At 64.7% G+C, this 112188-nt stretch carries 106 protein-coding genes, 3 tRNA genes, 1 pseudogene and 1 riboswitch (2 of these 111 running past the window's edge); of the genes and pseudogenes, 53 read left to right on the forward strand and 57 right to left on the reverse strand.

The features are described from left to right. The 10 genes from ABIB95_RS19395 to ABIB95_RS19440 form a co-directional block, all read right to left on the reverse strand. Window positions 1-292 carry the start of an aminotransferase class I/II-fold pyridoxal phosphate-dependent enzyme gene (locus ABIB95_RS19395; protein ID WP_354241286.1) on the reverse strand. The gene continues 923 nt to the left of window position 1, outside the view, so 292 of the gene's 1215 nt are visible here — the first part of the coding sequence; the start codon lies at window positions 290-292; its stop codon lies beyond the left edge, outside the window. Window positions 293-653: 361 nt separating this feature from the next. Further along, window positions 654-1058, reverse strand: a complete 405-nt coding sequence (locus ABIB95_RS19400; RefSeq protein WP_028158682.1) for a GFA family protein — start codon at window positions 1056-1058, stop codon at window positions 654-656. A 137-nt stretch (window positions 1059-1195) separates the two neighbouring features. Continuing rightward, the gene (locus ABIB95_RS19405) at window positions 1196-2794 is read right to left on the reverse strand and encodes a caspase family protein (RefSeq protein WP_166347108.1); all 1599 of its coding nucleotides are present in this window, start codon (window positions 2792-2794) and stop codon (window positions 1196-1198) included. Between the two features lie 217 nt (window positions 2795-3011). After that, window positions 3012-4460 (reverse strand): ammonium transporter, encoded by a 1449-nt coding sequence (locus ABIB95_RS19410; RefSeq protein ID WP_063980294.1) that lies wholly within the window; start codon window positions 4458-4460, stop codon window positions 3012-3014. A 37-nt stretch (window positions 4461-4497) separates the two neighbouring features. Continuing rightward, window positions 4498-4836, reverse strand: coding sequence for a P-II family nitrogen regulator (locus ABIB95_RS19415; RefSeq protein WP_008142813.1), 339 nt, complete (start codon window positions 4834-4836; stop codon window positions 4498-4500). A gap of 392 nt (window positions 4837-5228) precedes the next feature. Beyond that, entirely contained in the window at window positions 5229-5831 is a 603-nt protein-coding gene (locus ABIB95_RS19420) for an ATP-dependent Clp protease proteolytic subunit (RefSeq protein WP_354241289.1), read from the reverse strand. 42 nt (window positions 5832-5873) lie between these two features. Then, window positions 5874-6230 carry an SRPBCC family protein gene (locus ABIB95_RS19425; RefSeq protein ID WP_354241291.1) on the reverse strand — a complete coding sequence of 119 codons (357 nt, stop codon included), beginning with the start codon at window positions 6228-6230 and terminating at the stop codon, window positions 5874-5876. A 12-nt stretch (window positions 6231-6242) separates the two neighbouring features. After that, a complete protein-coding gene (locus ABIB95_RS19430; protein ID WP_354241293.1) occupies window positions 6243-6557 on the reverse strand; it encodes an ArsR/SmtB family transcription factor in 315 nt (104 codons plus the stop codon). 42 nt (window positions 6558-6599) lie between these two features. Beyond that, window positions 6600-7901, reverse strand: a complete 1302-nt coding sequence (locus ABIB95_RS19435; protein ID WP_135213951.1) for an ammonium transporter — start codon at window positions 7899-7901, stop codon at window positions 6600-6602. Window positions 7902-8034: 133 nt separating this feature from the next. Continuing rightward, window positions 8035-8373, reverse strand: coding sequence for a P-II family nitrogen regulator (locus tag ABIB95_RS19440; protein WP_008142802.1), 339 nt, complete (start codon window positions 8371-8373; stop codon window positions 8035-8037). A gap of 239 nt (window positions 8374-8612) precedes the next feature. On the opposite strand from ABIB95_RS19440, the gene ABIB95_RS19445 reads away from it, so the two are divergent. Then, window positions 8613-9524 carry a DUF4339 domain-containing protein gene (locus ABIB95_RS19445; RefSeq protein ID WP_063980297.1) on the forward strand — a complete coding sequence of 304 codons (912 nt, stop codon included), beginning with the start codon at window positions 8613-8615 and terminating at the stop codon, window positions 9522-9524. 37 nt (window positions 9525-9561) lie between these two features. On the opposite strand, the gene tesB is transcribed toward ABIB95_RS19445, so the two are convergent. After that, on the reverse strand, window positions 9562-10425 hold the full coding sequence (gene tesB / locus ABIB95_RS19450) for an acyl-CoA thioesterase II (protein ID WP_071917022.1): 864 nt from the start codon (window positions 10423-10425) through the stop codon (window positions 9562-9564). Between the two features lie 216 nt (window positions 10426-10641). Between tesB and ABIB95_RS19455 the strand changes: the two genes are divergently transcribed. Beyond that, entirely contained in the window at window positions 10642-11862 is a 1221-nt protein-coding gene (locus tag ABIB95_RS19455) for a ubiquinone biosynthesis hydroxylase (protein ID WP_259260257.1), read from the forward strand. Between the two features lie 112 nt (window positions 11863-11974). On the opposite strand, the gene ABIB95_RS19460 is transcribed toward ABIB95_RS19455, so the two are convergent. After that, a complete protein-coding gene (locus ABIB95_RS19460) occupies window positions 11975-12172 on the reverse strand; it encodes a Trm112 family protein (RefSeq protein ID WP_011083431.1) in 198 nt (65 codons plus the stop codon). 122 nt (window positions 12173-12294) lie between these two features. Then, on the reverse strand, window positions 12295-12825 hold the full coding sequence (locus tag ABIB95_RS19465; RefSeq protein WP_354241296.1) for a TetR/AcrR family transcriptional regulator: 531 nt from the start codon (window positions 12823-12825) through the stop codon (window positions 12295-12297). A gap of 107 nt (window positions 12826-12932) precedes the next feature. Between ABIB95_RS19465 and ABIB95_RS19470 the strand changes: the two genes are divergently transcribed. From ABIB95_RS19470 to ABIB95_RS19480, 3 genes are all read left to right on the forward strand, one after another. Further along, window positions 12933-13283 (forward strand): hypothetical protein, encoded by a 351-nt coding sequence (locus ABIB95_RS19470; protein ID WP_071908737.1) that lies wholly within the window; start codon window positions 12933-12935, stop codon window positions 13281-13283. Between the two features lie 216 nt (window positions 13284-13499). Beyond that, window positions 13500-13778 carry a PepSY domain-containing protein gene (locus tag ABIB95_RS19475; RefSeq protein WP_028150199.1) on the forward strand — a complete coding sequence of 93 codons (279 nt, stop codon included), beginning with the start codon at window positions 13500-13502 and terminating at the stop codon, window positions 13776-13778. Between the two features lie 44 nt (window positions 13779-13822). Then, complete coding sequence (locus tag ABIB95_RS19480; RefSeq protein WP_085403061.1) at window positions 13823-14416, forward strand: cytochrome b/b6 domain-containing protein; 594 nt, start codon at window positions 13823-13825, stop codon at window positions 14414-14416. Between the two features lie 168 nt (window positions 14417-14584). Here ABIB95_RS19480 and ABIB95_RS19485 read toward each other — a convergent pair whose 3' ends face one another. Then, window positions 14585-15262, reverse strand: coding sequence for an LON peptidase substrate-binding domain-containing protein (locus ABIB95_RS19485; protein ID WP_085403060.1), 678 nt, complete (start codon window positions 15260-15262; stop codon window positions 14585-14587). An 83-nt stretch (window positions 15263-15345) separates the two neighbouring features. After that, window positions 15346-16269, reverse strand: a complete 924-nt coding sequence (trxA, locus tag ABIB95_RS19490; protein ID WP_063980302.1) for a thioredoxin — start codon at window positions 16267-16269, stop codon at window positions 15346-15348. A gap of 275 nt (window positions 16270-16544) precedes the next feature. On the opposite strand from trxA, the gene ABIB95_RS19495 reads away from it, so the two are divergent. The 4 genes from ABIB95_RS19495 to ABIB95_RS19510 all read left to right on the forward strand — a co-directional run bounded on the left by ABIB95_RS19495 (window position 16545) and on the right by ABIB95_RS19510 (window position 20138). Further along, window positions 16545-16619 (forward strand) — tRNA-Gly (locus ABIB95_RS19495). A 76-nt stretch (window positions 16620-16695) separates the two neighbouring features. Next, window positions 16696-17682: an NAD-dependent epimerase/dehydratase family protein gene (locus ABIB95_RS19500; RefSeq protein WP_354241299.1), complete on the forward strand. Its 987-nt coding sequence runs from the start codon at window positions 16696-16698 to the stop codon at window positions 17680-17682. 379 nt (window positions 17683-18061) lie between these two features. Beyond that, window positions 18062-19342, forward strand: coding sequence for a PQQ-dependent sugar dehydrogenase (locus tag ABIB95_RS19505; protein WP_354241301.1), 1281 nt, complete (start codon window positions 18062-18064; stop codon window positions 19340-19342). A gap of 202 nt (window positions 19343-19544) precedes the next feature. Further along, on the forward strand, window positions 19545-20138 hold the full coding sequence (locus ABIB95_RS19510) for a c-type cytochrome (RefSeq protein ID WP_135213942.1): 594 nt from the start codon (window positions 19545-19547) through the stop codon (window positions 20136-20138). A gap of 14 nt (window positions 20139-20152) precedes the next feature. Here ABIB95_RS19510 and panE read toward each other — a convergent pair whose 3' ends face one another. The 4 genes from panE to ABIB95_RS19530 all read right to left on the reverse strand — a co-directional run bounded on the left by panE (window position 20153) and on the right by ABIB95_RS19530 (window position 23945). Beyond that, window positions 20153-21076, reverse strand: a complete 924-nt coding sequence (panE, locus tag ABIB95_RS19515; RefSeq protein ID WP_354241303.1) for a 2-dehydropantoate 2-reductase — start codon at window positions 21074-21076, stop codon at window positions 20153-20155. Between the two features lie 120 nt (window positions 21077-21196). Continuing rightward, on the reverse strand, window positions 21197-21805 hold the full coding sequence (locus ABIB95_RS19520) for a 2-hydroxychromene-2-carboxylate isomerase (RefSeq protein ID WP_354113540.1): 609 nt from the start codon (window positions 21803-21805) through the stop codon (window positions 21197-21199). A 107-nt stretch (window positions 21806-21912) separates the two neighbouring features. Then, window positions 21913-23262 carry an MATE family efflux transporter gene (locus ABIB95_RS19525; protein WP_354241305.1) on the reverse strand — a complete coding sequence of 450 codons (1350 nt, stop codon included), beginning with the start codon at window positions 23260-23262 and terminating at the stop codon, window positions 21913-21915. Window positions 23263-23348: 86 nt separating this feature from the next. After that, on the reverse strand, window positions 23349-23945 hold the full coding sequence (locus ABIB95_RS19530) for a DUF2239 family protein (protein WP_354241307.1): 597 nt from the start codon (window positions 23943-23945) through the stop codon (window positions 23349-23351). 150 nt (window positions 23946-24095) lie between these two features. Between ABIB95_RS19530 and ABIB95_RS19535 the strand changes: the two genes are divergently transcribed. Further along, window positions 24096-24761, forward strand: a complete 666-nt coding sequence (locus ABIB95_RS19535; protein WP_354241309.1) for a glutathione S-transferase family protein — start codon at window positions 24096-24098, stop codon at window positions 24759-24761. 33 nt (window positions 24762-24794) lie between these two features. Here the strand turns inward: ABIB95_RS19535 and ABIB95_RS19540 are convergent, their stop codons facing one another. Together ABIB95_RS19540 and ggt are read right to left on the reverse strand one after the other, a co-directional pair. Continuing rightward, window positions 24795-26090, reverse strand: coding sequence for an MFS transporter (locus ABIB95_RS19540; RefSeq protein ID WP_063980311.1), 1296 nt, complete (start codon window positions 26088-26090; stop codon window positions 24795-24797). A gap of 97 nt (window positions 26091-26187) precedes the next feature. Beyond that, window positions 26188-27939: a gamma-glutamyltransferase gene (gene ggt, locus ABIB95_RS19545; RefSeq protein WP_354241311.1), complete on the reverse strand. Its 1752-nt coding sequence runs from the start codon at window positions 27937-27939 to the stop codon at window positions 26188-26190. Between the two features lie 100 nt (window positions 27940-28039). Between ggt and ABIB95_RS19550 the strand changes: the two genes are divergently transcribed. After that, on the forward strand, window positions 28040-29425 hold the full coding sequence (locus tag ABIB95_RS19550) for an MFS transporter (RefSeq protein WP_354241313.1): 1386 nt from the start codon (window positions 28040-28042) through the stop codon (window positions 29423-29425). A 99-nt stretch (window positions 29426-29524) separates the two neighbouring features. On the opposite strand, the gene purH is transcribed toward ABIB95_RS19550, so the two are convergent. The 3 genes from purH to ABIB95_RS19565 all read right to left on the reverse strand — a co-directional run bounded on the left by purH (window position 29525) and on the right by ABIB95_RS19565 (window position 34507). Next, a complete protein-coding gene (gene purH / locus ABIB95_RS19555) occupies window positions 29525-31117 on the reverse strand; it encodes a bifunctional phosphoribosylaminoimidazolecarboxamide formyltransferase/IMP cyclohydrolase (RefSeq protein WP_283017910.1) in 1593 nt (530 codons plus the stop codon). Window positions 31118-31142: 25 nt separating this feature from the next. Then, a riboswitch (ZMP/ZTP riboswitch) is annotated at window positions 31143-31224 on the reverse strand. Between the two features lie 59 nt (window positions 31225-31283). Beyond that, window positions 31284-33002 (reverse strand): heparinase II/III family protein, encoded by a 1719-nt coding sequence (locus ABIB95_RS19560; RefSeq protein ID WP_231145448.1) that lies wholly within the window; start codon window positions 33000-33002, stop codon window positions 31284-31286. A 155-nt stretch (window positions 33003-33157) separates the two neighbouring features. Continuing rightward, on the reverse strand, window positions 33158-34507 hold the full coding sequence (locus ABIB95_RS19565; protein WP_354241315.1) for an RsmB/NOP family class I SAM-dependent RNA methyltransferase: 1350 nt from the start codon (window positions 34505-34507) through the stop codon (window positions 33158-33160). A 187-nt stretch (window positions 34508-34694) separates the two neighbouring features. Here ABIB95_RS19565 and ABIB95_RS19570 point away from each other — a divergent pair, with 187 nt between their 5' ends. After that, entirely contained in the window at window positions 34695-34892 is a 198-nt protein-coding gene (locus ABIB95_RS19570) for a DUF1674 domain-containing protein (protein ID WP_028151091.1), read from the forward strand. Between the two features lie 69 nt (window positions 34893-34961). Next, on the forward strand, window positions 34962-35549 hold the full coding sequence (locus ABIB95_RS19575) for a thermonuclease family protein (protein WP_135213931.1): 588 nt from the start codon (window positions 34962-34964) through the stop codon (window positions 35547-35549). Between the two features lie 55 nt (window positions 35550-35604). Here ABIB95_RS19575 and ABIB95_RS19580 read toward each other — a convergent pair whose 3' ends face one another. Further along, on the reverse strand, window positions 35605-36120 hold the full coding sequence (locus ABIB95_RS19580) for a L,D-transpeptidase (protein ID WP_354241318.1): 516 nt from the start codon (window positions 36118-36120) through the stop codon (window positions 35605-35607). Between the two features lie 417 nt (window positions 36121-36537). On the opposite strand from ABIB95_RS19580, the gene ABIB95_RS19585 reads away from it, so the two are divergent. Further along, complete coding sequence (locus ABIB95_RS19585; RefSeq protein ID WP_354241320.1) at window positions 36538-37035, forward strand: hypothetical protein; 498 nt, start codon at window positions 36538-36540, stop codon at window positions 37033-37035. A 56-nt stretch (window positions 37036-37091) separates the two neighbouring features. Continuing rightward, window positions 37092-38819, forward strand: a complete 1728-nt coding sequence (locus tag ABIB95_RS19590; protein ID WP_354241322.1) for a S8 family serine peptidase — start codon at window positions 37092-37094, stop codon at window positions 38817-38819. A 59-nt stretch (window positions 38820-38878) separates the two neighbouring features. Here ABIB95_RS19590 and acs read toward each other — a convergent pair whose 3' ends face one another. Then, on the reverse strand, window positions 38879-40828 hold the full coding sequence (gene acs / locus ABIB95_RS19595; RefSeq protein ID WP_354241324.1) for an acetate--CoA ligase: 1950 nt from the start codon (window positions 40826-40828) through the stop codon (window positions 38879-38881). Window positions 40829-41238: 410 nt separating this feature from the next. Between acs and ABIB95_RS19600 the strand changes: the two genes are divergently transcribed. Continuing rightward, window positions 41239-42408: a DNA topoisomerase IB gene (locus ABIB95_RS19600; RefSeq protein WP_063980320.1), complete on the forward strand. Its 1170-nt coding sequence runs from the start codon at window positions 41239-41241 to the stop codon at window positions 42406-42408. Between the two features lie 109 nt (window positions 42409-42517). Here ABIB95_RS19600 and ABIB95_RS19605 read toward each other — a convergent pair whose 3' ends face one another. Further along, on the reverse strand, window positions 42518-42973 hold the full coding sequence (locus ABIB95_RS19605; protein WP_063980321.1) for an SRPBCC family protein: 456 nt from the start codon (window positions 42971-42973) through the stop codon (window positions 42518-42520). 100 nt (window positions 42974-43073) lie between these two features. Between ABIB95_RS19605 and ABIB95_RS19610 the strand changes: the two genes are divergently transcribed. After that, complete coding sequence (locus ABIB95_RS19610) at window positions 43074-44168, forward strand: adenylate/guanylate cyclase domain-containing protein (protein ID WP_354241541.1); 1095 nt, start codon at window positions 43074-43076, stop codon at window positions 44166-44168. A 150-nt stretch (window positions 44169-44318) separates the two neighbouring features. Here ABIB95_RS19610 and ABIB95_RS19615 read toward each other — a convergent pair whose 3' ends face one another. From ABIB95_RS19615 to tsaD, 3 genes are all read right to left on the reverse strand, one after another. Next, complete coding sequence (locus tag ABIB95_RS19615) at window positions 44319-44732, reverse strand: EVE domain-containing protein (protein ID WP_166353523.1); 414 nt, start codon at window positions 44730-44732, stop codon at window positions 44319-44321. A gap of 116 nt (window positions 44733-44848) precedes the next feature. After that, window positions 44849-45829, reverse strand: a complete 981-nt coding sequence (locus ABIB95_RS19620; protein ID WP_354241326.1) for an NAD(P)H-dependent glycerol-3-phosphate dehydrogenase — start codon at window positions 45827-45829, stop codon at window positions 44849-44851. Between the two features lie 2 nt (window positions 45830-45831). Next, the gene (gene tsaD / locus ABIB95_RS19625) at window positions 45832-46905 is read right to left on the reverse strand and encodes a tRNA (adenosine(37)-N6)-threonylcarbamoyltransferase complex transferase subunit TsaD (RefSeq protein WP_354241328.1); all 1074 of its coding nucleotides are present in this window, start codon (window positions 46903-46905) and stop codon (window positions 45832-45834) included. Between the two features lie 151 nt (window positions 46906-47056). Here tsaD and ABIB95_RS19630 point away from each other — a divergent pair, with 151 nt between their 5' ends. From ABIB95_RS19630 to ABIB95_RS19645, 4 genes are all read left to right on the forward strand, one after another. Beyond that, entirely contained in the window at window positions 47057-47818 is a 762-nt protein-coding gene (locus ABIB95_RS19630) for a uroporphyrinogen-III synthase (protein WP_354241330.1), read from the forward strand. Window positions 47819-47883: 65 nt separating this feature from the next. Continuing rightward, the gene (locus tag ABIB95_RS19635) at window positions 47884-49104 is read left to right on the forward strand and encodes a COG4223 family protein (protein WP_354241332.1); all 1221 of its coding nucleotides are present in this window, start codon (window positions 47884-47886) and stop codon (window positions 49102-49104) included. A gap of 37 nt (window positions 49105-49141) precedes the next feature. Continuing rightward, window positions 49142-50917 (forward strand): heme biosynthesis protein HemY, encoded by a 1776-nt coding sequence (locus ABIB95_RS19640; RefSeq protein WP_354241334.1) that lies wholly within the window; start codon window positions 49142-49144, stop codon window positions 50915-50917. Between the two features lie 100 nt (window positions 50918-51017). Further along, a tRNA-Thr gene (locus tag ABIB95_RS19645) sits at window positions 51018-51093 on the forward strand. An 84-nt stretch (window positions 51094-51177) separates the two neighbouring features. On the opposite strand, the gene ABIB95_RS19650 is transcribed toward ABIB95_RS19645, so the two are convergent. Together ABIB95_RS19650 and ABIB95_RS19655 are read right to left on the reverse strand one after the other, a co-directional pair. Beyond that, window positions 51178-51912: a class I SAM-dependent methyltransferase gene (locus tag ABIB95_RS19650; protein WP_354241336.1), complete on the reverse strand. Its 735-nt coding sequence runs from the start codon at window positions 51910-51912 to the stop codon at window positions 51178-51180. A gap of 22 nt (window positions 51913-51934) precedes the next feature. After that, window positions 51935-52591, reverse strand: coding sequence for a class I SAM-dependent methyltransferase (locus tag ABIB95_RS19655; protein WP_354241338.1), 657 nt, complete (start codon window positions 52589-52591; stop codon window positions 51935-51937). 220 nt (window positions 52592-52811) lie between these two features. Between ABIB95_RS19655 and ABIB95_RS19660 the strand changes: the two genes are divergently transcribed. Continuing rightward, window positions 52812-53186: a hypothetical protein gene (locus ABIB95_RS19660; protein ID WP_354241340.1), complete on the forward strand. Its 375-nt coding sequence runs from the start codon at window positions 52812-52814 to the stop codon at window positions 53184-53186. Between the two features lie 74 nt (window positions 53187-53260). Here the strand turns inward: ABIB95_RS19660 and ABIB95_RS19665 are convergent, their stop codons facing one another. Next, window positions 53261-54316: a polysaccharide deacetylase family protein gene (locus ABIB95_RS19665; protein ID WP_354178806.1), complete on the reverse strand. Its 1056-nt coding sequence runs from the start codon at window positions 54314-54316 to the stop codon at window positions 53261-53263. A 253-nt stretch (window positions 54317-54569) separates the two neighbouring features. Between ABIB95_RS19665 and ABIB95_RS19670 the strand changes: the two genes are divergently transcribed. Beyond that, window positions 54570-54893, forward strand: a complete 324-nt coding sequence (locus tag ABIB95_RS19670) for a hypothetical protein (protein ID WP_063980333.1) — start codon at window positions 54570-54572, stop codon at window positions 54891-54893. Window positions 54894-55055: 162 nt separating this feature from the next. Continuing rightward, window positions 55056-55271, forward strand: a complete 216-nt coding sequence (locus ABIB95_RS19675) for a hypothetical protein (protein WP_063980334.1) — start codon at window positions 55056-55058, stop codon at window positions 55269-55271. A 103-nt stretch (window positions 55272-55374) separates the two neighbouring features. Here ABIB95_RS19675 and ABIB95_RS19680 read toward each other — a convergent pair whose 3' ends face one another. Continuing rightward, the gene (locus ABIB95_RS19680) at window positions 55375-57063 is read right to left on the reverse strand and encodes an MFS transporter (RefSeq protein ID WP_063980335.1); all 1689 of its coding nucleotides are present in this window, start codon (window positions 57061-57063) and stop codon (window positions 55375-55377) included. Window positions 57064-57211: 148 nt separating this feature from the next. Here ABIB95_RS19680 and ABIB95_RS19685 point away from each other — a divergent pair, with 148 nt between their 5' ends. From ABIB95_RS19685 to ABIB95_RS19715, 7 genes are all read left to right on the forward strand, one after another. Then, on the forward strand, window positions 57212-58582 hold the full coding sequence (locus ABIB95_RS19685; RefSeq protein ID WP_354241342.1) for a hydrolase: 1371 nt from the start codon (window positions 57212-57214) through the stop codon (window positions 58580-58582). A gap of 34 nt (window positions 58583-58616) precedes the next feature. Next, on the forward strand, window positions 58617-59984 hold the full coding sequence (locus ABIB95_RS19690; RefSeq protein WP_354241344.1) for a cytochrome P450: 1368 nt from the start codon (window positions 58617-58619) through the stop codon (window positions 59982-59984). 51 nt (window positions 59985-60035) lie between these two features. Next, window positions 60036-61445: an adenylate/guanylate cyclase domain-containing protein gene (locus tag ABIB95_RS19695; RefSeq protein ID WP_354241346.1), complete on the forward strand. Its 1410-nt coding sequence runs from the start codon at window positions 60036-60038 to the stop codon at window positions 61443-61445. Between the two features lie 340 nt (window positions 61446-61785). Beyond that, window positions 61786-62274 carry a tellurite resistance TerB family protein gene (locus ABIB95_RS19700; protein ID WP_354241348.1) on the forward strand — a complete coding sequence of 163 codons (489 nt, stop codon included), beginning with the start codon at window positions 61786-61788 and terminating at the stop codon, window positions 62272-62274. Window positions 62275-62505: 231 nt separating this feature from the next. Continuing rightward, window positions 62506-63285 (forward strand): SDR family NAD(P)-dependent oxidoreductase, encoded by a 780-nt coding sequence (locus ABIB95_RS19705; RefSeq protein ID WP_085402998.1) that lies wholly within the window; start codon window positions 62506-62508, stop codon window positions 63283-63285. A 191-nt stretch (window positions 63286-63476) separates the two neighbouring features. After that, complete coding sequence (locus ABIB95_RS19710) at window positions 63477-64271, forward strand: glutamine amidotransferase (protein ID WP_028169688.1); 795 nt, start codon at window positions 63477-63479, stop codon at window positions 64269-64271. Window positions 64272-64396: 125 nt separating this feature from the next. Beyond that, window positions 64397-65209 (forward strand): enoyl-CoA hydratase, encoded by an 813-nt coding sequence (locus ABIB95_RS19715; RefSeq protein WP_212484845.1) that lies wholly within the window; start codon window positions 64397-64399, stop codon window positions 65207-65209. A 125-nt stretch (window positions 65210-65334) separates the two neighbouring features. Here the strand turns inward: ABIB95_RS19715 and ABIB95_RS19720 are convergent. Beyond that, window positions 65335-65410: transfer RNA gene (locus tag ABIB95_RS19720), tRNA-Ala, on the reverse strand. Window positions 65411-65594: 184 nt separating this feature from the next. Between ABIB95_RS19720 and ABIB95_RS19725 the strand changes: the two genes are divergently transcribed. The 3 genes from ABIB95_RS19725 to folD are packed head-to-tail and all read left to right on the forward strand — an operon-like array spanning window position 65595 to window position 67155. Then, entirely contained in the window at window positions 65595-65885 is a 291-nt protein-coding gene (locus tag ABIB95_RS19725; protein ID WP_007598721.1) for a YggT family protein, read from the forward strand. 15 nt (window positions 65886-65900) lie between these two features. Then, window positions 65901-66269 carry a DUF167 domain-containing protein gene (locus tag ABIB95_RS19730; protein ID WP_354241351.1) on the forward strand — a complete coding sequence of 123 codons (369 nt, stop codon included), beginning with the start codon at window positions 65901-65903 and terminating at the stop codon, window positions 66267-66269. Window position 66270: 1 nt separating this feature from the next. Next, window positions 66271-67155 carry a bifunctional methylenetetrahydrofolate dehydrogenase/methenyltetrahydrofolate cyclohydrolase FolD gene (gene folD, locus ABIB95_RS19735; RefSeq protein WP_354241353.1) on the forward strand — a complete coding sequence of 295 codons (885 nt, stop codon included), beginning with the start codon at window positions 66271-66273 and terminating at the stop codon, window positions 67153-67155. A gap of 184 nt (window positions 67156-67339) precedes the next feature. Here folD and ppa read toward each other — a convergent pair whose 3' ends face one another. Together ppa and ABIB95_RS19745 are read right to left on the reverse strand one after the other, a co-directional pair. Further along, entirely contained in the window at window positions 67340-67876 is a 537-nt protein-coding gene (gene ppa, locus ABIB95_RS19740; RefSeq protein WP_014490715.1) for an inorganic diphosphatase, read from the reverse strand. Window positions 67877-68054: 178 nt separating this feature from the next. Further along, on the reverse strand, window positions 68055-68564 hold the full coding sequence (locus ABIB95_RS19745) for a GNAT family N-acetyltransferase (RefSeq protein WP_014490714.1): 510 nt from the start codon (window positions 68562-68564) through the stop codon (window positions 68055-68057). Window positions 68565-68825: 261 nt separating this feature from the next. On the opposite strand from ABIB95_RS19745, the gene ABIB95_RS19750 reads away from it, so the two are divergent. Genes ABIB95_RS19750 through ABIB95_RS19765 form a run of 4 tightly spaced genes read left to right on the forward strand, consistent with a single transcriptional unit; the run spans window position 68826 to window position 71985 of the window. Beyond that, complete coding sequence (locus ABIB95_RS19750) at window positions 68826-69725, forward strand: dienelactone hydrolase family protein (RefSeq protein ID WP_354241355.1); 900 nt, start codon at window positions 68826-68828, stop codon at window positions 69723-69725. After that, complete coding sequence (locus ABIB95_RS19755; protein ID WP_208083874.1) at window positions 69722-70189, forward strand: DUF2269 family protein; 468 nt, start codon at window positions 69722-69724, stop codon at window positions 70187-70189. The genes ABIB95_RS19750 and ABIB95_RS19755 overlap by 4 nt, the downstream gene beginning before the upstream one ends. A gap of 8 nt (window positions 70190-70197) precedes the next feature. Further along, window positions 70198-71517, forward strand: a complete 1320-nt coding sequence (locus ABIB95_RS19760) for an SDR family oxidoreductase (RefSeq protein WP_354241358.1) — start codon at window positions 70198-70200, stop codon at window positions 71515-71517. 60 nt (window positions 71518-71577) lie between these two features. After that, the gene (locus ABIB95_RS19765) at window positions 71578-71985 is read left to right on the forward strand and encodes a thiol-disulfide oxidoreductase DCC family protein (protein WP_354241360.1); all 408 of its coding nucleotides are present in this window, start codon (window positions 71578-71580) and stop codon (window positions 71983-71985) included. A 12-nt stretch (window positions 71986-71997) separates the two neighbouring features. Here ABIB95_RS19765 and ABIB95_RS19770 read toward each other — a convergent pair whose 3' ends face one another. The 3 genes from ABIB95_RS19770 to ABIB95_RS19780 all read right to left on the reverse strand — a co-directional run bounded on the left by ABIB95_RS19770 (window position 71998) and on the right by ABIB95_RS19780 (window position 76313). Next, complete coding sequence (locus tag ABIB95_RS19770; RefSeq protein ID WP_354241362.1) at window positions 71998-73245, reverse strand: flavin monoamine oxidase family protein; 1248 nt, start codon at window positions 73243-73245, stop codon at window positions 71998-72000. A gap of 175 nt (window positions 73246-73420) precedes the next feature. Then, on the reverse strand, window positions 73421-75247 hold the full coding sequence (gene typA, locus ABIB95_RS19775; protein ID WP_063980349.1) for a translational GTPase TypA: 1827 nt from the start codon (window positions 75245-75247) through the stop codon (window positions 73421-73423). A gap of 289 nt (window positions 75248-75536) precedes the next feature. Beyond that, window positions 75537-76313, reverse strand: a complete 777-nt coding sequence (locus ABIB95_RS19780; protein WP_166105102.1) for a Crp/Fnr family transcriptional regulator — start codon at window positions 76311-76313, stop codon at window positions 75537-75539. Window positions 76314-76449: 136 nt separating this feature from the next. On the opposite strand from ABIB95_RS19780, the gene ABIB95_RS19785 reads away from it, so the two are divergent. Continuing rightward, window positions 76450-76884, forward strand: a complete 435-nt coding sequence (locus ABIB95_RS19785) for a response regulator (protein ID WP_354118429.1) — start codon at window positions 76450-76452, stop codon at window positions 76882-76884. A gap of 24 nt (window positions 76885-76908) precedes the next feature. Here the strand turns inward: ABIB95_RS19785 and ABIB95_RS19790 are convergent, their stop codons facing one another. Next, on the reverse strand, window positions 76909-78450 hold the full coding sequence (locus tag ABIB95_RS19790; protein WP_354241365.1) for an alkaline phosphatase D family protein: 1542 nt from the start codon (window positions 78448-78450) through the stop codon (window positions 76909-76911). Window positions 78451-78615: 165 nt separating this feature from the next. Beyond that, window positions 78616-80061, reverse strand: a complete 1446-nt coding sequence (locus ABIB95_RS19795; RefSeq protein WP_081369102.1) for a TAXI family TRAP transporter solute-binding subunit — start codon at window positions 80059-80061, stop codon at window positions 78616-78618. A 151-nt stretch (window positions 80062-80212) separates the two neighbouring features. On the opposite strand from ABIB95_RS19795, the gene ABIB95_RS19800 reads away from it, so the two are divergent. After that, on the forward strand, window positions 80213-80515 hold the full coding sequence (locus tag ABIB95_RS19800) for a 4a-hydroxytetrahydrobiopterin dehydratase (protein WP_028152804.1): 303 nt from the start codon (window positions 80213-80215) through the stop codon (window positions 80513-80515). Between the two features lie 90 nt (window positions 80516-80605). Further along, window positions 80606-80989 carry a YkvA family protein gene (locus tag ABIB95_RS19805; protein WP_071908697.1) on the forward strand — a complete coding sequence of 128 codons (384 nt, stop codon included), beginning with the start codon at window positions 80606-80608 and terminating at the stop codon, window positions 80987-80989. 253 nt (window positions 80990-81242) lie between these two features. Here the strand turns inward: ABIB95_RS19805 and ABIB95_RS19810 are convergent, their stop codons facing one another. From ABIB95_RS19810 to ABIB95_RS19820, 3 genes are all read right to left on the reverse strand, one after another. Then, the gene (locus tag ABIB95_RS19810; RefSeq protein ID WP_071908696.1) at window positions 81243-82397 is read right to left on the reverse strand and encodes a TAXI family TRAP transporter solute-binding subunit; all 1155 of its coding nucleotides are present in this window, start codon (window positions 82395-82397) and stop codon (window positions 81243-81245) included. 18 nt (window positions 82398-82415) lie between these two features. Continuing rightward, window positions 82416-83264 carry a hypothetical protein gene (locus ABIB95_RS19815; RefSeq protein ID WP_354241368.1) on the reverse strand — a complete coding sequence of 283 codons (849 nt, stop codon included), beginning with the start codon at window positions 83262-83264 and terminating at the stop codon, window positions 82416-82418. Window positions 83265-83659: 395 nt separating this feature from the next. Continuing rightward, window positions 83660-84634, reverse strand: coding sequence for an NADPH:quinone oxidoreductase family protein (locus ABIB95_RS19820; RefSeq protein ID WP_354241370.1), 975 nt, complete (start codon window positions 84632-84634; stop codon window positions 83660-83662). A 234-nt stretch (window positions 84635-84868) separates the two neighbouring features. Between ABIB95_RS19820 and ABIB95_RS19825 the strand changes: the two genes are divergently transcribed. The 8 genes from ABIB95_RS19825 to ABIB95_RS19860 all read left to right on the forward strand — a co-directional run bounded on the left by ABIB95_RS19825 (window position 84869) and on the right by ABIB95_RS19860 (window position 93792). Continuing rightward, the gene (locus ABIB95_RS19825) at window positions 84869-85708 is read left to right on the forward strand and encodes an SDR family oxidoreductase (protein WP_354241373.1); all 840 of its coding nucleotides are present in this window, start codon (window positions 84869-84871) and stop codon (window positions 85706-85708) included. Between the two features lie 105 nt (window positions 85709-85813). After that, window positions 85814-86461 (forward strand): invasion associated locus B family protein, encoded by a 648-nt coding sequence (locus ABIB95_RS19830; RefSeq protein ID WP_354241375.1) that lies wholly within the window; start codon window positions 85814-85816, stop codon window positions 86459-86461. A gap of 218 nt (window positions 86462-86679) precedes the next feature. Then, window positions 86680-87882 (forward strand): dual-specificity RNA methyltransferase RlmN, encoded by a 1203-nt coding sequence (rlmN, locus tag ABIB95_RS19835; RefSeq protein ID WP_166106230.1) that lies wholly within the window; start codon window positions 86680-86682, stop codon window positions 87880-87882. Between the two features lie 169 nt (window positions 87883-88051). Continuing rightward, on the forward strand, window positions 88052-88546 hold the full coding sequence (locus tag ABIB95_RS19840; RefSeq protein WP_063980357.1) for a hypothetical protein: 495 nt from the start codon (window positions 88052-88054) through the stop codon (window positions 88544-88546). A gap of 56 nt (window positions 88547-88602) precedes the next feature. Beyond that, on the forward strand, window positions 88603-89379 hold the full coding sequence (locus ABIB95_RS19845; RefSeq protein ID WP_354241378.1) for a phosphatase PAP2 family protein: 777 nt from the start codon (window positions 88603-88605) through the stop codon (window positions 89377-89379). 93 nt (window positions 89380-89472) lie between these two features. Beyond that, entirely contained in the window at window positions 89473-90810 is a 1338-nt protein-coding gene (gene argG / locus ABIB95_RS19850; RefSeq protein ID WP_354241380.1) for an argininosuccinate synthase, read from the forward strand. Between the two features lie 163 nt (window positions 90811-90973). Next, entirely contained in the window at window positions 90974-92731 is a 1758-nt protein-coding gene (locus ABIB95_RS19855; RefSeq protein ID WP_354241382.1) for an alkaline phosphatase, read from the forward strand. A gap of 104 nt (window positions 92732-92835) precedes the next feature. Beyond that, a complete protein-coding gene (locus ABIB95_RS19860; RefSeq protein WP_354241384.1) occupies window positions 92836-93792 on the forward strand; it encodes a homocysteine S-methyltransferase family protein in 957 nt (318 codons plus the stop codon). A 54-nt stretch (window positions 93793-93846) separates the two neighbouring features. Here the strand turns inward: ABIB95_RS19860 and ABIB95_RS19865 are convergent, their stop codons facing one another. The 10 genes from ABIB95_RS19865 to sdhC form a co-directional block, all read right to left on the reverse strand. Beyond that, window positions 93847-96030: an OmpA family protein gene (locus ABIB95_RS19865; RefSeq protein WP_354241386.1), complete on the reverse strand. Its 2184-nt coding sequence runs from the start codon at window positions 96028-96030 to the stop codon at window positions 93847-93849. 186 nt (window positions 96031-96216) lie between these two features. After that, the gene (locus tag ABIB95_RS19870) at window positions 96217-96459 is read right to left on the reverse strand and encodes a hypothetical protein (RefSeq protein ID WP_166105139.1); all 243 of its coding nucleotides are present in this window, start codon (window positions 96457-96459) and stop codon (window positions 96217-96219) included. Window positions 96460-96542: 83 nt separating this feature from the next. Continuing rightward, the gene (locus ABIB95_RS19875; protein ID WP_028158603.1) at window positions 96543-96929 is read right to left on the reverse strand and encodes a VOC family protein; all 387 of its coding nucleotides are present in this window, start codon (window positions 96927-96929) and stop codon (window positions 96543-96545) included. Between the two features lie 22 nt (window positions 96930-96951). Further along, on the reverse strand, window positions 96952-97776 hold the full coding sequence (locus ABIB95_RS19880; protein ID WP_354241389.1) for an FkbM family methyltransferase: 825 nt from the start codon (window positions 97774-97776) through the stop codon (window positions 96952-96954). A gap of 116 nt (window positions 97777-97892) precedes the next feature. Further along, a complete protein-coding gene (locus ABIB95_RS19885; protein ID WP_354241391.1) occupies window positions 97893-99851 on the reverse strand; it encodes an ABC transporter ATP-binding protein/permease in 1959 nt (652 codons plus the stop codon). Window positions 99852-99903: 52 nt separating this feature from the next. Continuing rightward, entirely contained in the window at window positions 99904-102063 is a 2160-nt protein-coding gene (locus ABIB95_RS19890) for an ATP-binding protein (RefSeq protein WP_354241393.1), read from the reverse strand. 191 nt (window positions 102064-102254) lie between these two features. Beyond that, complete coding sequence (locus ABIB95_RS19895) at window positions 102255-103037, reverse strand: succinate dehydrogenase iron-sulfur subunit (RefSeq protein ID WP_071908684.1); 783 nt, start codon at window positions 103035-103037, stop codon at window positions 102255-102257. 444 nt (window positions 103038-103481) lie between these two features. Continuing rightward, window positions 103482-105317 carry a succinate dehydrogenase flavoprotein subunit gene (gene sdhA / locus ABIB95_RS19900; protein WP_085402950.1) on the reverse strand — a complete coding sequence of 612 codons (1836 nt, stop codon included), beginning with the start codon at window positions 105315-105317 and terminating at the stop codon, window positions 103482-103484. Window positions 105318-105320: 3 nt separating this feature from the next. Continuing rightward, window positions 105321-105725 (reverse strand): succinate dehydrogenase, hydrophobic membrane anchor protein, encoded by a 405-nt coding sequence (gene sdhD, locus ABIB95_RS19905; protein ID WP_028151915.1) that lies wholly within the window; start codon window positions 105723-105725, stop codon window positions 105321-105323. Continuing rightward, window positions 105722-106120, reverse strand: coding sequence for a succinate dehydrogenase, cytochrome b556 subunit (sdhC, locus tag ABIB95_RS19910; RefSeq protein ID WP_028151914.1), 399 nt, complete (start codon window positions 106118-106120; stop codon window positions 105722-105724). Before sdhC ends, sdhD begins: the two co-directional genes overlap by 4 nt. Window positions 106121-106628: 508 nt before the next feature. On the opposite strand from sdhC, the gene ABIB95_RS19915 reads away from it, so the two are divergent. Further along, on the forward strand, window positions 106629-107489 hold the full coding sequence (locus tag ABIB95_RS19915) for a sulfite exporter TauE/SafE family protein (protein ID WP_354241395.1): 861 nt from the start codon (window positions 106629-106631) through the stop codon (window positions 107487-107489). A 109-nt stretch (window positions 107490-107598) separates the two neighbouring features. On the opposite strand, the gene ABIB95_RS19920 is transcribed toward ABIB95_RS19915, so the two are convergent. Continuing rightward, window positions 107599-108108: a hypothetical protein gene (locus ABIB95_RS19920; RefSeq protein WP_354241396.1), complete on the reverse strand. Its 510-nt coding sequence runs from the start codon at window positions 108106-108108 to the stop codon at window positions 107599-107601. Window positions 108109-108137: 29 nt separating this feature from the next. After that, entirely contained in the window at window positions 108138-109667 is a 1530-nt protein-coding gene (locus ABIB95_RS19925) for a malonate--CoA ligase (RefSeq protein WP_354241397.1), read from the reverse strand. Window positions 109668-109762: 95 nt separating this feature from the next. Between ABIB95_RS19925 and ABIB95_RS19930 the strand changes: the two are divergent. The 3 genes and pseudogenes from ABIB95_RS19930 to ABIB95_RS19940 all read left to right on the forward strand — a co-directional run. Next, window positions 109763-110523: pseudogene (locus ABIB95_RS19930) on the forward strand (SDR family oxidoreductase). 382 nt (window positions 110524-110905) lie between these two features. Further along, window positions 110906-111460: a fasciclin domain-containing protein gene (locus ABIB95_RS19935; RefSeq protein ID WP_014490676.1), complete on the forward strand. Its 555-nt coding sequence runs from the start codon at window positions 110906-110908 to the stop codon at window positions 111458-111460. Window positions 111461-111643: 183 nt separating this feature from the next. After that, on the forward strand, window positions 111644-112188 hold the 5' portion of the coding sequence (locus ABIB95_RS19940; protein WP_354241398.1) for a cytochrome b/b6 domain-containing protein. Its footprint extends 85 nt past the window's final position; the window shows 545 of its 630 coding nt (coding positions 1-545); its start codon is at window positions 111644-111646; its stop codon lies off the right edge, out of view.

Consider the following 112188-nt stretch of genomic DNA (forward strand, 5'->3'; position numbering starts at 1 on the left):
GGTCGAGCGGCCGCGGCAGCTTGAAGCGCGACGACAGCCAGGCGCTCGCTGCCGTGCGGAACGGGTCGGTGCCCTTGTTCGCGGGGTAACGGCCGAAATCGGCGATGTGCTTGGCCAGCACCGGGCCGACGAAGTCAGGCACGGGATGCTGGGGCTCGCCGACTGCAAGCGTAATCAAGGGCTTACCCGGCTGATGGGGTGCCAGCAGCTCGTTCAGCCGGACGAAGGGCGAGCGTTCGCTATCGGAGCTTCCACTGTCCTGCGGCGCACGGGATGAAGCGGTTATAGCCATTCTGGACGCCAGCACTCTTGGAACAGCCGGTCGCACCAAGGCGCCGGCGGGAAGCGGTTCACTTCACCATAGATAGGGCGAGGTTAAGACGCGATTAACCATCGGCTTTCCGCGCCATCAAGAGTCATTTCCGTGACCTGGATTTGAGGTCCGGCCCGTTCGGAGAGGGAATAATGACACCGGATACAGCGGACGCATGGCGGGCCCGGGTCCCGTTATGGCCGGGCCTGTCCCGGCCATCCGCGGCCTTCCTACCACGCCCCAGGAACGTTCATGCCCGGGCCTTCGCCTCGCCGAAGCGGGCTTCGGCCGCGCAGGCGGGGCAAGCCCGGGCATGGCGAGTTTCCGGATAGGGGCGCGCCTAGTGCCCCGGCAGCTTCTCGAACGTCGCCATGCCCGCGGGGATCGCATGGAACTCCTGCTTGTCGCAGGTGTAGATCGCCATCTGCGGATGGAACTGCTTTGGTTCGTCCAGGGTGCCGACCTTCAGGATCGCCGCGGGCAGGCCCGGAACCTTGGTCACCAGATGGGTGCCGCATTCGGCGCAGAATTCGCGCGTGACGGCGCGCTCGAGATCCTTGCGCGTGAACTGCTTGGGCTGCCCGGTGATGTAGCTGAAGCCGGCCACCGGCATTGCGATGAAGGTGTTGGGCGCGCCGCCCGAGATGTACTGGCACTCGCGGCAATGACACTGGGCCTGCATCATCGGATCGCCTTCGGCCACGTAGCGCACTTCGCCGCAATAGCATCCGCCTTCCAAACGCATGACGACCTCCCGATTTGTTTTTCGTTGTGGTCGATATTTCTGCGCCGGTAATCTGAAATGGCAATCTATTTCTTTTGCGCAACGGTCAAAAAGAACATGGCGTTCTCGATGGGAAGGCTGCGGAGAATGCCTTGCGCCTATCGCTTGGCGATGCCGCAGCCGTTGAAAGCTCGACTTCTCCAGCATCCGCTGCTCATGCATTCCGCTTCCTGCCGCACGCAGAAGGTTGAGCCACAATTGGGCTGGCCGCCAAAACTGACGCAAGCCACCGCGCAATTTCTGCGCATCGTGGAGCAGCTCATCCCATTGCCGCCCGGCGCGGCCTGTCCGCCGTCGCGCCGATCGGGAGGCGCAGCAGCCGCATTGTCATTGCGCTTTGCGGCGCGCTTCGGGTCGGGCTGCCTCCGCTCGGATTCTCCGCTTGGCGCTGATACCTTTGAAAAGTCGTAGCGACACGGCCAATAGGTTTCCGTGCGGACCCCAGCCCCTTTGGAAGCCTTCAGTTCGAGCACGATCTTGTATCGATAGGACGAGCCCGCGGCGCGATTCAGCGGATCCTTGTCGCCAATGATACCGTTGACGGAGATGGTGCTGTTGCCGTCCGCTTCGATCTTGCCGTCATAACTCACAGAGCCGGGCTTGCCCTCGTCCCCGAGCACCGTGTGCAGCACTCCTTCCTTGATGCGAAAGACATATTGGCGATGGGCTTCCGGAAAAGGCGGTTTGCTCTCGCAGCTTTCGTTGGCGATCCAGGTTCCGTCGAAAGTCGTCGGGCGCTTTGCGCTGTCGATGGATTTCGACAGCAGCTCGATGCGGTATTTCGCCAGGTCTGCAAAGGCGCAGGACGGGAAGCGAAGCAGATGATCCTTGAAGGCCGTGATGGTCCCGAGCGCGTCCGCACCGCGCCAATGGTCGGCGGCCTCTGCGCAAGGGTCAGTCCGAGGTGAAGATGGTGTCAGCGCCGCGGGTTCGGCTTTGCCATTGAGGTAAAACTCGCCGAAGAACGACAACGACAGCTCCGGGACCTGTGATCCCTTGGTGCGCTTGTAGACGCCGGCGCCGATGGTCTGGAACACTGTATTGATGTTGTCCCTGTCGCTGATGTGCTCCAGGAACGAGCTGGTATAGGGACTGTTGCGGCCGTTGCCGTCGTCGGCCGTGCGACCGGCCTGGGTCGCATAGGAGATGATGGTGCCCTCCGGGCTCTCCATCTTGGCCAGCCCGCGGCTGACGGTTACGCCGCGCCCCTGCCCGATGTTTCGCCGGAGCTCGTCCGCGAAGGGATTGTCGCGGCAGGCGTCGAGCACGAGGATGCGCAGGTTCTTGGCCTGCTGCAAATCCGCCAGGATCTCGTCGGCGCGCACCAGGCGCCGCAGATCAACCTCGTCGCGCACGACGGCATCGACGGGCACCAGATAGTTGACGCCTGCGAATTGCAGCGCGTGTCCGCTGTAATAGAACAGGGCGACGTCGGCGCCGCGGGCCTCGCGCGCAAAGCGAAGAACGGTGTCCTGCATGGCGGCCTGATCGAGATCGGTCGCGACCAAGGGCTCGAATCCCGATCGCTTCAGCGCCGCGCCGATGTCGGCCGCATCATTGGTCGGATTGGCGAGCGTGGGAACGTTCCGGTAGGCGCCGTTGCCAATCACCAGCGCAACGCGCTTGTCGGCCTTGGCGTCGAGGGCAGACAGGGCAAGCGACAGCAAACACAAAGCCACGAAACGCAACAGGCTCATGAGACCGTGCTCCGGACGGGAGCATGATATTCACCAGTTTCGGGACAATGCAATTTGGGCTTGGTGCAGGCGTGGCCGCTGCGACGATGCGGCGCGCCAAAAAGAAAGGGGCTCCAGCTTGCGCTGGAGCCCCTCAACGGTCGGGACATTGCCGGGTATGTGCCCCAAACCGTAGTTGTGGGCACGGCCCCCGCGGAGGCCGCGCCCGGGAGAAGAGTTACATGTTGTAGGCGCGCTCGGTGTGCTCGGTGATGTCGAGGCCTTCACGCTCGGTCTCGACATTGGCGCGGAGGCCAACGATCACATCGACGACCTTGTAGAGGATCGCCGAACCGATGCCCGACCACACCAGCGTGGTGCAGACGCCCCAGAGCTGGGAGACCATCTGCGCCGCGAAGTCGTAATCGGCAACCTTCGGCGGGATCGCGGTGTAGTCGATGATGCCCGCACCACCCAGCGCCGGATTGACGAGGATGCCGGTGCCGAGGGCGCCGACGATGCCGCCGACGCAGTGCACGCCGAACACATCGAGGCTGTCATCGTAGCCGAGCGCGTTCTTCACGACGGTGCAGAAGAACAGGCAGACCACGCCGACCACGAGGCCGAGGACGATCGCACCCATCACGCCGGCGAAGCCGGCGGCAGGCGTGACGGCCACGAGGCCCGCGACAGCGCCGGAGATGACGCCGAGCACCGACGGGTGACCCTTCACGATCCACTCCGCGAACATCCACGACAGCGCGGCGGCTGCGGTAGCGACGAAGGAGTTGGTCATGGCGAGGGCAGCGCCGCCGTTGGCTTCGAGGTTGGAGCCGGCGTTGAAGCCGAACCAGCCGACCCAGAGCAGCGAGGCGCCGATCATCGACATGGTCAGCGAGTGCGGAGCCATCAGCTCCTTGCCGTAGCCGACGCGCTTGCCGATCAGCAGAGCGCCGACGAGACCTGCAATGCCGGCGTTGATGTGCACCACGGTGCCGCCAGCGAAGTCGATCGCGCCCTTCTTGAAGATCCAGCCGGCGTCGGCGTTGATCTCGTCGAGCTTGGCCTGCGCCGCGGTCTTCGCAGCCGCATCAGTGGCAGCAGCGAGTGCCTTGGCAGCGTCCTGGATCATGTCCGGGCCGGGCCAGTACCAGACCATGTGCGCGATCGGGAAGTAGATCAGCGTGACCCAGAGCGGGATGAAGAGCGCGATGGCCGCGAACTTCATGCGCTCGGCGAAGGCGCCGACGATGAGGGCCGGCGTGATCGCCGCGAAGGTCATCTGGAAGCACATATAGATGAGCTCCGAGATGTTGGCGTCGACCGAGAAGGTCGCGGCCTTCGAGTCGGTGGTGACGCCCATCATGAAGGCCTTGGAGAAGCCGCCGATGAAGTCGGAGCCGCCGGTGAAGGTGAGGCTGTAGCCGTACACGGCCCAGATTACGGTGACGACGCAGACGGTGTAGAACACCTGCATCAGCACGGAGAGCATGTTCTTGGAACGGACGAGACCGCCGTAGAACAGCGCGAGGCCGGGGATCGTCATCAACAGCACGAGCACTGTCGATGTCAGCATCCAGGCGTTGTCTCCCTTGTTGACCGTTGGCTCGGCATAGGCCGCGGTCGCAGCGAACATGCCGACTGCGAGAGCCGCCAATCCCGCGCCATAGGGACGCTTAAACGTCATTTTATTCACTCCTGATTGGTAAAGGTTGAGCGCGAAATCAAAGGGCCGCGGCATCGGCCTCGCCGGTGCGGATGCGAACCGCATGGTCGAGGTTGATGACGAAGATCTTGCCGTCGCCGATCTGCCCGGTTTTCGCGGCGGACGTGATGGCGTCGATGGTCTTGTCGACCTGGTCGGAGGCGACAGCGACCTCGATCTTGATCTTGGGCAGGAAGCTCACGGCGTATTCGGCACCGCGATAGATTTCCGTATGGCCTTTCTGGCGGCCATATCCCTTGACTTCCGTCACCGTGAGACCGTGAACGCCGATGGCGGTCAGGGCGTCACGGACTTCTTCCAGCTTGAATGGCTTGATAATCGCCATAACAATTTTCATGGGTCCTATCCCCGCTTGGCCCGGTCCGGACGTGGCCGGGCGTTTCTCGACTGGTTCGCCACGAGGGAGAAGTTCACTACGCGGGCACAGCCAGCACCCTTAGAATCAAATGCCGTGCCAGATCGGGCGCGTTGCCTAACGGACTATGAAAACGGGTGTTTTCGCGTTTGACGCGTGCTGCGGTGCAGTGCGCTATTACGTCGCGCTCAAAACGTGGTCACGCCTGATCAAAAAGCGGGCACGACAGGCTGTCGACACAATTGCTGCTCACGTGTCGGGCAGCACGAAGGTATTTAATTACAGAAGGGGACTGACAAAGGACCCCGCCGCCCTGCGAAATATCGAACCGGCCCTCGGCCTGCTCACTGGATGCGCGAAACCGGCCTGAATCGTCAGGCGGCCTCGCGCTCCGCAAAGACCCGGTCGATCAATCCCCATTCGACCCCTTGCTGCGCGGTCATGAAGTGGTCGCGGTCCAGGGTCCGTTCCACCTCCGCGTCGGTGCGCCCGCAATGCTGCGCGTAGAGCCGGGTGATGCGCCGCTTGGTCTCCTGCATTTCGTTGGCATGGATCAGGATGTCGGACGCCTGGCCCTGGAAGCCGCCGAGCGGCTGATGCACGTGAAGGCTCGCATTGGGCAGCGCGGCGCGGTGACCCGGCTCGCCGGCCATCAGCAGGAACGAGCCCATCGAGCGCGCGGTGCCCATGCACAGCGTATGAACCGGCGCCTTGATGAACTGCATGGTGTCGTACATGGCGAGACCAGAGGTGACCACGCCGCCATAGGAGTTGATGTAGAGATTGATCGGCCTGTTCGGATTCTCCGCCTCCAGGAACAACAATTGCGCGCACACCAGTCCGGACATCGCATCATTGACCTCGCCGTTGAGGAAGATGATGCGTTCGCGCAGGAGTCGCGAATAGATGTCGAAGGATCGCTCGCCGCGGGCGGATTGTTCGACGACCATAGGGACGAGCTGAAGCATGTCGCGCATTGGCGACCTCCATGTTTGCAGGTGACGAAGTCTTGTTGGTGTTTAAGCCGCCGCGCGCATCAGGCAGCAATTGCTGTTGGCCGGCTGCGGCAGCTTTGTTTGCTCTTCGCAGGCTTGCTGGATGATGCGGAAGCGTGTGCCGCCGTCCTCGTTCGGCTCGATCCGGAAGATGACGTGGCTCTCGCGAAACGGCGGCTCTGAATCGCGAAGTCGGTAGCGCACCTCTTCGCCTGCGATCGTTGATTCAGGCTCGGCGCCTGCAAGGTCGCAATCCGGCAACCAGCGCTCGCGCAAGGCCGGAATGGTCACGGCGCGCCAGACCTTTGCTGGCGGCGCATCGAAATCATATTCAAGTACCAGGGCTTCGTCGGGACGATCAGGCTTCGCGGCGTCGCTCATTGATCCCAGTCCTTATTGATCCATGTCCTTGAGGAGATCGGCGAGTGCTTCCATGCGCTTCGGCCAGTAGGCACGGTAGCGCGCAAGCCATGTGCCGATGGCCACGATTCCGTCCGGGTCGACTTCGTAGTTCACGAAGCGGCCCTGCCGCTGTTCGCGCACGAGGCCTGCCGCGCGCAGCACCGAAAGATGCTGCGATATCGCCGGCTGGCTGATCTCCAAACCGTCGCGCAAAGCGCTGGCATTCAGGCTTCCGCCGGCGAGCTTCTCAAAGACTTTTCGGCGCGTCGGGTCGGCCAGTGCCTTGAAGATGTCGGCTTCGATCATGCCAACACATAAGCATTTACTTATGTGTTGCGCAAGCCCCGATTACTGAAGCGCTTCTCCGTGCTGCGAAATATCCAGCCCCTCGAGCTCGTGCTCACGGGATACGCGCAGGGGCACGAACAGGGAGACCAGCTTGAGCAGGACGAAACTCACGCCGGCCGCCCAGACGAAGGTGACGGCGACCCCGTAGAGCTGGATCAGCAATTGCTGCGGATGGCCCTCGATCAGGCCGGCGGTGCCGCCGATCGCGCTGGTCGCGAACACACCGGCCAGCAGCGTGCCGGTCAGGCCGCCGATGCCGTGGACGCCGAACACGTCGAGGGAATCGTCATAGTTGAAGCGGTGCTTGAGCCAGGTGCAGGCCCAGTAGCAGACCGCGCCGGCGACGATGCCGATGACGATGCCATGCCAGGGCGCAACGAAGCCCGAGGCCGGCGTGATCGTGCCGAGCCCCGCGACCGCGCCGGAGATCATGCCGAGCACCGAAGGCTTGCGCCGGGTCGACCATTCGATCGCGCCCCAGGTCAGCGCGCCGGAGCAGGCCGCAAGATGCGTCGCGATGATCGCGAGCACCGCGCGCGAATTGGCCGCGCCCGCCGAGCCGCCGTTGAAGCCGAACCAGCCGACCCACAACAGGCCGGTGCCCATCACCGCGAGCGACAGATCGAATGGCGACAGATTTTCGGTGCCGTAGCCGTGGCGGCGGCCCATCACCTTGGCGGCGACGAGGCCGGCGGTGCCGGCCGACAGATGCACGACGAGGCCGCCGGCGAAATCCAGCACGCCCATGCTGGCGAGGAAGCCGCCGCCCCACACCCAATGCGCCAGCGGAATGTAGACGAAGATGAACCAGGCGACCGAGAACACCAGATAGGCGGAGAATCGCATCCGGTCGGCGACCGAGCCCGCGACCAGCGCCACCGTGATGATGGCAAAGGTCATCTGGTACAGCATGAACAGCGCTTCCGGGATCGTCTTCGCCGCCGGGTTGACGCTGTCCATCGTCATGCCCGCGAGGAACCAGCGGTCGAGCGTTCCGATCCACGGCCCGTCGCCGACGAAGCACAGCGAATAGCCGAACGCCACCCAGAGGATCGAGATCATCGTCACCGCGGCGAGGCTCTGCGCCATGGTGGCGAGCACGTTCTTCTTGCGCACCATGCCGGAATAGAACAGCGCCAAGCCGGGGATCGTCATCATCAGCACCAGCGCGGTGGCGACGATCATCCAGGCGGTGTCGGCGGTGTTGATCTCGGAATTCGCGGCCTGCGCAGGCGCGGCAATGATCGACATAAATCCGGCCGGCGCAGCCATAGCAGCTGCGCGGCGCAACAATCCCGCCATGTCATTCCCCCCGGCATCAATTGGCGTCGCACGCTGTGGCGTCGTTGCCCGGTGCGATCGAAGAAGGATCAAAGCGTTTTCGAGCGAAGTGGATACCGTTTCGCGTGAAGAAAACGCGTCAAAACGAAAAGCCTTAAAGCGCGTCGCTGTCGGTTTCGCCGGTGCGGATGCGCAGCGCGTGGTCGATCGGCGTGACGAAGATCTTGCCGTCGCCGATCTGGCCGGTGCGCGCCGTCGCGGTGATCACGGCGACCGCCTTGTCGGCGACGTCGGAGGCGACCGCGATCTCGATCCGCAGCTTCGGCAGGAAGTTCACGACATATTCCGCGCCGCGATAGATCTCGGTATGACCCTTCTGGCGGCCGTAGCCTTTCACCTCGGTCACGGTCATGCCGTGGACGCCGATCGCGGTCAGCGCCTGGCGGACTTCATCGAGCTTGAAGGGTTTGATGATCGCGACGACGAGTTTCATGGTCAGGCCTATTCCCCGGGGATGCGCCACGCCGTATGTCCCCGGCGCAGCGTCAATCTGGCATCTTTCCGGGCAAATGGCATAAAAAACTTGCAGACTGAAGCGGAAAAACGTTTGGCCATGTGAACCGCCGCCTCTGTACAGGGCATCCGTTCATCCTTCACAATGCGTTTTTGGCATGGATGCGGTGAACCGAAGCGTCCCGGCCGGTACAAAAGTATGTTTGAGGGGGACGCTTCATGGCGAGTTGGTTCTACGCATCCGAGGGCAAGCAACAGGGACCCTATCCGGAAGGGCAATTCCGCGACCTGGTCGCGCAGGGAGTTGTGCGCCCGGATACGCTGGTGTGGTCCGAGGGCATGGCCGGCTGGCAGAAGGCCGCCGAAATTCCCGGCCTGATCGGCGGTGGCGGTGCGCCCCCGATGATGCCGGCCGGCGGTCCGCCGATGATGGGCTCCGGTGGTTACGCTGGCGCCGGCTACGCTGGTGGTGGCGGTGGCAGCGGAGGAGCGCTATCGGTCGATTTCGGCATCCTCGAGTTCACCTGGCGCAGCATCGTGATGCTGATCGGCATGTGCCTCATCATTCCGGTGCCGTGGGTGTTCGTCTGGTACACGAAATGGATCGTGTCCTGCGTGAAGGTGCCCGGCCGGCCCAATCTCAGCTTCACCGGCAATGCGATGACGCTGGTGCCCTGGTTCTTCGGCTTCATCGTCCTGGCGATCGCGATCGGCGTCATCGGCAGTGCGCTGCTCAGCAATCTGCTGTTCATCGCGCAGATCGTGCTCTACTGGCTGCTGATCAAATGGATGGTCGCGAACCTCGCCTCCAACGAGCAGCCGCTCGGGCTCAGCTTCTCCGGCTCAGCTTGGGCCTATATCGGCTGGAATCTGTTGTTCGCGATCTCGATCATCACGATCATCGGCTGGGCCTGGGTCGCCGCGGCGCAGATGCGCTGGTTCTGCCGCAGCATCGAAGGCACGCGCCGTGAGATCGTGTTCAAGGGCAGCGGTCTCGGCATTCTCTGGCGCGGCATCGTCGCCGCGATCCTGTCCAGCCTCATCATCCCGATCCCGTGGGTGTATCGCTGGATCATGAACTGGTTCGCGTCGCAGACCGAGCTCGCGCCGCGCGGGTCGCTCGGAGCTTGATCGCAAATCCCAGGCGCGACGAACTCGCGCCTGGGCTCTAGGACTTGCGCTCGCGCACAGAACCTTCCTGCGCGACGGAGGCGACCAGCGTGCCGTCGGGCTTGAAGATCGAGCCGCGGGTCAAGCCGCGGCCGCCTCGTGCGTTCGGCGAATCCTGCGCGTAGAGCAGCCATTCGTCGGCGCGGAACGGGCGGTGAAACCACATCGCGTGGTCGAGGCTCGCCGGCATCATGCGCTTGTCGAACAGCGTGCGGCCGTAGCGCGCCATGATCGCGTCGAGCAGCGAAAAATCCGAGGCATAGGCCAGCGCGCACATGTGCAGCGCCGGATCGTCCGGCAACTTCGCCGCGGTCCTGATCCAGACGTGAATGCGGCCGTCCTCGATCTTCTGGCCGAAATAACGGCCGAGCTCGACCGGGCGCAACTCGATCGGACGATCGGACTCGTAATAGCGGCGGATGAACTCCGGCATCTCCTTGAACATCGGCTGCTTCGCCACCTCCTCCGCCGTCAGCTTCTCCGGTGGCGGCACGTCGGGCATCTTGTCCTGATGATCGAACGCGCTCTCCTCATCGGTGTGGAACGACACCATGATCGAGAAGATCGCGTTGCCGTGCTGGATCGCGGTGACGCGGCGGGTCGAATAGCTCTTGCCGTCGCGCAGGCGCTCGACCTGGTAGATGATCGGGATCTGCGGATCGCCCGGCAGGATGAAATAGCAATGCAGCGAATGCGGCAGCCGGCCCTCGACCGTGCGGCAGGCCGCAACCATCGCCTGCCCGATCACCTGGCCGCCGAACACCCGCTGCCAGCTCGTCTTCGGGCTGTTGCCGCGGAACAGATTCACCTCGAGCTGTTCGAGGTCGAGAATCGAGATCAGGTCGATCAGGCCTTTGGACATGATGGTGCTTTCGAAGGATCTCGTCATTCCCGGGCATCGCGACAGCGATGACCCCGGAATGACGAGCCGATAACCTCTGGATTCCGGGTTCGCGCCTGTGCGCGCTCCGGAATGACGGAATGAGGCAGTTCCGCCCTTGTTTCACCGCACTGTTTCGCCCACCTCAAGTCTGCTAGCAAGGCCTGGAAAAGCCGAAGTGTGAGCCAGGAATTTGGTATGCCGGTACAGGGTAGCATTGTCATTGGTGGCGGCGCGTTTGCCGGCCTCGCGCTGGCCCTGGCGTTGCGCCAGGGGCTCGGGCCCGAGATTCCCGTCATCGTCGCCGACCCCGCGCTCGCGACCCGTCCGAGCCGCGACCCGCGCGCGACCGCGATCGTGGCCGCCTGCCGCCGCCTGTTCGAGGCCATCGGCGCCTGGGACGCCGTCAGGGGCGAGGCGCAGCCGATCCTCGACATGGTCGTCACCGATTCAAAGCTGGAAGACGCCACCCGTCCGGTTTTTCTGAACTTTGCCGGCGATGTCGCGCCCGGCGAGCCGTTTGCGCATATGGTCGAGAACCGCCGTTTGATAGACGCGCTGGTGGTGCGGGCCGAAGCCGAGGGCATCGATCTCCGCGCCACGACGGTCGCGTCCTATGACGCGCGCCCGGAAGGCGTCGACGTGACGCTTGGCGACGGCAGCGTGATTGCGGCAAGCCTGCTGGTCGCCGCCGATGGCGCGCGGTCGAAACTGCGTGAGCGCGCCGGTATCGTCACCCATGGCTGGGAGTACGATCAGTCCGGCATCGTCGTCACCGTCGGCCATGAGCGCGATCACGACGGCCGCGCCGAGGAGCACTTCCTGCCGGCGGGTCCCTTCGCGATTCTGCCGCTCTCCGGAAAACGATCCTCGCTGGTGTGGACCGAGCGCCGCAGCGAGGCCGCGCGCATCATCGCGTTGAGCGACGAGGAGTTCCACGGCGAGCTCGAGCGCCGGTTCGGCCTGCATCTCGGCGAGGTCAAGGCGCTCGACAAGCCGCGCGCGTTCCCGCTGTCCTATTTCGTGGCGCGCTCCTTCATCGCCGAGCGTCTCGCGCTGGTCGGCGATTCCGCGCATGTCATCCACCCGATCGCGGGCCAGGGCCTCAACATGGGGCTGAAGGATGTCGCAGCACTGGCCGAAGTCGTGGTCGATGCCGCGCGGCTCGGCATGGATCTCGGCGGTGCCGACGTGCTCGAACGTTACCAGCGCTGGCGCCGCTTCGACACCATGGCGATGGGCCTTGCCACCAACTCGCTGAACTTCCTGTTCTCCAACCAGTCGACGCTGCTGCGCACGGTGCGCGACATCGGCCTCGGCCTCGTCGACCGCGCCCCGCCGCTGAAGAACCTCTTCATCCGCCAGGCCGCCGGTTTGACCGGTGAGATCCCGCGGTTGCTGAAGGGCGAGGCGTTGTAGGAGTTCGCGCTGCGTCTTCGTAGCCCGGATGGAGCGCAGCGCAATCCGGGGCCGCCGTATCGTCAGCGCGAAGTCCCGGATTTCGCTGCGCTCCATCCGGGCTACAAGAACCTCAATCGATCTTGCGCGCCTCTTCCGGCAGCATGATCGGGATGCCGTCGCGGATCGGGTAGGCCAGCTTGGCGCTGCGCGAGATCAGCTCCTGCTTTGCGGAATCGAACTCCAGCGGACCCTTGGTCAGCGGGCAGACCAGGATCTCCAGCAATTTGGGATCGACGCTGGTTTCGGGGCGTTCGGTGGGAGCGTTCATTGGGGTCTCCGAAGATCGCTTGCCTCTAGCACAGAAAATCGCGGTCGCCCATTGCGCCAACAGAGCGTTTTCGAGCGAAGTGGGTACCGGTTCGCATAAAGAAAACGCGTCAAAACAAGAATCTAGGCAGAGACCATCCGCATGATCTCGTCGAGCAGGCCCTGCAGCCGTGCCGCCGGCACCGGCGTGCCCGACAAGGCAAAGCCCAGGAATGTCCAGTACAGGATCTGCGCGCGCGCCGGCGCCTTCGCTGGCTCAAGCCCCCGCATCGCAAGCAGCGTCTCGATATAGTCGATCCTGCGGCGGTCGATCGCGCGGACCGCGCCTTGCGCGGCCGCATCGAACGCCGCCCAGCTGCGCACGGCGCGCTCCAGGTCGAGCCGGGCGCCAAAGGATCTCCGCAGCAGCGCCTTCAGCGGCTCGTCGCCGGCGGCCTCGACGTCGGCGATGATCTGTTCGGCCGCGATCTCGCGCCAGCGCTTCAGGACAGCGGCGTGGAACGCGCCGAGATCGGCGAAGTGCCAATAGAAGCTGCCGCGCGAGACGCCCATGGCCCTTGCGAGCGGATCGGCTTTCAGGGCCGTGAAGCCGTTCCTGGCCAGCGCCTTCAGGCCCTGCTTGATCCAGTCGTCGGCGGAGAGTTGTTCGGTCATGACCGGTTCCGGAAAATTGGCCATACACTAGTGTATTGACAGGCGGCGGGCCAGCGCCTATCTCACCATACACAACTGTACGGACGAAGCTTCAGGGAGCTGTGCCGATGCGTGATCTCTTGCTCCAGTGCTCCGGCGTCGTGGCCATTGCCGTAGCCCTCATCCATGGCGTTCTCGGCGAGACCAAGGTCTTTGCCCGCGCCCGCATCGAGCCGGAACGGCTCCGCACCCTGATTCGCCTGGTCTGGCAGGCCTCGACCGTCGCCTGGATCGGTGGTGGTGTGCTCCTGATCGCGGCGCCCTGGATGGACTCGGAGCTGGCGCGCCGCTGGATCGTCGTCACCATGGTCTGTGTGTTCGGTTTCTCGGCTGTCGCCAACGCGTGGGCCACGCGCGGCCGGCATTTCGGCTGGATGGCGCTCAGTGCCGTCGTTGCGATGGCGGTTGCCGGCTATTGAGGTGCCGCGCCCAGAATGCCGGCCGTCAAACCGTGAGGCGTAAGGCCGCAGCGGCCGCTCAAATGCCTGCTGCCTACGGAGCCAACTGATCTTTTCCGGATCGTTAGAATAACTCTAAAGCCATCCGCGTCCAAACCGGATTGACTTCATCATCGCCTTTGCTTCCCTCGCTCCCGCTTCGCGCCACGCGCGCACACGACAGAGGAGGAGACGTTCGTGAAGGTCATTCGTGTTGTTGCAATTGCACTGACGGTCGGCATGGGTATGAGCTCGGCGGCCATGGCCGACGGGTTCAAGGATTGCACCAAGCTCGACAAGGCGTCGTGGAAGCCGGCCGCCGAAGCCGAAGCCAAGGCCAAGGCGCTGGGTTACGAAGTGCGGCGCTCCAAGATCGAAGGCTCGTGCTATGAGGTCTACGGCGTCAAGGAAGGCAAGCTCTACGAGCTGTTCTACAGCCCGGAAGATCTTAGCCTGAAGAAGACGGTTGCCAAGTAAGGTTTCAAGCAAGGGCTTGAGCAAGGCTTGAGGATAGTCACGGCTTGATCGACGAAGCGGTGCCAGAAACGCGCGGGGCGTCCGACGGGACCCCCGCGGATCGAACGGCTTCGCGGACGGTCGCAGTCTGGGACCTCCCGCTACGCCTCTGGCACTGGGCCCTCGCGGTCAGCATCTTGGCCGCGTGGTTCACGCCCACCGTCTACGATACCCTTCACCGCATCGTCGGCTATACGGTGCTCGGGCTTCTCGCCTTCCGCCTGGTCTGGGGTTTTTGGGGAAGCCGCTATTCGCGCTTCCGCATGGTCGGCGTCCGGCTTCGGGTCGCGCCACACTATCTCTGGAATCTACGCCGCGGCATGACCGGCCGCTATATCGGCCTCAATCCAGCCGGCACCTTGATGCTGGTAGCGCTGCTGCTGGCGATCGCCATCTCGGCCATCACGGGGGCGATGTCGGTGACCGTCACCTTCTTCGGCCTGTGGTGGGTCGAGGATACCCACGCGATAGCATCCGACGCCGTCATCGTGCTGGCCGTGGTACACGTGCTGGGCGTCGTGCTGATGGGGCTTCTCCAGCGCGAGAACCTGATCCGCGCGATGTTCACCGGACGCAAGCGCATCCGCCATCATCAATAGGGTTTTTGAGGCGGCGCTCTCTCCTCGTCATGGCCGGGCTTGTCCCGGCCATCCACGTTCTTTTGTGCCTCTCAGACGTGGATGCCCGGGTCATCGGCGAGCGAAGCGACGCCGTCCTTCGGACGGCTATGCCCGGGCATGACGGAGCGTGACGCGGCAGCGCGCCCCTCACTGCAATGGCGGATCGCCGCTGGTGCGCTTCTTGGCGAGATCCATCTCGGTCACCGCGATCAGGATTTCGGCGCGGGTCTTCAAATCCGGCGCCTCCAGCATGGCCTGCTTTTCCGCGGGGCCATAGGGCGACATCATCGCCAGCGCGTTGACGAGCGCTTCGTTGGGCGCGCTCTCGACGCCTTCCCAGTCGACCTTGAGATTGTTGGCCTTCAGGAAATCCGCCAGCACGGTCAGCAGCGCCTCGCGATCGACCTCGTCCTCGCCCATGCGCGCGGTGAAGTCGTCGAGGAAGGTGAAGAAGTCCACCTTGCACTGGCGGTAGGCGGTCAGCACTTCGAGCTCCTTGACCACCTTGAAGCGCGAGACGCCGGTGAGCTCGAGGAGGTAGCGGCCGTCGCCGGATTCGGCGAGCTGGGTGATGCGGCCGACGCAGCCGACGCGGAACAGCGCCGGCCTGTCGGAATTCTTCGGCGAGTGCGCGACGTCGGGCTGGATCATGCCGATCAGGCGATGGCCGTCGCGCAAGGAATCGTCGACCATCGAAAGGTAGCGCGGCTCGAAGATGTTGAGCGGCATCTGGCCGCGCGGCAGCAAAAGCGCGCCCGGCAGCGGAAATACCGGAACGATCTCCGGCAGGTCGGCGGGGCCGCGATATTCGATGTTGATCGGCATCTGGACCCCGCTAGACTCGCTAGAGCATGATCCGGAAAAGTGTGAAGCGGCTTTCCGACAAGATCATGCTCCAACAATAACCCTTACGAAAACAGGATCGTCGACAAGCGCTTTCGTCCCTCGACGGTAGCATCATCCGTGCCACCCCAGGCCTCGAAGAATTGCACGAGCTGCTTGCGGGCGCCGTCGTCGTTCCACTTGCGGTCGCGCTTGATGATCGCCAGCAACTGCTCGGTGGCCGCCGCCCGGTTGCCTTGCGCATTCAGCGCGGTCGCAAGGTCGAAGCGAGCCTGGTGATCGAGCGGGTTTGCGGCGACTTTCTGTTCCAGCTCGGCCACCGGCCCCAGCTGCTCCGCCTGCTCGGCGAGATCGATCGCGGTCTGCACGGCCTTCACGGCAGGGTCGTTGCGCTTGGATTCCGGCACCATCGCCAGCGTCTGCTTGGCCTGCTCCATCGCGCCCGAGACGGCATAGCATTTCGCGAGTCCGGCAAGGGCCGCGATGTTGGTCGAATCGTGCTGCAGCACCTCGGCATAGATCTGCGCGGCGGCGGCGGCGTCCCCCTCGGCGAGCACCGCCTCGGCCTCTTGCAGGATCTCGGCGATATTGGGCTCGCCCGGCGCCGTCACGCCCTTGGTCACCTTTTCAATGAAGGCGTTGACCTGGCTCTCCGGCACTGCGCCCATGAAGCCGTCGGCCGGCTGGCCGTTGACGAAGGCGATCACGGCCGGGATCGACTGGATGCCCATCTGGCCAGGGATCGCCGGATGCTGGTCGATGTTCATCTTGACCAGCTTGACCTTGCCCTTGGCCGCCTTGACCGCCTTTTCCAGCACGGGCGTGAGCTGCTTGCAGGGGCCGCACCACTCCGCCCAGAAGTCGATCAGCACCGGCTGGCGCTTCGATTCCTCGATGACGTCCTTCACGAAGGTCTGGGTGGTGGTGTCCTTGATCAGATCGGCCGCGGCCGCGCCCGCCGCTCCGTTACCCTGGTCGATGATCGTCACGGGATCCCCTCGTCTGATGTCTGGAATGGCGGCTCTTTAGCACGTCGCCAAGTCATATGCTTCGTTGTCGGCTCCTAGATTGGGCCGAATGGGCCGAATTTCAATCCATCAGGGCCGATTCGCCGGTTCCGGGGCGCTTTCGGGCGATTTGGCCGCATTCGGGGTCCATATGGGCCCTTCAATTGCGAATCTATGCTGCCGGTAGCTGTTGCATTCGCCGCCCGCTTTTGGCATACGACAGCCGTTGCCGGCGCGTCACGCGACCGACACAGGATGCGGGTGTAGCTCAGTGGTAGAGCACGACCTTGCCAAGGTCGGGGTCGAGGGTTCGAGCCCCTTCGCCCGCTCCAATTTTTCCCAAAGCATCCAGCCAAACCGGGTCGGGCCGTGGTTTTCCACGCCGCTGGCGGCTGTATTGGGTCTCAAATGACAATTCTGGTTACGGGCAGCGCGGGCCACCTTGGGGAGGCCGTTCTCCGTATGCTCCGGGGACGCAGTTTCCCCGCGCGCGGAATCGATCTGAAGCCATCGCCCTTCACCGATGCCGTGAGCTCGATCGTCGATTCCGACTTCGTGCGGCGGCAGATGGAGGGCGTCAGCGCCGTCATTCACACGGCAACGCTGCACAAGCCGCATGTGGCGACCCACGGCAAGCAGGATTTCGTCGACACCAACGTCACCGGCACGCTCAATCTGCTCGAGGCGGCCGTAGCCGCCGGCGTGCGCAGCTTCGTCTTCACCAGCACCACCAGCGCATTCGGCTCGCAGCTTCGACCCGAGGCCGGACAGGCCGCGGTGTGGGTCACCGAGGATCTGGCGCCGGTGCCGAAGAACATCTACGGCACGACGAAGCTGATGGCGGAGACTCTGTGCGAGCTGTTCTTTCTCGAGCGCGGCCTGCCTGTCGTGATCTTGAGGACCTCGCGCTTCTTCCCTGAAGACGATGACGATCCGGCGATGCGATCGGCTTACCCGCTGGACAACGCACAGGCCAACGAGCTGCTCTATAGACGGCTGGATATAGCGGATGCGGCGAGCGCCCATCTGCTCGCCGTCGAGCGTGCGCCGAAGATCGGTTTTGCCCGTTACATCATCTCCGCCACGAGCCCGTTCGAACACCGTCATCTCGCGGCGCTCGCGCGCGACGCGGCCGGTGTCGTGTGCGAGCTCTACACGGATTGCGCGCAGCTCTATGCGGCGCGCGGATGGCGGCTATTCCCCGAGATCGACCGCGTCTATGTCAACGACCGTGCGCGGCACGAGCTGGGCTGGCGGCCCGAATTCGACTTCGCGCATGTCCTGAACAGCCTGCGCGAGGGCACGGATTTTCGCAGCACGCTGGCACGCGAGATCGGGTCGAAAGGCTATCACGACACAGTATTCGACGACGGACCCTATCCCGTCGCCTCGTAATCGCCGTCTTTGCCGTTTTGCTCGACGCATCAAATGTCTGCCCGGCGTCACCGGGAGCAGACCGGGGTGAGCCGTTCTACTGTGCATGGGGTTGTTTTCGCAATTCTGTGCGACCGCTCTTCCTGCTGCCTGCAAATCAGTCACGCGCCATTTTGATTCCGCGTTGCAGCGAGACCGTGATCGTCGCCGTGCAAATCTTCGTGGCATTCAGTCTCATTTTCTATTGAGTCTGACTGCAGTGCTCCCGACGCGCTTCTCACCGTCCGCAGATGTGCTAACCTTTTTGCGTCTGTCGTCCTGACAGAGTCCGAACTTCGCCTCTCGACTAGCAAAACAAAATAACGTGCAGCCCTGACGGCTGCCTTAGGGGAGTGACGTGATGAAATTCCATCAATCCGTCTTTCAATCCGTCCTGGCGCTTGCAGCGGTTGCCCTTCTCGCGGGGATAAGCGCAGTCAGCGCACAACAGCAGGACAAGAACCGCCAGCTGAAGAAATACGAATCCGGCACCAAGGAGTTCTGGACCCATCCGCCGGATGACTGGTTCCTCGGCGACGAGACCGAGGCGCAGAAGGGCCTCGCGCCGCCGTCGGGCCCGCCGACCGGCGCGTCGGAGGCCGAGCTCGCCGCGATGATGAAGAAGATCAAGCTGCCGGCCGGCTTCAAGATCGAAGTCTATGCGCCCGGCGTTCTCGCCGCGCGGCAGATGGCCTGGGGTGACAAGGGCACGCTGTTCGTCGGCTCGTTCGGCCTCGGCAACGTCTATGCCATCAAGGACAACAACGGAAAGAAAGAGGTCAAGACCATCCTCAAAGGGCTGAACATGCCCACCGGTCTCGCCTTCAGGGATGGCGCGCTCTACGTCATCGCGGTCGACAAGCTGATCCGTTACGACAACGCCGAAGCCAATCTCGACAAGCTCGGCGACGGCAAGGTCGTCTATGACGACATGCCCTCCTATGCCGCGCATGGCTGGAAGTACATCGCGGTCGACAAGGAAGGCTGGTTCTACCTGCCGTTCGGACCGCCCTTCAACGTCGGCGTGCCCCCGACCAGTGTCTCGCAGATCCGCCGCGTCGATCCCAAGACCGGCAACGCCGAAATCTATGCGCTCGGCGTTCGTAACTCGGTCGGCGGCGACGTCGATCCGCGCACCGGCAAATACTGGTTCACCGAGAACGCGCGCGACTGGATCAGCGACGATCTGCCCTCAGACAAGCTGAACATGATCTCGAAGATCGGCGAGCATTTCGGCTATCCCTACTGCCACCAGGGCGACCTGCTGGATACGAAGTTCGCGATGGGTCACAAGTGCTCCGAGTTCACGCCGCCCGTGCTGAACCTCGGCGCGCATGTCGCTCCGCTCGGTATGAAGTTCTATACCGGCGATCAATTCCCCGCCGAGTACAAGAACAACATCCTGATCGCCGAGCATGGCTCCTGGAATCGTCACAAGTACCAGGGCGGCAATATTACGCGCGTGATCGTCGGCCCCGACGGCAAGAACGCCAAGAAGGAGGTGTTCGCCTCCGGTTGGATCGAGGGTGACCAGGGCTATCTCGGCCGTCCCAACGACATCATCCTCGCCAAGGACGGCTCGATCCTCGTCGCCGACGACTGGGCCGGCGCGATCTATCGCATCAGCTACAGCAAGAAGTAGCGTAAGATGACAAGAGGCTGCGACCGGATGACGGTCGCAGCCTCTTTTGTTTGTGACAGGCTTGCAGCGGAACGCGTTCGTCATGCCCGGACTTGATCCGGGCATCCATCAAATGAGAAACCTCTTTGCAAACGGGATGGATTGCCGGGCCTACGCCAAGCAGGCGGGTCAAGCCCGGCAATGACAGTCGGAGAAATCAGCCATGCGAGTCGTTCGGTTTGGAATTCTGTCTGTGACGCTATCGCTCGCAGCACTTGCAATCGTCCGCGCTCAGGCCGCTGATAATGCCGCGATCCAGGAGAAGGCCGCCGTCTGCTCCGGCTGTCACGGTGAGAACGGCATCTCGCAGACGGAGAACATCCCCTCGCTGGCTGGCCAGCCCGATCAATTCATCCAGTGGCAGCTCGTGTTCTTCCGCGCCGGCTCGCGCAAGAACGACCAGATGCAGCCGATCGCCGAAGAGATCACCAACGAAGACATCCGCAATTTCGGCGCCTATTTCGCGCAAATGACGCCGCCGAAGGCCGCGGAAGACGCGGATCCGGACCTGTCGAAAAAAGGCGCGCAAGTTGCCGTCGGCCGCCGCTGCGCCTCGTGCCACACGGATAGCTTTGCCGGTACCAAGGCGGTTGCGCGGCTCGCGGGCCAGCGCGAGGAATATCTGGTCAAGGCGTTGCACGACTACAAAAGCAGCCAGCGCGTCGGCGGCGGCGGCGCTGCGATGGCCGATGTTGCCTATCACATGAGCGATGAGGAAATCACCGCCGTCTCGCACTATCTCGCGTATTTCAAATAGCGCGGAGCCTGGAGCTACCCCGCCCGCTGCCTCTCATACGCCTTCAGATGCGTATACGCGATGCGCAGCTTCGGCACCGGCACCTTGGCGGCGTCGGCGCGCGCGATGAGGTCGCCGATGACGTGATCGGCCTCGACCGGCAGGCCCGCCTTGATGTCGCGGAACATGGATGCCGTCATCGGCGATCCCTCGGTGGTGAGGTTGCCCTTCACGCGCTCGAAGAACGGGCCGCCCGGCGTGTAGCCCGACGCGGTGGCGATCGCGCTGGTCTCGTCCAGCATGCCGAGCAAAAAGTCCCGGCCGCCGGGGGCCGCGAGGATGTCGCCGACGGAGGTGCGCATCAGGCTGGTGCTTGCGGCGAGCGAAGACAGGAACACCCACTTCTCCCACATGTCCTGCATGATGTTCTGGCTGGCGGCGGCGCCATTGATACCGCTCTTGAAGGCCTCGTCGATCGCCTTGACCCTCTCCGAGAGCTTGCCGTCACGCTCGCCGTAACTGAGCGACTGCATCGGCTGGAGCTGCACCACTTCGCGCTTCTCGTTCAGGGTCGCCGCGATGGCGCAGAGGCCGCCGAGCACGCGCTCCTTGCCGAATTTTTCGTCGAGCGTGTCGAGATGCTTCATGCCGTTGAGCATGGGAATGATCGCTGTATCAGGGCCGACGGCGGCCGCGAACGACTTGATGGCGTCGTCGAGGTCGAACGCCTTGCAGCTCAGGAGCACGACGTCGAACTTTTCCTTGAGCGCGTCGGCCTGAACGGTCGGCGGATTCTTCAGCGTCACGTCGCCGTTCGGGCTCTTGATGACGAGGCCGGCGCTTGCGAGCTCGCTGGCGCGCCGCGGCCGGACCAGGAAGGTGACGTCGCGGCCGGCCTGTAACAGCCTGCCACCAAAATAGCCGCCGATGGCGCCGGCGCCGACCACGAGGATACGCATGAGAGAACTCCGTCCTTATTCTTGGCTTTGTACTAGGTATTTTTGGCGGATGGCGAATAGGAAGTAGCGAATAGCAGGCGCGATTTCCACTCGCTATTCGCTACGCGCCATTCGCGCGCTTCACTTTCCCGACACCATCTCCTCGACCTCGCGCAGCTGCTCCTTGCCGAAGAACATCTCGTTACCGACGAAGAAGGTAGGCGAGCCGAACGCACCGCGGGCAACGGCGTCCTCGGTGTTCTTGATCAGCTTGCCCTTGACCTCGGGCTCCTGGGCGCGGGCGAACAGTTTTTGGGCATCGAGGCCGGAGGACGCCAGCGCCTTCGCTGCGACTTCCGGGTCGTCCATCTTCTTCGGCTCGCGCCACATGTGGTGGAAAGCGGCCTCGACATATTTTTCGAACACGCCCTCCGCCTGTGCCGCGATCGCGGTACGCATCAGGTTCAGCGTGTTGACCGGGAAGAACGGATTCATGACATAGGGCGGGACCTTGAAGCGCTTGACGAAGCGCTCGGTCTCGACCGCCTGGAATTCGCGCTTGTTCTTGATGCCGGCGAGCGTCTCGGCCGGCGACTTGTTGTTGGTCGACTTGAAGATGCCGCCGAGCAGGATCGGCACGTACTCGAATTTGACGCCGATGCGCTGCTCGATCGCCGGGATCGCGAGATGACTGAGATAGGCGTTCGGGCTGCCGAAATCGAACAGGAATTGCGGGGCTGTGCGGGTCAAAATCGTTCTCCCTGACCTGGCTTTTGATCTGGCTTTTCATCCATTGTGGCGCAGCGCGCGCCACGGGTCCACCGTTTAATGATGGTCATAATATCTTGATGATCCGGTCAGATCAGACGCTGGATCGCGCGCCTGCGCCACACCGTGAGGTAATAGCCCATCTGCAAAACGAACATGGCGCAGAACACGATCGGATAGGCGGCCCACACACCTTTCAGGCCGATCGTGCGGCTCAGGATCACCGCGGCCGGCAGCTCGATTGCGACAATGGCGAAGATCGAGAGCAGCATTGGCGTCAAGGCGACGCCGGCCGCGCGCATGGCTCCGGAAAACACGGTGGCCAAGCCGAACGGCACCGAGCTCCACAGCGCGATGTGAAGCAGTCCCCCGGCGAGGTCGAGTACGGCACTGTCGGTGATGAAGAGGCCGAGCACGGCCCGCGGCGCCAGATAGATCAGCCCCACCAGCCCGCCGGTCAGGACGATGTTGAACATGAGGCCGGTGCGCACGATGCCATCGAGCAGCGTCCTGTCGCCGCCGCCGATGGCCTGTGCGCCGAGGATCGAGACCGCGATCGAAATCGACATTGCCGTGAACTGCGTGTAGCCCATCACCTGGTTGACCGCGCCATACGCGGCGGTGGCATCCGATCCAAAGCCGTTGACGAGCCCGAGCAGCACCAGCTCGGCAATCGCCATCACCACCATGCCGACCGCGCTCGGCAGTCCGATGCCGAGGATGTTTCCGAGCACGGCACGATTGAGCCGCAGATGACGCAGCAGCGCGGCATCCGGTGCCAGTGCATGCTTCGTCCGCAGCAGATAGACGGCCAGGGCGATGAGTGTCAGTGCGTTGGCAATCGCGGCCGCCCAGGCCGGACTGGTGATTCCGGCGGCAGGTATCCCGAACGCGCCGCGGATCAGCATCGGTGTCAGGATCAGTCCGATGGTGGTCGACAAGGCCAGCGCCAGCAGCGGCGTCACGGCGTCACCGACGCCGCGGATCATCGCCGTCATCAGCAGGAAGACGAAGCCGAGCGGCATGGTGAGCAGCATGATGCGCGCATAGGCACTGGCCTGGTCGAGGATGTCCGGAGGCGTCGCGAGCATCGTCATTAATTGTCGGCTGAAGAGGCCGCCGACCAAAGCAACCGAAAGCGAGAGCAGCAGGCCGATCGCGAGCGTCGCGCCGACGACGATCCTGATCCTGCCATGCTCGCCCGCGCCAAAGGCCTGGCCGATCAGCACAGTGGCGCCGGTGCTCAGGCCCATGACGAAGGCGAACAGGAAGAACATCACCGGGAAGAACGCCGACACCGCGGCGAGCGCGTCGACGCCGATCATCTGGCCAAGATAGACGTTGCTGACGGTCCCGAACAGCGATTGCAGCGCGTTGCTCAGCACCAGCGGCGCGAGGAAGCGGAGGAATGTCGTCCAGAGCGGTTTTGGCGCAGACATGGATAGGCCTTTCAGGGCGTGCGAAGCCGTTGCCGCGCGATGCACGCGCGGCTCGGCCGTCGATGGGGTGAGAGAAAATGCTGAGCCTAAGCGCGGTCGCTGTAGGCGAGCTTGACGATGTGGTCGCGGACGTCGACCGGCCAGTCGGCGATCAGTCCGGTGAAGCGCCGCCGGTCATCCGCGAACAGGGCGCGCGAAGCTTCCTCGAACTGCGGCAGATTACCCGCCATGGTCGACATGAAGTGATAGGCCGCATCGCGGGCCTGCCGCTCGCGATCCTTGTCGCCGCTTGCGCGTCTTGCCTCGTCGACGAGCTTACGCAGCGCGACCGAGGCGCCGCCCGGCTGGGCTCCGAGCCACTCCCAGTGCCGCGGCAGCAGCGTCACCTCGCGCGCGACCACGCCGAGCTTCGGCCGGCCGCGCCCGCGCGGCTCGCTCGGTGGCGCGGTCTCCTCGACCGGCGGCGGGACAAGCTTCGCCACCCGCGCCAGCACCTCGCGATCCCCGCCGCGCAGATCGAAGTCGATCGGTCGGCCCGTGCTGTCCTCGAAGATGATGATGGGCTCGTCCGGCGGCGGCGCTATCCGTTTGACGACCAGCGCGACCTCTCCTGCGGGCCCGGACGCCAGGCGGCGATGACCCTGGAACGCCGTGAAAATCCGTTGCATTGAAATCATTGCCATATTGATGACGTTGGCGTTTTAATATCCGGGTAAATTGCGGACGTCAATATACCCGGGTTAAATTATCCGTCTGGATGGCTCGACATTGCGTTCCCGGGCTGGCACGAACGGCGCGGCCGACCGACCACGCCTAGCCTGGGGACCTCAACGATGCTGACCGTTCACCACCTCAACAATTCCCGCTCGCAGCGGGTGCTGTGGCTGCTCGAGGAGTTGGGCGTGCCCTACGAGATCGTGCGCTATCAGCGCCAGCCGGATATGCGCGCGCCGAAGGAGCTGCGCGCCATCCATCCGCTCGGCAAGTCGCCCGTCATCACCGACAACGGCAACACCATCGCCGAGTCAGGCGCGATCATCGAATATCTCATTGCGACCTACGGCAACGCCCGGCTGATTCCGCCGCCGAACACGCCGGAGCGGCTGCGCTTCACCTATTGGCTGCACTATGCGGAGGGCTCGGCGATGCAGCCGCTGCTGCTCAAGCTGCTGTTCACGCTGATGCCGAAGCGCGCTCCCGCGCTGCTTCGCCCGCTGGTGCGCAAGGTCTCGAACCAGGCGCTCACCGCGCTGGTCAATCCGCAGCTCAAGCAGCACATGGATTATTGGGAAGGCGAGCTCGGCAAGAGCGAGTGGTTCGCCGGCAGCGAGTTCACCGCCGCCGATATCCAGATGAGCTTCCCGCTCGAAGCCGCGCAAGCGCGTGGCGGGCTCGAGCTCGGCCATCCCAAGGCGATGGCATTCCTGGAACGCATCCATGCGCGCCCGGCGTATGCCAGAGCGCTGGAAAAAGGCGGGCCGTACCAGGTGGGGCGGTAAAATTTCCTCACCGCCCCGGGTGACAACGCCGGACTAGTCCGCGTGCAGCACGCGCCCGCGCGTCTCCGGCAGCGCGAAGGCGGCAATGAAGAACAGCACGTAAGCCACCACCGCGAACATCGCGATCGCATTGGCGAGCGACGTCGTCGCCGAGAGCGCGCCGACCAGGAACGGAAACAGCGCGCCGATGCCGCGGCCGAAATTGTAGCAGAAGCCCTGGCCGGAGCCGCGCAGCCGCGTCGGATAGAGCTCGGTCAGGAATGCGCCGATCCCTGAGAAATAGCCCGAGGCGAAGAAGCCCAGCGGGAAGCCGAGCACCCACAGGATCTCGTTGGTGAGCGGCAGCTGCGTGTAGAGCAGCACCACGGCCATGGCGCCGATCGAGAAGATCAGGAACAGATTGCGCCTGCCGATGCGATCCGCGAGCCAGGCCCCGACGAGATAGCCGATGAACGAGCCGATGATCAGCGTCGAGAGATAACCGGTCGAACCGACGATCGACAGGTGCCGCTCCTTGGTCAGGAACTGCGGCACCCAGAAGGTGACGGCGTAGTAGCCGCCCTGGCAGCCGGTCGCCATCAGCGAGGCCAGGATCGTGGTCTTCAGGATCGGGCCGGAGAAGATTTCCCAGAGCGCAGGACGATCGCCGCTCGCGGCCTGTTTTGCGCGGGCCTCGGCCGCGATCTCCGGCTCGGTGACGGAGCGGCGGATGTAGAACACCAGCAGCGCCGGCAGCGCGCCGATCACGAACATCCAGCGCCACGCCGTCTCCGGCGGCAAAGCCGAGAAGAGGATCGCCTGCGACAGTACGGCGAGACCCCAGCCGACCGCCCAGCCCGACTGCACCGAGCCGACTGCGCGTCCGCGATATTGCGGCCGGATCGCCTCGCCCATCAGCACGGCGCCCGCCGCCCACTCGCCGCCGAAGCCGAGGCCGAGCACGGCGCGTGCGATCAGGAGCTGGTCGAAATTCTGCACGACCGCGCAGACCAGCGAGAAGAACGAGAACCAGATGATGGTGATCTGGAGCGTCCTGACACGTCCGATATGATCGGAGAGATAGCCGCCGAGCCAGCCGCCGATTGCGGAGGCCAGCAGTGTCACGGTGCCGGCGAGTCCGGCCGAGGCCGCATCGACCTTCCACAGCGCGATGATGGTGCCGATCACCAGCGGATAGATCATGAAGTCCATGCCGTCGAGCGCCCAGCCCGCGGCGCAGGCCCAGAACGTCCGCCGCTCCGGCGCGTTCATGTCGCGATAGAAGGCGAGAAGGCTGGTGTCTTCGATCTCCGCGCGCTCAATGCGCTGGGTCGGATCGGCTGTGCTCATGTGCATTTCCCCGGCGGTTCCTTAAAGCTGCGCGGTGGTAGCACGCAGGGCAGCCCGCGCAAGCAGGCGCGCGCTGCCGTGCCATGCAACGGCGAGACTACTGTCCCGCGGCTTCCGCGCCGCGGGTACGCGGATCCGGCGCGCCGAGTGGACCGTTCGGCGTCACCAGAATCGAATTGGCCGAGGTCTGTCCCATCGGCTCGACGATGAGGTGATCCATCGCCTTCAGCTCGAACAGCACATCGCCGGGAAAGCCGCTCTCGATACGCACCTCGTCCGGCAGCCATTGGTGATGCAGCCGCGGCGCAGCGACGGCGGCGGCCACATCCATCTTGTAGTCGAGCACGTTGACGATGACCTGGAGCACGGTCGAGATGATGCGGCTGCCGCCGGGCGAGCCCGTCACCAGCACCGGCTTGCCGTCCTTGAGCACGATGGTCGGGGACATCGAGGACAACGGCCGCTTGCCGGGTCCGGGCAGATTGGGCTCGAAACCGACGAGGCCGTAGGCGTTGGAAGCGCCGACCGCGGCGGTGAAATCGTCGAGCTCGTTGTTGAGCAGCACGCCGGTTCCGTCGGCAACCAGGCCGACGCCATAGCTGAAATTCAGCGTGGTGGTGTTGCTGACGGCATTGCCGCCGTCGTCGACGACGGAAAAGTGCGTGGTGTTGGTGCCCTCGCGCGGCGCGGGAGGGGCGGAGACGAGCTGCTTCGACGGCGTGGCGCGCTCCGTGGAGATGCCGGCGCGCAGCTTGGCGGCGTAGTCCTTTGCAGTGAGCGTGTCGATCGGCGCATTGACGAAGGCGGGATCGCCGAGATAGCGCGCACGATCCGCATAGGCGCGCTTCATGGCTTCGATCAGCAGATGCAGCGAGGCCGGCGACCCCTGTTTCAGATCGGCCAGCTGAAAGCCCTCGAGGATGTTGAGCGTCTCCACCAGCACCACGCCGCCGGAGGAAGGCAGCGGCATCGAGACAATGTCGTAGCCGCGATAGGTGCCGTGCGCCGGGGCACGGATCATCGCCTGATAGGATTTCAGATCGGCCGGCGTCATGATGCCGCCGGCGTCAGTCACGGCCTTGGCGAGCTTGTCCGCGACCGGTCCCTCATAGAAGCCGCGCGGCCCCTGTGCGGCGACGGCCGACAGCGTTTCGGCGAGATCGCTCTGCACCAGCCTGTCGCCTTCGCCGAGCGGTGTGCCGTCGGGGCGCGAGAAGATCCTGGCCGACGACGGCCAGCGCGCCAGCCGCCGGTGCCAACCCGGCAGCGTGTCGGCAAGGTCGTCGGTGACGACAAAACCGTCGCGGGCGAGCCCAATCGCGGGCTCGAGCAGCTGTGCCAGCGTGAACCGGCCCGAGCCGTATTTTTCCAAGGCCAGCACAAGACCTGCGACGGTGCCGGGCACGCCGACGCCGAGCGCGGAATCCCGCGACTTCGCGGCATCGGGCTTGCCGTCAGCGCCGAGGAATATCTGCGGGGTGGTCGCAGCCGGCGCGGTCTCGCGATAGTCGATCGTGATGTCCTCGTTGCGCTCGGCCGAATGGATCACCATGAATCCGCCGCCGCCGATATTGCCGGCGCGCGGATACGTTACGGCCATCGCAAAGCCGGTGGCGACCGCGGCATCGACCGCGTTGCCGCCGCGGCGCAGGATGTCGGCGCCGACTTGCGCCGATATCTTTTCCTGCGCCACCACCATGCCGTGCTCGGACGGAACGGCGTGCACCGTGTCGAGCGCGGGTGGGACATAGGCTCGCCGCGCATCCTGTGCGGTGGCAGACGAAAAACCAAACGCCAGAGTGGCAATGAAGGCGAAAAATGTCCGCCGTGTCGGATATGACGACATCATCAAGCTTCCGTCGCGGCCTCAGGCCAGTTCCCACGCGTCGCTTCAATGCTATACGCTTTGCCCCAACAGAGGCAAAACTGTTCGTGATGGGGACTGGAATATGACGACGATCGCCTCGGATGCGCGCTTGGCCGGCGCGCAGCGGACCTATCCGCCGCGCGCCGCTGTTATCAGCTGGATCTTCTTCGATTGGGCCGCGCAGCCTTATTTCACGCTGATCACGACCTTTGTTTTCGCACCCTATTTCGCCACCAGCATTGCGCCAGATGCCGCCACCGGCCAGTCGTTGTGGGGCTTTGCGATGGCGGCCGCAGGCCTCGCGATCGCGCTGATGTCGCCGGTGCTCGGCGCCATTGCCGATGCCTCGGGCCGCAGGAAGCCGTGGATCGCGGGATTCGGTACACTGCTGGTGCTGGCGGCCTGCACGCTGTGGATCGGCAAGCCCGGCGATCCCACCATCATTGCGCCGCTGCTCACCGCGGTCGCGCTCGCTAGCGTCGGCGCGGAATTCGCCACCGTCTTCAACAACGCGATGATGCCGACCCTGGTGCCGCCTGAGCGGATCGGCCGGCTCTCCGGCACCGGCTGGGCCACGGGTTACATCGGCGGCATCGTCAGCCTCGTCGTCGTGCTCGGCTTCCTCGCCGCCAATCCCGAGACCGGCCGCACGTTGCTCGGCTTCAAGCCGCTGTTCGGGCTCGATCCGGTCAGCCATCAGGGCGACCGCATCGTGGGACCGCTGACCGGGCTGTGGTTCATCATCTTCGTGACGCCATTGTTCCTGTTCACGCCGGATTATCCGGCGAAGCATCCGGTGCGCGAGGCGCTGCGCGAGGGATTGTCGGATCTCAAGCAATCGATTAAGGGCCTGCCGCAGCGGAAATCGCTCGCGGCATTCCTGCTCGCCAACATGATCTACACCGACGGCCTGGTGTCGCTGTTCGCGTTCGGCGGCATCTATGCCGCCGGCACCTTCGGCTGGCACACGATCCAGATCGGCACCTTCGGCATCATGCTCGCGATTGCCGGCGCCCTTGGCGCATGGCTTGGTGGCAAGCTCGACGATGGTCTCGGGCCGAAGCGCGTCATCGCAGGCAGCCTGCTTGTTCTGTTGCTGGCGGTGGCGGCGATTCTTCTGGTCGACAAGGACAGCGTCCTGTTCGTCAAGGTTGCGCCGCCTCTTCCGGGCGCGCCCCTGTTCTCGAGCGCGGCCGAGCGCGCTTATCTCGTTTTGGGTTGTCTCATCGGCGCTGCCGGCGGCCCGCTTCAAGCCGCCTCGCGCACGCTGCTGATCCGTCTCGCGCCGAAGGATCGCATCGCGCAGTATTTCGGCCTGTTCGCGCTGACGGGGAAGGTAACGTCCTTCATCGGCCCGCTGCTGATCGGCATGATCACCGCGGTGACGGCGAGCCAGAAGGCCGGCATGGCCGTGCTGGTGGTGTTTTTCGTCGCGGGGCTGGGGTTGTTGATGCGGGTGCGAGATTAGTGGCGTAGCCCGGATGGAGCGAAGCGCAATCCGGGGCCGCTGTTGCTGAGACGTGAGACCCGGATTTCGCTACGCTCCATCCGGGCTACGCAAATCGCGTTAGTGCCGGAAGTGCCGCGTGCCCGTGAACACCATGGCGATGCCGTGCTCGTCGGCGGCCTTGATCACCTCGTCGTCGCGCATGGAGCCGCCGGGCTGCACCACGGCGGTGGCGCCGGCCTCGATGCAGGCGAGCATGCCGTCGGCGAACGGGAAGAACGCATCCGACGCCACCACCGAGCCCTTGGTGAGCGGCTCTGCGAGCTTGAGCTCATTCGCCGCGTCCTGCGCCTTGCGCGCCGCGATCCGCGCCGAATCCACCCGGCTCATCTGGCCCGCGCCGATGCCGACGGTGGCGAGATCCTTGGCGTAGATGATGGTGTTGGACTTGACGTGCTTTGCGACCCGGAACGCGAATTTCAGATCGCGCATCTCGGCGTCGGTGGGCGCACGTTTGGTCACGACCTTGAAGGTCATGTCGTCGACCACCGCGTTGTCGCGGCTTTGCACGAGGAGGCCGCCGGCCACCGTCTTGGCGGTGAGGCCAGGCGCGCGCGGATCGGGCAGGCTGCCGGCGAGCAGCAGGCGCAGATTCTTGCGCGCGCCGATGATCGCGATCGCCTCCTCGCTGGCGTCGGGCGCGATGATCACCTCGGTGAAGATCTTTGTGATCTCGCGCGCGGTCTCGGCGTCGAGCGCGCGATTCATCGCGATGATGCCGCCGAACGCCGAAGTGGAATCGCATGCGAGCGCCTTGCGATAGGCGCTGACGAGATCGGAGCCTTCGGCCACGCCGCACGGATTGGCGTGCTTGACGATGACGCAGGCCGCGGTGCGCTTGGCGTCGAACTCGCCGATGCACTCGTAGGCCGCATCGGTGTCGTTGATGTTGTTGTAGGAGAGCTCCTTGCCCTGGAGCTGGCGCGCGGTCGAGACGCCCGGCCGCTTGTCGGGCGTCGCATAGAACGCCGCGGTCTGGTGCGGGTTCTCGCCATAGCGCAGCGACTGGATCAGTCTGCCGCCGAAGGCGCGGAAATCGGGCGCGTCGATCTCGAGCTGGCGGTTGAACCAGTTCGAGATCGCGGCGTCATAAGCTCCGGTGCGCGCATAGGCCTTTGCGGCAAGCCGCCGGCGCAGTTTCAACGTCGTCGATCCGTTGTTGGCGGCGAGCTCGTCGAGCACGGCCTTGTAGTCCTCGGCCTCGACCACGACGGCGACGTCGTCATGGTTCTTCGCCGCGGCGCGGATCATCGCGGGGCCGCCGATGTCGATGTTCTCGATGCAATCCTCGAAGCCCGCGCCTTTGTCGACGGTCGCTTCGAACGGATACAGGTTGACGACCAGGAGATCGATCGGCGCGATGCCGTGCGCCTTCATCGCCTCCGCATGTTCCTTGTTGTCGCGGATCGCGAGCAGGCCGCCATGCACCTTCGGATGCAGCGTCTTGACGCGGCCGTCCATCATCTCGGGGAAGCCGGTGAGGTCGGAAACGTCCTTCACCTTGAGGCCGGCCGCGGCGATCGCCTTGGCGGTGCCGCCGGTCGAGACCAGCTCGACATCGTGCGCGGCAAGCGCCTTTGCGAACTCGATCAGGCCGGTCTTGTCGGAGACGGAGAGAAGAGCACGGGTGACGCGGCGGGGATGGTCAGTCATGAGCAAGATCCTCTGTCTTAAGGAGTGTCTATGCCCAGGCGCGCGGCTTCTATATCTCGCGCTTCCCGATGGTGCTCCATCCAAGGTCGCCAGTCGCGCGAGCGAGGGCTCGATAGCAGCTTTCGGCCGTTTTCACAACGATGAGATGGGGCCGAATCGTGCGCGTTTACAGCGGAAGTTCCGGCTCGCGCCGGGCGTTGCGGCGGGCATTGGTGACCGCAGGCGATGCAGTGGAGCGGACGAAGCTCCAGCGGATCGACGGCGCCTGCCGCGCATCCTGCCGGATCACGATCTGCGCGGTGCGGCGCGGGCCGTCATTGCCGGCCAGGAACACGCTGTCCTCGAGGTCGACCTTGTCGTCGAGCGCCTCGAAGGTCCAGACGTCGCGGTTCGGCAGCACCAGCATGACGCCACGGGCATCCGACAGCCGGCTCGCCTTCACCGCCGGATGCAGATGGAAGCGCAGCGCGAAATCGGCATCCGCGCCCTTGAAGCGTCCGCCCTGCGGCGGCGACAGCGTGTCCTCGCCGTCGATGCGTGCGCCGTCATTGGCGATCATCAGCACACGGCGATGGATCGCGCCGAACTTCGCGAGATAGCCGTCATGCGAGGTCGTGAGCAGCGTGCCGTTCTGAACGGTCTCGCGATAGCTCTCGACCTCGACGGGGCCGCTGGTGACGGGTGAACCGTGCAGGAGGCGCTTCATCGCCGACATCTCGACGAACTGGCATGAGGACGTCTCGTGATAGGTCAGCGTCGAATGCGCCGCGGTGCCGCGTGCGAACGGCCGCCAATTGTCGCGGCCCGTGGTCGGCATGCCGCAATTGGTGACGATGCGGCTGATGCCGGAAGACAATTCGAACGACAGGCAGCCGGCATGGGCGTCGTGGCTGACGCCGGCCGGCGGCGGCGGACCGGTGTCGATGATCAGCGTGGTCTGGCCGGCGTCGAGGCGCTGGAAGCCGGTATGCGGCATGTTCGCCATCGGCGCGCCGTGGGTGTCGTCATAGGCGAGCAGCGTGGCGAGCAGGTCCGAGGGCGTCGCGCTCATGCCGTTGAACAGCGCGAAATTGCCGTCGCCGTGCCGGAAGAAGCGCAGCATCGGCATCATGCGGTCGATCGCGTTGAGCAGCGCCGGCGGCGGCGCGATGTTGCGCGCGGCAAAGGTCTGCCGCAGCGGCAACAGGTCGATCAGGAGCTCGATCAGCGCGCCCGGATTGCGGGAGATGTGGCCGCCGTCGGGCAGGATCTGCCGCTGCAACTCGTCCGAGAGCTTTTTCGAGGCACTGCGGATCTGTCCCGCCTGGTTGGCAAGGCACAGCGCCGCGTAGCACAGTGCGATCAGCACCTGGAGCTTCGGCACCCCGTCGGGCATGTTGACCATGGTGTAGCGCAGGAGGCGGATCTCCCGCGCCAGCGCCCGCAGATAGCGGCGGTAGAATTTGTTGTCGGTGTCGTTGAGCACCAGCGGCGCCTGCGACAGCAGCGAGATCACACGCCGCGCCAGCACGTCGGCACGCCGCGCGACGGCGCGGCGCTTGTTGGCGGGGTTGGCGATCCAGTCCTCGACCAGCGCGCGCGCATTGGCGCGCGTCAGCGCGGTGTCGGCGGCGCGCAGATGGCGCAGCCAGCCGAAGCCGAGCAGCGCGACCTCCCAGTCTTCCGACGGCGGTTCGAGATCGAAGATCGAGCGGCCGTGGCAATTGACGATCTTGCCGGCGAAGACGAAGCGGCCGGCATAGATCTCAGCGGCGCGGGTCGCATCCGCGGTGCGCAGGTCATGCGGCGCGATGATCAGCCGGTCGGTACGGCCGGGCCAGACCCGCGATAGCGCAACGGAACCGCCGCTCGCGCGCGCGAGCATGTTCCGCGCGAAGCGGTTCATCACCAGCGTCGAGATACGTCTGCGTTGAGCGACCGACACGCCTTGCCTTGAAGGGGGAGAGGATGAACGACGAATCCTTCTTAATCCCAAAATCGGACGTCTGACACCACCTTGAAGCGTCGCGAATCAGCGCTGGCGCAAAAACCGGTGCAAAATCAGGATTTAACGAGCCGGGCTGCGTAGAAACCGTCGAGCCCGCCGAGCTTGGGATCGGCGTTCGGCAGGTGGCTGGGCAGCGTGCGCAGGTCGCCCTCTGCGGTGATGATCTCGCTGAGCCCCGAGACCTCGGAAGCTTCGATCGGCACGCGGCGCAGGCCGCTCTCCGCGGCCAGCAGCGCCGCGATCGCCTGCTCGCCCTCTTCGGGTTCCAGCGAACAGGTGCAGTAGACCAGCGTCCCGCCCGGCTTGAGCAGCGAGACGGATTTCTTCAGCAGCCGCTGCTGGAGCGCGGTCAGGGCGGCGACGTCGGATTCCTGCCGGAGCCATGCGACATCAGGGTGGCGCCGGATCGTGCCGGTCGATGTGCAGGGCGCATCGATCAGGATGCCGTCAAAACCCTCGGCAGGGCCGGCCCATTCCACGGCGTCGGCGACGACAGTCTCGGCCTGGAGCGACAGCCGCGTCAGATTCTCGCGCAGACGCGCCACCCGGGCGGGTGAGCGGTCGATCGCCGTGACATGCGCGCCGGCCTGTGCCAGTTGCGCGGTCTTGCCGCCCGGGGCGGCGCAGAGATCGGCAATGGACTTGCCTTTGATGATGTCGCCAAATAGCCGAGCCGGCAACGCGGCGGCGGCATCCTGCACCCACCATTGCCCCTCGGTGAAGCCCGGCAGCATGGTCACGGCGCCGTGCAGCACCGTGCGCACCGATCCGGTCGGCAGCACTTCACCGTGCAGCCGGCTCGCCCATTGCGCGGCGTCCGACTTCACGGTGAGATCGAGCGAGGGCTCGTGGCCGAGCGCCAGCGCCATGTCCCTCGCGGTCGCCTCGCCGTAATGCGCGCTCCAGCGCGCGAGCAGCCAGGGCGGCAGGTCCAGCGATTGCGTGGCAACTTCATCCACCAGCGCCTTGCCCTCGCGCGCGCAGCGGCGCAGCACGGCATTGACGAGGCCGGCATAACGCGCGGCACGCCGGTCGGATTGGACAAGGCGGACGGAGAGATCGACCGCAGCGTGATCGGGCACGTCCATCCAGAGGATCTGGGCGGCGCCGATCAGGAGTGCGCTCTGCGCGCGCGGCGCTTCGGAGGGAATGCCCTTGTCGAGCAGGCGGGACAGCACATGGCCGAGCGTGCCCAGCCGGCGCAGCACGGTCGCGACCAGTCGGCGCATCAGCGCGCGGTCGCGGTCGGCGAGCGTCTTCAATCCGGGATGGGCACCGCTGCCGTCGAGCTGATCGTCAAGCGTGCGGTGCTTGTGCAGCACGCCGTCGACGATGTCAGCGGCGATCCGCCGCGCCGCGAGACCGGGCACTTCGGACGGAGGAGCGAAACGTTGAGATGGCATGCGGCTTAAGGTTCTTGGCGAGCGGCAGTTCCGCCGCAATGGGCGCATGCCTCGAGAGACCTATCTCTGGCATGCGAATATGCCAAATGTAAGAATGGCCTCTCGCGTTTACAGCCCGGCATGACCATCTCAGCAATGCGTTATTGGACGTCGCACACCCCGTGATCCTGCGCTAGGAACCGCCGAGATGAGTGACCAGCCCCCCGTTCCCGATCGCAAGCCGCTCCCGCCGGCCGCCCAGCGCGCGCTGGCCGAGGCGGAAGCGCGCCGGCAGGCTGCTGCTGCCCACGCCGCGGCGGCGCCGAAGGAATTGCAGGGACCGAAGGGACCTGAGCCCACCCGCTACGGCGATTGGGAGCGCAAAGGTATCGCCTCGGACTTTTGAGGCTGTCGTTTGAGGCTGTCTTTTGAGGCTATCTTGCCGGATCGCCCGACTCAGCCCTAGCGTGCGCGGATGCCGCGCTTCGATCCCAGCCATCCATACCGGCCCTCATACAGTGGTTCGCCGTTCGGCCGTCACTTCTCGGGGCTGTTGCCGTGGATGTTCGTGGTCGCGATCGTGGTGGCCGTCGTGCTTACGTTCCGGCACGGGATGAACTGGCCCTTCCCGCATGCGATCGACGGTCAATCGCGAGATGCCCAGATCATTTTGCAGCAGGCCAATCCGGACATCCGTCAGCCGGTCGACGTCATTCGCACGATCGACGGCGATACCTTTCTCGCTCGCGTGCACCAGCGCGACGGACGCGTTCTCGTTGCGCGCGTTCGCCTGCGCGGTATCGATGCGCCGGAGATGAAGGCATCCTGCCAGGATGAATTGGACAAGGCTCAAGCGGCGACCGGCGCGCTGCGCGATCTGCTCGGCCAGGGCGGCGTGACGATCACCAATCTTGGCCCCGACAAATACGGCCGCGTTCTCGCCAACGTCGCGACGAAGCGAACCGCGGACGTATCTGCCGCGTTGCTCGCCGGCGGTTACGCGCGCAGCTACAACGGCGGCCATCGCGACGGCTGGTGCGCGCGCGGCTGGCGCTTCTGGTAACAAAAAAGCCGCGTCGATGGACGCGGCTCTTTCAATTCTGTGACGAGTTTGGAGATCAGCGCGTCACGACCACCGTCGTGCCGACCGAGACGCGGCTGTAGAGATCGGTGATGTCGTCGTTGAGCATGCGGATGCAGCCATAGGAGACGAAGCCGCCGACCGAGCCCGGCACATTGGTGCCGTGGATGGCATACTCGCCGCCGGCCAGCGTCATCGCCGCAACGCCCATCGGGTTGCGCGGCGAGCCGCCCGGAATGACGTCGGGGATGCTGGGCTTGTCGCGCTTCACTTCCGCAGGCGGCGACCAGGCCGGGTTGAGATATTTGCCGTCGATGCGGGTGGTGCCGGCCCATTGCTTGCCGGACTTGCCGACGCCGACCGGATAGCGCACGGCGTGGCCGTTATCGAGGATGAGATAGAGCCGCCGCTCGTTGGTTTTGACCACGATGGTGCCCGGCGAATAGTCGGCCAGGTGCGCCCCCACCATTTCCGGCCGCGCCTCTGCCGCCGTCGACATCAAGATCCCAGCCCCGATGGTGGCGGCGAGCGCCACAGCAATCCTTACCGACATCAATTTTTCCTCTGCCCCGAACGGATCGTCCAAAACTACGCAGCACCGGCAATTGCCCGCTTGCCCGGATATTCTTAACCGCGCCTGTTAACCGGATGGTTTCCACGCGCGGCCGCCAAGGGCCCGCCAGCACGCGGAACAAAGAAAATGTTCGAAATAAAGTAAATGACAAGAAAACAACACTTGGCTGGAAAGACGCGGGCGCGACGCCGCGGGCCCTGACAAGTGCGTGAGGGTGTGAACGGCTGTTGTTTCGAGGGACGTCAGCGCGTGAGGCGATCTCATGTCCCGGCCGCGGGCTACCGGCCGCCGCTCATTCTCCCGCTCCGACTGGGATAATTTGGCCGCACAACTATCGAAAAGTGCTCGCCGCCCTATATTGTCAGTAACCGCTCTCGCCGTAAGCCCGAGGTGTCCATGACAAGCGATGGCTCGCGTACCCCAAGCGGGGGAATCGTCATCATCGGGTCGCTCTCGCCCGAGACCCAGGAACAGCTTGCGAAGGTCGCCGACTGCAAGATCGCAACCGTCTCGGGCGCACCGCAAACCCACGTCCTGGAAACGACCGGGGTCGATCTCCGCCGGTTGTCCGAACGCGTCAACAAGGTGGTCGGCACGGAGGGGGTGGTCGCCCCGATCCTCGCCGACGACGAAGGTAACCGGCTGCTGCCCACCGGCCGGATGCAAGTCCGATTCAAGGAAGCGCCGACGGACAAGGTTTTGCAGACCTTTGCCAAGAAGCACAAGGTTGCGCCCGGCCAACGCAACAAATGGTCGCCTCAACAGGCCGAATTCGCCGTGCGCACGGACGACACGCGCTATTTCCCGGACGTTGCCGCGGAGATGGAGAAGGACAGCAAGGTTGCGACAGCATGGCCTGATGTCCGGGCGGCGTTCCGGCGCGAAAGCACGTGACTATCGAAAGTCGTGAGCTATGATCCCCTCAACCGTTGGACGATCGGGAGGGGTCCATGAAATTGCGATTTGGAAAGGACGACTGGCTCGAACTGGAGCAGGTGTCGCTGGATTCGCATGTTCAACGCGGCATGCGGACGTTTTCGCTTGCACCGCAGGTGGCGATGGCATCGCCGACGGAGCGCGCGGCCGCGAGCCGCGCCGCCGTGGTCGCCAATCGTGTCGTGCAACAGGTTTTTCAAAAGAGCGTCCCCGCTTACGCCTCGCCGGCTCAACGCGCGGCAGCCGATCTGGACAAGGTCCAGACCGCCGTATTCTCCGATCCGCGCGGCACGCTGCGCGTGGTCTATCGCGAAGTCGTGCTCAGGTTCGAGCCGAATCTCGCGGCGGCGAAACAGAAAGCGCTACTCGACAAATACGGGCTGCAAATCCGCGTCCGCAACGCGTTCCAGTCGGATCAGTTGATCGCGTTCGATCCCACACGCAAGTACATTGCCGAAAAGATGGTCGAGCTCGCCAACGAGCTGACGGAAACTGACGAAGTCGTGTTTGCCTTTCCGAACTTCGTTTCCGAGTTCAAGCGCGGATTGCAAGCCCCCAAGCCAATCGCTGCGCAATGGCATCTCGCCACGGTCAACGCGCGCAAGGCCTGGAGCAAATCGCAAGGAGGCGGCATCGTGATTGCTGTCCTCGACGATGGTGTCGACGTCGACCATCCGAATCTCGCGACCAACATCAAGCGCAAGCCCGATTCCACTGAACCGCGCGACCGATTCGGACGTGACTTCTTCGTCGGAGAGGATGCGCCCGATCATTTCGATCCGACACCAAAACGGTTTCGCGCACCGTTCGACATGATGGCGGGGAATGACATTCACGGGACCTGCTGTGCCGGTGTCGCGGCGGCATCGGGCAAGAAAGGCGTTTTCGGTATCGCGCCGAGAGCAAGCATCCTTCCAGTCAAGATTTTCCATGCGGATGATCTCGCCACGGAATCGCAAGTCGCAAATGCCATCCGGTATGCTTCGCGCTTTGCCGACATCCTGTCCTGCTCGTGGAGCGGACCGGCCTCGCCCGATATTCGGTTCGCGCTCGAAGAGGCAGGTGCCGGCCGCGGCGGAAAGGGCTGTCCGATATTTTGCGCGACCGGCAATGATTTCCGGGATCAGGTCGGATTTCCGGCCCAATCCCCGTTCTCGATCGGTGTTGGCGCATCAACCGACCAGGGAGACCTCGCAGACTATTCCAATCGGGGCCCCCAAGTCTCCGTGGTCGCACCGTCAAGCGGCGGCGCGAAAGGAATCTTCACGACCGACGTGAGCAAACCCGGCCGCGGGTTCAATATCGGCAGCGCCGCGGCCGGCGGCGCCGACGGACTCAACACCAACGTCTTCGGTGGGACCTCGTCAGCAACACCCCTGGCGGCAGGAATCGCGGCCCTCGTCCTGGCGGCGAATTCCAGTCTCAGCCGCGACGACGTTCGCAATATTCTCCAGAGCACGGCGGAGAGGATCGGGCCGGCCGCGTCATACGACGCCAACGGCCACAGCGATCGTTTCGGCTTCGGCCAGGTCGATGCCGCGGCCGCCGTTGATGCGGCGCTGGCGGCCGCTGCCGTCGCCAAGGTGTCGCCGGATGCGCAGAAGCCGGTCAAGAAAGCCGCAAAGAAGACTTCGAAAAGCAAGAAGGCATCGAAGAAAAAGCCTCCGAAGAAGGCGGCCAAAAAGAGCGGCCGCAAGAGCGCCAAGAAAGCGGTCAAGAAAGCCGCGAGAAAATCCGGCTAGACGTCTGCTTTGTACCGGTGCGGCCGACAGCTTTGGCTATCGACCGCGTGCTGTGTGCCTCAGGCGCTCTTGGTCCGGTTCTGCCGGTTCTTGACGAGATCGTCGACCACGGCCGGATCGGCGAGCGTCGAGGTGTCGCCGAGGCTGCCCGGCTCGTCCTCGGCGATCTTGCGCAGGATGCGGCGCATGATCTTGCCCGAGCGGGTCTTGGGCAGGCTAGGCGAGAACTGGATCTGGTCGGGCGCGGCGATCGGGCCGATCTCCTTGCGCACCCAGGTGACGAGCTCCTTGCGCAGATCGTCGCTCGGCTCGACGCCGGCCATCAGGGTGACATAGGCGTAGATGCCCTGGCCCTTGATGTCGTGCGGGTAACCGACCACGGCGGCTTCCGACACCTTCTCATGCGCGACCAGCGCGCTCTCGACTTCAGCGGTGCCCATGCGGTGGCCGGAGACGTTGATGACGTCGTCGACGCGGCCGGTGATCCAGTAATAGCCGTCGGCGTCGCGCCGGCAGCCGTCGCCGGTGAAATACTTGCCCTTGTAGGTCGAGAAATAGGTCTGCTCGAAGCGGGCGTGATCGCCATAGACCGTGCGCATCTGGCCCGGCCATGATCGCGTCAGGCAGAGATTGCCTGATGTCTCGCCGTCCAGCACCTTGCCATCGGCATCGACGATCTCAGGCACGACGCCGAAGAACGGCTGCGTCGCCGAGCCCGGCTTCAGCTTGGTCGCGCCCGGCAGCGGCGTGATCAGGATGCCGCCGGTCTCGGTCTGCCACCAGGTGTCGACGATCGGGCAGCGGTCGTCGCCGACGACGCGGTGATACCACTCCCAGGCTTCGGGATTGATCGGCTCGCCGACCGAGCCAAGCAGCCGGAGGCTTGCACGCGACGTCTTCTTCACGGGCTCGTCGCCGCTCTGCATCAGTGCGCGGATCGCGGTCGGCGCGGTGTAGAAGATGTTGACCTTGTGCTTGTCGATCACGTTCCAGAAACGGGAATTGTCCGGATAATTCGGCACGCCCTCGAACATCAGCGTGGTCGCGCCGTTCGCCAGCGGCCCATAGAGGATGTAGCTGTGTCCGGTGACCCAGCCGACGTCGGCGGTGCACCAGTAGATGTCGCCGTCGTGATAGTCGAAGACGTATTGATGCGTCATCGCGGCGAACACGAGATAGCCGCCCGAGGTGTGCAGCACGCCCTTGGGCTGGCCGGTCGAGCCCGACGTGTAGAGGATGAACAGCGGATCCTCGGCGTGCATGTGCTCGGCCCGGCATTCCGTCGTCACCATCTTGGCGGCGTCGTGATACCAGAGATCGCGCGACGGATTCATCTCGACCATGCCGCCGGTGCGCTTGACAACGACGACCCAGTCGACGCCGTCGGCCTTGGCGAGCGCTGCGTCGACATTGGCCTTCAGCGGCACCTTCTTGCCGCCGCGCAGACCTTCGTCCGCGGTGATGATCACCTTGGACTGGCAGTCGTTGATACGCTGGGCGAGGCTGTCGGGCGAGAAGCCCGCGAACACCACGGAGTGGATCGCGCCGATCCGCGCGCAGGCCAGCATCGCGTAGGCCGCTTCCGGAATCATCGGCAGGTAGATGGTGACGCGGTCGCCCTTCTTGACGTTGCGGGTGCGCAGGATGTTGGCCATCCGGCAGACCTCGTCGTGCAGCTCCTTGTAGGTGATGTGTCTGGATTGCGAGGGATCGTCACCTTCCCAGATGATCGCGGTCTGGTTGGCGCGCGTGTGAAGATGCCGGTCGATGCAGTTCCAGGCGACGTTGAGGATTCCGTCCTCGAACCATTTGATCGAGATGTTGCCGGGTGCGAAGGAGACGTTCTCGATCTTCGTCGGCGCGTGCATCCAGTCGATACGCTTGGCCTGCTCCGCCCAGAACGCGTTCGGGTCGGAGATCGAGCGGGCATACATGTCCTTGTACTTGGCTTGGTCGATCCAGGCACGCTTGGCCCATTCCGCGGGGACGTCGTAGGTCTTCTCGGACATGCTTCCCTCCAGATACGGCAAGCCGAGCCAAGGTGACTGGCGAGCCGACGTCATCATTGAACCGATTATGCGTCCGCCTAACCGGACCCGACAAGGAGCACAAGCTGGACCTTCGACGAGCAGGCGGCCATGCGGAAGATCAACGCCGCCTAGCGCGACTGTCGCAGATCTGAAACAGGCCGGCGCGGCTTTCCAGGTCTTTACCAAGACGCCGGAATGGGCCTGTGCAGGGCGCCCATGTGCCGCAGTAGGTATTTAGAAACCGTCTGTCACTGATTCGGGACTCGCAATGCGGTTCGGAACACCCTAAATGGCCAACCCGGGTCCCGAGAGACCGTCCAAGAGACCCTTGGAACAAAAATCAGAACAGCGGCATTGACCGATAACAGACAGGGCTAAGGCTTAAGACTATGATGGATCAGCAGAATCTCGGGACGATGCGGCTCGCTTCGGCCGATCCTGCTGCTGTCGCGCTGGCCAAAGCCCTCGGACAATGGCCGAAACCGGCCGGTTCCGCCCGTCTCAGCCCGAAAAAGGTCTTCGACACCGCGCCTGCGACCTCGGTTGAGGCGATCGCCAAGGAGCTGGGCCTGCGGCTCGGCGACCAGAACGAGCTGACCATCCGGCGCATCAAGCGCGGCAAGGGCTATTCCTTCGTCCGTCCCAACGGCGCGCATATCCGCGACGCCCGCACTATCCGCCGGCTGCACGCCATGGCGGTGCCGCCGGCCTATCGCCAGGTGCGCTACTCGGCCGATCCGAGCTCGCATCTCCAGGCGGTGGGACGCGATGCCGCGGGCCGGCTGCAATATCGCTATCACGCCGATTGGGAAAAGGTCCGCGAGCACCGCAAGGCGCACCGGCTGGAAAAGCTCGTCGGCGCGCTGCCAAAGATCCGGCGCAAGGTCTCGGCGTTCCTGTCGGGCGACGAGCCGACGCGTGAATTCGCACTCTCGGCCGTGATCGAGCTGATCGCGCGCACCGCGATCCGCCCCGGCAATGAATCCTATGCCCGCCTCAACGGCACCCGCGGTGCCACCACGATGCTGAAGTCGAACGTTACGCTCGAGGACGATTCCTTCGTGCTGACCTTCAAGGCGAAGGGCGGCAAGGCGGTGCGCAAGGAGTGCGACGCGGCCAAGCTGGTGCGCGCCATCGGCATCCTGAACGGCGTTCCCGGCAAGCGCATGTTCCAGTATCGCGACGCCTACGGCATCGTGCGCGCGGTCAGCACCACGCAGGTGAACGCGTTTCTGCGCGAGATCGCCGGCATCAAGATTTCGCTGAAGGATTTTCGCACGCTGATGGCGTCCGCAGTCGTGGTGGAATCGCTGTCGCGGATCACGCCGGCGACCAGCCAGCGCGGCCGCAAGAAGCAGGTGCTGGACGCGATCCGCGCCGCAGCCGACAAGCTCTCCAACACGCCGGCGATCTGCCGCAAGAGCTACGTCCACGACACCATCGTCACCGCCTTCGAGGACGGCATCCTCGAACGCTTCGCCGCGACCATGAAGGGCCAGCGTTCGCAGGCCAGGCGCGAACAACTTTTGCAGCAGGTGGTGGCGACCGCGGCGGTTTAAGCGGCGGTGCCGTAGGGTGGGCAAAGGCGCGAAGCGCCGTGCCCACCATTCTTCACGACATTGTTGATAGGCCGCATGGGCACGCTTCGCTTTGCCCACCCTACGAGAGCTACATCTTGTCTGAGATACCCTTGTCCGGACCGGGATCACGGCCCGCGGCGGCGCTCGTCAGCCGGCCCAGATAATGCGCCCATCCTTTCGCGTGCGCGGCGGCCTGTTCCTCGGTCGGGAGCCCGCTATGGGTCATGCGCAGCAGCGTGCCGCCGTCGCGCTCGATCAGGTCGATCTCGATCAGGCTCGAGCCGGGCGGCACTTCCTGACCGCCCTCCCAGCCGAACGTATAGGCTAGGCGATGCACCGGCACGACCTCGCGGAAGGTGCCGCGGCCGACGCCGCCACGCGGGCCGATGCCCTTGAGGAGATAGAGCCCGCCGGGATGCGGCTCCGTGGTCGCGTCGGAGCCCATCCAGCTCAGGATTTTCTCGGGGTCGGTCAAATAGGCGAAGACGGTGGCGCGGGGGGCTGCGATCTGGGTTTCGCGTCGCACTACGAACGGCTCGGTCATCGACGATGATCCCTGGCTGACACTGGCACATGGCGGCGCCCCACCGGCCCGTCAAGGATTGCCCGTGACAAAGACGGTCTGTCTTCGCCATCATCGGGCCATGCAACTCTCCCGGACCCTTGCCTGGCTCGTCGATGCCGCCTCGGATTGCCCCGGGGCCGACCGTCTGCTCGCGGAACTCGGCGCTCATCTGGTCGCCGACGGTGTACCGCTTGCGGCAGGCAGCCTGACGTTGGAGGTGCCGCATCCGCTTATCGCGAAGCGGACCTGGCTGTGGCGCGCGGAGACCGGCCGGGTCATCGAGGCCCTCGGCTTCGCACCAAGTGGGCTGGCGCCCGACCCGCCCAATGATGCCGGCCGCCGCTGGCTGCGCGATATCGCGGGCGGCGAGGTGCACGAAGAGGTGGTCGGACGACAAGATGGGCCGCAGCTCGGCTGGATCGGGCCGCGTCCGTTCACTGCAGACGAGATCGAGCAATTGCGCCAGGCTGCGCGCTTCGCCGCGACGCCGCTGGCCGTGCTCGCTGCGCGCGCCACGTTGCGCGCGACGCTCGATGCCTATCTCGGCAAGCGCAGCGCGGAGCGGGTGCTGGCGGCGCCGTTGCGGCGCGATCTCGGCGAGACCATTCAAGCCGCGCTGCTCTATGCGGATCTGCGCAACTTCACGACCTTGTCGGAGACCACACCGCCGGCCGACGTCATCGCAGCGCTCGACGCCTGGTTCGATCGCATCGCCGGTGCCGTTCATGCCTTCGGCGGCGAAGTGCTGAAATTCATCGGCGACGGCGTGCTCGCGATCTTCCCGGTGGTCGAGGCCTCACCGCGCCGCGCCTGCGACGCCGCGCTGCGTGCCGCAGGCGCAGCCGAAGCCGGCATGGCGTATCTCAACGGGGAGCGCGGCGCTCAAGGACTGCCGCCGCTTGCGTTCGGCGCGGCCCTTCATCTCGGCGAAATACTCTGGGGCAATATCGGCGCCGCCAACAGGCTCGATTTCACGGCGATCGGTCCCGCCGTCAATCTCGCCAGCCGGCTCGAGGGATTGTGCAAGCCCTTGGAACGGACCGTGCTGGTATCGGGGGCGCTGGCCGCGGAGACGGATACGCCTCTCGTCGCGCTCGGATCGCATCCGCTGCGCGGCATCGCTTCGCCATGCGAGGTGTTTGCGCTGCCGGAGACGCAAGCCCGGATATCGTAACCGGATAGAGTGAAGCCTAATCCGGGATAGCAGCGCTGCCGTAGGGTGGGCAAAGGTGCGCTCTTGCGCGCCGTGCCCACCATCTCACGGCAAGCTCCGGTCTCGATTGGTGGGCACGCTACGCTTTGCCCACCCTGCCGTTCACGTCGATTACATCCCGCCCATCTTGCAGACGAGCTTCCACTCTTCCGCCGTCACCGGCTGCACCGACAGGCGCGAATATTTCACCAGCGCCATGTCGGCGAGTTTCTTCTCGGCCTTGATCGCGGCCATCGTGACCGGCGTCTTCAAGGGCTTGTCGGCTTTGATATCGACGCAGACGAATTTCTCGGTCTTGTCGGTCGGGTCGGGGTAGGCCTCCTTGATGATCTCGGCGATGCCGACGATCTCCTTGCCCTCGTTGGAATGATAGAAGAACGCCTTGTCGCCCTTCTTCATGTTCACGAGGTTTATGCGCGCGGTGTAATTGCGCACGCCGGTCCAGGCCTCGCCCTTGGCGCCTTTCGCCACCTGCTGGTCCCAGGACCATACCGACGGTTCGGATTTCACCAGCCAGTAGTTCATCGCGCGTCCTATCCGTTCGTCATGGCCGGGCTTGTCCCGGCCATCCACGTCTCTGCCACCAATTCAATATCAAGACGTGGATGCCCGCGACAAGCGCGGGCATGACGAGAAAGACGTCATTCCTCTGCCTTGAAGGGGCGCGTCAACAGCCCCGAGATCGCAGCGTCGATCGTGCTCCGGCCGCTCAGGATCGAAGCGACCGCTTCTGATACCGGCATCTCGATGTTGTGCGAAGCTGCGAGTTCGATCAACACAGGTGCGGTGAACTCGCCCTCGGCAAGCTTGCCCGCGGGCGGCTGCTCGCCGCGGCCCAGCGCAAGGCCGTGCGCGAGATTGCGCGATTGCGGGCTCGAGCAGGTCAGGATCAGATCGCCGAGGCCGGACAGGCCCGCGAGCGTCTCGCTGCGCGCGCCGAGGGCACGGCCGAGGCGCGTGAGTTCGGCAAAGCCGCGGGTCGTCAGCGCAGCCTGGGCGGAGGCGCCGAGCTTGCGCCCGACCGCGATGCCAACCGCGATCGCCAACACGTTCTTGGCCGCACCGCCGATCTCGACGCCGCGAACATCTGTCGTGTGATAGGGCCGGAAAGTCGCCGAGCCCAGCGCCTGCACCAGCGCGCTCGCCAGCGCTTCGTCCTTCGCCGCCAGCGTCACCGCGGTCGGCAAGCCGCGCGCGACGTCGTCGGCAAAGCTCGGGCCTGACAGGATCGCCGGTGGCGCATGAGGTGCGGCCTCCGCGATGACGTCGGTCATGAATTTATGGGTGCCGTGCTCGATGCCTTTGGCGCAGGCGACGATCGGCACCGGCTTTGCCAGATGCGAGGCCAGCATGTTGACCGCGCCGCGCAAATGCTGTGCGGGCGTCGCGATCAGCACCATGTCCGCGCGCGCGGCCTCCGCAAGCTCGTGCGTCACGACGATCTCCGGCGCCAGCCGCACCCCGGGCAGCCGCGGATTGTCGCGGGTCGAGGCGATTCGCGCGACATGTTCGCTGTTGCGCGCCCAGAGCGTCACGTTCCGCCCGGCGCGCGCCGCCACCGTCGCCAGTGCCGTGCCCCATGCGCCCGCACCAATCACCGCGACGGACCGGAACGCCGTCATCGCTAGAATCCCGCCCGCGTGTTGCCGTAACCGGCCGGCGCCGTGGCGTTGGCATCGAGCAGCCAGCGTGCGCGGGGTTGGGCTTCCATCGTGTCGATCATGCCGAGCGCCAGGCGCTCGGCGCCGGCCCAGGCGATCATCGCGCCGTTATCGGTGCAGAGCGCGGGCGGCGGCATGATCAGTTGCGTCCCGGCCTGCCGCGCGACGTCATGCAGGGCGCCGCGGATCGCCTGATTGGCCGCGACGCCGCCGGCGGCGACGAGGGCATGCGGAGCGCCGAACTGCTCGCGGAAAAGCCTCAGGCCGACGCTCAGCCGGTCGGCGGTCGAGTCGAGCACGGCGGCTTGAAAACTCGCGCAGAGATCGCTGATATCCTGCGGCGCGATCTCAGTTAACCGGCTCGCCTCGTTGCGCACCGCCGTCTTCAATCCCGACAGCGAGAAATTGGCATCGGGCCGTCCCTGCATCGGGCGCGGGAAGGCGAAGCGCGTGGCATCGCCGGTTGCCGCGGCGCGTTCGACCTGCGGTCCGCCCGGATAGGGCAGGCCCAGCATCTTCGCGACCTTGTCGAAGGCTTCGCCCATCGCGTCGTCGACGGTGGTGCCGAGCCGCACATATTGGGCGACACCGGTGACGGCGACGATCTGGGTATGCCCGCCCGAGGCGAGGAACAGGCAGTAGGGAAATTCAATTCCGTCGGTGAGGCGCGGCGTCAGTGCATGCGCCTCGAGGTGGTTGACCGCGACCAGCGGCGTGTCGTGCACCATCGCGATCGCCTTGGCGGTGGTGAGGCCGACGATGACGCCGCCGATCAGCCCCGGCCCCGCCGCGGCGGCGACACCGTTGAGCTGCGCATAGTCGATGCCGGCCTCGTGCATGGCCCGGTCGATGATGCCGTCGAGGACGTCGACATGCGCGCGCGCGGCGATCTCCGGCACCACGCCGCCGAAGCGGGCATGCTCCTCGATCTGGGACCGCACGATGTTGGACAGGATCTTGCCGCTGCCGTCGGGCGCGCGCTCGATCACGGCCGCGGCGGTCTCGTCGCAGGTGGTTTCGATGCCCAGTACCAGCATTGGCGAATTGTTATCCAATTTGCGCCCTTGCGCTCATCCGTAAAGCAGAGTTCTGGTACGTCCGGTAGCATTCCGGGGTCCACTTGCGCAATCGTCACGCGCAGCCGCCTTCGTGAATGCGTCACCGCCACGTGGTTCGGGAACACAAGCGATGTCCATTCTTGTCACACGGCCGCATCCCGACAATGAGGCGACGGCGAAAAATTTGCGGGCGCGGGGTCATGTGGTGCTGCTCGCCCCGATGCTCAAGTTCGAGCCGGTCGCCTTCCATGACGAGAGTGAGGCCGACTACGGCGCCATCATCGTCACGTCGGCCAATGCGATCCGCGCTGTCGCGCCGCAATTGCAGGATCTTGGCTTAAAGAACCTTGGCCTTTTGGAGCTGCCGCTGTTTGCGGTCGGCGAGCACACGGCTGCCGCGGCGCGCGACGCCGGCTTCGCCGAGGTGATCGTCGCCGGCGGCGATGCCGCGGCCTTGCGTGACAAGGTGATGCAGGGCGCGCGCGACAAGCTGCTGAAGAAGAAAAGCACGCTGCTCTATCTCGCGGGCGCGGATCTGTTGCGCGATCTCGGCGGCGAGCTCGGCGCGGAGGGCTTCAGCGTGGTGACGCAGACCACCTATCGCATGACTCCGGTCAAGATCCTGCCGCGCGATGTCTGCGATGGCTTTGCCGCGCATGGGATCGAGGCGGTGCTGCACTACTCCCGTCGCAGCGCACGGGCCTTCCTGGATGCGGCACGGGACGAAGGCGTCGAAATCTCGGCGCTGGCGATCCCGCAATGCTGCCTGTCCGAGACGGTCGCCAGCGTGCTGCGCGATGCCGGCGCGTCGCAGGTTCTGGGGGCCGCGACGCCGGACGAAAATGCCCTATTTGATACCTTGGAGCGTGCTTTGCGGACCCGTTTGGCGTAAGAGGTCGGGCCGAATCCGACGCGATCGGGTCCGTTCAGGGCATTTGAGTGTGAGGAACCGTCACGATGGCCGACGACAAGCCTGAAGACGCAGGATTGGCTCCCGAGTCAGGCCGTGCCAAGCGCACCCCGCCCACCATCGACCTTGAGGCAACCGAAGTCTCGACCCAGCCGCAGCCAACGGCGGCCGCCGAACCGGAGGTTCAGCCGACGCCAGAGCAGGCCACGGTCGAAGAGTCCAAATCCGAAGAGGCCAGGCCCGACCCGGAGCCCGCGCACGCGGAGGCCGCGGTTGCTTCCGCTCCCGCGTCGGCGCCGGTTTCGCCCTGGGTCATTGCGCCGTTCTCCGGCGCGGTCGCAGCCGCGATCGTGATTGCCGTCGGCTGGATGCTGGGCTGGCCCGCCGTGGAGGCGCCGCCGGCCGCGCCGCAGGTCACGAGCGCGACGGTCGACGCGCTCAGCGGACGTGTCGCCGCGGTCGAAGCCAAGGCGGGCAAGCCCGCCGCCGATCCGGCCGTGGTGGCGCGGATCGATGCACTGGAGAAATCCGCAAGTGCCTTGCGCAGTGACATCGCCAATCTGCGCGCACAGTCCGACAAGACGGCCAACGACGTGAAATCGGCACCGCGCGCTGCAGCGCCTGATCTTGCCGCTCTCAGCGACCGTATTGCGCAGCTGGAGCGTGCCAGCAAGACGGAGCGCGCCGAGCTCGCACAGCAGGGCGAGAAGATTGCCGACAACAAGGCGACGAATGACAAGCCGCTGCGTCATGTCGTGGCGGCGGCTCTGCTCGACGTCGCGGTTCGGCATGGCGATCCTTACGAATCGCAATTGGCCGCGGCGCGGTCGCTCGCGGCCAAGCCCGATATGCTGAAGCCGCTCGACACCTTTGCATCGTCAGGCATTCCAACGCCGGTCGCGCTGAGCCGCGAACTGCTCAACATCGTGCCCAAGCTCTCGCCGCCGGCGGAAGCCCCGGCCGCCGGTGCCGGTATCGTCGAGCGTCTCCAGGCGGGGGCCTCGAAACTCGTTCGTATCGAGCGCACCGACGGCGTCGGCAATGATCGCGGTGCCATCGTCGCACGGGTGACGGCGGCGGCGCTCCGCAACGATTTCGTCGAGGCGCGGCGCGAGCTGAAGACGCTGTCCGAGGCCGATCGTGCACCGGCACAGGCCTGGCTCGACAAGGCCGATGCGCGCGACGCCGCGCTCGGTGCCTCCCGCAAATTCGCCGACGATGCCATGGCGGATCTCGCCAAGCCCGATCTGGTCAAGCCTGCTCAGTAAAGGTTCGCGCAATAATCAGCGCGCAATAGGGATCGCCATGCTTCGCATCGTCCTCTTCCTCGTCCTGATCGCGCTGGCGGCGGCCGGCGCGGCCTGGGTTGCCGATCAGCCCGGCGATCTCGTCCTGACCGCGGGCAGTTTCCGCGCGTCAACGACGCTTCCGAGGTTCGTGTTTCTGCTCGGCGTCTTTGCAGCGGCGGTCGTGCTGGTCTGGAGCATCGTGACGATGATCTGGCGCGCGCCGGGACGCCTGCGCCGCCGCCGTCACGAGAAACGCCACGCGCGCGGCCGCCATGCCATCACCCACGGCCTGCTCGCGATCGGTCATGGCGATACCGCCCTCGCCCGCCGTCACGCCGATACCGCGCGGCGGCTGGCCGCGAACGATCCGCTCGCACTGCTGCTGCACGCGCAGTCAGCCCAGCTCGAAGGCAATCGCGACGAGGCCCAGCGCGTCTTCCGCGTCATGGCCGAGCGTGAGGATACCCGGCTGCTCGGCCTGCGCGGCCTGTTCATCGAGGCGCAGCGCGCCGACGATGCGGTCGGCGCCGTGATGATCGCGGAGGAAGCGATCAAGCTGTCACCGTCCTCGACCTGGGCCTCGCACGCGGTGCTCGGCTTCCGCTGCGCGCGCGGCGACTGGAGCGGTGCGCTCGCGATCCTGGATTCGAATCTGTCCGCGGGCCTGATCGACAAGGCGGCCTATCGCCGCCAGCGCGGCGTGCTGCTCACGGCCCGCGCGCTGGAATTGGAAACCATGGACCGCGACGTGGCGCGCGAGAGCGTGATGGAGGCCATCAAGCTCGCGCCGACGCTGGTGCCGGCCGCGGTGCTTGCGGCCAAGTTCGAGAGCGAAGCGCATCAGGTGCGCCGCTCGATGAAGCTGGTCGAGGCCGCGTGGCTCGCCAATCCGCATCCGGATCTCGCCGACGCCTACGCGCATGTGAAGCTCGGCGATTCCGCGCGGCAGCGCTTGCAGCGGGTCGAGACGCTGGCGGCCAAGACGCCGGCCGACAAGGCGGGCCACGTCGAGGGCCAGCTCGCGATCGCGCGCGCCGCGATCGACGCCTCCGAGTTCGCGCGTGCGCGCGCGGTGCTGGCACCTTACGTCAATGATCCGACCCAGCGCGTCGCGCTGCTGATGGCCGAGCTCGAGCGTACCGAGCACGGCGACGGCGGCCGTGCCCGCGCCTGGACCTTGCGCGCGGTGCGCGCCCGTCACGATCCGGCCTGGACCGCGGACGGCTATGTCAGCGACCGCTGGCGTCCGGTCTCGCCGGTCACCGGCCGTCTCGATGCCTTCCAGTGGCAAACGCCGGTCGCGAGCCTGCCCTCCGACAAGGGCGCCACGATCGAATCCTCGGCCTTCGAGGAAGCCATGCTGGCCGCCCCGCCACCGAAGCGGGTGACGGCAGCCCCGAGCGAAGCCCCGGTGGAACCGCCCGTGGCTGCACCGGATCCGGTGCCCGCCGCACAGGACAATTCGCCCCCTGAGGCCAAGGAGACGACCGGGGAGGCCGCCAAGGAAGAGCCTGCGGTCACGCCGGCCGCCGAGCCGGTCAATCCCGCCCCTGAGACGGCCGAATCATCGCCGGAGGCGGCAACGCCGGTGTTCCGGACCCGCGCCGACCTCGGCAAGCCTGCTCCGGCCCCGATCCAGGCCGTCATCCCGATCGTCCGCGCCCCCGATGATCCCGGGATCGATGACGAGGGTCCGAGCGATGAATTTGCGGAACAAATCGGCACGCCCAGAACCCATGCAAAGGCCCAGGCCGGCGGCTGGCGCGGATTCTGGTCCCGCTGGGGCGCGTGAGGCACATTTCGAAGCCCGCTCCACCTTGCCAATTCGGGCCATGCCCGATATCAGGAGCGCGCGTATCGGGACCTGCACTGCGCGGGTCCCGGCAGGGTTCGCCGCAATAGCTCAGTTGGTAGAGCACGTCATTCGTAATGACGGGGTCGGGGGTTCGAGTCCCTCTTGCGGCACCATTTATCGCTCTGATTTTTCGTTGTTTTCCGTGCCGTTGTTTCGTCCTCCGATGCAGCCTCGCCGCGAGACAGCATGCCATCGCCTCAGACTTTGCGCAGGCTTTCGATTTCCCACAGCGCCAGTTGCCGCCGGTCGAACGGTGGGACGTAATCGTCCAGCACCTTGATCGGCGGCGGGAAGTTGTAGGGCGGAGCGCTCAGATCGATGGAGAAGAAGTCACCCGTGCGGATCGCACGATTTCGGCCAGCCGGGTAAGTGGTCGTCAGGAGATACTTGATGTTGGATCGACGAATGTTGTCGATTGCTTGAAAAATCATCTCTTCGGAAAGATGAATGAAGCAATCGCGGCAGAGCAGCAGGTCAGCTTCCGGGAGCGGATCGTTGCAGAGATCGATCCGGAGGAACGTGCGATCTGGGCGACTGTATTGGTCACCCGTTCGCGCAATCAGTTCCGGAACGATGTCTCCTCCAATGTAGTGAGAAATTGGAAGTTCGATCTTCGACAACCAATGAAAATCACCACAAGGCAAATCGAGCAGCGTACGGATCCCGAGGTCGCCAACCAGACCAGGAAGGCTTTCTCGCACCCTTTGGGTATTGTGCAGCGTGGATCCGCCGCCGGAAGCGGTTTCCTTGTAACCCCAGACGTTGCGACGATAGATCTCGCCGAACACTTCGCCCGGCGTTCCACGGAGATTGCGCACCATCTGCGTGCGCAACCAGATCAGCGCGGGCTCTGGTAACGTCTTGCGCGCGATGTCGATAGCCGTCGAGAAAAAGGCCGTCTGACGTAACCAGTCTGCAAACTTGTCGAACACATCGCCCCCGTATTGTCGCAAGCTAGATGCGCGCGAACCTGAATTGTTGCGTGCCGCGCTCGGTGGGATCCGGGCTCCGCTCAGTGATGCGAAATCCCTCATGAGCCTGGATGAATGCTTGCTCGGAGATCCAGTTGCGCTCGTATCTGACGAGCTTCTCCCTGGAGGCGAGCGACGATCCTGGACCGTTGTCGCTCAGGTACGAGGTCTGAACCTCTCGCCGGGTCTCTTCGCTGATCGGAACGCGGTACCATGCCAACATTGCCGGCCGAACCGAGCACAGCGTTCTGACGGTTTCCAATGCATCCGGGACGTACTGTATGGCCCCATTCGAGTGGATGAGATCGACAGTGCCGAGCCAGTCGGCGGCCTGGTCGATGCGCTCGAAAAACATCAGCCTATCGGTGCCAAGCTCCTTGGCGCGTTGCACCATTGCTGGCGTCTCAACCACGGCCCATCGAATGTCCGGGCGTTGCCGGCGCGCCACCTTGTAATGCAGGCCGGCGCCTCCGCCGAAATCCAGAACCGTGTTCATGCCCGCGACCAGCGGCCAGTCGCTGTCCGGGTTGTAGTTGATTGTCTTTAGGAAAATCGTTTCGACCAGTTCCGGATTCTCGTACCCCTGAACCACCTCTCGCGGCGGCAGCAGCTTACGCTTCACTCGCTGGATGAAGGTCATAACGGGCGGACTCGGCACGCCTTTTGATACGTGTCGAGCGTCTACCACAATCAGAAACATTTGGAAACAATCGCGAGGCGCGACGTGACGTTGCAGGTTGATTGCCGCGAATGCTGATCGCGGGTTCAAGACCGAGCGCGCAGTCTACGTGATGACAGTCACATAATGCAGATCCCATCTCCCCTAGTCTCCCGGTCACGCAAACACGGGGAGATTTCACATGCGCAAGATCATTCTCGTCGCCGCCATGGTCCTGGCTTCTGCATCTGCCCATGCTGCCGACCGCAGCCTGTCGCTGGCCACGGCGACGGCCGCTCCGCAAGCCACCACGACCACCGCGCCGACGATGCAAATCAGCGAAGTCGCGCCAGCCGCGGAAGCTCCGAAATACGTCGATCGTCCGCCGGCAGTCTCGGCCCCTGCTCCCGCCGTGGCGACGGCTCCCGCCGGGACCGCGACAACGACGACCTCAGCGCCGGCGGAGACGAGCAAGCCCGCCACGAAGACCGCAAAGGCGGGCAAGCCGAAACACAAGCGCAGCTGGACCGAAGGCCGCATCATCAGCGAGCTGCACCGCCACGGCATCTACTGGTAAGGCCGCGGCTCGCTGCAAAAGCAAATGGCCGGGCAAGAGCCCGGCCATGCGCGTATTGAGGAAGCGTTGCGGGCTTACTGCGACACCGTCTGCACCACGCTCGTTATCGGACGCGCGCTCGAGGTCGGCACCTTCAGGTCCTTCAGCAGCGCCTCGTCATATTCCGGCAGCGTCTGGAGCGTCGCCTTGGCCTTCATCTGCACGACCTTGTATCCGCCAGCCTTCAGCCGCGCGAGCAGCGCCGGCATCGCTTCGCCGGTGTGCTTCTGGAAGTCGTGCATCAGGATGATGCCCTTGCCGAGCTTGTCGAGCTTGGTCATCACGTTGTCGACGATCTTCTCCGGCGTGGCACCCTTCCTGAAGTCGAAGGAGTCGATGTCGGTCGAGAACATCGCGACATTGCGGGTGCCGAAATAGCTCACCATCGCCGGATTGTGCTGAAGCTGCGGGAAGCGGAAGAACGGTGCCGGATTGGTGCCGAGCGCGAACCTCACCGCGCTGAAGCCCTTCTCGACCTCGTCCTTGACCTGTTGCTCCGTCATCTTCTTGCTGTTCAGGTTGACGTGCGACCAGGTGTGCGTGCCGACCGTGTGGCCCTGGGCCAGCACCTGGCGCAGGATTTCGGGATGATAGGTCGCGTGCTTGCCGACCGAGAAGAACAAGCCCTTGGTGCATTCATCCCCGAGCGCCTTCAGGACCGCGGGCGTGTTGACCGGCCACGGACCGTCGTCGAAGGTCAGCACGACCTCCTTGTCGGTGAGGAAGTCGAACTGCTTGAAATGCTCGAAGCCGAAGCCGGGTCCGCCGGTGGTGTCGATCTCGACCACGCGGGCAACGCCCAGCGCGTTCGGATTGGCACAGGTCGACCGCTGCTGCACCGGCATGGCCGGAGCGGGCGCAGGCGCCGCTGCCTGAGCAACTGCCGTCGGCCTGGCTGCGATCGCCGCGGTGGTCTCGACGTCATCCTTGGCGGCGAGCTTCGCCTGTGCCGGCAATTGATCGGCGGCACGGGCGGCCGTTGTTTTGGGGGCGCCCTGATCGGCGCGCGCGGAATAATAAAACCAACCGCCGGCGGCGATCACGACCGCCGCAACTACACTGGCCAGCATCAGGCCCAACGCATTACGCATCGCTATTCTTTCCAATTACGCAACCAACCCGGCGGAATCTCCCGCGCGACGAGCCATTAATGCGAAGGAACAGTTAACGTGACACCAACACGACGGCGTTTGCGCCGGATTTTCAGCGAGGTGCGCCATGTGACGGAGATCACAGAAGACGGGCCACCCGTGACCGTCATCACAGTGGAAACTGTTTTGCCGGAGCATCGTAGTTCCCACCAACAACGGGCCCCGCTTCCGGCGGCGCCAATGGGAGCTTCAAATGACCAAATCTTCTTCGGCTAAGTCTTTCTCTGCGAAATTGCTGACGAGTAGGATCCGCGACACCAGCCTGGCTCTGGGCTTTGCCGCCATCGTCTCGATCGTCGCGACGACCGCGAGCTTCGCCTTCTCGGCCGAGGCGCAGCAGCAGTGCACCGGCGATGCCTTCCGCCTGTGCTCCTCGGAAATCCCCAACGTCCCGAAGATCACGGCGTGCATGATGAAGCATCGCTCTGATCTGAGCGCCGGCTGCCGCGCGGTGATGGACAAGGACCTCGCAAAGGGCGCCTCACGCAAGGTCGCTGACGCCCAGGACAAGCAGTAGGACAACGCGCAACGGCAATCGTTGTTGGCTCCCCTCGCGATGTGCTCCCGGCGTCAAGCCGGGGCCACGCGCGCCAGTCCCGCTCGGCAATAAAGCCGTTGCGGCCTCGGGATCGTCGCACTAGCTTCGCCCGCACATCCTTGGGGTAAGAGGCATTACGCGATGACCAGATTTCTTTTCATTGTTTCTTTGATTCTGTGCGCATCGAGCGCCTCAGCGCAACAGCAGCCCGGCCACGATGCCTGCGCGCGCGATGTGACGCGCTTCTGCCGTGCCGTGATGAACAATGGCGATGGCGCAGTGCTCGCTTGCCTCAAGCAGAACCGCACCCGCCTCAGCAAAGCCTGCGACAAGGTGCTGACGGATCACGGGCAGTAAGACGTGCCGTCGCAGCCCGGATGAGCGAAATCCGGGGTCTGCCCGCGCGGTGAGATCGTCCCGGATTGCGCTTCGCGCCATCCGGGCTACCTTCCGAGAGGATCTACGTGCTGCTTCCCGCCGCGCTCGCGACCACCGGCAGCACCTCGGCGCCGGCACGATCCGGCGTCTCTTCCTTCCAGCGCACCGAGCCGAATGGACGCTCCAGCATGCGGCGGATCCGCACCGGATCGGGGCCGATGTGGAAATCGATCGCCTGCTGATGCAACGCGCGTTCGGACTGCGTCGAGCGGTTGCGCTGGCGCAAGTAATCGAGCCAGGTCGGACAGTGGTAGCGCTCGGTCCACAATTCGGGGTCGGCGATGTCGCGCGCGATCGACCAGCCATAGGCGCCGTTGCGCTGCCGGGAGAGCTGCACGTCCTGCATCACATTGTGGAAGGCGCGCGCGTTCTCCTGGGACACCCTGTATTCGATCTCGACCACCAGCGGCCCGCTGCGTGCCGTGAGCGACAGTTTGACTTCCGGATCGGCGAGCACGTCCGCGTCCTCGTTGCGGGCGCCGACGCGCGGCATCGCCAGCCAAATGCCCAGCACCGGCGAGATCAGCATCAGGCTGGCGGCCGTCAGCAGCGCGACCTCGACGCCGGCATAATCGGTGAGATGGCCCCAGCCCCAGGCGCCGATCGCGATGCCGCCGGATATCGAGGCCTGGAACGCCGCGAGCGAACGGCCCGCGACCCAGCGCGGCGCCGAGAGCTGCACGCCGATGTTGAACAGCGCGACGGCCGCCATCCAGACCGCACCGGCGAGCACAAGCGCCGCCGCCGTCAGCACCGGCTCCGTGCTCACGGCAAGCGCGGCCATCGCAAATGCCATCGAGATGGTGCAGGCGCGAATCGCGGCCTCGCCGCTCATGCGCTTGCGCAATTCATGGATGTTGAGCGCACCGACGACGGCGCCCATGCCGAAGGCACCCAGCATGATGCCGTAGGTCTGCGCGCCGCCATGCAGCAGGTCGCGCGCGATCAGCGGCATCAGGGCCATGATGGCACCGCCGATCAGGCCCATCACCAATGTGCGCAACAGCACGATCTTGATCGGCGGCGAATTGGTGATGTAGCGGAAGCCCGAGACCATGGCGCGGTTGAGCTTCTCCCGCGGCAGGCGTGAGGGCTCGGTGTTGCGTCGCCAGAGCAGCAGCACCACCAGCAGCGGCAGATAGAGGATCGCGTTGCAGGCAAACGCGGCCACCGCGCCGAGCGAGGCGACGATGACGCCGCCGACCGCGGGACCGAAGCTGCGTGCAATATTGTAGCTGATGCCGTTCAGTGCGACGGCTGACGGCAATGATTCGGGCGGGACCTGCTCGCTGACCGAGGATTGCCACGCCGGCCCGAACAGCGCATTGCCGCTGCCCACCACGAAGCAGAAGACGAGCAGCGTTTCCGGGGTGATCAGCTTGAGCCAGGCCAGCACCGTCAGCGCAGTCGCGCCGATCAGCGCGATCGCGAGCGAAATCAAGGTCACGATGCGGCGGTCATACATGTCGGCGATGGCGCCGGCCGGCATCGAGATCAGCATGATCGGCAGCATCAGCGCGGTCTGCACCAGCGCCACCTTGTCGGCCGAGGCCGCCATCTGCGTCATCGCCCAGGCCGCGCCCACGCCCTGGATCAAGAGGCCAAGATTGGAGAGCAGGCTGGCGAGCCAGATGCGCCGGAACACGGTGTACCGCAGGGGTGCGGCGATGCCGTCGCCGGCGAATTTCTGACGGTTCGGCTGCTCGGTCATATCCCCTTCCATATGGGCTGGCAGAAGTGGTCTTGGAATGGTCTTTGGGTGATTCCGGCAAGTCCAGTGATGCCTGCGAAAGTCCTTCGCTGTCCAGTGGTTAGGCCGCTATAAGCGGCACAAAGACATGGTTTTTCCGGAGAAACATATGAAGCTGTCGCGACGGTCGATCCTGCTGGGAGTAGGCAGCTTGCCTTTCGCGGTTGCGAGCTTGCGGACAGGCGCGCTGGCCCAGACCGCGCCCACGGCTCAGAATGCCGAGGTGCCGCCGATCCTGTTTGTCCACGGCAATGGTGAATACGACGCGGTCTGGATGACGACGCTTTGGCGGATGGAATCCAACGGCGTCGCGCGCGATCGCATGATGGCGGTCAATTTCACGGATCCGCTGGCGCGCAGCGACGACAAGGTCGAGCAGGCGGGCCGCTCCTCGACCGAGGACCAGCGCCGCGAACTCGCGGCGGCCATCGCGGAATTGAAGCGCCGTACCGGCGCGCCGCGCGTTGCGCTGGTCGGCAGCTCGCGCGGCGGCTATGCGATTCGCAACGTCATCAAGAATGGCGGCGCCGGCGATGTCAGCCATGCCGTGCTGTGCGGCACGCCCAATCACGGCGTGTTCGCAACCGAGGACCAGCCGAACAACGAATTCAATGGCGGTGGCACATTTCTGCGCGGCCTGAATGAGGGCGAGAGCGAGGTGACGCCGGGCACGGCCTTCCTCACCCTGCGCAGCGATGGCATGGACAAGTACGCGCAAGCCGACGGCCGCTTCATCGGCAAGCCCGGCACGCCGACCGGCGTTACCGTCGAAGGGCCGGAGTTGACGGGCGCCACCAATCTCGTGCTCGTCGCGCTCGACCATCGCGAAGTGGCGTTTCACCCGCGTGCCTTCCGCGAGATCTACAAATTCATTGCCGGCCGCGAGCCCGCGAGCATCGCGATTGTGCCGGAGCAGAGCGTCAGTTTGAGCGGCCTTGTGACCGGTACGCCAGGCGGCGTGTCGACCAATCGCCCGGTGGCAGGTGCAACCGTCGATGTCTTCCGCGTCGATCCTGATACCGGGGAGCGCAAAGGCGGCGCGGTGCACAGCGCGAAGACCGGCGCCGACGGCCGCTGGGGTCCGGCGCAGGTCGAGCCTTCCTGGTTCCTCGAATTCGTCCTGACATCGCCGGACGCGCCGACGACGCATATCTACCGTACGCCCTTCCCGCGCTCGTCCGATGTCGTGCATCTGCGTGCCGCGCGCCCGCTCGGGCCGGCGGACAAGGATGCCGGCGCCGTCGTGATCATGTCACGCCCGCGCGGCTATTTCGGCCTGCCGCGGGACGTGGTGCTGCTCGACGGCAAGGAGCCGGCCGACGTCAAGCCGGGTGTGCCCACGGATTCGGCAGCAACCTTGCGGCTCCCGGCCGCGGAGGCCGGGCGTAACGTCGTGGCCCAGTTCGGCGAAGAACGAATTGTGGCGCGCGCCTGGCCCGCCTCCGAGAACAGGATTGCGATTGCCGAGCTGACTTACTAGCTATTGGCTTGGGTCATATCTGCGGGAGAGAGCCATGAACATCGCCAGTGTGCGTCGGCCCATCATCCCTCCGACCCCGCCGCGTGCGCCCGACGACATGTCGTTTTTCGGCCGGGTCGCGGTCCTCAAGCAGAACATGATCGCAACCTGGGGGCAGCGTGCCTACGAAGAAGAGGTCATCAAGGGCCGCTTTTTCCTCCACAACAGCTTCATCCTGAATCAGCCGGATGCAATCCGGCATGTCCTGCTCAGCAATTATGAAAACTACACGCGCACGCCGGCGGGGATCCGCATGCTGCGTCCGGTGCTCGGCGAAGGAGTTCTGATCGCGGAAGGCCACGCCTGGGCGCATCAGCGCCGTACGCTCGCGCCGGCCTTCACGCCGCGTGCGACCGCAAATCTCGTCCCGCATATGACCGCGGTGCTCGACGAGACCATCACAAAGCTCGATGCGCGAACAAGCGAGCCGGTCGATCTGCGCGAGACGATGCAGCGCATGACGCTGGAGATCGCCGGACGCACGATGTTCTCGTTCGGCATGGATCGTCACGGTCCGACCTTGCGCAACTTCGTCATGGAATACGGCGCGCGGCTGGGGCGGCCCTATTTCCTCGACATGCTGCTGCCGGTGTCCTGGCCGACCCCGATGGATTTTGCCCGCGCCCGCTTCCGCAAGCGCTGGACCGAATTCGTCGCGATGCTGATCGCCGAGCGCCGCACGATGGGCAAGAAGGACGGCGCGCCGCCGCGCGACCTGTTCGATCTCATGGACGCGGCGCGCGATCCCGAAACCGGCAAGGGCTTTTCGGACGCGCAACTCGTCGACGAGGTCGCGACCATGATCCTGGCGGGTCACGAGACCACGGCGACGGCGCTGTTCTGGGCGCTCTATCTGCTCGCGCTCGATCCGGAGACGCAGGAGGAAGTTGCCTCCGAGACGCACGGCGAGCACCTCGACAGCATGGCCGACATCGATCGCCAGAAGTTCACCCGTGCGGTGATCGAGGAGACCATGCGGCTCTATCCGCCGGCCTTCCTGGTCGCGCGTGCCGCGCGCGAGAAGGACAATGCGGCCGGTGTCGAGATCGGCAAGGGCGATATCATCATGATCGCGCCCTGGCTGCTGCACCGGCATGAGAAGCTGTGGGATCAGCCGAACGCCTTCATCCCAAAACGCTTCATGTCGAAAGAGGCGCCCGACCGTTTCGCTTACCTGCCGTTCGGCGCGGGTCCGCGCGTCTGCATCGGCGCGCCGTTCGCGCAAGCCGAATCCGTGCTGGCGCTGGCCCGGTTGATTGGCGCGTTCCGTATCGAGCTTGCCGACAGGGTTCCGGTGATCCCGCTCGGCGTCGTGACGACCCAGCCGGACCACTCACCTTTGTTCCGCATCACGCGTCGGTGACAGACATTCGTCTGCCCGATGGCGCGATCCACCCCAGATAGAGCCTCCGCCATGAGCGACATCCAGGCCCAGTTTTCCGTTCTGAAGCAGACCGCCGATGCCAAGGTGGTCGACGCGATTGCGCGCCTCATCGAGGACGGCGAGGATCACGAGCTCAACCGCGTCAATGTCCTCGATTTCTCCAGGCAGCATGGCCTCGACGAAGAGCACACGATCTCCACCTTCCTGCATTCGGCGCGGCTCGGACTGTTCGATCTCGGCTGGAACGTGCTCTGTCCGGGCTGCGGCGGCGTGCTGGGGGCCCATTCGACGCTGAAGGCGCTCAAGCCGGACGATTATCACTGCGCGCTCTGCGCCTGCGGCTACAAGGCGTCGGTCGACGATCAGGTCGAGGTCTCCTTCACCGTCAATCCGCGCGTGCGGCGCATCGCAGCGCACGATCCCGATACGCTTCCGGTGTGGGAATATTTCAAGCAGGTATTCTGGAGTTCCGGCGTCGACTTCAACAAGGAATCCTTCGCGACGCTCGCCAACGAGGTGACGCTCGATACGCTCGAGCTCCCGGCAGGCGAGAAAGCGACCATGTCGCTGCAACTGCCGGGCGACTTCATCATCATCTTCGAGCCGGTGACGCACGCCGCCCATTTCATCGACGTCCAGGGCGAGCCGACCAAGGAGCGCCAGAAGTTCGCGATCATGTACAACAAGGTGCAGGCTCCGACGGGGACGACGACCATGCGGCCGGGGCCGCTGCGGCTGTCGCTGGAGAACCAGGCCGGCGTGCGCGTGTTGCCGTCGGTGTTCATCGCGGCCGAGGCGCTCCATCATCTCATCGGCAAGCGCAAGCCGTTCCTCACCGCCAAGCGCATGCTGTCGAACCAGACGTTTCGCGATGTCTTCAAGGCGGACAATCTCAGCCTCGACCAGCGGCTCCAGATCACGTCGCTGACATTCCTGTTCACCGATTTGAAGGGCTCGACCGCGCTCTACGAGCGCGTCGGCGATCTCGCCGCCTTCGATCTCGTGCGCGCGCATTTCCATGCGCTGCTCGAGATCATCTCCTCCGAGAAGGGCGCGGTGGTGAAGACGATCGGCGACGCCGTGATGGCGACCTTCGTCCGTCCGGAGCACGCCATCGTCGCGGGCCTGCGGATGCGGGCCGCTATGGACGAGCTCAACAGGCAGCGCGGCACCGACGATCTCATCGTCAAGATCGGCATCCATGAAGGCCCGTGTCTTGCGGTGATGCTCAACGAACGCCAGGATTATTTCGGCCAGACCGTCAACATCGCCGCCCGCGTCCAGAGCCTGTCGACGGCGCGGGAGATCCACATCACGGGCCCCGTGCTCGATGCGCCCGCAGTCGCCGAGGTGCTCGAGCAGCGCGCGATCAAGCCGATCCAGAAGCAGGCGGCCCTGCGCGGCATCGCCGACAAGATGGTGGTGTACGAGATACCGTGAGGATGGCACTCCCGATCATTGCGAGCTTAGCGAGCATCCGGAGTCTTTCCAGTGAGGCAGTCTGGATTGCTTCGCTGCGCTCGCAATGACGATGTGGAGACAGGTGCGTGCCACACTCACTGTCGTCATGCCCGGGCTAGTCCCGGGCATCCATTTCTTGCTTCGCTGTGGCGCGTGGATGGCCGGGACTAGCCCGGTCATGACGGTAACCAGCTCGTCCAGATTGCTGAAAGGTAATGCCCGCGCGGAGCTGACGCACGTTGCGGCGGTTGGGTTTCCCGCTCATATAATGCTGGTGGCGGCCGCACTCCCGCGGCTTCATCGTTTTTGGTAGGATCCTATGCTCGACGGCCTGCGCCAATTCATCGCTGACATTGTCGCCCCTCATGCCGGGGACCGCGCATTCGGCGATAGCGATTACCGGCTTGCGGCGACCGCGCTGCTGGTTCACGTGGTCTCGCTGGACGGCCAGCCGACGGCAAACGAGCAGCGCAAGCTGCACAGCCTGATCGAAAACCATTTCGGGCTGGATCGCGGCACCGCGGATCGCCTGATCGCGGACGCCACCCAGGTCGAGGGCGAGGCCGTCGACCTCTATCACTTCACCAGTGTCATCATGCGCTCGCTCGACGAAGAGGGCCGCAAGCGCATCGTCCAGATGATGTGGGAGCTGGTCTATGCCGATGGCCAGGTCTCCGAGTTCGAGGACAACGTCGTCTGGCGTGCCTCCGACCTGCTCGGGATCGCCCAGCGCGACCGGATCGACCTCAAGCATGCGGTCGCAAACCGCGCCGGTGGTCAGGTCAAGGACGGTGCCGTCGGGGGTTGAGCCGTCTCGACGCGGTATTATCGGCGGTTGTGCTGACCACATGACGAAACTTTAATATACCCCCGTCGGCCAGCCCGGCCCCGGATTTCCCCGTAAAATCCGTGGTTTTCCTGCTTCCCTGTTGCCCGCTCAAGCAGCCATGCTGCCGGTGACGCTTGCCTCTCGCGCTCGGCCTATGCTCTCGTTCCGCCATTGCGGGGCCAAAAAACTTCAATTCAAGAGACTTCGATCGTGACTGAGCGGGTAACGTTGATCACCGGTGCGTCGGCGGGCATCGGCACGGAGCTGGCGCGTGTGTTCGCCGCCAACGGGCATCGCCTCGCGCTGACGGCGCGACGGGCGGACCGGCTGGAGGCGCTTGCGAACGAGCTCGCCGCCAAGGGCGGCAAGAAGCCGATCGTGATCGCCTGCGACCTGCAGGAGGCAGATGCGGGCGAGAAGATAGCGGCCGCGCTCGCCGCCGAAGGCGTCGAGCTCGACCATCTCGTCAACAATGCCGGCTTCGGCGTGTTCGGCGATGCGATCGAGCGCGACCGTGTCGAGCAGGTAGGCATCGTCGATGTCAACGTGCGGGCTCTGACGGATCTGTCGCTGCGCTTTGCCGATCAGCTGATCAGGAACAAGGGCGGTCTTCTCAATGTCGGATCGGTCGCGGGCTTTCTGCCCGGCCCCGGCATGGCCGTGTACTACGCGTCCAAGGCCTATGTGATTTCCCTCACCGAGGCCTTGCGGGCGGAGCTCGCGCCGCGCGGCGTTCGCGTCACCGTACTTTGCCCGGGTCCGGTGCCCACCGAATTCCAGGCGCGCGCCGGCGTCGGGTCCGGGCATGACACGACTCTTCTCAACGTGTCTGCCGCCGATGTCGCGCAGCAGGCCTATCGAGGCCTGATGGCCAACAAGCGGGCAGTGCTGCCTGGTCTCGGCATCAAGATCGTGCCGTTCGCGCTGCGTTTCTTCCCGCGCGGCTTCATCCTGTCCGCCACCAGCCGGTTCCAGAGGCAGAGGCACTGATTTCTTGTTTTGACGCGTTTTCTTTACGCGAACCGGTATCCACTTCGCTCGAAAACGCTTTAAAGAAAGCTCAGAGCTCCGTAGTGGCCCGGAGCTTGCTTCAAAATCGGGACGCGTGTGCGCGAACTCACACGATGTTAACTACCGCTTAGCTATGCTGGCGGTCTGAACCGATAGCACTCGCAGAGGCCATGTCGTTCCGGACGGACAGGTTTGGTGGCGCAGAATTGGTGCCCTTCCCAAGAAGGACGCCGAGCGCCGCCGCCTCCGAAGCCCGGTTGCCGGTTCTGATCATCCTGCATCAGGAATCCTCGACGCCCGGCCGCGTCGGCAATGCGCTGCGCGCGCTCGGCCATCGCCTCGACATTCGCCGTCCCCGCTTCGGCGATCCCCTGCCCGATACGCTCGATCAGCATGCCGGCGCTGTTTTTTTCGGCGGTCCGATGAGCGCCAACGATCCCGACGACTACATCCGTCGCGAGATCGACTGGATCGAAATTCCGCTTCGCGAACAGCGACCGTTCCTCGGCATCTGCCTCGGCGCGCAGATGCTGGCGATGCAGTTGGGGGCCCGTGTCGCACCGCATGCGCAGGCGCTGACCCAGATCGGCTACTATCCGATCCGCCCGACCGCCGCGGGCCACGCGCTCTGCCCGAATTGGCCGGCACAGGTCTATCACTGGCATCGCGAAGGATTTGAACTGCCCGTCGGCACTGAGCTGCTTGCGGAAGGCGATGATTTTCCGATCCAGGCGTTCCGCACCGGCAACGCTTTCGGGGTGCAGTTTCATCCTGACGTGACCTGCGCGATGATGCATTGCTGGACCACGCGCGGCTATGATGGCCTTAGCGCGCCCGGCGCGCGCGAGCGGCATCATCATTTCGCGGACCGTGCAGTGTACGACGTTGCGGAACGGGCCTGGCTCGATCATTTCATCGACGGCTGGCTGGCGCGCCGGCAGGTGCTGGCGCAAGCCGCCGAGTGATCGCGCCTTCGCGCAGGTGCTTCACCTAAGGCCTTGGCGCAAGCCCTTGCCTCATCCCTGGATATGCTAGGCTCGTTCCTAACGAGCGCGCGCGAACGCGTGCCGGCAAACACAGGGAGAGCGTCATGGCCTATGAACACATTCTGTATGAGGTGAGCGACAAGGTCGCGACCATCACGCTCAATCGCCCTGATCGCATGAATGCGTGGACGCCGACGATGGAGCGCGACGTGCGCCATGCGATGGAAGCATCGAGCGCCGATGACAATGTCCGCGTCATCGTGCTCACCGGCGCGGGCCGCGCCTTCTGCGCCGGCGCCGACATGGATGCGCTGAAGGGGCTCGACCCCAACGACGTCAGGCGTGCCTCGAACCTGCCGCCCTTCGACATGAACCGCCGGCCGGACTGGCAGACGCGCTACGGCTTCTATCCGTCGATCGGAAAGCCCGTCATCGCCATGCTCAACGGCGCGACCGCCGGCATCGGCCTCGTCCACGCGCTTTATTGCGACCTGCGCTTTGCCGCCGACAATACCGTGTTCACGACAGCCTTCGCGCGGCGCGGACTGATCGCCGAGCATGGCATGTCCTGGATGCTGCCGCGCATCGTCGGCCACGCCAATGCGATGGATTTGCTGCTCTCGGCCCGGCGCGTGTCGAGCGAAGAGGCGCTGCGGATCGGCCTGGTCAACCGGCTCTGCTCGCCGGAAAAGCTGCGCGAGGAGACCTACGCCTATGCGCGCGACCTCGCCGATTTCGTCTCGCCGAGCGCGATGGCCGTGATCAAGCGGCAGCTCTACGAGGTGCCATTCCAGACCCTGGCGGAGGCGACGATCGAGGCGAACCGCGAGATGATGGTCGCGTTGAACGGCAGCGATTTCCGGGAGGGGGTCGCGAGCTTCATGGAGAAGCGGCCGCCGAGGTTTACGGGGAAGTAGGGGGCTGAACTCGGGGAAAAGGTCCGCCGTCGCCCTTCGGGCTATGGCGGGACAGCCTTCGCTCGCTTCGCTACGAGGGAGCTCGGCTGGCTTGCCTAGCCGTAGCTCGCGAAGCGAGCGAAGGCTGGTGGAGCCAGGCGGGATCGAACCGCCGACCTCGTCATTGCGAACGACGCGCTCTCCCAGCTGAGCTATGGCCCCGTTTGGCGGCCGCTCTGGTGAATGCGGCCGACAACCGGGCGCCATTTAAGTCCCCGCCAAGGTCAAGTCAAGGACGGGTGTGACCCGGTTTTAACCATCCCCGGCACCGACTTCCCTTGTTTGGGCCGGGGGGAACCGATATCTAGCAAAAAGCGTCAATCCCGACCGAAAGCCAGAGTCATCAATGCGTGCCGTTCTCGACATCGTCATCATCGTGCTCGACCTCTACGTCTGGCTGCTGATCGCCTCCGCGATCCTGTCCTGGCTGATCGCTTTCAACGTCGTGAACACCCGCAACCAGTTCGTTTCGGCGGTGGCGGAGTTCCTGTACCGGATCACCGAGCCGGTGCTGGCGCCGATTCGCAATTTCCTGCCCAGCCTCGGCGGCCTCGATATCTCGCCGATCATCCTGATCCTGCTCATCATGTTCATCGAGCGGGTGATCCTGTATTACATCTACCCGAACGTGATCTAAGCAGGCGGGAGCGCCTTGATTGCGAAAGAGGCCTTCAAGGAACCCTGGCGCTATTCGGCCGCGGGAATCAGCATCGCGCTGCGGGTGACGCCGCGCGGCGGCCGCGACGACATCGACGGGATCGAGCAATTGGCCGACGGCCGCAGCGTGCTCAAGGTGCGGGTGCGCGCGATCGCCGATGGCGGCGAGGCCAACAAGGCCGTTCTGGTGCTATTGGCGAAATCGCTCGGCGTCCCCAAGGCCAGTGTAAAGCTGCTATCCGGTGCCACCTCGCGGCTGAAGCAGATCGCGGTCGACGGCGATCCGGCGCGGCTCGGCGAAGCCCTGCGCAAGCTCGCCCAAGCCAGATCGGCAGACGCCAAACCGACAGACCAAGGGAACTGACATGACGGCCAAGATCATCGATGGAAAAGTCATCGCTGCGGAACTCCGCGCGCGCGTCGCTGACGAGGTTGCCCGCGTCAAGCGCGAGCACAATCTGGTGCCGGGCCTCGCGGTGGTTCTGGTCGGCAATGACCCCGCCAGCGAGGTCTATGTCCGCTCCAAGCACACCCAGACCCAGGCGGCCGGCATGGCCTCGTTCGAGCACAAGCTGCCGGCCGACGTGTCGCAGGCCGATCTGCTGGCCGTCGTCGCAAAACTCAACCGCGATCCGGCCGTGCACGGCATTCTGGTGCAGTTGCCGCTGCCGAAGGGCCTGAACACCGAGGCCGTCATCAACGCCATCGATCCCCGCAAGGATGTCGACGGCCTGCATCCGAACAATGCCGGCCGGCTCGCCGGCGGCTTTGAAGCGCTGTCCCCCTGCACGCCGCTCGGTTCGATCATCCTGACCAAGAGCGTCCACGGCTCGCTCGAAGGCATGAATGCCATCGTCATCGGCCGCTCCAATCTGGTCGGCCGTCCGCTGGTGCAATTGCTGCTCAACGAGAATGCCACGGTGACCATCGCGCATTCGCGCTCGCGCGATCTGCCCGGGCTCGTGAAGCGCGCCGATCTCGTCTATGCCGCGGTCGGCAAGCCCGAGATGGTGCGCGGCGACTGGCTCAAGCCGGGCGCGACCGTGATCGACATCGGCATCAACCGCATCCCGAAGGACGACGGCAAGACGCGTCTCGTCGGTGATGTCGCCTATCAGGAAGCACTCGCCGTTGCCGGCGCGATCACGCCGGTGCCGGGTGGCGTTGGCCAGATGACGGTCGCCTGCCTGCTGGTGAATACGCTGCGCGCGGCTTGCGCGATCGCAGGGCTGCCGAAGCCGGCGGTTTAGGTTTTCTTCACCTCTCCCCGCTTGCGGGGAGAGGTCGGAATTCAAGCGTAGCTTGAATTCCGGGTGTGGGGGACTGTCCGCGAATCTAAGTCTCACCGTCCTTGCGGAGACTCCCCCTCACCCCGACCCTCTCAGCGCGAGCGAAGCTCGTCGCGGCCCCGCAAGCGGGGCGAGGGAGCAGAGCTCACGCCTTCTTTTTCTTCTCGCGCTCGATGCCTTCGAGGATCAGCTTCTGGGCGTCTTCCGGGCCGCCCCAGCGCAAAATCTTCACCCACTTGCCCTTCTCGAGATCCTTGTAGTGCTCGAAGAAGTGCTGGATCTGCTGCAGCGTGATGTCGGGCAGGTCGGAGTACGACTTCACCTTGTCGTAGCGCTGCGTCAGCTTCGACGACGGCACCGCGAGAATCTTCTCGTCGCCGCCGGCTTCGTCTTCCATGAACAGCACGCCGACCGGGCGCACGCTCATGACGGCGCCGGGGATGATGGCGCGGGTGTTGATGATCAGCACGTCGCAGGGATCGCCATCATCGGACAGCGTGTGCGGGATGAAGCCGTAGTTACCGGGGTAACGCATCGGCGTGTAGAGGAAGCGGTCGACAACGAGCGTGCCGGCTTCCTTGTCCATCTCGTATTTGATCGGTTCGCCGCCCACGGGGACTTCGATGATGACGTTGACGTCGTGGGGTACGTTTTTTCCGATCGAGACCGCATCGATACGCATTCAAGGCTCCGTTGTTGCCGAGGTTAAATCGCGCCCGGCAGCGATTTTGGCGCTGTCATACGCGGGCTTGGCGCGCCAATCCATCGTGTTTTTGTGAAATAATGAATCCAGCGACTACCGGCTCAAAAGGCAACGGTATCGACGGATGGGAAGCGCTGCCGGCTAGACTTTCAGCAGCTCAATTGGTCCAAGCGAAGGCAACCTTGTCGAGCGACTTCGGCCCGAAACGCTCGGAGGAGCGCGCCACCATGCGGCCGCCCAAGGCGCGGTAGAACTCGGTCGCCGGATCGTTGTCCGAGAGCGCCCACACCACCATGCTCTTCAGGCCGCTCTGCATCAGGTCGCGGCGGGCTGCGGTGAACAGGCGGCGGCCGAAGCCGAGACCCTGGAATTCCGGACGCAGATAGAGCTCGTAGATCTCGCCGTCGAAGTGCAGGCTGCGGGCGCGGTTGCGGCCGTAATTGGCATAGCCGGCGATCTTGTCGCCGAACACGAGCACGCTGACGCGGCTGCCTTTGCGAATCGCACTGTCCCACCACTGCGGACCGCGGCGGTTGATCAGCTTTTCCAGTTCGCCGCCGGGAATGATGCCCTGATAGGCGGAGCGCCAGGCTTCGTCATGGGTGGACGCCACCGCAGTTGCATCTGCAGCTTTGGCCGGCCGGACCTCGATCAGGGTTGTGCTCATGGAGACGATCAAACCAAGTCGCCGCGCCGGCGGCAAGACCTATCGTTAATTATCGGTTAACGTGTGGATTTTGTGCATCAGTATTTTAACCATGTTGTACCGAAAGAAGACAAGACGCCATTTCGAACGGCACCGGCCTGCCATTGCCGGTGCAAAACTGCCCTGCGGCAACCAATGAACCGCGATGGCAACGCAAAAAGTCCGCCGAAAATGATTCGTTCCTGCAGATCCGTCGCTGTCCGTGTTCGCCTGCGGCGATTCATGCGCCTCTTCAACATCTTCGCCCTCCTGCCTCTGCTGCCCTTGCTGATGGCGTCGCCTCTGTGCGCACAGGTCACGTTTGGGTCATCGGGTGAGGAGGGCGAGCCGTTTCGCCGGCAACAATGGCGCGTGCCGTCGCCGGATACCGACATTGCCGCGCATGCGCTGCTGTTTCGCCCCGTCGGCGCCGGTCCGTTCCGGCTTGCGGTGATCGCACATGCCTCGACGCAGAATGTGCTGCGCCGGGCGCAAATGCCGCAGCCTGAATACCGCGCGCTAGTCGCGTTTCTCGTCGCGCACGGCTTCGCCGTGCTGGTGCCGGAGCGGCTCGGCCATGGTGCGACCGGCGGCCGCTATGTCGAGGACCAGGGCGGCTGCGACGAGGCGGATTACGCGCGTTCGGGGCGCGCGACGGCCGCCGAAATTCCGCTCGCGCTGGATTTTTTGCGAAAGCAGGATTTCGTTCGCCAAGACTCGGCCGTCGTGCTCGGCCATTCCGCCGGCGGTTGGGGGGCGTTGGCGCTCGCGAACGCCGATCCGAACGCGATCTCCGCGATCATCGTGTTTGCGCCGGGGCGCGGTGGCCACGCCAATGACGAACCGAACCGGATCTGCGCGCCGCAGACGCTTCTCGCCGCGGCGGCCGAGTTCGGCAAGGCGGCGCGCATTCCCGTCACATGGCTCGTGGCGACCAATGACAGCTATTTCGCGCCGGCGTTCTCGCGGCAATTGGCGGATGCGTTTCGCGGCGGAGGCGGCAAGGTGGACTTCCGCACATTGCCGGCCGTCGGCAGCGAGGGGCATTGGATGATCGAGAGCGAAGCCGGCGTCAAAGCCGCCAGCCGCGAGCTCGGGCTTGCGCTGAACCCGGCCAAACCTGCGGCGGCCAAGAAGCCATGACGCTGTATCTCCTGGTCAAATACCTCCATGTGCTGGGCGCCATCGTCATTCTCGGCACCGGCACCGGCATCGCCTTCTTCATGCTGATGGCGCATCGCACGAACGACGCCGAATTCATCGCGCGCACCGCTTCGGTGGTGGTGATTGCGGATGCGATCTTCACGCTGTCGGCCGTGATCCTCCAGCCAGTGACGGGCGGCCTGCTGATGATGCTTTCGGCCATGCCGATCACGGAGCGTTGGTTGCTGGCCTCGCTTGGGCTCTATGTCTTTGCGGGCCTGTTCTGGGTCCCCGTCGTCTTCATGCAGATCGAGATGCGAGATCTCGCACGCAAGGCGGCCGAGCAGCGCGGCGCTCTGCCTGAACGCTACTTCGTGCTCTACCGCCGCTGGTTCGCGTTCGGTTTCCCCGGCTTCGGCGCGACGATGTTGATCCTGTGGCTGATGATCGCGAAACCGTTTTGAGAGATGCGATGACCCAGCAAACCGTTTTGGTGCTCGGCGCCTCCGGCCTGATCGGGCGCTTCGTCACCGACGATCTGCGCGTGCGCGGATTTCGCGTGGTCGGCGTCGCACGCAGCCTGTCGCCCGCGCAGAAGATGAGCGCGCTGGACATCGAGCAGCCGATCCTGTCGCTCGATGCAGCCGCGCTGATGCGCCTCTTCCGCGAGCACGCCGGCGACGTCGTCGTGAACTGTCTCGGCGTGCTGCAGGACGGTCCCGGCAGCGACACGAGCGCGGTGCATCGCGATTTCGTCGCGCGTCTGCTTGAGGCGATCGCCGACAGCGGCCGCGCGATCCGGCTGGTGCACATCTCGATCCCCGGGACCGCGGAGGCGGATCGCACCGCCTTCGCGACAACCAAGCGCGAGGCCGAACGCCTGGTTGCAGCCTCCGGCATTCCCCACGCGATCCTGCGGCCAGGCTTCGTGGTCGCTCCGTCAGCCTATGGCGGCAGCGCCATGCTGCGTGCGCTCGCCGCCTTCCCGCTCGACCTGCCGCAGAAGGAGATGTCGACGCCATTCCAGTCCGTCGCAGTCGAGGACATTTCGGCCACCATCGCCTGGCTCGCCGCGCGCGATATCGACGACGCCTCCGTCAAAGCCGTGACGTGGGACCTGATGCAGGCCGAGCCGGTCACCATGGCCGGCGTCATCAAGCAGTTCCGCCACGCCTTCGGCATGGCCGGCTGGCCGCGCCTCGCGATGCCGTCCTTCATGCTCGATCTCGGCGCGAAAATCGGCGATCTCGCCAATTATCTCGGCTGGATGCCGCCGATGCGCTCCACCGCCATCGCCGAGCTGCGCCGCGGCGTGACTGGCGATCCCTCCGCCTGGATCGCCGCCACGGGCATCGCGCCGAAGACGTTGACTGATACGATCGGGCGCCATCCTGCCACCATCCAGGACAAATGGTTCGCGCGGCTGTTCCTGATCAAGGCGCTGATCTTCGCCAGCCTGGTCGCGTTCTGGCTCGTCTCCGGCTTCATCGCCCTGTTCGTCTCCTACCGCGCCGCCGCCGGAATTTTGAGTGCGCACAACTTCCCGCCCGCGCTGGTCGATCCCATCACCATCGGCACCAGCCTGATGGACATGAGCATCGGCGCGCTGATCGCCTTCCGACGTACTGCTGCGATCGGCCTGCTCGCTGGCATCGTCGCCTCGCTCGGCTATATGGTTGGCGCGGCTACCCTCACGCCCGACCTCTGGATCGAGCCGCTCGGCGCGCTGGTGAAGACAGGACCGGCGATCGTGCTGATGCTGGTCGCGCTGCTGATGCTGGATAATCGATAGTGTTTTCGAGCGAAGTGGATTCCGGTTCGCGTGAAGAAAACGCGTAAGATAGAGAGACTGATGAGCAAATGGCCCGACGATGACGTGATCCTGTTCGACGGCGTCTGCATCTTCTGCTCGCGCTGGGTGCGCTTCGTCGCCCAGCGAGACACGGCGAGGCGATTTCGTTTCACGCCGATCCAGTCGGATTATGGGGCCCGGCTTGCACGTACGTTTGGCATCGATCCTGACGATCCCGACACCAATGCCGTGGTTCATGACGGAGAGGTCTTTATGAAGTCCGACGCCGCGCTGACCGTGCTGTCGCATCTGCCGGGATGGCGTTGGGTGCGCGCGTTGTTCGCCGTGCCAAAACTGCTACGAGACCCCGTGTACAGCCTCATCGCGCGCAACCGCTACCGCATCTTCGGGAAGTATGATGCGTGCTTTGTGCCCGATGCCGAATTGCGGGCGCGGGTGATTGAGTGACGTAGCTCGCGGTTAGCGCTTGCCTGAAGCCGCCAGCACTTCCTTCGCCGCGCGCTCCCCGCTGTCCCTGGCGCCATGCGCCGTCGTGAAGAAGCTTGGTGACGTCGCTTCTCCCGCGAAGAACAGCCGCCCATCCACCGGCGCTGCCAGCACCGCGCGGTCTCCAGCGTGCCCTGGCAGTGCGTGTGAATACGATCCTCTCGCGAAGGGGTCGTGGGCCCAGCGCGACTCGTAGAGCGGCTTGAGCTTTCGCCGGATGTCGTTGCCGAGGAAGCCTGCGATCTCGTCGATGCTGTGCGCGGCGATGGCGCCGTCGCCGGCGTCTTCCAGCTCGCGGGCGAAGCTGCCGCCGAAAAAACCCTCGATGCAGGGCTGGCCGAACGGGCGGATGTGGTAGGTGCCCATCTCGGTGCGCATGGTGGCACCGCGCAGATTGCCCTCTTTCGGAAAGGCTTCTGCATCGTCGAGCGCCAGCGTCACCTTGTCGTCGACGCCGAGCGGCAGGCCGGCCGCCGCATCGACCTTGGCGGGCAGCGGCGGTGTGAAGCGGATCGCCTCATCGGCGATGAGATTGGTCGGAACGGTGACGATCACCTTGTCGGCGGTCAGCGTACCCTGCGATGTCTCGATGCGGAGGCGCTGGCCGGAATGATCGATCAGCGTGACATTGCAGCCCAGGGCCACCGGGTACGGCGCGCCGTAGGCCGCGACCAGTGCGCCATAGCCACGGCGGACGCGCCAGTTGAGGTCGCTGTCCTCGTAGGCGTCCCAGTCCAGTGTCGACATGTCCTTCAGTTCGCAGCCGTTGATGTAGGTCGAGACCGCGTCGATCATGGGATTCCAGCGATTGCCCGGATCGAGGCTCACGCTCGCGGGTTCGTCCTTGCCCTTTTGCGCGGCCTGCCACAGGCGCTCGTAGAATGCGTCCATCGCGCGCATGAAATCGTCGCGCTCGGCCTGCGGAAACGCGTTGCCGAAGGCGCGCTCGCGCCAGGGCGGCAGGTCCTTGTTGACCTCGAAATCAAGCTGTTTGGCGATTGCGACGAAGGAATTCTTGTCGGCCGAGTGCAGCCAGCCGCAGCCGACGTCGAAGGTCACCTCAGGCGAGGCCCGCACGGTCCAGGCGCGTCCGCCAATCCGGTCGCGCGCCTCCAGCACGATCACGGAGAGGCCGGAGCCAGCCAGCGCATGCGCCGCGCCGAGGCCGGCTGCGCCGGCGCCGATGATCGCGACGTTGACGGACGAGGGCAGGGAGGTCATGAGCGGGCTCTAGCACGTTCGCGAAGAGCGCTGAAGTCGCCACGCGCACAGCTGTCATCACCCGCGGAAGCGGGTGATCCAGTATTCCAGAGACATTTGTGGTTGAACCGATAAGCCGCGGCGTACTGGATGCCCCGGTCAAGCCGGGGCATGACAGCGTTGAGAACGGTGGCCCTTACGCCACCGCTTCCTTGGACTTTTCCGCGCGCTTGCGCTCGTTCGGGTCGAGGTGCTTCTTGCGCAGGCGGATCGACTTCGGGGTGACCTCGACGAGCTCGTCGTCCTCGATATAGGCGAGCGCCTTTTCCAGCGTCATGCGGATCGGCGGGGTCAGGCGCACCGCTTCGTCCTTGGACGTGGTGCGGATGTTGGTGAGCTGCTTGCCCTTGAGCACGTTGATCTCGAGATCGTTGTCGCGGGTGTGCTCGCCGACGATCATGCCCTTGTAGACCTTCCAGCCCGGCTCGATCATCATCGGGCCGCGGTCTTCCAGCTTGAACATGGCGTAGGCCACCGCTTCGCCCTGGTCGTTGGAGATCAGCACGCCGTTGCGGCGGCCCTGAATCTCGCCCTTGTACGGCGCATAACCGTGGAACAGGCGGTTCATGATCGCGGTGCCGCGGGTGTCGGTGAGCAGTTCGCCCTGATAGCCGATCAGGCCGCGGGTCGGCGCGTAGAACACCAGGCGCAGGCGGTTGCCGCCGGAGGGCTTCATCTCGACCAGCTCGGACTTGCGCTCGCTCATCTTCTGCACGACGACGCCGGAATGCTCCTCGTCGACGTCGATCACGACTTCCTCGATCGGCTCCATGGTGGCACCGGTCGCCTCGTCCTTCTGGTAGACGACGCGCGGGCGCGACACCGAGAGCTCAAAGCCTTCGCGGCGCATGGTCTCGATCAGGATCGCGAGCTGCAATTCGCCGCGGCCCGAGACTTCCATCGCATCCTTGTCGGAGGCCTCGACGACGCGCAGCGCGACGTTGCCTTCGGCTTCGCGCAGCAGACGGTCGCGGATCATGCGGCTCGTCACCTTGTCGCCTTCAGTGCCGGCGAGCGGGGAGTTGTTGACGATGAACGACATCGACACGGTCGGCGGGTCGATCGGCTGCGCTGGCAGCGGCACCTCGACGGTCGGATCGCAGAAGGTGTCGGCGACGGTGCCCTTGGTCAGGCCGGCAATGGCGACGATGTCGCCGGCTTCGGCTTCATCGAGCGGCGTGCGCTCGAGACCGCGGAATGCCAGGATCTTGGTGATGCGCCCGGACTCGACCAGCTTGCCGTCGGCATGCAGCACCTTGACCTGCTGGTTCGGCTTGAGCACGCCCGACGAGATGCGACCGGTGATGATGCGGCCGAGATAGGGATTGGCCTCCAGGATGGTACCGATCATCCTGAACGGGCCTTCCTCGACCGTCGGCGGTGCGACGTGGCGCAGGATCAGGTCGAACAGCGGCTCCATGCCCTTGTCCTGCGGACCTTCGGGGCTTTCGGCCATCCAGCCCTGCTTGGCCGACCCGTACAGGATCGGGAAGTCGAGCTGCTCCTCGCTGGCGTCGAGCGCCGCGAACAGGTCGAACACCTCGTTGATGACTTCGGTCGGGCGCGCGTCGGGGCGGTCGACCTTGTTGATGACGACGATCGGCTTGAGGCCGACCTTGAGCGCCTTGGAGACCACGAATTTGGTCTGCGGCAGCGGGCCTTCGGCGGCGTCGACCAGCACCAGGGCGCCGTCCACCATGTTCAGGATGCGCTCGACCTCACCACCGAAATCGGCGTGGCCAGGGGTGTCGACGATGTTGACGCGGGTGTCCTTCCACTGCACCGAGGCCGCCTTGGCCAGGATGGTGATCCCGCGCTCACGCTCCAGATCGTTGGAGTCCATGGCGCGATCCGTCACCTTCTGGTTCTCGCGGAACGTACCGGATTGCTGGAGGAGTTTGTCGACCAGGGTCGTCTTGCCGTGGTCGACGTGGGCGATGATGGCGACGTTACGGAGGTTCATGAGTGAGCTTCTTTGCGGTCGGACAATGGGTTAAGCGCGATCTCGCCGGTCGGACCGGGACCTCTTCTCGAAACAACGCTGGAAGACTGGAAACGGGCGCTTTCCGCCCAAAAAGGGCCGCCCGGCCATCTCGACCAGGCACCCTACGCGTTGCGGCGCAATATATGCAAAAACCGCCAAAAAACAATGTGTTCTTTGCTGGTTGGTTGACTGAATTTTGTCCGGGAATCTCCGGGGGTTAGGGTAAATTCAGCACCAAACCGGCCTTTGCTCGGGGACGGGGCCTCGATCAGCCCTGCGCCGAGCCGGGGCTGGTCTCCTCGGTCGGATAGACCCCGCGCAGCACCTCCTCGAAGTGCATCTTCACCGCGTCGTTGCACAGGCAGGCGCGCAAGCGCAGGCCGTCGAGATTGCGGACCAGGATCGCGCCGCGTCTTGTATCGAGCACGCCCTCGGCCTTGAACGACTGGAGCACGCGGCTCGCATAGCTGCGGCCGACCCCGAGCAGCGTCGCGAGCTGCTCATGCGTCAGCGGCACGCTGCTCTCGTCGCCGGTCCGCTCCATCGCCGCGATGATCCACTTGGCCGTACGCTGTTCGATGGAGTGGATGGCGTTGCAGGCGGTGGACTGGAACATCTGCGCCAGCATGCAGTCGGCATAGCGGGCGAAAATGTTGCGCAGCGAGGCCGAGCGCATCTTGGCAGCGTCCAGCTTGGCGACGTGAATGCGCGCGAATGGTCCGCCGAATTTCACGCAGATGCGGGTATAGGCCGGCAGAAATCCCTCGCTGACGATGCCGCCCACCGCGCCTTCGCGTCCGACCAGGATGGTCTCGACGTCGCGGCCGTCCTCATTGGGAACGAGAAATGTCGCGAGCGACGGCCCGCAGGGAAAGTGCACGACCTGGACATCGTCGCCGGGACTGTAGAGCAGCTCGTTGGGCCCGGCGGTGTCCAGGGTGACGTGCGGTGCCAGCAGCGCGTAGTCAGCCGGACTCAAGCGCCGCAGCAGATTGTTGGCCGGCCGGCTGCCGACTTCGGTTGTCTTGCTGATACGCGCGTCCATCGTAAATCCCCTGCTCTCCTTTCAACACTAGCGAGGTCCGATCATGGGCTGTGTGCACAAGTGGACAGACGTGAAAACTGTTCTGTGGTGAGTTTCGTTCCGGGAACCCTCCGATGCGCTGGGCGCAGGCGTCGGGATGAGGCTGTCCTTGATCGGTAAGAACATGCAGCCCTCGATTTCCACCATCATGATACCTGCTCCCCCGGACGGCTCTGCCGGCATTCCTTCCGATGTTCTGATCGTTGAGGACGATCCGATCATTGCGATCGATTTCGAGGATCGCCTGCTCGGATTTGGCGTGAGGAGCGTGCGCACCGTGGGGTCGGTGGCGCAGGCGCTGGCGGCGATCGCAGCGCGCGCGCCGGATTTCGCGCTACTCGACGTCGAGCTCGGCCGCGAGAAAAGCTTTGCCGTCGCCGACCGGCTGGCGGCTGCGCAGATTCCCTTCGTCTTCGTGACGGGCTACGGCGCCGAGGATCGGATCGCTCCCGAATTCAAGACGCGGCCGCGGCTGCAAAAGCCCTGTTCGAGCGAAGCGCTGGAGGCCGCGCTGCGCTCGCGCGGCGCCTGATCGCCCGTCGGCGTTCTCCCGGCTTCAGGCAGATTTCGGATCGAGCGTGGTCGACCACAGCGCGACGTCGGCGCGGTCGCGCAAGGTCACCGTCATCTGGCCGGATGCGCCGTCGATCTTGACGTGACCGAAGAACTGCATGCCTGCGGACGGCGGCAGGTTCTGGTTGTCCTTGCCCGGCGCTTTGACGAAACGCACCTCCGGCCCAAAGGTGTTGTCGAGCGCATTTGGACCAAAGGTGCCCGCATGCAGCGGGCCCGAGACGAATTCCCAGAACGGCTCGAACTCCTGGAATTGCGCCTTGTTCGGATCGTAATAATGCGCGGCGGCGTAGTGCACGTCCGCGGTCAGCCACACCGTGTTGTTGATCGGCGCCATCTTGATGAAGCGCAGGATGTCGGCGATCTCGAACTCGCGGCCGCGCACCGGGCCGTCGCCCTGCGCAATGGCTTCCGATCCGCCCTTCGGCGTGTCCGATACGACGAGACTGATAGGCATGTCGGAGGCGATCACCTTCCAAGTCGCACGCGAATTCAGAAGGCCGCGCTTGAGCCAGGCGATCTGGTCCGGGCCGAGAAAATAGCTCGCGGGCCCGTAAGCGGTTTCGAGATTGGCGCCGTTCGGGCCGCGATAGCTGCGCTCGTCGAGCACGAACACGTCGAGATGCGGGCCGTAGGAGATCTGGCGATAGACGCGGCCCGGCTCAACGATGCTCTCCCGCATCGGATACATCTCGTGAAAGGCGCGGCCGGCGCGGGCTGCGAGCAGGGAGATGTCGCGCACCTTGTAGGACGCCGGCAACTCCTTTGACAGCGACCAGTTGTTGGTCACTTCATGGTCGTCCCACTGCACGAAGATCGGCACCTCGGCATTGAAGGCGCGGACGTTGTCGTCGGTGAGATTGTATTTGTGCGCGGCGCGGTACTCGTCCATCGTCTCCGCGACCTTGGCCTTCTCGGGGATGGTGACGTTCTTCCAGGTCTTGCCGTCGGCGAGCTTCACCTCGGATTCGATCGGACCGTCGGCATAGATCGTGTCGCCGGAATGCAGGAAGAAATCGGGCCGATGCTTGCGCATCGCGGAGAAGGTGAACATGCCGCCATCATCGGGATTGATGCCCCAGCCTTGCCCTGCGACATCGCCGCCCCAGACGAAGCTGACGTCGCGACGGTCGGCCGGCGCGGTGCGGAAGCGGCCGACCACTGGTTCGCCCTCGATCGCGGTATGCGAGAGATCGCGAAAGCGGACGCGATAGAAGATGTCCTGTCCGCCCGGCAGGTTCTCGATCAGCATCTTCGCGGTGAAGTCGCTCTCCGGCAGCGCCGCGATCGGCGGCAGCACGCGGGCATCCCTGAAGGACTCGGTCGTGGCCACCTCGACCAGCATCTGCGATGGCCGGTCAGTGCGCGCCCAGACCACGCCACCGTCGACCGTGACGTCGCCGGACTGCACACCATGCGTAACCGCCGGCCGGTCGGCCGCGCGCGAGAGATGGGGCATCGCGATCGCGCCGAGTGCGCCGGCGCTGGTGGTGAGGAAGCGGCGGCGGGAGAATTTGATGTTCATGGCGGCTTCGCTTTTTGTCTCGTGCGCATCTCGCGTCGTCATTCCGGGACGGTCCGAACGACCGGACCCGGAATCCCGAGATTCCGGACTCGCGCTGCGCGCGCTCCGGAATGACAGCGAAAGCTATACTGAGACAGTATGACGCAGCAATAACGCGGCAAGCGTTTACGCGTTGCCGGCGGCCCTGAATTGCGCGCCTGCGCGCTGCAGGCTTTGCGGCATGGCAAACAGCACGGCCTTGCGGTCGGCGACGGCGGCGTGGAACTGGTCGAGCACGATGTTGATGGCGGTGAGCCCGCCCTCTTCGATCGCGCCGTGATCGAAGCAGCGCAGCGTGTCGCGCAGGATTTCGTCAGCCTCGGTTTGCATCTGGTCGAGCTCGTCGGTCGTCTCGCTCTTGCGCGCCGCCGCGATCAGGTCGAACAGGCGGTCGCGCAAATGGCTGTTGTTGTCGCGCTCGTCCTTCTTGAGGTAGCCCGCGAACCAGGCGCCGATCGAGCCCATCGCCGAGAGCGCCATCAGGGTCCACCAGATGTAATCGCTGTATTTGTCGAGGAAGGTCTTTTCCTCGCCGTCGACGAAGGCGGCGGCGCCCGGATGCACGGGGATCACCGCATCCTTGTCGGTGTCGGGCGTCTCGATCTTCGCCGCCATCGGGAATTCCGCCACCAGTTGCTGGCGCACGGCGAAGAGCTGGCGCGTGAACGCTGCGATGGTGGTATCGGACACACCTTTGCGCGCCACGATGTGGTGCGAGAAGCTGATGGTCTTGACCTCGTCATCGGGGCGATCGGGCGAGCCGCCATAGGTGCCGGCGGGAATCTCCGATGCTTCGTAAACGGGATGGTTTTGCGCGATCGCGTCCGCGGAATCGATCGCGAGGAACGTCGGCGTGCCGCTGTCCTTGGCGGAAGCCGCGATCGCATCCGAGGTGATCTTGCTGTTGACGGGGCCGGCTGCGAGATAGGCATCGGCCTTCTGGGCCTTGATCGCCTCGGCGGCTTCATTGGCCGGGAACTGTATGACCTCGACCTTGGCGGGATCGACCCCGTATTGCTGGAGGATCACCTTGAGCAAATTGACGTTGGCCTGGGTTCGGCCGATCACCCCGACGCGATGGCCGGCGAGCTGCGCGATCTTGGTGATCTTCGCGCCCTTCCTTTTGCCCTTGCCGGGCACGGACCACAGCACCACGACGTTCTTGCGCAGGGTCGCGACGGCTTGCGCGTTCTTCGGCACGTCGACGTCGCCGCGCACGATGGCGAGATCGACCTTGTTTTCCGCGAGCGCATCGGCGCTGGCGGTGGCGCCGTCGGTCTGGATCGGGCGTAGCCGCACAAAGCTCTTGTGCTGCGCGAAAGCCTGCGTCAGCGCCTGCACCACCTTGAGGTCGTCGCTATTGGCCGGACCGACCGCGATCTTCAACGTCACCGGCCGCATCGCGAAATAGTATCCGCCGACGAGCGCGCCGATGATCGCAAGCACCAGCGCCAGAGACACGAGCGCCGTCTTCCGCGCCGCTGATCGCGGCGAAGGCGGGGTGGGCGCTTCGGCCAGGTCCAATCCCCCGGTCATCGATCTCCCAAACAGGCGCTTGAGGCTCAGTTTCATCTTGGCCGGCGATTTACACCTGTAATCATAGCAAATTTCTTGTCCCGCGGGGTTACATCTCCGTCATGGTTAGCGGATGGACGAAATCCGGTCTGAACCGGGGCCATATGCACGGTGTTAGGGTAAAGTTCCCCTGAAAATGGAGGCGATCATGGCAGAGCGGCTGACGCCGGAAGCACGCAAGCAGGCACTGGGCGCCATACCGGGCTGGACCGAGGTTCAGGGCCGCGACGCCATCGGGAAGACCTTTGTCTTCAAGGATTTCAACGAGGCGTTCGGGTTCATGACCCGCGCGGCGCTGGTTGCCGAGAAAATGGATCACCACCCCGAATGGCGCAACGTCTACAAGACGGTGGAGGTGGTGCTGTCGACTCATGACGCCGGCGGCGTCACCAAGCTCGACATCGAGCTCGCCAGGACGATGAACACGATCGCCAAGCTGACAGCTACCTGACACCTTGCGAGGATCGGCTGCATCCCCATGTTGTGATCAGCAGGAGATGCGGCCATCTGCCGCCCTGGCTGAACGGGGAGTTTCTCGAACATGGCTGCCGAACACAGCGTCGGCTTCGAGCCGGCCGATCGGCTCGCGGAGGATCATGAGAGCGTGCGCCGCCGTTTCTGGCGCAAGCTGAAGCGTGTCGCCGTGCAATTGCCGTTCGCGGAAGACCTGCTCGCGGCTTATTACTGTGCGTTCGACCGGCAGACGCCGCGCCATGTCCAGGCGTCGCTGCTCGGAGCGATCGCCTATTTCATCCTGCCGTTCGATTTCGTCCCCGACGTGATGCCGATCCTCGGCTTCACCGATGACGCCGCCGTGCTCGCCACCGCCATCCGCATGGTCGCCAGCCACATCACGACGGAGCACCGCGAAGCCGCCCGCGCCGTGCTGAAGCGCGGGGTGGATGGTGCGGACGCGGCGCAGTAGGCGTTGTTGGCTACACGCCGTAGCCACGCCCACCGCTGTCATTCCCCGCGACCCGGCCACGCCAAGGCTTCGCCGGGGTTGCGGTCCAGGGCAGCCGAAGCTTTAGCGTAGGCGGCAGGCGGGGAATCCAGTACGCCGCGGCCTCTCGATTCAATCACTGACGTCACGGAGTACTGGATCGCCCGGTCAAGCCGGGCGATGACAGCGAGAGTGTGGGTGCCGCTTGCGACACCATCGGCCGCAATGCCGCTCGTTACTTCTTCTCCGCCCGCGCGTTCCCCGCGTCCCACGCCTGGAATTGCTTGAACAGCGCTTCCCTGTCTGCGTCGGACACCTTCTGGGCCGCGGGGTTCTGCTTGAGGAACGCCTCGAAGCGCTCCCGGGTCACCGGTTCGACGCCGTGCTTGTCGAGCCATTGCTGCGCCACCGGCAATCTGTTCCAGCCCGTCAGAGGTGCCGGGAGCGAGACTTCCTTCCACTTGGGATGGAAAGGCGGGTTCTGCAGGGTCGGGAATTTCGTGAAGAACGCATCCACGAACAGCGCAAGCTTACGGTAACGGTCGGTGTTGGGCGCCCAGTTGTAGGCCGCGAGCACCGCCGGCACCGCGATGGTGTCCACGGTATCGCCTTCCTTGATCAGGTTCGGATAGTCCTTGGCGGTCAGCGTCGCCGGCAGATAGTCGCTCTGCAGCGGCTTTGCATAGTCGACCCCCGCGAGGTGGAAGCGGCCGTCATTGCTGAAGGTCGACACTGACTTGTAGGGCTTGCCGCCGACCACGATGACTGCGTCGATCTCGCCGGCTTTCAGCTTCTCCATCGCGATGCGCTGCTCGACATAGACGAAGTTCGCCTTGATCCCGAGCCGCTCGAACACCGTCAGCGCGGTGACGAAGGTCCCGCCATTGGGCAGATCGACGCTGACCTTCTTGCCCTCGAGATCCTTCAGCGTCGCGACCGATTTCGGCGCGATCACCTGCATCTCTTCATTGTAGAGCTTGGTCACATAGGTGAACTGCTTCTTGATGTCCTTGGCAAAGCCCTTGCGCTCGAGATAGTCGAGCGTATCCGCCCTCACGATGCCGAGATCGACGCCTTGCAGGAACAGAATGTCGGCGACGCTCTGCACCGAGCCGCGGCCGACGATTGGCAGCACGCGGATCTTGTTGCCGTCGTCGAGCACGGAGGCGAGGTCGGCGCCGAACTGCACGTAGGTGCCGCCGATCGTGCCGGTGATCAGCGTGACCGTATTGGCGTTCAGCGACTGCTTGGTCGAGGTCGAGCCGAACTGGAAGATGGCCTTCAGGCCGTCCGAGACCTTGGCCGGATCGTACTCGGTCTGCTCGGCGCGTGCCGCGAAGGCGCAAATCGTCATGATGGCGGCAACCGCCATTCCCAAAGCGTTACGCATGATACCCTCTGAAAAGTTCTAGTTCTGAAGCTGAGCGAGGCGCTGCCGCGCCTCCGCCGATCCGAGTGCCGCGGCCTTCTGGTACCAGTCACGCGCGACGGTCGCGTCGCCGGCGATGCTCCGCGCGTCGCTGGTGCCCAGCACGGCCGGGTCATAGGTCTGCGCCAGCAGAAACGCGGCCGTTGCATCCTGTGCATTGGCCGCGCGCTCGAGCAGCAGGCGGGCTGCAACAATATCGCCGATCCTCAACAGGCTCTTCGCGCGTGTCATCAGCCCGGCCAGCGTGTCGGCATCGAGCGTCTTGGCGGGCGGAGTGGGCGCCGGCGGCGCCGCGACGGGTGCGGGCGCAGGTGTGGGTGCCTGGGCTTGCAGCGCCGTCTGATAGGCGGTCGCGATCGCTTCGCGGCTCGGCGTTGACGGTGCAGGAGGAACCTGCGTGTCGGCGCTCGCCAGCCTCGTGTTGGTCGCGCGGTCCGAATCCTTCAGCGAGCTCTGCGTCATGGCCGGCGTGTTGGCCGACGCCATGGCTTGCTCCGGCGCGATGCCCATCCAGCTAACGGCATTGGCGGCGAAGAGGCCGCGAAAGTCGGACTGATACAGTGTGACCAGAACTGCCAAGGTGGATGCCGTCAGAACGGCCGCGAGAACACGTGGGACAATTCTGGAGCGCACCTCAATGGGCTCATATTCGCGTGGGTCCGGCGCACCGAGCGGATCGGACAGGAAGAGTGGAATTGGATCGTCCTGCGAAAGATCTGCCCGCGCGGCGCGCGCACGGATAAAGGACGCGGTCGGCGGATGTGATGTGGCTCGATCGGAGTCGAACGCCTTCGACTCCTTCGACGGGCGATGTGCCGTCGTCTCCATGGTCATGCTCCCCATTACCAACGCAACGCAGGGGCAATTCGGCTTAAGTCTTCTTGCTTTTGTCCAAAGTGTCCCGCAAATGGAACCGGTAAAACGCAGTTGGAATCAGCCCAAAAAACGACGACGGTTTGCGCGAATTAGGAAATATTTGGGTTTGATTGAGGCGGAGCGGAGGAATGCACCACGATTTTGGCGGTGATGGTTGAGGAAGGTTTTCCTAGACTCCGCTGACTTTGACCCCGGGGCATCCAGTGGGCCGCGGCGTCTCGGCTGAAATCTCTGGCGTCTCTGAAATCTGGACCGCCCGCCTCAGTACGCAATTGCGCAGAAGGCGGGCGACGACGGTCGCATATGTGGCGAGTGCGTGTGGCAGGCAAGCGCTGCGGCTCACACCATCACGGATGCAGGATCACCTTGCCCATGGCCTGGCGTCCCGCCAGAACCTTCAGTGCGTCGGCGGTTTGTGCCAGCGGGAAGGTGCGGTCGACATGCGAGGAAATCTTTCCTTCCGCGGTCCACTTCACGAGCTTCTCGAGATTGGCGCGGTTCTTGGCCGGGTTCAGCCGGGTCCACGCGCCCCAGAACACGCCGCGGATGTCGCAGCCCTTCAGCAGCGCGAGGTTCAGCGGCATCTTCGGAATGTCGCCGGCGGCAAAACCGATCACCAGGAAGCGGCCTTCCCAGGCGATCGAGCGCAGTGCCTGCTCGGCATAGGCGCCACCAACCGGATCGAAGATGATGTCGACGCCCTTGCCGCCGGTGAGTTTTCGCAGGCCTTCTTTCAGATCTTCCTTGCCGTAGTTGAGCGTCAGCTCGGCGCCATGCGCTTTCGCGAATTCGAGCTTCTCGTCCGACGAGGCGCAGGCGATCACCTTCAGGCCCATCAGCTTGCCGAGCTCGCAGGCAGCCAAGCCGGTGCCGCCGGCTGCGCCCAGCACCGCGAGCGTCTCGCCCGGCTTCGGGCTCGCGCGGTCTTCCAGCGCATGCAGCGCGGTGCCGTAGATGATGATGATGCCGGCCGCGCGGTCATAGTCGAGATTGTCGGGAATCTTGACGATTGATGCCGCCGGCAGCGCGATCTTTTCGCGCGCGCCGTTGTGGCCGCAAGACGCAACGACGCGATCGCCGACCTTCAGATCAGTCACGCCGGGACCGATGCTCTCGATCACGCCGGCGACTTCGGCGGCGGGCGAGAACGGGAACGGCGGCTTGATCTGGTACTTGCCCTGAATCATCAGGATGTCGAAGAAGTTCAGCGCCGCCGCCTTGATCGCGATCACCGCTTCGCCGGGAGCTGCCACCGGATCCGGCACGTCGGCAAGCACGAGATCGTCGGGCTGGCAATATTGCGAGCAGAGGATGGCTTTCATGGCGGCACCTTCTTGAGAATACTGGGCGTTTCGAGGCGGAATTATAGTTGGTCCGTTTCTGCCGGATTTAGTGCGGTCCGACAATCCGGTTTCTTTGCGCAAGAGGATGCGCAGGCCTATCCTCGCGTCATTGCGAGCGCAGCGAAGCAATCCAGAATCCGTCCTGCGGAAATAGTCTGGATTGCTTCGCTGCGCTCGCAATGACGAAGCAAGAAGAAAAAGAGGATTCAAACGATGTTTGAAACGGGTCTGCTCAGGGATAAGCGCATCCTCGTCACCGGCGGCGGCTCCGGCCTTGGCGCCGCGATGGGACGTCGCTTTCTCGCGCTTGGCGCCGAGCTCGTGATCTGCGGCCGCAAGCTCGACCGGCTGGAAGCGACGGCGAGCGAGATGCGCGCGCAGACCGGCGGCAAGGTCACGACGATGGCTTGCGATATTCGCGACGGCGCGGCCGTCGAGAGCATGATGGACGCGATCTGGCGCGAGGCGCCGCTCGATATTCTCGTCAACAACGCTGCCGCAACCTTCATCGCGCAGAGCGAGCATCTGTCGTTTCGCGCCGCCGACGCGATCCTCGCGCCGACGCTGCATGGCGCGATGTATTGCACGCTCGCCGCCGGCAAGCGCTGGATCGACGGCAAGCATGGCGGTGTCGTGCTCTCGATCCTCTCGACCTCCACCATCACCGGCCGCGCCTTCACGGTTCCCTCGGCGATGGCGAAGTCGGCGGTGCTGGCGATGACCAGGAGTCTCGCGGTCGAGTGGGGCCCGAAGGGCATCCGCACCGTCGCGATCGCCCCGGGCCCGTTCCCAACCGCTGGCGCCTTGGGGCAGCTCCGTCCTGAGGGCCGCGACGAAGGCTGGACCGCCCGGAACCCGATGGGGCGCACCGGCGAACATAGCGAGCTCGCCGACCTCGCCAGCTTCCTGGTCTCGGACCGTGCCGGTTACATCAATGGCGAGATGGTCGTGATCGACGGTGGCGCGCATTTGCGCAGCTCCGGCGCCGAGGATTTGTTGCGCTGGACCGACGCCCAATGGGCCGAGCAGCGCGCTGCGCGATCCAAAGGCTGAGCCGCTAACTGCCTTCCCAAATTGGACTTTCCCGGTTATCCCTGCCGGGGGACAAAGCGCGGCCGGGCCATCTTCCAGTCACAATATTGAGGGAACCACTCCAGCATGTGGCGGGTGCTGATTTTAGCCTTGATGACGGGCGTTATGGCCGTGGGAATCACCGATTCCGCGCGGGCGCAGACGACGCAACCGGCGCCCAAAGCCGCGCCAAAGGCGGCTGCACCGGCGGCCAATACAGCCCCAAAGACCGCAGCAAAGCCCGAGAGCAAGCCGTTGGCTCCAGCCACGGCGGTTGCGGGCGGCGCGGAGCCGACCCTGATCGGCCAGTTCGGCACCTGGGGCGCCTATTCGGCCACACCCAACGGCAAGAAGGTCTGCTTCGCGCTGGCCAAGCCGTCGTCGTCGAAGACCAACCCGCCGAACCGCCCGCGCGATCCCGCCTATGCCTTCGTTTCGACCCGGCCGGCGGAAAAGGTGAACAACGAAGTCTCGGTCATGATCGGCTATGCGCTGAAGCCGGGCTCGGAATCCTCGGTCGAGGTCGGCGGCGCCGCTTTCGCGATGTACACGCAGGGCGACGGCCTCTGGATCAAGAACGCGGCCGAGGAAGAGCGGATGGTCGAAGCCATGCGCAAATCCGCCGATCTCGTGGTCAAGGGTGTCTCGGCCAAGGGAACGGAGACGACCGATACGTTTTCGCTGAAGGGCCTCGCCCAGGCGCTCGACCGGATCGCCCAGGATTGCAGGCGGTAGGACTGCCGGCGTTAAGCCTGAGGGCGGCATCACGGTCGCAATCGGCGGTTCCGGTTGCTATATAAGGGTATCCCAAAGGTGTAGCCGTCATGGCCGGGCTAAAGCGCGAAGCGCGTCTTCGCACCAGATGTCCCGGCCATCCACGCGCTAGCAACGGGTGGAACAGAACGTGGATGCCCGGGACAAGCCCGGGCATGACGAGAGATATCAGGCAACCAATGCAACCGACGACCGAGCCGCACAACGCAATACTGGTGGAGAAGACTCCGCTCGAAACCTATGTGCCGCCGGCCAGGCCCTCGCTGATCGGCCTGTCGCGCAGCGAGCTTGCCGACCGCCTCGGCGAGATCGGCGTCGCGCCCGCGCAGCGCAAGATGCGCGTCCAGCAGCTGTGGCACTGGCTCTATTTCCGCGGCGCCCAAAGCTTCGACGATATGACGTCGATCTCGAAGGGCATTCGCGCCGAGCTCGTGCAGCATTTTACGGTCGACCGTCCCGAAGTCGTGGCCGAGCAGATCTCCAACGACGGCACCCGCAAATGGCTGCTGCGGCTGCCGAGCGGCGACAATGTCGAGCGTGCCCATGAAGTCGAGTGCGTCTACATCCCCGAGACCGATCGCGGCACGCTTTGCGTCTCCTCCCAGGTCGGCTGCACGCTGAACTGCTCCTTCTGTCACACCGGCACGCAACGGCTGGTGCGCAATCTCACCGCCGGCGAGATCGTCGGACAGGTGATGGTTGCGCGCGACCGCCTCAATGACTGGGCCGATCGCGAGGACGGCACGCGTCGCGTCACCAACATCGTGATGATGGGCATGGGCGAGCCGCTCTACAATTTCGACGCGGTGCGCGACGCGCTGCTCATCGTCGGCGACAATGAAGGCATCGGCATCTCCCGTCGCCGCATCACGCTGTCGACCTCGGGCGTGGTGCCGAACATCGTGCGCGCGGGCGACGAGATTGGCGTCATGCTCGCGATCTCGCTGCATGCGGTGCGCGACGAGCTGCGCAACGAGCTGGTGCCGCTCAACCGCAAATATCCGATCAAGGAGCTGCTGCAGGCCTGCCGCGACTATCCCGGCGCCTCCAACGCGCGCCGCATCACCTTCGAATATGTGATGCTCAAGGGCGTCAACGATTCGCTCGACGATGCGAAGCTGCTGGTGAAGCTGCTCAAGGGCATCCACGCCAAGATCAATCTGATCCCGTTCAATCCCTGGCCCGGCACGGCCTATGAATGTTCGGACTGGGATCAGATCGAGAAATTCTCCGAATACATCTTCAACGCCGGCTATTCCTCGCCGGTGCGCACCCCGCGCGGCCGCGATATCCTCGCCGCTTGCGGCCAGCTCAAGTCGGAGACCGAAAAGCTCTCGGCCCGCGAACGCCAGGCGCTGCGCGCCATGGCGATGACGGATTGATAGTTCATGCCTTCGCTCTCGCATCCTCGTCATTGCGAGCGCAGCGAAGCAATCCAGAATCTTTCCGTTGAGACAGTCTGGATTGCTTCGTCGTGGAGCCTGTCATCCGGCCCGCCGAAGGCGGGACCGGGTGGCTCCTCGCAATGACGGCGGAATTGGCATTTCTGTCATGTCCCTGATCGGCCGCCTCATCGTTATCTTCATTGGCTTTCTCGCCGCCTGTTTCGTCGGCGGGATGATCGTGGTCGTCGCGCTGTTGTTTCCGGAGTTTGCCGATCTCGGCGCCGGTCCGGTCGACCAGGGCGCGATCGACATTCTGCTCGGCTTCGGCTTCATCTTCGTCTCGGGCTTTGCGCTGGTTCCGGCGGCGGTGATCGTCGCGATCACCGAAGCGCTCTATATCCGCAGCGCGCTCGCTTATGCCGTGGGTGGCGGCGTAGTTGGCCTAGCCTGCTATCTCGGCCTCATCCCCTTCCACTCCGATACACTCCAGTTCGAAGGCATCGTGCGGCGGCATCTGGAGATCATGACAGGCGCGGGCATCGTCTCCGGCGTGGTCTACTGGCTGATTGCCGGCCGCAATGCCGGCGCCTGGCGCAATCCGCCGCCCCCGCACAAGCCGCCTCCGCCGCTCCCGTCGAATTCAAGGCCGGATGCGCGGTGATTTTCTTGCCTTCCTCCGGGGTTTCCATCTCCTCCCCGCTCCGCTAAACCGCGCGCATGAACCGGACTGGACTCTTCATCGCCCTGGCGCTGTGGCTTGTGATCGGCGTCGTTTTCGGCCTCTATCCCGAGCTCGATCTCAAGCTCGCCGCACTGTTCTTCGACCCCGAGACGAAGACGTTTCCGCTCAAGCTGAATGAGTGGGCGGGCGTCGCGCGCGACGCCGCCATGTGGGTCGCCTGGGCATTCGTGCTGCCGCCGCTGGTCGCGCTTGTGGTCAAGATGATCCGACCCGACCGGCCGCTGATGGTATCGGGGCGCGCGATCGTATTCCTGCTGGTCACCATCATCATGTCGGCAGGCATCCTCACCAATCTCACCTTCAAGACCTATTGGGGACGGCCGCGTCCGGTGGTGGTGACTGAGTTTGCCGGCGAGCAGCAATTCGTGCCGTGGTGGGATCCGCGCGGCGATTGCGCGCGCAACTGCTCGTTCTTCTCGGGCGAGGGCGCGACCGCGTTCTGGACGCTGGCGCCGGCTGCGCTGGCGCCGCCGGCATGGCGGCCGCTCGCCTATGCCGGTGCGGTTGTGTTCGGCATGGTCACCAGCGGGCTGCGGATGGCCTTCGGCGGCCACTTCTTCACCGATGTCTCGATCGCCGGCCTCGTCACCTTCGTCGTGATCTGGTTCGCCTACGCGCTGATTTACCGCTGGCCGCGGACCCGGTTCTCGGACGAGGCGGTCGATGCCGCCCTGACCCGGCTGAACATGCCCGCCTACCGGCTCCGCCAGCGCCTGTTCGGCCGCAAGACAGGCCCCGAGCCGTCGATTTGAGCCATTAAATGCGTGCCGAGGCGCGCGAAATTTGATATTCGCGCGGTCAACCCACGAACGCCATCCGCCCCTTGAGACCCGATTGGAAGCCCCATGACCACGATCCTGAAAAGCCTGCCCAAGGGTGAGAAAGTCGGCATCGCTTTTTCGGGCGGTCTCGATACCAGCGCGGCGCTGCTCTGGATGAAGCAGAAGGGCGCGCGCTGCTACGCCTACACGGCCAATCTCGGCCAGCCCGATGAAGCCGACTACAACGAGATCCCGCGCAAGGCCGAGGCGTTCGGTGCCGAGAAGGCGGTGCTGGTCGACTGCCGCACGCAGCTCGTCCACGAAGGCATCGCCGCGATCCAGTCGGGCGCCTTCCACATCTCGACCGGCGGCATCACCTATTTCAACACCACGCCGCTCGGGCGCGCCGTCACCGGCACGATGCTGGTCGCGGCGATGAAGGAAGACGGCGTCAACATCTGGGGCGACGGCTCGACCTTCAAGGGCAACGACATCGAGCGCTTCTACCGCTACGGCCTGCTGACCAATCCATCCTTGCGCATCTACAAGCCCTGGCTCGACCAGCAGTTCATCGACGAGCTCGGCGGCCGCGCCGAAATGTCCGCGTTCATGACCGCGCAGGGCTTTGCCTACAAGATGAGCGCGGAGAAGGCGTACTCGACCGACAGCAATCTGCTTGGCGCCACGCACGAAGCGAAGGATCTCGAAAGCCTCGACAGCGGCATCAAGATCGTCACCCCCATCATGGGCGTGCCGTTCTGGCGTGACGACTGCAACGTCAAGGCCGAGAAGGTCGTCGTGCGTTTCGAGGAAGGCCAGCCCACGGCGCTGAACGGCCAGACCTTCTCTGATCCCGTCGCATTGTTCCTCGAAGCCAATGCGATCGGCGGCCGCCACGGACTCGGCATGAGCGACCAGATCGAGAACCGCATCATCGAGGCGAAGAGCCGCGGCATCTACGAGGCGCCCGGCATGGCGCTGCTGCACATCGCCTATGAGCGCCTCGTCACCGGCATCCACAACGAGGACACCATCGAGCAGTACCGCATCAGCGGCATGCGCTTGGGACGCCTGCTCTATCAGGGCCGCTGGTTCGATTCGCAGGCCCTGATGCTGCGCGAGACCGCGCAGCGCTGGGTCGCGCGCGCCGTCACCGGCGAGGTGACGCTGGAGCTACGCCGCGGCAACGACTATTCGATCCTCAACACCGAGAGCCCGAACCTCACCTATGCGCCGGAGCGGCTCAGCATGGAGAAGGTCGAAGACGCAGCATTCACGCCGGCCGACCGCATCGGCCAGCTCACCATGCGCAATCTCGACATCGCTGACACGCGCACCAAGCTGAAGCTCTACACGGATACCGGCCTGCTGTCGGGCAGCGAAGGCTCGCAGATCTTCAAGCTCGAGAGCGACAAGGGTTGATCTTGTAGCCCGGATGGAGCGAAGCGAAATCCGGGGCCTCTCGTCCAGCCGCTAGATTCCCGGATTGCGCTTCGCTCCATCCGGGCTACGCGCTTAATGACGATGTCATGCGCGACCGCTAGGGTTCCGCTCCTGTTGTGAACGGGATTGCGGAGCATCGAGCATGGTCAAGGGGTCGGCACTCGCCTCACTCATCGTCCTCTGTTGGACAACGTCGCTGTCGGCGCAGACGATCTATCCGATCGATCGTGCCGAGATCCTGGCCGGCGCCCGGTTCGACTTCAAGGTCGAGTTTCCCGGGCCGGTCGATCCGGCCAGGCTGAAGGTGACCGTGAACGGTACGGACTATGCTGCCGCGTTCGGACGTAGCGGGACCTTCATCGATCGCGAGGACGGCAAGGACCAGTCGGCGCTGATCTTGCGCGACGTCACGCTGGCCAAGCCCGGCACCGTCACGGTGGATGTCAGCGACGGCACGCAGCAGCGCAGCGTCGCATGGACGGTTTACGACACGGGTCCGCGCAAGGCGAAGAACGTCATCCTGTTCATCGGCGACGGCATGTCGCCGGCGCATCGGGTCGCAGCGCGAATCCTGTCCAAGGGGATTGCGGAAGGCAAGAGCCGCGGCAAGCTCGCGATCGACGACATGCCCCATATGGCGCTGGTGGCGACCGCCGGCTCGGACTCGATCATCACGGACTCCGCGAATTCGGCCAGCGCCTATGCGACCGGCCACAAGAGCGCCGTCAACGCCCTGGGTGTTTACGCGGACCGCACCGCAAGCCCGTTCGACGATCCCCGCGTCGAAACCATCACGAGTCTTGCCAGGCGGCGGCACGGCATGGCGATCGGTGTCGTCACCAACACCGAGATCGAAGACGCGACGCCGGCCGCGATGGTTGCGCACACCCGCCGGCGCGCCGCCTATGACGAGATCGTCGAGCAGTTCTTCGCGGCAAAGCCGGATGTGCTGATGGGCGGCGGCAGCGCGAATTTTCTTCCAAAATCCGCGGCCGGCTCCAAACGCAAGGACGAAGCCGACTACATCGCGAAGTTCCGCGAAGGAGGCTATCAGGTCGCGACGACTGCGAGCGAGCTCGGCGCTTCTGCCGCAAAGCCGGAGACAAGCAAGCTGCTCGGCCTGTTCGCGACCGGCAACATGGATGGCGTGCTCGACCGCAAATTCCTCAAGGGCGGCGGCGTGAAGAAATTTCCCGAGCAACCTGATTTGACCGAGCAGGTGCGGGCGGCGCTGAACATGCTCTCGAAGAACGAGACCGGCTTCTTCCTGATGGTCGAATCCGGACTGATCGACAAATACGCGCATGTCCTCGACATGGAGCGCGCCGTCTACGATACGATCATGCTCGACAATGCGGTGCGCCAGACGCGCGAATGGGCACGGGCGCGCGGCGACGACACCCTCATCCTGGTCTTGGCGGACCACAATCATCCCAACAGCCTTGTCGGCACGGTGAATGACGATATGGGCACGACGCCCAACGTTCCCTTGCGCGAGCGCGTCGGCGTCTACGAACAGGCCGGATTTCCCAATTATCCGGCGCCGGATGCGGAGGGCTATCCGTCACGCGTTGATGTGAGCCGCCGGCTCGCCATCTTCTCGGCCAGCCTGCCCGATCACTACGAGACGTTCCGGCCGAAGCTCGACAATCCCAACGAGCCGACCGTCAAGGCCGGTGACGACGGGACCTTCAAGGCCAACGACAAATACAAGGACGTCCCCGGCGCGGTGCTGCGCCCGGGCAATCTGTCGGCGATGATCGGCGCCAGCGTGCATTCGGGCGAGGACGTCATCCTGACGGCGACCGGGCCGGGCAGCGAGCGCGTGCACGGCTCGATGGACAACACCGAGGTGTTTCGCGTGATGGTCGATGCGCTTGGACTCGCCGCAGCGCAGTAGGAGCAGTCGCGTACCGCGCGACATTATGCGGCACCATCTCGCATGAGACCGGAAGGAGGTTGAAACGACCGAATGAGTGGGGCCTCGCAGCGACGGAGCGACCAATGGCGAAGTACAGAGACAATCTGCCTCAGCGCCGCGGCGGCATCTTCCTGACCGACGGCGGCATGGAGACCACCCTGATCTTTCACAAAGGTCTGGAGCTTCCTCACTTCGCTGCCTTCGTGTTGCTCGAGAGCGAGGCCGGCCGCTCCCATCTGAGGCAGTATTACGAGGCCTATCTTGCGATCGCGCGTCAGCACGGGCTCGGCTTCGTGCTCGATAGTCCGACCTGGCGCGCCAATCCTGATTGGGGTGTCAAGCTCGGCTACGATATGGACGCGCTCACGGCGATCAACATGCGGGCAATTCGTTTTCTTGAGGAATTGCGCGGCACATGGGAGACCTCCGGCCTGCCCTGTGTGATCAACGGTGCGATCGGTCCGCGGGGCGACGGCTACAAGGCCGGCAACATGGATGCGACGGAGGCGATGGACTATCATTCGTCCCAGATCGCCTCCTTCGCCGAGGCCGGCGCCGACATGGTGACCGCGTTCACGCTGAACAGCGTCAATGAAGCCATCGGCGTGGTGCGCGCTGCAAAGATGCACGCGATCCCGGTTGCCATCTCCTTCACGGTCGAAACTGACGGTTGCCTGATCAGGGGAGAGACCCTGCGGGAGGCGATCGAAACCGTCGATCGTGCGACGGAACGTGCTTGCGAATATTTCCTGATCAACTGCGCTCATCCGACCCATTTCGAGAGTGCCCTCCAAGCCGGCGAGCCATGGGTCGAACGCATTCATGGCGTCAGGGCCAATGCGTCGGCCAAGAGTCATGCCGAGCTCGATGAGTCCGAGGTGCTCGACAGCGGCGATCCCGCCGATCTCGGCCGCCGTTATGTGGCGCTCAGGCGGGCATTCCCGCGCATGCAACTGCTCGGCGGCTGCTGCGGCACCGATCACAGGCATGCCGCAGCCATCTGCGCTGCCTGCGTGCCGCTTCAGGCAGCGGGCGCCTGATCCAAACAAAAATGGCCGGGATTGCTCCCGGCCATTTTGCATTTGTGCTTCGCCTCAGCGCGGCGGCGCGGTGCCGGGCGGGGGCGGCGGCAGCGAGGCCTGGCCACCGTTGAGCAGCGGCGTGATGTTGCGGACGGTGACGCGCCGGTTGATCAGGCTCGGTCCTTGCGTCTGCTCCTTCAGATACTGCTCGCCATAGCCCTGCGAGGTCAGGTTCTCGGCGGGCACCCCGAACTGCTGGGTCAGCAATTCGGCCGCGGACTGCGCACGGCGATCCGACAATGACAGATTGTCGACCTCGTTGCCGACCGCGTCGGTGTGTCCCTCGATCAGGAACACCGCACGCGGGTTGCGCTGGATCGCACGGTTGAGACCGTCGGCGATCCCCTGCAGCCGGGCCGCCTGGTCCGGCGGGATGGTCCACGAGCCCGTCTCGAAGGTGATCGTGTTGACGTCGATGCTCGGCATCTGCATGCGAACATTGGGGCTGTAGCGGATCTCGTCGAGCGTGTAACGCCGATCGATCCGTTGTACCGGCGGTGCCTCCATGGTCTGGTAGATCACGTCCGGCGACGCTTCCTCGGCGTCGACGATGTAGCGATCGTAGGGAATGTTCACGACCGGCGGCGGCGCATCGACATAGAAGCCGCCGACCGACCGCGGATCGCGGTAGCTGTTGTCGATGATGATGATCTCGCGCCCGCCGGGGTCCCTGCGGATTCGCCGCAGCAGCGAACCGTCGGGACCGACCACAGTGATGACCTCGCTGCCATCAGGACGGATCACGACCGTGCGGGTCTCGCCGCCGACGGTGTCGGTGCGGATGTCGCGGGCGCCATAGCGGAAGCGATAGAGGTCGTTGCCGCGGACGTAGGCCTGCCCGCCCGGATCGCGGATGATGATGCGATCCGGTTCGGTGTAGACGGTGCGGCCGCCTTCGATGGCCTCGCGTCGCTGGTTGTGGAGGTCGGCGATGGTGGCGCCGATCACGACGCCGGCCACCACGCCCGCACCGATCGCGAGCGGTGTCAGGTCACGCTGGGGCGGGCGCGGCGGAGGCGGCAGCGGTGCCACGATTGTCGGCCTTGCCTGGAAGGCAGGCGTAACCGTCGGCGGAGCGAATTGCGCCCGGTTGGGCGGCGGCGTTGCGGCCGCCGAGCCCGGGACTGTGCTCGGCGCAGCGGCACCGGCGGGCGCCGCGGGCCGCGGCGGGAGGCCGCCGGCCTGGGGCGGCGCAGCCGGAGTTCCAGCTGCGGGCGCGCCAGCAGGAGGCGTTCCACCCTGTTGACCAGGGGTCGGCGTCGTCGCCGGGGCTGTGCCGGGGGCGGGCGTCGGTCCTGCGCCGGGACGGCCGGGCAGCGGCGTCGGAGCGCCACCGGGGGCCGGCGTGGCCGTTGGAGCGGGCGCGGCACCGGGAGCCGGCGACGGAGATCCTGCAGCCGGAGGCGTGCCGGGACGTCCGCCGGCCGGCGGTACACCGGGGCGACCGGCCGGCGGTGCGCCGGGCGTGGCGCCCGGTGCCGGCGTTGCGGTCGGCGCAGGTGTCGCCGTCGGAGCAGGCGTGGCGGTCGGTGCAGGCGTGGCGGTCGGTGCAGCCGCGCCAGGGCGGGCCGCAGGCGCGGCCGGTGAAGGCGACGGCGTAGCCGCAGGTGCCGGCGCCGGACGTGCGGGTGCTGCTGCGGGCGGCGTTGCTGCTGCCGGCGGAGTCGGAGCGGGACGCGCGGCAGGCGGAGCTGCGGCGGGAGGCGGCGTCGGCGTGTGCGGCTGCGCGGCCGGGGGCGGCGGAGTTGGCGCAGGCGCATGCTGCTGGGGTGCCGCAGCCGGAGGCGGCGACGGCTGCTTGGGAGCTGCCGGCGGTGGGGGTGGTGGCGGAGGCGGAGGTGCCGGACGTGCCGCAGGCGGAGGAGGCGGTGGTGGAGTCGGGCGCGACGGCGCGGCGGCCGGCGGCGGCGGAGCGGGAGGATGCGGAGGTGCAGCCGCGGGCGGCGGCGCCGTGGGGCGCGCAGGAGCTGCGGGCGGTGCCGCGGCCGGAGGAGGTGGTGCGGCAGGACGTGCGCCAGGCGGCGGTCCCTTCGGTGCTTCCTTCGGAGGCTGCTTCGATTTGTCGGTCTCTGGTGGTTGTGTCTGCGCTTGCGCGACCACGAGCGGCGGCGCGCTTTGCGCATGCGATGCGGAGCTTGCGAATTGCATCGCGGTCAGAGCCGTCGTTGCAAGCAGCACGAAACGAAGGTTGGTCATGATGGTGAACTTCCCCGGAAGGTTCTTTGACGAAGTGTCGGGATGAACAGCTACGCGTTAGGCCGGAATGTGGCGGGCGAAGAGGTCGCGGGCCGATTTATTTCTGCACGCAAATCACCTCACTATGGTGACGTTCATTGCGCATTCAGACGCAGGTTGCAATTGCCTCACATGTGATGCTTCGCCTCACATGTGATCGCGCAGCGAACTTGCATCTGTCGCGGGATTCGGCGTGAGCGGTCCGTTCGGTCCGCGCGATGGAATCTCTTCCGGCACGTGGCCCGGCAATTCGTCGGGCCGTGGTGATTCGCCGGGTTCGCGCACCGGCGGCGCGATTTCAGGCTGCGGATTGCCCGGCGGAATTCCAGGCGGCGGCTCGGTGGGCGTGCCGGGCGTCGACGGTGGAATCTCGGGCGGTTCGATCGGCATCACATCATCGAGGTCAGTTGTCTGGAGAATGACAACGATGATGCCGCGCCGATGTTCCTTGTCGTGTCGTGCCTGAACGCGCGCTATTCCGGTGCGTGGCAGACGGCCTCGATGTTGTGTCCGTCAGGGTCGAGCACGAACGCGCCGTAATAGTTCGCATGATAATGCGGGCGGATGCCGGGCGCGCCGTTGTCGCGGCCGCCGGCGGCAATCGCTGCCTTGTAGAAGGCATCGACCGTGGCGCGATCCTTGGCGAGAATCGCGATATGCACCGGCTTGTTCATCGCGCCTTCCGCACCGAACCAGAGGTCCGGCTTGCCGTTGGCGCCGAAGCCGGCGGCTGCGGCGTGGCCGGTCTGCTCCGCCGTTACCTCCATGATCAGGCTGTAATCGAGCGGTGCCAGCGCCTTGGCGTAGAACGCTTTCGCGCGCTCATAGTCGGAGACCGAAAAACCCAAATGGTCGATCATCGCAAATCTCCCTTGCTCACGGTTAGCGCGACAGGAACGTATTGCTCCGTGTCTTGCGCGCGATCGCAAAGCCGCGCGCGACCATGTCAGCGATACAATCCTGCTGCCATTCGTTTTGTGACAGATGCTCGATCACCACCGCGCGCGGCCACAGCGATTGCGGCGCGTCGCGGAAGAAGCCGATCAGCACGCGGTCCTCAAACCCCTCGACGTCGATCTTGAGCGAATCGACTTGGCCGACGCCGGCCTCGTCCAGAATGCGTGTCAGCCGCAGCGACGGCACCTTGATGGCCTCCGCGCTGGCCGTGCCGGTGACGACGTGCGTAGCGCCGAGATTGCCGCCGCCGCTCTCGATCATGAGCTCACCGTCGCTGTCACCGGCGGCAGCCTGCACCAGGCGCACCTGCGTCGTCTTCGACGCGGCGTGATTGAACGAAAGCCGTCCAAACGTCATCGGATGCGGTTCGATCGCGACCACCTTGCCATTGGTGCCGACCTGCTGCGCCATCACCAGGGCAAAGGTGCCGACATTGGCGCCGACGTCGACGAACACGCCGCCTGCCGGGGTGTGCCGGCGCAGGAAGTCGAGCTCGTCGAGATTGTAATCGGGATTGAACAGCGCACCGCGCTCGGTCGCGCTGCCCTGGTGATAGAAGCGGAACGAGGCGCCCTGGTACTGCACATCGATCGGCCCGCCGCGCACCAGGTTGACCAGCCGCGACATCCACGGGCGGAACGCACCGCGCTTCAGCCCCGACTGTTGCGCAAGGCGGATGATCGCAGCCTGCGCCGCGTTCGGCGCAAACGCGCCAAACGGCGCGGATGAAGGGGCGTTGTCGGGCGTCAAGCAGGCGATCCTCGTTGCAAGCGGCGCATGCATAGCCGGTTTTGATGAGGACTCCAACGCTCCATCACAAGTGTCGTCCCGGGCTCGCGCTTCGCGCGCCCCGGGACGACAGCGTGTCACGCCGCCTTTTTTGGCGCGGCCTTGCGCTGCCTCAGGAATCGCCCGAGCAGCTTGCGCTTGCCCTTGCGCGGGATCAGGTCGATATCGCTGACGAGCTTGGCGCCGCCCTTCCGGCGTTCCAGCACGATCTTGCGGCTGTGGAAGGCTTCCAGCTCGACGCGATGGGCGACACTGACGATGGTCGCCTTCGGCAACTCGTCGGTGACCATCTGCATCATCTTGTCCTGGCTTTTCTCGTCGAGCGCGGAGGTGGCTTCATCGAGCACGACGATGTCGGGATTGTGCAGCAGCAGCCGAGCGAAGGCGAGGCGCTGCTTCTCGCCGCCTGACAGCGTCTGGTCCCACGGCCCCTCTTCCTCGATCTTCTCCTTGAGGTGGTCGAGGCCGACCTTGTGCAGGGCCTCGCCGATCTCCTCCACGGTCCAGTCGTCCTCGGCGCCGGGATAGGCGACGGCGCGGCGCAGGCTGCCGGACGGCACGTAAGGCCGCTGCGGCAGCATGAACAGGCGCCGGTCGGGATGGAAATTGACGCTGCCGCCGCCCCATGGCCAGAGTCCTGCGATGGCGCGCACCAGCGTGCTCTTGCCGGTGCCGGATTCACCGGCGACCAGCAGGCGCTCGCCCGGCTCGATCACCACTTCGGTCTCGCCGACCACGGCCGTGCCGTCGTCGAGCGTGACGGAGAGATCCTTCATCTCCAGCATGGCCTCGTTGCCGGTCTCGCCGCGCTTGATGCGGCCGAGGCCGTCGCCCTGCTCGGCGCGCTCGAGGCCGTCGAGCGACATCATCAGCGAGGCGATGCGACGCGCGCAGGCGTTCCAGTCGGCGAGCCGCGGATAATTATCGACCAGCCAGCCGAACGCGCTCTGCACGATGGTGAAGGCGGATGCCGCCTGCATCACCTGTCCGAGCGTCATGCTGCCGTCGAGGAATTTTGGCGCGCAGAGCAGGAGAGGGACCACGGGCGCAACGAGGCTCGAGCCCTGCGAGACCAGCGTTGTGCGCATGTGCTGGCCGGCCAAACGCGCCCACTGCCGCAGCACGTTGGTGAAATTGCGGTCGATGCCGCCGCGCTCCTCCTCCTCGCCGCCGAGCAGCGCGATGCTCTCGCCGTTCTCGCGCACGCGCGTCAGCGTGTAGCGGAAATCCGCCTCCGCCTGGTTCTTGTCCTCGGAGACCTGCACGAAGCGCCGGCCGATCACCAGGATCGAACCCGAGGCGATCGCGGCGTAAAGGATCGCGGCGATGACGAGGAAGCCGGGGATGGTGATGGCGGAGCCGCCGAGCGTGACCGTGAGCGCGCCGCCGATGGTCCAGAGCACGATGATGAACGTGACCGCCGACAACAGCGCCGATGTCACGCCGGCGAGGAAATCGACCGGGGAATCGGTCGCGATGCGCAGATCCTCGGCGATGCGGTATTCCGGGTTCTTGTGATCGCCGCCGACCAGGTTGAGCTGATAATAGCGCCCGTTGGCCAGCCAGCGCGTCAGCACGCTTGCGGTGAGCCAGGCGCGCCAGCGGCGCTGAATGCCCATCCGCGCGAACACCTGCGCCACGCCGAGCACGATGCTGCCGATCGCGAGCGGGAAGAACACCGCCGTGAGATGGAAGACGGTGCTCGCCTCGCGCTTCTCGATGGCGTCGAAGATCGCGCGATTCCAGACGTTGATGCCGTATTGAAAGCCGACGGTGAGGACGATCAGCACGACAAGGCCGATCGAGTAGAGCCACGCCAGCCGGTCGCCGTTGCGGCCCCAGAAGCCGCGTGCGCTGATCCAGAAGCGCGTCAGCAGATAGTCCTTGCGGGCCTGTTCGGCTTCTTCGGGCGAGAGTGCGGGATCGGGCTCAATAACCTCCGGCGGCGGCGGCGTGACCTCGTCGCCGTTCTCGCCCTTGATTTCGACAACGGGGGGCTTCCTGCCCTGTTCGCGCTTTGCGGCCGGCTTGTGCATGAGCGGATAACGCGAACCAAATCAATCGGTTCCCGTTGGTTCCGCGCCAGCCTCACTCGGCCGCGCCGTCGCGGACCGGCCGGAGCCTCGCGGCCCGATGGAGAACGCGCGACAATTCCTCGATCGAATAGGGCTTTTGCACGAGATCGAAGCCGGCGGCGGCGCCGTCTTGTGAGAGGGCCTGACTGTAGCCCGTGGTCAGCACGATCGGCACGCGGATGCCGCGATCGCGGATCGCCTGCGCCAGATCGAGCCCGGTCATCCCGGGCATCACCACGTCGGAGAACACAACGTCGAAGCGCTCTGCGTCCACGGTGAGCTCGGCGAGCGCGTCGGTGGCGTTGTCCACCAAAGTGATGCTGTAACCGAGCTCGGTGAGGCCGTCGGCCGCGAAATTGGCGAGCTCGATATTGTCCTCGACCAACAGCACCGACATGCCGCTGCCGGCCACTGCCGGTGCGGTGTTGGGCGCCTGCCGCTGCGGCAGCAGGTCTGCCGGCACACGCGGCAGATAGAGTGAGAAGGTGCTGCCCTGGCCGACCTCGCTCTCGACGGTCACCTCGCCGCCGGATTGCCGGGCGAAGCCGAACACCTGCGACAGGCCGAGACCGGTGCCCTGGCCGACCTGCTTGGTGGTGAAGAACGGCTCGAAGATGCGGCCCAATCGTGCGGCGGGAATGCCGATGCCGGTGTCGCTGACGGCGACACTGACGAAGCCATCGCCGCCTGCAAGATCATGGCTGCCCGAAACGTGCACCAATGTATCGGGTATGGTCGCCGCCGCCTGCACGGTGAAGGTGATCCTGCCTTTGCCTTGCATGGCGTCGCGCGCATTGGTCGCCATGTTGATCAGAGCCGTCTCGAACTGGCCGGCATCGGCCTTGACGAGGCAGGGCTCGGTCGGCAGTCGGTTTCCGATCTCGATCGCCGGCCCGAGCAGCGTGGCGAGCATGTCGTGCAGCGACTGCATCCGCTCCCCGACGTCGAACACTTCCGGTTTCAGGGTCTGGCGCCGCGCGAACGCCAGCAGCTGCGAGGTCAGCTTGGCGGCGCGCGCGACCGCGTCCGCAATGGCATTGATGTAGCGCTGCCGCCGCTCCTCGCTCAGCTGCGGCCGGTTCAACAGGTCGACCGAGGCGCGGATCACGGTGAGGAGATTGTTGAAGTCGTGCGCGACACCACCGGTGAGCTGGCCGAGCGCTTCCAGCCGCTGGCTGTGCTTGAGCGCCTCCTCGGCCTCGCGTCGCGCCGTGGCCTCGGCGTGGAGATGCTGGGTGCGCCGGAACGCGAGCGCAAGCAGCAGAAACAGCAGCGCCGTGGCGGGAATGCCGAACACCAGATGCTGGCCCATGGTGGCGAGCCAGCGCGCGCGGATCGCCGAGGTCTCGAGCCCGGCGCTGACATAGATCGGATATTCGGCGACGCGCCTGTAGCCGACGCGCCGCTCGATTCCGTCCGAGGGCCAGGCGATGGTGATGAGGCCGTGCTCGGGGTGAGCGGCGATCTGCTGCCCGACCGGTCCGGTCGGATCGAGCCGGAAGTCGCGGTCGAGCCGGGGAAAATGAGTGAGCACCACGCCGTCCGTGCGTCCCATGGCGAAGAAGCTGCCGCGATCAGAGCCGATCCTGGCATAAAAGCTCTCGAAATATTCCGGCAGGACGGAGGCCTGGATGACGCCGATGAAGCTGCCATCGTCGGCTTCGCGGCGCCGGCTCATGCCGAAGAAGCGTGCTCCCTGATAGGGCGGACGCGGCGTCAGGGCCGCGCCGACGAACGTGCCAATGTTCTGGTCGACATGGGCGTAGAAGTAATCGCGGTCCGCAAAACTCAGATCCTGCGGTGGCGAGGCGAGACTGTTGACCAGCGATTTCCCGTTCGCGTCGAAGATCCAGGCCGATTTGAGTTGCGGCAGCGCATCGGTCAGCCGTTTCAGGCGGCGGTGCAGCGCCGGTTCGCGCGAGCGGATGACCTCGTCGGGGAGGCCGCGCACGACCTCGTTGAGCTCGGCCAAGCTGCGGTCGATGGTCTCGAACACCTTGAGCGCGTGCTCATGGGCGACATCGAGCGTGCGCTCGATCTCGCGGTCGGCGATGTCCTTTGTCGATGTGTAGGAGATCGTGGAGGTGAAGACGAACAGTGCAATCGGCAGCGCCAGGGATGCCGCCATCATCCACTGCAACAGTCTCAGCGAGTTGCGTTGCGCACCCTGCACAGTCGCTCCGGTCCCTGACCGGAGAGCTTACTTGAAATTCCCGCTGGGAAGGAAGTGGCTTGTCGATGGAACCGGAGGTTGTATTCCGGGCGTTCGCGCGTGGTGCGGGCTATGGCAAATTCTACTCAAACTGAGGTTGATCATAGAATGCCCCGGCCGTCGCGGCCGGGGGGCCGTAGCATGAATGAGGCTTAGATCTGGCGCTCGACCATCTTGAGCTTGAGCTCGGCGATGGCTTCGGCCGGGTTGAGACCCTTCGGGCAGGCCTTGGCGCAGTTCATGATGGTATGGCAGCGGTAGAGGCGGAACGGGTCCTCGAGATTGTCGAGGCGCTCGCCGGTCGCCTCGTCGCGGGAGTCGGACACCCAGCGATTGGCCTGGAGCAGGGCGGCGGGGCCGAGATAGCGGTCGCTGTTCCACCAATAGCTCGGGCACGAGGTCGAGCAGCAGGCGCAGAGGATGCACTCGTAGAGACCGTCGAGCTTCTCGCGATCCTCGTGGCTCTGGCGCCACTCCTTCTGCGGCGTCGGCGAGGTCGTCTTCAGCCACGGCTCGACGGAGGCATACTGCGCATAGAAATTGGTGAGGTCGGGAACGAGGTCCTTCACGACAGGCTGGTGCGGCAGCGGATTGATCTTGACCGCGCCGTCCTTCACGTCGTGCATCGAACGGGTGCAGGCCAGCGTGTTCTGGCCGTCGATGTTCATCGCGCAGGAGCCGCAGACGCCTTCACGGCAGGAGCGGCGGAAGGTCAGCGACGGGTCGATGTTGTTCTTGATCCAGATCAGGCCGTCCAGCACCATCGGACCGCAATCATGGGTGTCGACGTAATAGGTGTCGACGCTTGGATTTTTGCCGTCGTCCGGATTCCAGCGATAGACCTTGAACTCGCGGGTCTCGGTCGCGCCCGCGGGCTTCGGCCAGGTCTTGCCGCCGGTGATCTTGGAGTTCTTCGGAAGTGCGAATTCAACCATGAGACGCCCTTAGTTAGCTGGATTTCGAAGACAGGCGAGACTGCCATCTTCGGTTGGTTGCAACGTTCGACATACCCGCCTCCAATCGCCCTCGAAGGCACAATCGCGCAAGATAAGCTCGTTGCCTTTGAAGATCAGCGCGAACTTGCAGCGACTCACAACGTCACTTGGTGGCCCTCCGTGACCATCCGTCCCGGACACCACCAACACATTCCGATCGGTCTTGTAGGTACCGCCGGTATACATTCCTTCCTCAGAGCCCATCCAACCCGCGTACGCCTTGCCATGCTTCCCGAAGCAAAGGTCCCTTTGCGATCGCGTCTCCGCGCTTCTGATCTGCCAACAGCCGAGAAACTCGTCTGTCAGCTTGCCTGGTTCTCCCCGGACCGCGCCGCTTAAAGCGGCGCTCGCTGCGATCAACAGGAACGCCGCGCGTCGCATCGCTCAGTACACGCGCGCCTTGGGCGGAATGTACTGCACGTCGTTGGTCATGGTGTAGTCGTGAACGGGGCGATACTCGATCTTGACCTTGCCCTTGTCGTCGAGCCAGGCCAGCGTGTGCTTCATCCAGTTCTTGTCGTCGCGCGCGGAGAAGTCCTCGCGGGCATGCGCGCCGCGGCTCTCGGTGCGGTTGGCGGCGGAGTCCATCGTCACCACTGCCTGCGAGATCAGATTGTCGAACTCGAGCGTCTCGATCAGGTCGGAATTCCACACCAGCGAGCGGTCGGACACGGCGATGTCGGTGATGCCGCTGTGGACCTTCTCGATCAGGTTCTGGCCTTCGCTCAGGATGTCGCCGGTGCGGAACACCGCGCAATTGTTCTGCATCACGTGCTGCATGCCTTCGCGCAGCTTCGCGGTCGGCGTGCCGCCGGAGGCGTAGCGGTAATGGTCGAGGCGGCCGAGCGCGAGCTCGGACGAGTTCGCCGGCAGCTCCGGCTGCTTGGCGTTGGGCGTGAGCTTTTCGGCAAGACGCAAAGCGGCGGCGCGGCCGAACACCACGAGGTCGATCAGCGAGTTGGAGCCAAGGCGGTTGGCGCCGTGCACGGAGACGCAAGCCGCTTCGCCGATCGCCATCAGGCCTGGGATGACGGCGTTGTCGTCGCCGTCCCGCTTGGTCAGCACTTCGCCATGATAGTTCGTGGGGATGCCGCCCATGTTGTAGTGCACGGTCGGCACGATCGGGATCGGCTCGCGCGTCACGTCGACATTGGCGAAGATTTTTGCGGATTCGGAGATGCCCGGCAGGCGCTCGGCCAGCACCGCGGGATCGAGATGGTCGAGATGCAGGAAGATGTGGTCCTTCTTCTTACCGACGCCGCGGCCTTCGCGGATCTCGATGGTCATCGCGCGCGAGACGACGTCGCGCGAGGCGAGGTCCTTCGCGGACGGCGCATAGCGCTCCATGAAGCGCTCGCCCTCGGAATTGACGAGATAGCCGCCTTCGCCGCGCGCGCCTTCGGTGACGAGACAGCCCGAGCCGTAAATGCCGGTCGGGTGGAACTGCACGAACTCCATGTCCTGCATCGGCAGGCCGGCGCGCAGCACCATGCCGCCGCCGTCGCCGGTGCAGGTGTGTGCCGAGGTGCAGGAGGCGTAGGCGCGGCCGTAGCCGCCAGTCGCGAGAATCACGGTCTGGGCGCGGAAGCGGTGCAGCGTGCCGTCATCCAACTTGAGCGCGATGACGCCGCGACAGGTGCCCTGGTCGTCCATGATCAGGTCGATGGCGAAGAACTCGATGAAGAACTCGGCCGCGTGACGCAGCGACTGGCCATACATCGTGTGCAGCATGGCGTGGCCGGTGCGGTCGGCGGCGGCGCAGGTGCGCTGCGCCTGGCCCTTGCCGTAGTCCATGGTCATGCCGCCGAACGGGCGCTGGTAGATCTTGCCGTCCTCGGTGCGCGAGAACGGCACGCCCCAATGCTCGAGCTCGTAGACGGCCTCGGGCGCGTTGCGCACCATGTACTCGATCGCGTCCTGGTCACCCAGCCAGTCCGACCCCTTCACGGTGTCGTACATGTGCCAGCGCCAATCGTCCTTGTGCATGTTGCCGAGTGAGGCCGAGATGCCGCCCTGGGCCGCAACCGTGTGCGAGCGGGTCGGAAACACCTTGGTGATGCAGGCGGTGCGCAGACCAGCTTCACTGCAGCCGACCACGGCGCGCAGGCCCGCGCCGCCGGCGCCGACCACGACGACGTCATAGGTGTGGTCTTCGATCGGATAGGCTTTGCCGTTGGTGGCGGGAGCGCCGTTGCCCTTGCCATTCGTCGCTGTGGCCATGGGTTACACTCCGGATGAAAGCTTGAGGATCGCGTAGGTCGAGGCGAGCGCGACGGCGATCGAGAAGAAATTGTTGAGCATGATCGAGATGAGCTTCAGCTTCTCGTTATGGACGTAGTCCTCGATCACGACCTGCATGCCGATCTTCATGTGCCAGGCGCTGGCGGCGATGAAGAGCAGCAGGATCACCGCGATCGGCAGCGAGCCGAGGATCTGCGCGGCGCCGGCCTGATTGCGGCCGAGCAGCATCATGATGATCACGAGCACCGGGATCATCAGCAGCGTCATGGCGACGGCGGTGATGCGCTGGCGCCAGAAATCGGACGTACCCGAATGCGCCGCGCCGAGATTGCGGACGCGGCCGAGCGGGGTGCGCATGCTGCGCTTGGGCGTATCGGTCGCGCTCATCGTCCGCCTCCGATCGCATAGGCGATGATCCAGATCAGGACCGTGAGCACGATGCCGCCGATCAGCGCGCCCCAGGTCAGGGCCTCGCGCTCGTTGGGCTTGAAGCCGTAGCCGAGGTCCCACACGAAGTGCCGGATACCGCTCAGCATATGGTGCATCAGCGCCCAAGTGTAGCCGAACACGATCAGCCGGCCGATGATGCTGCCGGTGAAGGCCTGGACGTGGGAATAGGCGGCGGGGCCGGAAGCCGCCGCGATCAGCCACCAGGCCAGCAGCAGGGTTCCGACGTAGAGCGCGATACCGGTGGCGCGATGGACAATGGACAGCGCCATCGTCAGCGTCCAGCGGTAGACTTGCATGTGGGGGGAAAGCGGTCGTTCGATCCGTGCGGTCATGGGCTTTTGATGTTTATTGCGGCCCAGCAGGGGGCACGCGGGGATCGCGAAAGGTCGGCTCTATTTACGGAGTCGATTTCGCCTGCGCAATCGCCAAATCGCCATAAATCGAACCGCGGTTCAGCTCTAGAGCGTTGATGATGCAAGGCCAATCAGTGGCTTGGTATACCAGCACTTCTGTCCGCCAACGAAAAACAGAATAAAGATTCATTTGTTCTGAAGGGACCGATGCGCGTTGAAATTGCTATTGGAACGCCTCTAAACGGACCATGCCGTCCAAACCTGCTCGGGGGCGGTCTTTTGGGCCGCTAACGCCATTCGGACGGCACCAATCCGCTCCCGCCCCGGCCCGGTTTGACCCCTGTCCGGATATGCGCACCTTGCATTCCACCCCAGCCGCAAGACGTGGCGTGTCGACCGCGAGAATCAGATCGCCTAAAGCTCCGCACGCAGCTTTCCGAACGCGTGTTTCGGAGAAGCTGCGACCAGTCGCCGGGGCAGGTCAGGGGTGATTGCAGGTCTTGATATCAAGGAGGTCGTCGAGCTCGCGCTGTTGCTGATCGCAACCGGCGCGCTCTCGGGATTCTTGGCCGGCGTGTTCGGCATTGGCGGCGGCGCGATTCTCGTGCCGGTGTTTTACGAATGCTTCCGCATCGCCGGCGTGCCGCTCGAAGTGCGCATGCCGCTCTGCATCGGCACCTCGCTCGCGGTGATCATTCCGACGTCGATCCGTTCGTTCCAGGCGCACTACAAGCGCGGCGCCGTCGACATGTCGATCCTGCGCGTGTGGTGGCTGCCGATCGTGATCGGCGTCGTCGCCGGCAGCGTCATCGCGCGTTACGCGCCGGAGAAGCTGTTCAAGATCGTGTTCGTCTGCGTCGCCTATTCCGCGTCGGCGCGTCTCATCTTCGCGCGCGAGGGCTGGAAGTTCGGCGACGACCTGCCCAAAGGGCCGCTGATGCGCGTCTACGGCTTCTGCGTCGGTATCCTCTCGACGCTGATGGGCATCGGCGGCGGCCTGTTCTCGAACCTGCTGATGACGTTCTACGGCCGGCCCATCCACCAGGCAGTGGCGACCTCGTCGGCACTCGCGGTCCTGATCTCGATCCCCGGCGCGCTCGGCTACATCTATGCCGGCTGGCCGGCGGCTGCGACCTATCCGGCCGTCGCAGCGCTGCAAGTGCCGTTCGCGCTCGGTTACGTCTCGCTGATCGGCGCCGTGCTGGTGATGCCGATGAGCCTCGTGACAGCGCCGCTCGGCGTGAGAGCCGCGCACGCGATGTCGAAGCGAACGCTCGAGGTCGCGTTCGGGTGTTATCTCTTTATCGTCGGCAGCCGGTTCGTGATGAGCTTGGTGGGCGGGCAGTAAGCGCTGGCATCGTAGGGTGGGTTAGCGCAGCGTAACCCACCACTTCTCGCATCGCGGAGACTAAAGTGGTGGGTTACGCCTTCGGCTAACCCACCCTACGGATTGCGTGCTAGTTGACGGATCGGTCCTTCAATCTCACTTCGCTGCGGCCCCACATTTGAAGATTGCCTTGCGCTTCCAGAAGATCGGCCTCGATCAACGCCTGAATGCGGGCCGCAAAGACCTCAAAGTCGACAGGAGCCGCTAGCGCTTCTTCCTTTTCGACCTTCTCAACCGCGCAGTACAGAACCATCGCGACCTTCTGCCATCGTGGCTTCATGACAGAGAAAATGATGCGATCCAAATCAGTCTCCAGCACAGACGATGGAAGAAAAACATTCTCCCATCGGAGCGTGCTGTCGATTGTGGGAGGCGGGCCTGGTGGCTCAAGGTCCGGATATCTTTTGTAGATCAGTCGCAGAAGCTTGAACTGCAAATGGAAAACCGCCGTTATAAGCGGTTCTGCAAACAGCTTTCTGCCGTCGTCGCCAACATCGACGATCGCGGCCTCAGCTCGCCGGAATGCTGCTGCGGCATCAAGCAGGTGCTTGTGTATCTTTTTAGCTTGCTCTCGGTTCATGTCCCCCACCCCCGGAGCGATTGAGCTCTCTATTTCTTCGCGTAAATATCCTTGTACGTATCGCGCAGCACGTTCTTCTGCACCTTGCCCATCGTATTCCGCGGCAGTTCGTCCACGACGAACACGCGCTTGGGCATCTTGAACTTTGCCAGCCGGCCGTCGAGCGCCTTCAGCACCGCGGCCTCAGTGACGTCGGCGCCCTTGTTGCAGACCAGAACCGCCGTGACGCCTTCGCCGAAATCGGCATGCGGCACGCCGATCACGGCGGATTCGACCACGCCCGGCATGGCGTCGAGCTCACTCTCGATTTCCTTGGGGTAGACGTTGAAGCCGCCGGAGATCACGAGATCCTTGCCGCGGCCGAGAATGTGGACGTAGCCCTTGTCGTCGATCTTGCCGAGGTCGCCGGTGATGAAGAAGCCGTCGGGCCGGAATTCCGACTTGGTCTTCTCCGGCATGCGCCAGTATCCCTTGAACACGTTCGGGCCCTTCACCTCGATCATGCCGATTTCGTCGCGCGGCAGCTCCTTGCCCGTCTCGGGCTCGGTCACGCGCACGGAGACGCCGGGGAGGGGAAAGCCGACCGCGCCGGGCACGCGCTCGCCGTCATACGGGTTCGACGTGTTCATGTTGGTCTCGGTCATGCCGTAGCGCTCGAGCACCGCATGGCCCGTGCGCGCCGACCATTCGCGATGGGTTTCGGCGAGCAGCGGCGCGGAGCCCGAGATGAACAGCCGCATGTGCTTTGTGGTCTCGCGCGACAGCGCGGAGTTCTGGAGCAGCCGTGTGTAGAAGGTCGGCACGCCCATCAGCACCGTGGCGCGCGCCATCAGCTTGATGATCAGGTCCGGGTCGAGCTTCGGCAGGAAGATCATCGACGCGCGCGAAAACAGCGTCACGTTGGTCGCCACGAACAGGCCGTGCGTATGGTAGATCGGCAGCGCGTGGATCAGCACGTCCTTGTCGGTGAAGCGCCAGTAGCCGACGAGCGAGAGCGAGTTCGACGCGAGATTGTCGTGCGTCAGCATCGCGCCCTTGGAGCGGCCGGTGGTGCCCGAGGTGTAGAGGATGGCGGCGAGATCGTCGTTTGCCCGTGAGACGGTCGCGAATTCGCTGCTGGCCTTGTCGGCGGCCTCGGTCAGCGAGCCCTTGCCGTCGGGCCCGAGCGTCTCGACCTTGGCCTTCACCTTGGCGGCGATCGGGGCGAGGCCCTCCGCCTTGGAGGGATCGCAGACCACCAGCGACGGCTCGGCATCGCCGATGAAGTAGTCGAGCTCGTTCAGCGTATAGGCCGTGTTCAGCGGCAAATAGACCGCGCCGGCCCGCACGGTGGCGAGATACAGCACGATATTGGCGACCGATTTCTCCACCTGCACCGCGACGCGGTCGCCGGGCTTCACGCCGCGCGCGACCAGCACGTTCGCCATCTGCCCGGCCCGCGCGATCAGATCGCCATAGCTGATACGGCCGCCGTCCTGCGTCTCGACCGCGAGGCGTTTGGGGTCGTCCAGACCGTCGAACAGGCGGGAAAACAGGTTGGCGTTGGCAGCTTGGTTCATGCAAGATTTCCTCGACCGCAAGGCAAACAAGGCCGGTCAAAACCGAGGGCTGGATTAGCAAAAACCGCCCCAATGAAGCAACGGAGACAGTTTGCATGACCAAAAACGGGAAACGCGTGGCCTGGGTGACGGGCGGCGGCAGCGGGATCGGGGAGGCCGGCGCCGAGGCGCTCGCGGCCGACGGCTGGATAGTCGTGGTCTCGGGCCGCCGCAAGGACGCCCTGGATACCGTGGTTGCCAAGATTGCCAAGGCAGGCGGGGCGGCCGAGGCCATTGCGCTCGATGTGTCCAACGCCGCCGAAGCCCAGAAGGCGGCCGATCAAATCGTCGCGAAGCACGGCCGCATCGACCTGCTCGTGAACAATGCCGGTATCAATGTCCCCAAGCGGAGCTGGAAGGACATGGAACTGGAGGGCTGGGACAAGCTCGTCCAGGTCAACCTCAACGGCGTGCTGTATTGCAGCGCGCGGTGTTGCCCACGATGCGCAAGCAGCAGGATGGTTCGATCATCAACGTCTCGTCCTGGGCCGGCCGCCACGTCTCGAAGATGCCGGGCCCGGCCTACACCACCACCAAGCATGCGGTGCTGGCGCTGACTCATTCCTTCAACATGGACGAATGCGTCAATGGCTTGCGCGCCTGCTGTCTGATGCCTGGCGAAGTGGCGACCCCGATCCTGAAGCTGCGCCCGGTGGTGCCGAGCGAGGAAGAGCAGGCCAAGATGCTGCAATCCGAAGATCTCGGCCGCACCATCGCGTTCATCGCATCGATGCCGCCGCGCGTCTGCATCAACGAGCTCCTGATCAGCCCGACGCATAATCGCGGATTTATCCAGACGCCGAACAACAGGGATTGATTGTCGGCCCGTAGCCCGGATGGAGCGAAGCGCAATCCGGGGCAAGTCGATACGAACGCGACAACCCCGGATTACGCTTCGCTCCATCCGGGCTACACCCCGTCATTGCGAGCGCAGCGAAGCAATCCAGGACCTCTCCGCGGAAAGACTCTGGATTGCTTCGTCGCTTCGCTCCTCGCAATGACGGTATGGATGCACACGGACACTCCCCCGCTTAGTTTCACGCATCACGATAAATTATTTCCCGAAACCCCATCGCGAACCCTCCCGTAGTTCGGTCCAACGACGCGCTACTGCTTCACGTCAAACTGTCGCAGGCGCCGTTGTTGCCCCAACGCAAATGCCGGCAATTGCCGGTCACAATTCAATCGGGAGATTCTCCATGTCGAAGCGTATTGCCTATCTCGCTGCCGCCGCCTTCAGCGCCCTGGCCATCACCGCGACCGTCGTCGCGCCTGTTCGCGCCGAGGAGAAGACCGTCATGGTCGGTGGCGCCGCGATGTTCCCGTCCAAGAACATCGTCCAGAACGCCGTCAACTCCAAGGATCACACCACGCTGGTCGCGGCGGTGAAGGCGGCCGGCCTGGTGCCGACGCTGGAAAGCAAGGGCCCGTTCACGGTGTTCGCGCCCACCAACGCCGCCTTCGGCAAGCTGCCGGCCGGCACCGTCGACAACCTGGTCAAGCCCGAGAACAAGGCGACCTTGACCAAGATCCTCACCTACCATGTCGTGCCCGGCAAGCTCGAGGCCTCCGACCTCACCGACGGCAAGAAGATGAAGACTGCCGAAGGCGAGGAACTGACCGTGAAGAAGCAGGACGGCAAGGTCTGGATCGTGGATGCCAAGGGCGGCACCTCGATGGTGACGATCTCCAACGTCAACCAGTCGAACGGCGTGATCCATGTGGTCGATACCGTGCTGATGCCGGCGACGTAACACCGCCCACCCCTGTTTCATCCCGCACGCAGGATGCGACGAAACGGCGAGCCGGGGGCACCCGGCTCGCTTTATTGTGACCAAGGTCGCCCGCAGACTCGATTCGCCGTCGTGCGGGGGCGTAACGAAAGCGGAAGTATCGGCGTATATTCGGTGTCAGACGACCTTCAGGACGGAACCATCATGTCGAGCCTCACAGTCAGCGACGAGCAGGTCAGCGCCACCCCCGCCAAAGTGATCCAGCCGGCCTGGGTCCGCGTCATGCACTGGACCAACGCGGTCGCCATGATCCTGATGATCCTGTCGGGCTGGCAGATCTACAACGCCTCGCCGCTGTTCGGCTTCAGCTTTCCGCGCGAATATACGCTTGGCGGCTGGCTCGGCGGCGGCCTGCTCTGGCACTTTGCGGCGATGTGGCTGCTGATGGTCAACGGCCTCGCCTATCTCGTCACCGGCTTCGCCACCGGCCGCTTCCGCAAGAAGCTGCTGCCGATCACGCCATCCGGCGTGCTCCACGACGTCAGGGCTGCCCTGACCTTCAAGCTCGGCCACGACGATCTCACCGTCTACAATTACGTGCAGCGCGTGCTCTATGCCGGCATCATCGTGGTCGGCGTGCTGATCGTGCTGTCGGGCCTGTCGATGTGGAAGCCCGTGCAGCTCTATTATCTCGTGATGCTGTTCGGCGACTATCCGACCGCGCGCTATGTCCATTTCTTCTGCATGGC

It is taken from the genome of Bradyrhizobium sp. LA2.1 (genome assembly GCF_040547725.1).
Lineage (GTDB): Bacteria > Pseudomonadota > Alphaproteobacteria > Rhizobiales > Xanthobacteraceae > Bradyrhizobium > Bradyrhizobium barranii.

Bases quoted from the DNA above. Each gene is read 5' to 3' on its own strand.
- ABIB95_RS19400 (WP_028158682.1), bottom strand. From the start codon at position 1,058: ATGCGTTTGGAAGGCGGATGCTATTGCGGCGAAGTGCGCTACGTGGCC.
- ABIB95_RS19405 (WP_166347108.1), bottom strand. From the start codon at position 2,794: ATGAGCCTGTTGCGTTTCGTGGCTTTGTGTTTGCTGTCGCTTGCCCTG.
- ABIB95_RS19410 (WP_063980294.1), bottom strand. From the start codon at position 4,460: ATGACGTTTAAGCGTCCCTATGGCGCGGGATTGGCGGCTCTCGCAGTC.
- ABIB95_RS19415 (WP_008142813.1), bottom strand. From the start codon at position 4,836: ATGAAAATTGTTATGGCGATTATCAAGCCATTCAAGCTGGAAGAAGTC.
- ABIB95_RS19420 (WP_354241289.1), bottom strand. From the start codon at position 5,831: ATGCGCGACATGCTTCAGCTCGTCCCTATGGTCGTCGAACAATCCGCC.
- ABIB95_RS19425 (WP_354241291.1), bottom strand. From the start codon at position 6,230: ATGAGCGACGCCGCGAAGCCTGATCGTCCCGACGAAGCCCTGGTACTT.
- ABIB95_RS19430 (WP_354241293.1), bottom strand. From the start codon at position 6,557: ATGATCGAAGCCGACATCTTCAAGGCACTGGCCGACCCGACGCGCCGA.
- ABIB95_RS19435 (WP_135213951.1), bottom strand. From the start codon at position 7,901: ATGGCGGGATTGTTGCGCCGCGCAGCTGCTATGGCTGCGCCGGCCGGA.
- ABIB95_RS19440 (WP_008142802.1), bottom strand. From the start codon at position 8,373: ATGAAACTCGTCGTCGCGATCATCAAACCCTTCAAGCTCGATGAAGTC.
- ABIB95_RS19445 (WP_063980297.1), top strand. From the start codon at position 8,613: ATGGCGAGTTGGTTCTACGCATCCGAGGGCAAGCAACAGGGACCCTAT.
- tesB (WP_071917022.1), bottom strand. From the start codon at position 10,425: ATGTCCAAAGGCCTGATCGACCTGATCTCGATTCTCGACCTCGAACAG.
- ABIB95_RS19455 (WP_259260257.1), top strand. From the start codon at position 10,642: ATGCCGGTACAGGGTAGCATTGTCATTGGTGGCGGCGCGTTTGCCGGC.
- ABIB95_RS19460 (WP_011083431.1), bottom strand. From the start codon at position 12,172: ATGAACGCTCCCACCGAACGCCCCGAAACCAGCGTCGATCCCAAATTG.
- ABIB95_RS19465 (WP_354241296.1), bottom strand. From the start codon at position 12,825: ATGACCGAACAACTCTCCGCCGACGACTGGATCAAGCAGGGCCTGAAG.
- ABIB95_RS19470 (WP_071908737.1), top strand. From the start codon at position 12,933: ATGCGTGATCTCTTGCTCCAGTGCTCCGGCGTCGTGGCCATTGCCGTA.
- ABIB95_RS19485 (WP_085403060.1), bottom strand. From the start codon at position 15,262: ATGCCGATCAACATCGAATATCGCGGCCCCGCCGACCTGCCGGAGATC.
- ABIB95_RS19500 (WP_354241299.1), top strand. From the start codon at position 16,696: ATGACAATTCTGGTTACGGGCAGCGCGGGCCACCTTGGGGAGGCCGTT.
- ABIB95_RS19505 (WP_354241301.1), top strand. From the start codon at position 18,062: ATGAAATTCCATCAATCCGTCTTTCAATCCGTCCTGGCGCTTGCAGCG.
- ABIB95_RS19510 (WP_135213942.1), top strand. From the start codon at position 19,545: ATGCGAGTCGTTCGGTTTGGAATTCTGTCTGTGACGCTATCGCTCGCA.
- panE (WP_354241303.1), bottom strand. From the start codon at position 21,076: ATGCGTATCCTCGTGGTCGGCGCCGGCGCCATCGGCGGCTATTTTGGT.
- ABIB95_RS19525 (WP_354241305.1), bottom strand. From the start codon at position 23,262: ATGTCTGCGCCAAAACCGCTCTGGACGACATTCCTCCGCTTCCTCGCG.
- ABIB95_RS19530 (WP_354241307.1), bottom strand. From the start codon at position 23,945: ATGGCAATGATTTCAATGCAACGGATTTTCACGGCGTTCCAGGGTCAT.
- ABIB95_RS19535 (WP_354241309.1), top strand. From the start codon at position 24,096: ATGCTGACCGTTCACCACCTCAACAATTCCCGCTCGCAGCGGGTGCTG.
- ABIB95_RS19540 (WP_063980311.1), bottom strand. From the start codon at position 26,090: ATGAGCACAGCCGATCCGACCCAGCGCATTGAGCGCGCGGAGATCGAA.
- ggt (WP_354241311.1), bottom strand. From the start codon at position 27,939: ATGATGTCGTCATATCCGACACGGCGGACATTTTTCGCCTTCATTGCC.
- ABIB95_RS19550 (WP_354241313.1), top strand. From the start codon at position 28,040: ATGACGACGATCGCCTCGGATGCGCGCTTGGCCGGCGCGCAGCGGACC.
- purH (WP_283017910.1), bottom strand. From the start codon at position 31,117: ATGACTGACCATCCCCGCCGCGTCACCCGTGCTCTTCTCTCCGTCTCC.
- ABIB95_RS19560 (WP_231145448.1), bottom strand. From the start codon at position 33,002: ATGAACCGCTTCGCGCGGAACATGCTCGCGCGCGCGAGCGGCGGTTCC.
- ABIB95_RS19565 (WP_354241315.1), bottom strand. From the start codon at position 34,507: ATGCCATCTCAACGTTTCGCTCCTCCGTCCGAAGTGCCCGGTCTCGCG.
- ABIB95_RS19570 (WP_028151091.1), top strand. From the start codon at position 34,695: ATGAGTGACCAGCCCCCCGTTCCCGATCGCAAGCCGCTCCCGCCGGCC.
- ABIB95_RS19575 (WP_135213931.1), top strand. From the start codon at position 34,962: ATGCCGCGCTTCGATCCCAGCCATCCATACCGGCCCTCATACAGTGGT.
- ABIB95_RS19580 (WP_354241318.1), bottom strand. From the start codon at position 36,120: ATGTCGGTAAGGATTGCTGTGGCGCTCGCCGCCACCATCGGGGCTGGG.
- ABIB95_RS19585 (WP_354241320.1), top strand. From the start codon at position 36,538: ATGACAAGCGATGGCTCGCGTACCCCAAGCGGGGGAATCGTCATCATC.
- ABIB95_RS19590 (WP_354241322.1), top strand. From the start codon at position 37,092: ATGAAATTGCGATTTGGAAAGGACGACTGGCTCGAACTGGAGCAGGTG.
- acs (WP_354241324.1), bottom strand. From the start codon at position 40,828: ATGTCCGAGAAGACCTACGACGTCCCCGCGGAATGGGCCAAGCGTGCC.
- ABIB95_RS19600 (WP_063980320.1), top strand. From the start codon at position 41,239: ATGATGGATCAGCAGAATCTCGGGACGATGCGGCTCGCTTCGGCCGAT.
- ABIB95_RS19605 (WP_063980321.1), bottom strand. From the start codon at position 42,973: ATGACCGAGCCGTTCGTAGTGCGACGCGAAACCCAGATCGCAGCCCCC.
- ABIB95_RS19610 (WP_354241541.1), top strand. From the start codon at position 43,074: ATGCAACTCTCCCGGACCCTTGCCTGGCTCGTCGATGCCGCCTCGGAT.
- ABIB95_RS19615 (WP_166353523.1), bottom strand. From the start codon at position 44,732: ATGAACTACTGGCTGGTGAAATCCGAACCGTCGGTATGGTCCTGGGAC.
- ABIB95_RS19620 (WP_354241326.1), bottom strand. From the start codon at position 45,829: ATGACGGCGTTCCGGTCCGTCGCGGTGATTGGTGCGGGCGCATGGGGC.
- tsaD (WP_354241328.1), bottom strand. From the start codon at position 46,905: ATGCTGGTACTGGGCATCGAAACCACCTGCGACGAGACCGCCGCGGCC.
- ABIB95_RS19630 (WP_354241330.1), top strand. From the start codon at position 47,057: ATGTCCATTCTTGTCACACGGCCGCATCCCGACAATGAGGCGACGGCG.
- ABIB95_RS19635 (WP_354241332.1), top strand. From the start codon at position 47,884: ATGGCCGACGACAAGCCTGAAGACGCAGGATTGGCTCCCGAGTCAGGC.
- ABIB95_RS19640 (WP_354241334.1), top strand. From the start codon at position 49,142: ATGCTTCGCATCGTCCTCTTCCTCGTCCTGATCGCGCTGGCGGCGGCC.
- ABIB95_RS19655 (WP_354241338.1), bottom strand. From the start codon at position 52,591: ATGACCTTCATCCAGCGAGTGAAGCGTAAGCTGCTGCCGCCGCGAGAG.
- ABIB95_RS19660 (WP_354241340.1), top strand. From the start codon at position 52,812: ATGCGCAAGATCATTCTCGTCGCCGCCATGGTCCTGGCTTCTGCATCT.
- ABIB95_RS19665 (WP_354178806.1), bottom strand. From the start codon at position 54,316: ATGCGTAATGCGTTGGGCCTGATGCTGGCCAGTGTAGTTGCGGCGGTC.
- ABIB95_RS19670 (WP_063980333.1), top strand. From the start codon at position 54,570: ATGACCAAATCTTCTTCGGCTAAGTCTTTCTCTGCGAAATTGCTGACG.
- ABIB95_RS19675 (WP_063980334.1), top strand. From the start codon at position 55,056: ATGACCAGATTTCTTTTCATTGTTTCTTTGATTCTGTGCGCATCGAGC.
- ABIB95_RS19680 (WP_063980335.1), bottom strand. From the start codon at position 57,063: ATGACCGAGCAGCCGAACCGTCAGAAATTCGCCGGCGACGGCATCGCC.
- ABIB95_RS19685 (WP_354241342.1), top strand. From the start codon at position 57,212: ATGAAGCTGTCGCGACGGTCGATCCTGCTGGGAGTAGGCAGCTTGCCT.
- ABIB95_RS19690 (WP_354241344.1), top strand. From the start codon at position 58,617: ATGAACATCGCCAGTGTGCGTCGGCCCATCATCCCTCCGACCCCGCCG.
- ABIB95_RS19695 (WP_354241346.1), top strand. From the start codon at position 60,036: ATGAGCGACATCCAGGCCCAGTTTTCCGTTCTGAAGCAGACCGCCGAT.
- ABIB95_RS19700 (WP_354241348.1), top strand. From the start codon at position 61,786: ATGCTCGACGGCCTGCGCCAATTCATCGCTGACATTGTCGCCCCTCAT.
- ABIB95_RS19710 (WP_028169688.1), top strand. From the start codon at position 63,477: ATGTCGTTCCGGACGGACAGGTTTGGTGGCGCAGAATTGGTGCCCTTC.
- ABIB95_RS19715 (WP_212484845.1), top strand. From the start codon at position 64,397: ATGGCCTATGAACACATTCTGTATGAGGTGAGCGACAAGGTCGCGACC.
- ABIB95_RS19725 (WP_007598721.1), top strand. From the start codon at position 65,595: ATGCGTGCCGTTCTCGACATCGTCATCATCGTGCTCGACCTCTACGTC.
- folD (WP_354241353.1), top strand. From the start codon at position 66,271: ATGACGGCCAAGATCATCGATGGAAAAGTCATCGCTGCGGAACTCCGC.
- ppa (WP_014490715.1), bottom strand. From the start codon at position 67,876: ATGCGTATCGATGCGGTCTCGATCGGAAAAAACGTACCCCACGACGTC.
- ABIB95_RS19745 (WP_014490714.1), bottom strand. From the start codon at position 68,564: ATGAGCACAACCCTGATCGAGGTCCGGCCGGCCAAAGCTGCAGATGCA.
- ABIB95_RS19750 (WP_354241355.1), top strand. From the start codon at position 68,826: ATGCGCCTCTTCAACATCTTCGCCCTCCTGCCTCTGCTGCCCTTGCTG.
- ABIB95_RS19755 (WP_208083874.1), top strand. From the start codon at position 69,722: ATGACGCTGTATCTCCTGGTCAAATACCTCCATGTGCTGGGCGCCATC.
- ABIB95_RS19760 (WP_354241358.1), top strand. From the start codon at position 70,198: ATGACCCAGCAAACCGTTTTGGTGCTCGGCGCCTCCGGCCTGATCGGG.
- ABIB95_RS19765 (WP_354241360.1), top strand. From the start codon at position 71,578: ATGAGCAAATGGCCCGACGATGACGTGATCCTGTTCGACGGCGTCTGC.
- ABIB95_RS19770 (WP_354241362.1), bottom strand. From the start codon at position 73,245: ATGACCTCCCTGCCCTCGTCCGTCAACGTCGCGATCATCGGCGCCGGC.
- typA (WP_063980349.1), bottom strand. From the start codon at position 75,247: ATGAACCTCCGTAACGTCGCCATCATCGCCCACGTCGACCACGGCAAG.
- ABIB95_RS19780 (WP_166105102.1), bottom strand. From the start codon at position 76,313: ATGGACGCGCGTATCAGCAAGACAACCGAAGTCGGCAGCCGGCCGGCC.
- ABIB95_RS19785 (WP_354118429.1), top strand. From the start codon at position 76,450: ATGAGGCTGTCCTTGATCGGTAAGAACATGCAGCCCTCGATTTCCACC.
- ABIB95_RS19790 (WP_354241365.1), bottom strand. From the start codon at position 78,450: ATGAACATCAAATTCTCCCGCCGCCGCTTCCTCACCACCAGCGCCGGC.
- ABIB95_RS19795 (WP_081369102.1), bottom strand. From the start codon at position 80,061: ATGAAACTGAGCCTCAAGCGCCTGTTTGGGAGATCGATGACCGGGGGA.
- ABIB95_RS19800 (WP_028152804.1), top strand. From the start codon at position 80,213: ATGGCAGAGCGGCTGACGCCGGAAGCACGCAAGCAGGCACTGGGCGCC.
- ABIB95_RS19805 (WP_071908697.1), top strand. From the start codon at position 80,606: ATGGCTGCCGAACACAGCGTCGGCTTCGAGCCGGCCGATCGGCTCGCG.
- ABIB95_RS19810 (WP_071908696.1), bottom strand. From the start codon at position 82,397: ATGCGTAACGCTTTGGGAATGGCGGTTGCCGCCATCATGACGATTTGC.
- ABIB95_RS19815 (WP_354241368.1), bottom strand. From the start codon at position 83,264: ATGGAGACGACGGCACATCGCCCGTCGAAGGAGTCGAAGGCGTTCGAC.
- ABIB95_RS19820 (WP_354241370.1), bottom strand. From the start codon at position 84,634: ATGAAAGCCATCCTCTGCTCGCAATATTGCCAGCCCGACGATCTCGTG.
- ABIB95_RS19825 (WP_354241373.1), top strand. From the start codon at position 84,869: ATGTTTGAAACGGGTCTGCTCAGGGATAAGCGCATCCTCGTCACCGGC.
- ABIB95_RS19830 (WP_354241375.1), top strand. From the start codon at position 85,814: ATGTGGCGGGTGCTGATTTTAGCCTTGATGACGGGCGTTATGGCCGTG.
- rlmN (WP_166106230.1), top strand. From the start codon at position 86,680: ATGCAACCGACGACCGAGCCGCACAACGCAATACTGGTGGAGAAGACT.
- ABIB95_RS19840 (WP_063980357.1), top strand. From the start codon at position 88,052: ATGTCCCTGATCGGCCGCCTCATCGTTATCTTCATTGGCTTTCTCGCC.
- ABIB95_RS19845 (WP_354241378.1), top strand. From the start codon at position 88,603: ATGAACCGGACTGGACTCTTCATCGCCCTGGCGCTGTGGCTTGTGATC.
- argG (WP_354241380.1), top strand. From the start codon at position 89,473: ATGACCACGATCCTGAAAAGCCTGCCCAAGGGTGAGAAAGTCGGCATC.
- ABIB95_RS19855 (WP_354241382.1), top strand. From the start codon at position 90,974: ATGGTCAAGGGGTCGGCACTCGCCTCACTCATCGTCCTCTGTTGGACA.
- ABIB95_RS19860 (WP_354241384.1), top strand. From the start codon at position 92,836: ATGGCGAAGTACAGAGACAATCTGCCTCAGCGCCGCGGCGGCATCTTC.
- ABIB95_RS19865 (WP_354241386.1), bottom strand. From the start codon at position 96,030: ATGACCAACCTTCGTTTCGTGCTGCTTGCAACGACGGCTCTGACCGCG.
- ABIB95_RS19870 (WP_166105139.1), bottom strand. From the start codon at position 96,459: ATGCCGATCGAACCGCCCGAGATTCCACCGTCGACGCCCGGCACGCCC.
- ABIB95_RS19875 (WP_028158603.1), bottom strand. From the start codon at position 96,929: ATGATCGACCATTTGGGTTTTTCGGTCTCCGACTATGAGCGCGCGAAA.
- ABIB95_RS19885 (WP_354241391.1), bottom strand. From the start codon at position 99,851: ATGCACAAGCCGGCCGCAAAGCGCGAACAGGGCAGGAAGCCCCCCGTT.
- ABIB95_RS19895 (WP_071908684.1), bottom strand. From the start codon at position 103,037: ATGGTTGAATTCGCACTTCCGAAGAACTCCAAGATCACCGGCGGCAAG.
- sdhA (WP_085402950.1), bottom strand. From the start codon at position 105,317: ATGGCCACAGCGACGAATGGCAAGGGCAACGGCGCTCCCGCCACCAAC.
- sdhD (WP_028151915.1), bottom strand. From the start codon at position 105,725: ATGAGCGCGACCGATACGCCCAAGCGCAGCATGCGCACCCCGCTCGGC.
- sdhC (WP_028151914.1), bottom strand. From the start codon at position 106,120: ATGACCGCACGGATCGAACGACCGCTTTCCCCCCACATGCAAGTCTAC.
- ABIB95_RS19920 (WP_354241396.1), bottom strand. From the start codon at position 108,108: ATGAACCGAGAGCAAGCTAAAAAGATACACAAGCACCTGCTTGATGCC.
- ABIB95_RS19925 (WP_354241397.1), bottom strand. From the start codon at position 109,667: ATGAACCAAGCTGCCAACGCCAACCTGTTTTCCCGCCTGTTCGACGGT.
- ABIB95_RS19935 (WP_014490676.1), top strand. From the start codon at position 110,906: ATGTCGAAGCGTATTGCCTATCTCGCTGCCGCCGCCTTCAGCGCCCTG.